Genomic DNA, 110,056 nt, shown 5'->3' with positions numbered 1-110,056 from the left:
AAGGATTATGAGGTTGTGTGGAAGTGAGGGAGTTGGGGGATGAACACAATCACGATCATTGAACCGGCGACCATCGCGCCGACCTTCGACAGCTGGGTCGATACCGGACGCAACCTTGCCTCCCGCCGTCGTGACGTGGATTGGGAAATCGCGGACTGGATGCTGGACGGTCAGTCTCAGGGCTTCCTCGACCAGACAAGCTTCGATTTCCTTGCGGACAATCTGGGCATCGCCCCCAAGCGGCTCCGGGACATCTCCAAGGCCGCTACGGCGTTTCCCAGCCACTTGCGCGACAAGGCATTGACGATCGAGCATCACGCGGCCGTTGCCCCGCTTCCGAAGCAGGAGGCGATGGAACTGCTGCACGTCGCCAAGGACAAGCACTGGACGCCGGAGCGGGTGCGAAACGAGGCAAGGCTGCTATCGGAGAAACATGCTCCGGTCGAACGCGATGACGACAGCCTCCTTATCTCCTTCATACGTCACTGGAATTGCCTGCCGCGCAATGTGCGGATGGAGGCGGCGGAAATGATCGCGGCCAGCCATGGGGATGAAATCGAGCCATGACGACTTATCGAGGTCCAATGCCTGAAAGTTTCCCGCTCTGGTTCGTGAAAAAGGGCTGGAGGGGAGTGGAAAACATGTTCGGGAAACGAACATCCGTCAATTACCGCTGGCTTAGTCGAGCCGACCGCGAGCATCTGGAGGCATTGCGCCTCCGCTACATGAAGGGCGACCTTTCGGCGCTGGAGGAGGTGAGGACGTGACAGAAATATCTGACCACGCGATTGTTCGCTGGCTGGAGCGCGTGAAAGGCGTGGATATCTCCGCGATCCGTGCCGAGATGCAGACACCCGCGCTTGCCATGGCCGATGAGTTCGGCGCGCCGGTCCTGATCGGGAAGAACGGCGAGAGGCTTGTGATCCGCAATGGGATCGTGGTGACGGTGATCGCCAAGGCGCGGAATGTTGGAAGGACGATTGCGCGATGACCCCCAAACAGCAGCGCTTTGTCGAGGAATATTTGATCGACCTGAACGCCACTCAGGCAGCTATCCGAGCAGGCTACAGCGCGAAGACAGCCAAGCAGCAGGGCCAGAGGCTGTTGACGAATGTTGACGTTGCTACGGCGCTTACAGAGGCAAAAACGGCCCGGTCGGAAGAGACGGGCATCAATGCGGCCTGGGTGCTTACCCGCCTTGCCCAAGAGGCCTACGCGGACCTTGCTGACCTGTATGACGAACAGGGCCGGGTGAAGCCGGTAAAAGACTGGCCGCTGGTATGGAGACAGGGCCTTGTCGCCGGCGTCGAAGTCGAGGCGATTGGAGAAGGCGCGGGCCATGTCACCAAGATAAAGATCAGCGACCGCATCAAGCGGGTCGAACTGATCGGTAAACATGTTGACGTGCGGGCTTTCTCTGAGCGCATGGAACACACGGGCAAGGATGGCGTCTCGCTCGCTGACGAGATGGCCAACGCCGCAGATCGCATCCGCGCCAAACTGGATCGACTAGCCGAGCAATGACAATGCAATCCCTTGCGGAGATCGTCGCGGCCCATCCCCAGCGGGAATCGATTATAGCGGACATAGATCCGTTGGTCCTCGAATATGATTGGTCGTTTTGGGCGCGCCCGAACCAATTGGCGCCGGAGGGTGACTGGCGGACGTGGCTGGCGCTTGCTGGTCGCGGCTTCGGGAAAACGGAGGCGGGCGCGCAATGGGTCCGGCAGCGCGTCGATAGCGGGGCAAAAAGCATTGCTCTGGTCGCGGAGACGCAGAAGGACTTGGAGGAGGTGATGGTCGCCCGCCTTCTCAAGATCAGCCCGCCCGATAACATGCCAAAGGTCCGTTACAAACCCGTCCGCATCACATGGCCAAACGGCGCGCAGGCTTTGGGTTACAACGGGACCGAGCCTGACCAGTTGCGCGGTCCGGAGTTTGACACAGCATGGGTCGATGAATTGGCGAAGTATCGCTATGCCCGCGAGACATGGGACATGCTGCAATTCACCATGCGGAGCGGCGTTGACCCCCGCGTGTTCGTGACCACGACGCCCCGGCCTATCCCCGTTCTCCGCGAGATTATGAAAGACGCCACGACCGCCATCACGCGCGGTTCGACCATGGACAACGCGAAGAACCTTGCTCCGGCCTTTATGAAGGCCGTGGTGGAAAAATACGCGGGCACCCGCCTTGGCCGCCAAGAATTGAACGCAGAGATGCTGGACGATGTGCCAGGTGCGCTGTGGACGCGAGACATGATCGACGCGCAACGTATTAAGCAGGCCCCGCCGATGCAGCGTATCATCATCGCGGTTGACCCTTCCGGCACGTCAGGCGCTGGCAGCGATAGTGTCGGCGATGATATTGGCATCGTCGCGGCGGGGCTTGGCGCAGATGGCCGAGGCTACGTGCTGGATGATCATTCATGCAATCTCTCGCCCGATGGCTGGGGGCGACGCGTCCGTGAGGTCTATTCGCTGCATCAGGCAGACCGGATCATTGCCGAGCGCAATTTCGGTGGGGCTATGGTTGAGGCCGTCATCAAGGCTCAGGACAAGACGCTTCCGGTCAAGGTCGTGACAGCATCGCGCGGCAAGGTGGCGCGGGCAGAGCCGATTTCAGCACTCTACGAGCAGGGCCGCGTTTCACATGTTGGCGGTTTCGCGCATCTTGAGGACCAGATGTGCGCGATGACACCTTCGGGCTTTGTTGGCGAGGGATCGCCCGACCGGGCCGATGCGCTGGTATGGGCGCTGACAGAGTTAATGCTGGACAATAAAGGCAGCGCCTTCGACGTCCTCTAGGGCGGGCGTCCGTAGACTTCCCACTCCACTGCCTGCACCGTCGCAAGCATGGGAACAGTCACGCGCCTCTGGGACGGCCTCGCCAATGTGCTGACCGGGCGCGGCACAACCGTAGACCGTGCGGCACATAACTTCTGGGTCCGCCGCTTCACCGATCCGCAGCAGATTGAGAATGCTTATCTCGGCTCATGGCTGCATCGCAAGATCGTGGATATCCCGGCGCAGGATATGACCCGCGCCGGCCGCGATTGGGACGCGGAAGATGACCAGATCGCGGCCATCGAGAAGGAGGAGAAGCGCCTCGGCTATTGGCCGAAACTCTATGAGGCGCTGACCCTTGGCCGTCTTGGCGGCGGCGCTATCCTGATCGGGCTTGGCGATGATCCGACGCAACCCCTCCCCGCTACAATCCACACTGCCGCGATCCGTTATCTGACCGTGCTGTCCCGCTGGCAGCTTTCCATCGGCGACATGGAGATGGACCCGGAGAGCGACAATTTCGGCGAACCGATGTTCTTTCGGCTGTCTGGATCGCAGCGCCAGATCAATATCCACCCCAGCCGGGTCGTTTGCTTCAAGGGCCTACCCATCCCCGCCATCCGCGTTGCCTCATGGGAAGATCGGTTCTGGGGCATGTCCGTAGTCGAAGCGGTGGATGAGGCTGTGCAGCAGGCCACGACCGCCTGTTCCGGGTTTGCCTCCCTGATTGACGAGGCAAAGATCGACGTTTTCCGGTTCAACGGCACGGTCGATCAGCTTTCCCAGCCGGGAGGCGAAGAGAAGCTGATGAAACGTGTTGAATTGACCAACACGGGCAAAAGTGTTCACCGCGCCGTCATCCTCGACAAGGAGGACGAATGGGAGCAGCGCCAGCTATCGTTGGCGGGCGTCCGCGATGTCATCATCACCTATGACGCGCGCGTTGCTGGTGCAGCGGACATTCCGGCGACACGCCTGTTTGGCAAGGCTCCTGACGGCATGAACGCGACCGGCGAAGGTGACCTTGCCAATTATTTCCAGTCCATCGGCGCAAAGCAGGACATGCAGTTGCGGCCTGCCATGGAGAAGCTGGACGCGGTTGTGCTGCCTTCTGCCGGGATGCCTGCCGATCTACCGTGGAAATTCTCCACGCTCATGGTTCTGACGGAACAGCAGGCCGCCGACATTGAACTTAAGGAAGCGCAGGCCCTCGAAAAGCTGGTCGGGCTGGCGATGGTCCCCGAAACCGCGATGGCGAAGACTGTCCAGAATCGCTTGATAGAATCTGGAAGGTGGCCCGGCCTGAAAAAGCTGATCGAAGAGGCGGAGGCCGCTGGCGAAGAACTGCCGGGTGATGATGACGATCTTGATCTTGTTCCTATCCCCAACGGAGAGAAAGGAGGCGATCCAAATCTAGCCGGTAGCGGCGGGGCTGCGCGTCCCGCCCGCCGTGCCATCGCTGCGAATGATGCCAGCCCGCGTACGCTCTACGTGTCGCGGAAGGTCGTCAACGTCGCTGAGGTTAAGGCTTGGGCGAAGTCGCAGGGCTTGCCGAACCTTCAGGACGATCTTCACGTCACGCTGATCTATTCCCGCACACCGCTCGACTGGATGAAGGTCGAAAGCGAGGACTGGAATCAGGAAAAGAACGGTCAGATCGAGATCGCGCCCGGTGGCGTCCGCATCGTTGAACCGTTGGGCGACCGAACCGCCGTTCTGCTGTTCACCTCGTCGCGGTTGTCGTGGCGGCATGAGCAAATCGTTCGGGCTGGTGCTGAGCATGGCTTCCCGGATTACCAGCCACATATCAGCCTGACGGGTGAGCCGGTCGATTTGTCGGGCGTCGAGCCGTATAGAGGCAGAATTATTCTCGGTCCCGAAATATTCGAAGAAGTAAAGGATGGCGCATGACTTTGCGCCCGCCAAGGGATATACTTGAGCGGCCCGAGATGACGTTGGAGCGTCACCCCGAGCCTGACCACAAACGCATTTGGAGATGCGCCATGGCTACGCAGATAATCCCGATCACGAACAAGAAGGTCAAGGACCGAACCGGTGAACGCTGGGGGCGGCTGACCGTCCTAGGCTATGTCGGCACGCTGACTGTCAGCAATCGCAGTAATGCCGGCTTTCTGTGCCGCTGCGACTGCGGAGAGGAGAAGGTTGTCGCGGGCACGCACCTTCAATCCGGCTTAGTGGCGAGCTGTGGCTGCCTTCATCGCGATGTTTCCGGTGGCAAGCCCAAGCACGGGGCATGGTCGCACCCGCTCTACGGCAGATGGAATCAGATGCAGCAGCGTTGCTTCAACCCGAGCCATCAGGATTACCATGACTACGGCGGTCGCGGCATCACTGTCTGTGATCGGTGGCGCGGCGACCACGGCGTCCTGAACTTCATCGCAGATATGGGCGACTGCCCGGATGGCATGACGTTGGATCGACGGGATGTTGATGGCAACTACGAGCCGGGGAACTGCCGTTGGGCGACCGTTGTCGAGCAAAACCGCAACCGCCGGTCGAACCGGCACATTCTCTACAATGGAACGCGGATGACCATTGCCGAAGCGGCTGAGCGCAGCGGTGTTGATTCCCGCGCCATTTGGCGAGGCCTTCGACGCGGCAAGATCGTGCTGGGACCGGAAGTGTTCGAGGAAATCCGCAGCGAGGGCCACTGATGGCCTACAACCTTCCGCAAATAGCTCGTCGGGCGGGCAAGAGGGCGAATTTGACGTTGCGCCCCATCATCCCGACGCAGGCCCAGGCAGCCGACCTCGCCACAATCTACGCCCCAGCCTGGCGTATCTGGTCCGAGAACATCGACCGCATCCTTGCGGGCTATGATCCGCAACCCCTGCCCACCACCGACGCCCTGACGCTCGACACCGCCGATCAGGTACAGGCTGCGATAGGCGCAGTCGCCAGCGAGTTCCTGACCATCCTGACGACGCGAATCACTCCAGCGTTGAAGCGTTGGGTGGTAACGGCAGAATTGCGACACAGGCAACGATGGGCAGCGGCGGTAAAGGCCGGGGTCGGGATTGAAATCGACATGCTCATGTCGGCACAGGATGTGCAGGAGCCCCTCTCTGCGTGGTTGGCAAGAAACGTGGCCCTATGCCGGAATGTGTCTGACCAAGCGCAGGCGAGAATTTCAGACGCCGTGTTCCGGGGCTATCAGGAGCGCAGGCCGGTGCGCGAGGTTGCGGCTGAGATACGCGAGGCGACGGGGATGGGGCGGACGCGGGCAATCCGCATCGCAGCCGATCAGTCAAGCAAGCTATCCTCCCAGCTTGACCGCGAGCGCCAGGCAGAGGCTGGGCTGACGCAGTTCAAATGGCGCCACAGCGGGAAGATGCACCCGCGACAGAATCACAAGGCCCGCGACGGCAATCTGTATGAACTGCGAACCGGCAAGATTGTGCGTGGGGACGGTGGCGACCTGACGCCGGATCAGCGGGCCGGGGTCCAGCCTTGGTGTGGCTGTAGGGAGGCCGCCTATATTGCTTTGCTTGAAGAGATAGATTGACCCGAAAGGCTAGGTTTTTCCGTGAGTCGTGCTATATCAGACGGGCCGCAACGGTGGTGGAACACCGCGCGGCCCTGACCACACGATGAGGTGACATCATATGGCTACGCCCGAATTATGCGTTGCGCTGGGTTGCGACAAGCCTGTTCATCAACCGGAATACCCTGACAAGACCCGGTATCCGGCGTGCAAAGAGCATATGGCATCTTTGGAAAAGTGGCATCCAAACTGGCGAAAGCATGGGTTTTCGTATCGTTTTTGCACGATAGAGCGCGGGAAAACCTCGCTGCGGGCTTGGGGTGTGCTATGTGGCTGAAGATGCATTCCCGTTCGGATTTGAGGTTGATGCCTATGCGGACGCATTAAAGGGATGCGTCAGCTATTTTGGAGATGCGTCATGAAATACAAACGCAGCCAGCTTAACAAGCTATTGGTGAACGTCCCCATCCATATGCTGCGTGAGGCGCATGAGATGATTGCCGCTGCGTCCCGCGCTGGTGATGTTGATGAGGATGAGCCCTATCGCAACCCTGGCGAACTGGAGAAGCCTGACGCTGATTATGCGAATGGCGGTTTGGATGATCTTTTGGCGAAATGGCCGTCATGATCGACGCCATGCTGGAGGAAGGGTGATGGCTATCGGCGAAGTCTGCAACGCGCACGGCGACCTCGACATGTTAGGCGCCCCGACGATGGAAGGACTGATCGGTCTTCCAATCGCGCAGGCGCTTGTTGCGCTGAAGCATGGCTGGCGGTGGGTCGAAAGCCATGACATGGGCGACGAGCAGTGGATATGCGTTCAACGGGGCGGCCCCAGATGGAGGGTTCGCCGATAATCTGGCGTCCGTAGAACCCCTTTCCCGCCATGGGGCACACAAGCCCCATGCTGTTCGCAGACCAACTGACGCTAGACGCCCCTCGCCGGACTCAGGACGGCTATCTCGCGGTGCGCGCACGGGCGGCCAGAGTGGGGGTCTATCAATATGCGGGCCACGAGGTTGACCCTGAAAACAAGCACGGCCTGCGCGATCAGGCTGTGGTCAATGTGCTGCGCGACGATGCTACGGTGTTCGACGCCAAATCGGTCCATAGCTTCATCGGCAAGCCTGTCACCGACAATCATCCCTCGGTTCCTGTAAGCGCCACCAACTGGCGCGATCATGCACGCGGCATCGTCATGGGCGCGATGCGGGACGGTGAATATCTCGCGTTTGACCTGATGTTGACCGACGCCGGGGCAATCCAGGCTGTTGAGAACGGCAAGCGGGAATTGTCCAACGGCTACCAAGCCGACCTGACCTATGGCCAGTTCAAGGCCGCAGACGGCACCATTTGCCAAGCAAAACAAGTCGCAGTGGCGGGAAACCATGTTGCGATTGTCGATCGCGGCAGGGCTGGCCCTAGCTGCGCGATCAAAGATTCCGTCGCCATCTGTGACGCGAATGCCGCCCTGTTGGACGGCCTCACCCCTCCACTGGAGAAGCCTAAAATGAAGATCACGATTGGCGACGCCAAAGACGTTGACCTGAGCGACGGCGCGGCTGTTGCTCTCGCGGTCGGCGCTCTCAATACCTCACTCGCGGATGCACAGACGAAGGTGGGCACGCTCACCGCTGACCTTGCGACCGCCAACACCGCCATTCAGGCCAAGGACGGCGAGATTGCCGTCCTGAATGCCAAACTGAAGGACGTGGAAGTCACTCCGGCCAAGTTGCAGCAACTTGCCGACGCCCGCGCTGATGTAATCGGCAAGGCGAAGGCTCTGGCTCCGTCGATCGTCACCGATGGCAAGTCGGATGCGGAAATCCGCAAGGAAGCCGTGACCGCCAAGCTGGGCGATGCCGCCAAGGACATGGCTGATGCTGCTATTGAAGGCGCTTTCCTTGCGCTGACCAAAGACGCCAAGCCTGCCGACCCGCTGCGCACCGCCCTGTCTGACGGCATCCGTCAGCCGGTCAATGACGCCGCTGTCGTCTCCACCATCCGCAACGCGCGCTACGCATAAGGGGGCCTGACACATGGCTGTTCTTCAAAGCACTTTCTCCGATACCGTCGCCAAGGGCTACCCTGGCATGGTCGCCAATGGCGAAACCTCCAACCGCATCACGCGCACCGTTGAGGATGCTGCCGGGATCGCGTTCGGCAAGCCCGTTTATCGTGGTTCGGGCGATCATGGCTGCACCGGCACGGTAGGCACGCTGGCGACCTTTCTGGGCTTCACCATCGCGACATCTGCGCTGGCTCCTATCGCTGGCCAGGATGCCGACGAATATCAGCAGTATGACAATGCTGCGATCATGACGGGCGGCGCGATCTACGTGACGGTCGTTGGTGCTGTCACCGATGGCGCGGCGTTGACCATTGGCGCTGGCGCTGGCCTTGCTGACGGCATCGGCGCGACTGCTGCCGACGCCACGCACATCGCCACGGGCTGGATTGCCGATGAAACTGTCACTGACGGCCTGTGCCGCATCGTGAAGCGCTAAGGGGGCACATATGAACGCGATCACTCACAACTTCTTCGACGCGGCATCGGGCCGCATCACTGACCCCATCGCCTTCATGGCCGCTGATGCGGATGTGAAAAAGCAGGTCATCGGCATCTGGGCGGCTGATAATGCCCGTCACGCTGCTACCTTCGCGGACAAGGTGGACAGCTTCCTCCAGGATGCGCAGGTCGGCTACGCCTTCCTGACGCCCCAGCTTCACCGCATCGAGGCTGAGGTCTACATGACCCGCTATCCCTCGTTCGATATCACGCGCTTTTTCAGTGTCGATAGCTCTGGCGACATGTGGGATGTCGGCACGCTGGTCTACTCGATGGACAAGGTTGGCCAGGCGCAGTTCCTTGCGGGCGGCGCGTTCGACATGCCTTACGCATCGGCGCAGATGAGCCAGAACACGCTCAACTTCCATCTGGCTGGCATCGGCTATGAATGGAACACGCAGGAAATGCAGCGCGCTGCCAAACTGGGACGCTCGCTTTCGTCCGATAAGGCGATGGCGGCTGACCTTGTGGCGCAGCGGTTCATCTATGGCCTCGCCATGGATGGCAAGAACCCCGCTGGCGTGGCTGAAAAGGGCTGGACCGGCTTCGTCAACAACGCGAGCGTGCCGAGTGCCCAGGTCGCCAATGACGGCACCGGCCCATCACGCCTGTGGTCGGCAAAGACCGCTGACCAGATCCTGCGTGACATCAATGCGGCGCTGACGGCGGTTGAAACTGGGTCGGGCGAAACCTTCGTTGCTGACACGCTGGTCCTGCCGACTTCGGCTTACAACTATATCGCCACCACCCGCGTTGGTGACAGTGGTTCGACCATCCTCTCGTTCCTCCAGGCCAACAACGTGGCTGGCGAGCGCTTGACGATCCTCAAGAGCCGCGCTCTGGAGACGGTAGGCACCGGTGGCACCACCCGCATGGTCGCCTATGCCAACATCCCGCAGGTGCTGAAATTCCATCTGCCTGGGCCGCACCAGTTCCTGCCTGCCTTCCAGAAGGCGAGCATGGTCTACGAGGTCGGGGGCATCATGAATGTCGGCGGTCTTGAGGTCCGGGTTCCCAAGGCAATGGCTTATAGGGACTCGTTCTGATGGCTAAGGCAAAGATCACGAACATCTCCACCGGCCCGCGCGGCGCTTATCTGGGCGGCGTGCTGGTCATGGCGGAAGTGGGAGAAACCATCGAGGCGGACGACTTCTCCGATGAGTGGTTCGCCAAGGCTGGCACCGCCGATACGAAGTCCGCTGCTGATCCGCTGGATCATGATGGTGACGGGCGCAAGGGTGGCGCGAAGAAGCCGGAATAACCGGGACGCTCCGGGGGTAATGGGCCGCTGCTCTAAACGGGGCGGCGGCCCTTTTCGTAAGGATCACCGATGGCCTACACTGCGCCAGACAAGGCGACATTCATAGCGGTCTTTCCTTCTTTCGCAGCCGTGACGGATGAAGCCTATGCCTTCTGGTCCGCCCGCGCTGGTCGCATCATCGACCCGATGCAATCCTGCCTGGGCGATGACGCTGACCTTGCTGCGATGCTGGCGACGGCGCATTATCTCTCGCAGGCTGGCATCGGGACCGGCGCAGAAAGCGAAATGGCGGCGCAGGGTGCATCGGGCTTCAAGCGGATCAAGTCGGGGACGATTGAGCTTGAGCGGGCAGACAGCGCCAGCAGCAGCGATGCAGGCGAATGGGGAGCGACCAGCTACGGGCTTCGACTATGGCCTATGCTGCTGGCGTGTTTGTCGGGACCGAGGGTGACGGGCACGGGCACGCTGCCCTGCGGCAGTGGGTATCAGGGCGGGCTGTTGCCATGGCATTATTGAACGGCGGAATCGCGAGCATCTTCGGGGCGGCGCTTGGCGGCCTATATCTGCCCGGCACGCTCAACTATGCGGGCGTCCCCGTCGAGGATATCGAGGGCAACGTCACCGGCCACACAGGCGGCGGTTCATGGCCGTGCCGCGCTCAGGTCGATGGCGCGACGTGGGCCATGCGTCAGTCCGCTGGATACGTGGATGGTGATGTTCGCATCATAGTGCTGTCTGCTGGCCTGCCTGTCGCGATCAACACCGATATGACCATCACCGTGTCGAGCAAGGAGTGGATGATCGAGGCGGTCGAGAAGGACGCGGCTGCATCGCATTGGATACTGCGCGGGAGGGCTGCGTAATGGTTAAGATCAGCAGCGGCATGAAAGCGCACAAGGCTCGCCTTAAGCGCATCCGTGGGCCTGAGATGGTGCGGGAGATCGGTAAGGCAATTTTCGTGGCTTCGGACTTACTCAAAGTGGAAGCCCAGATCAGCATCACGACTGGCGCAGTGAGTGGGAGGAACCACAAGCCCAGCGCGCCCGGCACCCCGCCGAACGCGGCCACGCATCATCTATCGGACAGCATCGAGAATCATAAGACCGGGCCGTTGACGGCGGAAACTACGTCGAACGCAGAGTATGCAGCCATTCAGGAGTTTGGTGGAACGATCAACCACCCCGGAGGGACGCCCTACTTTATGCGCGATGGGAAGCCGGTTTTCGTCAGCAAACAGGGGCAAGGCGCCTTCCACAATCTGCCGGTGACTAAACCGCATCAGATTACATTGCCAGAACGCCCATACATGCGTCCTGCCGCGCAGAAAACACGCCCGAAGGCCCGCGCACTGGTCGTGGAGGCAGTTAAGCGCGTCACCAAGGGAGGCACGCTATGAGGGTCCGCTTCACCGCCGACTATGACCACCGCTGGCCCTCCCGCGCTGTCACCGTGTTCCGCGCGGGCTGGAGTGGCACCGTTAAGCGCGAGGTCGCAGAGGCTGCCATAGCAAAAGGAAAGGCGACAGCACTGCGCCGCCCTGCTAAGGCTGCGAGCGATGCAATCGGAAATGATGAACGGCCTGACCACATGGGCGGGCATGATACTGGATCGCCTGACGCTGGACGCCCCCGAGGAATACGAGGACGAGCTAGCCGAAACAGCGATGGAAGTTGTCCTCCCATCGCTGGCGATCAGATGGCGGGCGATGCTCAATGATAACGACAATCGACCCATCCCTTGCGATCCGGGGTAAGATACTGGCAGCCCTGCGGAGTGACGCGGCCCTAACCGCCATCATCCCCGCGAGCCGCATCTATAAGTCCCAGACGCCATCCGAACCGACATGGCCCTTCATCCGGCTTGGCGTGCTGATGAATGCGCCCCTGCGTCTGGATGGCGGATCAGGCGGCGACGTGACAGGCGCGGTGCATTGCTTCACAAAGGGCGGCGATGACCCTGAGGCGATGGCTATGCAGATCAATGCTCATGTCGCCCGCATCCTTGACAGCATTGATGATACAGAGGCGGACGAACTGGATATTGGCGTCCATGTCACTCAATCCCAGGTCATGGAAGATGGCTCAGAGGCCAGCGCATATCACGGCATAGTGTCAATCCGCGCCACCGCCACCTAGCGGCGTCCGTAGAGAGCACCCGCCCTCGCCCATAACCTGCCCGCAAATCCTCGCTGGAGTTGCGGAATGGCATATACCGACAAGCTGAAATCAACGCGCGTCGCGATCATGATGGGCGACGGCGCAACGCCCGAAGTCTTTTCGCCCATGTGCGGCATCACGACCAAGGGTTTCCAGCAGACTCGCGCCACCAGCGATACGGTTGATTGGGATTGCGCCGATCCCGACGCCACCCCGATTACCGTCCGAGACGTGGGCGCTACGGACTGGAACATTAGCGGCAACGGCCTTCTACATCGGCCGCTGCTTGCCGCCGTCCAGGCCGCTTTCGATAGTTCCGATCCGACCAACTTCCGCTTCATGTTCGATGAGAAGGTCGGGGATGAGGTTGTGGACGGCTATTACGAAGGCCCTGGCATCATCACCGATTTCAACATTACCGGCACGAACGGTGAATATGTGCAGATCAGCATCACGATCAGCGCGGCGGGGCCGAAGGTGTTTGTGGCGAATAGCTGAGGTTCACTCGGCGGGGTGAATGTGCCTGTGGGCGCGTGAATCATAGCTACGCCGTAGCAGATGCATCGTCAGCCACGCGCCACCAGCAAGGCCAAGGCCTACTAATGGAAAAGCAATCTGAAACCAATCCGCCATCTCTATTCCTCCGGCCGCATATAGAACGGCCCTGCGATCGACATGCCTAGCAGGGCCAAGCCTGCCATCATACCTCCTAATATAACGTAGGAAGTCGCCGTAGGATCACCATACCATAAGCCAATTGCACCAGCAAACCACGCGAGGCTGGCATTGCCGCAGAACGACGAGATCGCTTTTTGTGCCTCGTTGAACTGCTTGGCGGCGGCTTTTTCCTCCGGTGTCATTCGCTCTCCAGCCAGTTTTCAATGTCGTCCAGAGAGGCAGAGAAAGCGAAACTGTCGCTACCCATTATCGCTGCATTGCTGGTAGCGTCGATAAGCATATATCCGCCGTAATCGATTGCCTTCGGGTCACGGCGGCGGGACTTGCTTAAGATCATGCCCCGTCGCTCTGCGATTCGCCGCAGACGGTTTTCCCGGACCTTTTCATTTTCTGACATGCTGGAACCTATGCTGCAAATGATGCTTGACGTGATGCCAGAAGCCATGCCATAAGTCAACGGGTCAGGAGAAGCTACTACCTTCCTCCCGACCCTAACCGCTAACCGTCCTATGGAGACGATCATGGCTTCGAACGTCATACCCTTCCCCGCGCACCGTGTCACGCCTGCGCCCACCATTCTCACGGTCGAGCAATGCAAGCGCATCGAACAAAGCGCCATCGCTGCCAAGGATTGGGAGCAGGCCGGATTCTGGATGCGGGCAGCAATTTTGGTTGCCCGCGACATCGCGGTTGCGAAAGCCGCCAACGACAACATCATTCCGCTGCGGAGGGCATGATGGAACGTCGCGCATTTCTTGCCGCCGCGCTGGTCGCACCTGTCGCTATCGCAACGCCAGCAATGGCTCAGGCTCTCATTTGCCACGCTGCCGATCCCGTCGATGAGTTCTGGTCGGCTTTTCACGCCTACGATGAGGACGATCCAGCATCAGAGGAAAGGCTGAGCCAAGCCACCGATGCGCTGGATTATTGGCAGCCGCCAACCGCTCGGGATTTCGTCCGCAAGTTCCTCGCCATGTTCGATGAACATGGTTCGCCCAGCGCGGAGCGGATGAAGGTGATTATCGAGCAGGCGCAGCGGCTCGTTTGATGCCTTGAACGCGGGAGCGTCCGTAGTCGCATATCCGAATCACGAATACCCAGAATGCAGTTCCACCTTCGCGCGGTGGAAGCCTCTCTCACGAGAGGTCGGATGACCGAGGCGGGTAGTGCTTTGAACCCGCTGCCCGCCCCGGTCGCCGTCAGGTTCAACTGCCGACATGCGCGGCCATATCACGGCGTCGGCTGACATAGGAGTCTCGTTATGAACGAGCTAATTGCCGTAGCCGAACGGAACATCGGTGAAACCCTGATCCAGACCGTCAATGCCAGGGAGCTTCATGGCTTTCTTGGCAATCGCGACCGCTTCGCCACATGGATCGCGGATCGCATCCGGCAGTATGATTTTGCCGAGAATATCGACTTCGTGACTTATTCGGGAAATTCCGAAAAAGGCCGCCCCGCTAAGGAATACGCCATCTCACTCGACATGGCCAAGGAACTGGCGATGGTGGAGCGGAACGAGAAGGGCAAGCAGGCTCGCCGCTACTTCATCGAATGCGAACGCAAGGCACATAGTGTCACCGATCCGATGGTGGCGCTGAACGATCCGGCAGCGATGCGCGGCATCCTTCTCTCCTACACGGAGAAGGTGCTGGAGCTTCAGGGTGAGGTCGAGGAAATGCGGCCACAGGTGCAGGCGTTGGAGCGCATCGCCATTTCGGACGGCTCCATGTGCATCACGGATGCAGCCAAAACATTACAGGTTCAGCCCAAGGCGCTGTTTGGGTTTCTCCGCGCCCACGGATGGATCTACACGCGGCAGGGCAGCAATGAATACATTGCTTACCAGTCCAAGCTGCAATCCGGCCTGCTAGAGCACAAGACGACCGTGGTTACTCGGTCGGACGGATCAGAAAAGACAACGACGCAGGTCAGGGTGACACCGAAAGGGTTGACCCGGCTCGCGAAGGAATTTCAGCCGGTGGCGCGGGCGGCATAACTTAGGGCGGCCCTTCGGGGTCGCTCTATTTCTGATCGTTCTTCCGACAAAGGAATTTGACTCGATCAATCATCTCCGATGCGCCGGTAACATCGAATGTCGCATCAATTTGGTGGCCGCGATAGGTGATGGCTCGAACAAGCAGTTTGGTGCCCCGTCTCAGGATATTTCCGAACTCGCTTACCGCTGGCATGTCGAGCGTGAAGGCAGAGTGATCGCCATAATACCACCACAGCTTTTCGGCAGGCTCGCTTTCGATGCGGAACATAATCTCGCGCCTACCTCGCCCCTGATAGGTGCTGGAATCACCAAGAAACTCGTCTGTCGTCACCATAAAGCGGACGGGCGCATTGCCACGCCCTGCGTCAGAACAGTTGAAGGATAGCAGCGCGTTGCCTTCGGCGGAATAAACCTTCCCCTCCGGTTCGCGCTTGTCGGTCATGGCATCCACGCCTTCGCTGATCTTCCAAGCGCCGATTGTCTCTGGCGCTGACGCGGCTAGCAGCAACGCAATGAACATCAATCCCCTCCGGCGTCCGTAGCAAGGGCCAACGCTTCGCACATAGCGTCACCCCATGCAAACCGAGATCGATCTTCCTTTCGCAGACGGGATTTACGCGTTCCGGTTGCCCATCAAGCGCATCTGCGAAATCGAGGAAAAGGCCGGTCCCATCGACCTTGTGAAGCATCGCCTGATGCAGGGCGGCTGGTCGATCCACGATGTTGTCGAGACGATCCGGCAGGGTCTCATCGGCGGCGGCAAGGGTGAGGTGAATGGCAAGGCGGTCGAAGTTACCTCCCTGCGCGCCAATTCCTTGGTCGAAAACTATATCGATGGTCACGCGCTGGCAGAACACCACATCACGGCGAAGGCCATCATCGCCGCGCTCTATGTCGGCTATGCTCCGGCGCAGGAGGCTAAAAAAAAAGCCCCAGCGAAGCGCGCGAGCCAGAGAAAATCGACTGGGGCCTCGCCCTCCACAACCTCCGAACCCTCGGCTTCGGACTGAAGGATGCGGAGGCCGTCACCATGCCGGAATATCTCGCGCTCCTGCATCACCACAATTTAGCGAACGAAGACGGCGGTGAGCCCGACCCGCCTTCGCCCGAAGATGTGAACGCCATGTTCCTCCGCATGGAGCGCAGCGGTATCGGGAAGGTGCACTGATGGCTGTCACCGCTGATCGCGTTGTTGTCGAGCTTGAGGCCCGGCTTGATCGCTATGAGGCCAATGTCGCGCGCGCGGATCAGAAATTCACTAGCGCGATGGGGAGTATCCAGAAGAGCGCGGGCAGAACCGAAGCATTTGTCGCAAGGGCGGCAGGTGCAATGTCGGCCGCTCTGGCTGGCGTGTCCGTTGTCGCACTGGCCCGCACTTTCCTCTCGCTGTCGGATGAGGCGAAGAAGCTCGACGCCACCCTCAAGCTAGCCACATCGGGCTTCGGGTCATTCGGACAAGCGCAAAAGGACGTTCAGCGCATTGCGGACGTGACGCGATCCGGCCTATCGGAAACAGCCTCACTATATGCGAATTTCGTGCGCGGCGCGAAGGAGTTGGGCGGCACACAGGCGGAGGCTGCACGGGCAACCGAAACCTTCTCGAAATCGCTCAAAATCAGCGGGGCAGATGCTCAGCAGGCGGCATCGGCAACCCTCCAGTTCGGGCAGGCGTTGGCATCGGGCGCGCTTCGCGGCGACGAACTGAACAGCATCCTTGAGGCCTCGCCTCGCCTTGCCCGCCTGCTCGCGGAAAGCATGGGCCAGCCTATCGGGCAGATCAAAAAGCTCGGTGAGGAAGGACTGCTCACATCCGATAAACTGTTGAAGGCCCTGACCGACAAGAAGTTCACGGCGGGGATCGACGCCGAATTTAACCAGATGCCGGTCACGTTCGATGACGCGATGACGCGGGTTTACAATAGCGCGCTCAAGACATTTTCGGCGTTCGATCAGGGCGGGCAGTTCTCTGCCATGCTCGCCAGCTTCTTCAATGAAGGAGCGGACGGATTTTCCGGCATGGAGGAGGCTGCTTTTGACACAGGTGCGGAAATCCGCGCGACCTTCGCGGGTCTGACAGATGTATTCCAACCCCTGATCGATGCAGCATTCGGCGCGTTCGATAGCATCGAGAGCCGCGCCAATTATGCACGAGACAGCATCGCCAACATTCTCCGTCTGGTCGATAACGTCGATAATTTCTTCATCGGCGTGGATAATTTCGGCCGCCGTGTCGACAACAGGGTCAAGGGCGTAATCAACGAGGCCGCCCGTCGCGCTGGTAACACTGGCGCAGAGTTCTCCATGACGCCGCTCGCGAAGGAGGCGGATCGCGCGGGCAAGTTCCTGAGCGCCTTTAACCGATCCATGCAGGCTTCGCAGGGCCAGCGCTCCGAACAGCGCTTCCGCAACATGATCGGCGGCTATGATGTGATGGGCAATCCGCTGCCCGGCACACCCTCAGCCGGTCGCGGGACTTCCCCTCGTCCGACAGCCGCATCCGGGGGCGGAAGGCAAGCACGCGCGCCCCGGTCCAAACTCAACCCTGAAGCATTCGCGCGCGAGGAAGCCAGCCTCAACGATCAAATTCTTCGGCTCAAAACGGTGGAGATCACCAATGCCGATGAGAAGGCCAAGATTGAGCTTGCCCGCATCGAGGCGTCAAAGACCGCCGCCGTCGCCGATGTGAACGCCGACGAACGCTATACGGCAGAGCAAAAGAAGAAGATCGTCGCTCTCACCGAAACCGTGGCCGCGCTGGAGGCAGGAAAGGTAGTCTATGAGCGTGACGTTCAGGCGGCAAAGGATGCGCTCGACATTCGTTTGGCTGGACTGCGGAACGATCAGGACGTGCTTCGGGCCCAAGCCGACCTCGCTGAGACGAGGGAACAGCGGCGCGACATAGAACTTCGCTTGCTCGACCTCGCCTATCAGCAGGAGAAAGCAGAGCTTGAGGCCGTCATTGCCAGCAAGGACGCCTCCGACGCTCAGAAGAAGATCGCGCAGGCGCGGCTTGAGGCGCTGGGGCAAATCCAGAAGGCTGAAGTCGAGGGCGTAAACCGGCAATTTGAAAGGCCGCTCGCTCGCTATCGCCGCCGCATGGACAGCACTTCCACACAGGACCAAATGGAAGAAATCGTCGTCCAAGAACTCGATTACGTCCAAGACGGCATCCGCAACGCCATCGCCAAGCGGCTGGGCATCAAAGACCCGTTCCTCGCGGGTATCCTCGACATGTTCATTCAGCAGAACATCATGAAGCCACTGGCGGAGGCGCTGGCGGGTGCGGGCGGTGGAGGCGGTGGCCTGATCGGCGGGATCGTCGGGGGAATCTTCGGCTTTGCGTCTGGCGGCTCCATGACCATCGGCGGGCGCGGCGGGACGGATACCAATCGCCTGAGCCTCAATGGTCGCCCCATCGCCAATGTCAGCCGCGGCGAGACGCTTTCGGTCGGCAACAAGACGCTCAACAGCGGGCGGGGTGGCGGAACAGTCGTCCAGCCCATCATTCAGGTCGATGCGCGCGGCGCGGTCATGAACGACCAGTTCGCGAGCATGATCCTGTCGCAGGCCAATAGGTCGGCCGCACAGTTGGTTGGCGCGGGCATGACGGCTGTGAATAAAGGCATCCCATCGCGTCTCGCGACCTTCCAGCGGGACGGCACCTGATGGCCTCCTATCGTGAATCCATCGTCGCCCGCATCGCCTGCGATCCGCCGTGCCTGCTCTGGTCGGGCGTTGGCCCTCTGCTTATTCCCGCCGATACCGTGATTCCCGAGGCCGCTATCGCTCTTGGCGGCTCCGAACTTATCAGCATCCCAGACTTCCAGACGCTCATCAATGGCACGGCGGAGCGGCTGGATTTCACTGTGTCCGGCGTGTCGGAGGAAACCGTTCGCCTCGCCCTTGATGACGCCCCCAGCGTCAAAGGCGCGCGTGTGGATATCGGCATCATCGGCTTCGATGAAAACTGGCAGGTGGATTATGTCGAATGGGAAGGCGTCTTCGAGGCGCGCTCCCTGACCGTCAGCCGTCCCGCAGAACAGAATGGCCAGATAACCCGTTCCATCACCCTGACCATCGTGCAGGGCGACACAACGCGGGCGCGGGCGATCAACGCATTTTTCACGGATGCGGACCAGCGCAGCAAATTCCCGACTGATGCTATCTTCTCGCATGTTGCGGGAATTAATGCGGGGACATCTCGCCGCTTTGGTCCGAAATGATCGACCTCGGAGAATGGCTTCGCTCTTTTGGATCGGCGCGGCGCCAGGCTGGCGTGCATGATTGCGTCACTTTTCCCGCCGCGTGGGCAATCGCGAATGGCTGGCCCGACCCGCTGACCGAATGGCGGGGCGCTTACGACACCGAAGAACTCGCCCTTGATCTGATCCGCGACGCTGGCGGCTTGGCGATCATCTGTGACGCAGGCATGGCGCAGGCCGGCATCCCTGAGCGCATTGGAAAACCGGTATCGGGCGACATAGGCGTCCTGATCCTTGGCGAGCATGAGGCCGGTGCAATTTTCACCGGCAGACGATGGGCGCTCGTGGCGGAGCGCGGACTAGCCTTTGCGTCGGTAGAGCCTGATTGCGTCCTGCGGAAGTGGTCGGTGGGTCATGGGTAAAGCTCTCATCGGGATTATCGCTGCGGGAGCAACGATTGCAACAGCCGGAGCGCTTGCACCCGTTCTGTCTGGGGTGCTGAGCGGCACAATCGTCGGGGCTCTTGGCGGAACATTCACGGCGCTCGGTGTAGCCCAGGCTGCTATCGGGGCTCTTTCTCTTGGTATCGCATCTTTTGCGGTCGGACAGGTGGGAGGGCTTTTGGGTCTTGGTCCTTCAATACCCAAGCCGGATCAAACCGTAACGGCTATCAAGGCACCCCGCCCGCCTCGTGTCAGTGCATATGGCGAAAGCCGCCTCTATGGCGCTTATATCCTGTATGAAACCGCATCGAACGGAACGGCCATTGATGTGCACGCCGTGCATGATGGCCAACTCACAGAGGTCGTTCAATTCTATCTTGCCGATGACAAGATTACTAGGGCGGGCAATGTCGTTCAGGAAGGCGAGGACGGGCGCTATGGCGATGGGAAACTGAGCTTATACCACACCACCGGCGCAACGCCCGGAACGCCGTTCAGCGCGGTCGCCTCAGCCCTTCCGGGCATCTGGACCAGTAATCACCGAGGCGATGGAATTGTGCTGATGGCGCTACTGTCGCAGTCGGTGAAGTCCAAGAACTTCCTCGACATCTATCCCAACGGCGTTCCCGTCCCATCGATGGCAGCGAAGTGGCAGAAATGCCCGGACCTTCATGCAGGCGATCCGACGAATGAAGCTGGCTGGACTTGGACGGAAAATGCAGTCCGACAACTCGCCCATTACATGCTGGTGCGCGAAGGGGCGGATTACGCTACGAAAATCGCGCCAGCCATCGACATGTGGCGGGCCGCGCAGGACGTATGCAATGAGGCAGTCCCGCTTAAGGCAGGCGGCACAGAGGCGCGCTATCGCTCCTGTCTTGCCCATCGCCATACGGACAAGCATGGCGATGTTAAAGCTGCCCTTCTGGGGATCTGCGACGGCTGGATGGCGACCCGCTCCGATGGGGCTTACGCGATCTATGCGGGTAAATATTATGCGCCCACGGTCACGATCGCGGGCGAGCATATCGTTTCCTACGAATGGCAGGGCGTTGGCGTCGATGATGACAGCGCGGTCAATGAAATTGTCTGCTCCTATGTGTCGAAGGCGCATGACTATAACAGCGTCGAAACCGATGCCTGGCGGAACGAAAGCGATATTGCCGAGCGCGGTAGCATCCTGTCCGAAACGCTCGATGTGCAGACGCCTTCATGGGGACAGGTCCGCCGCCTCGCAAAGCGCAGGATGGCACGGGCCAATGCGCTATATCGCGGCACGGTCACGACCAATATCAAGGGTCGGATCGCGCGAGGACATCGGTTCATCCATCTGACCCTAGCGGAGGCCGGAGCTGTGTTCTTCGATGGTCCCGCCGAAATCACCGCGGTCACGCGGAACATGATGACAGGCGGCATCACCTTCTCATGGGTTGCGGCTGATCCGAACATCGACGCATGGAACCCTGCGACCGAGGAAGGCGATCCAGCGGCAGTCGGTGACAGGGTTGCGCCGGAACCGCTTGAAAAGCCCATCATCGTCAGCGCCCTATTCTTTGAAAGTGGCGCCGATGGCTCTCGCATCCGCATCACCGCAACCGGCCCAATTCGCGACGACCTCACATGGTTCGTGCGCCAGAAGCCGACCACTAGCACCGTCTGGAACGAGCGCGAATATAACGACCTCGATGCCGGCGCATCTGTCCTGATTGAGACGGAATTCGTCGCAACTGACGCCGATGTCGAGGTTCAGGTTGCCTATCAGGTCGGCGATGGACGCACATCGCCATGGTCGAGCAGTGAAACCGTCACGACCGGCGCAGTCAGCTTCGACAGCACAACCTTCACGTTCGACAGCACCTCATCCTCAATGGACAGGACATAGGCCATGGCCCAGCAAACCATCAACATTGGCGCATCTGCAAATGACGGAACTGGCGATAGTCTCCGCACTGCCGGGCAGAAGATCAACGACAATTTCAGCGAGCTTTATCCCAAGGCACTGAGCGGCACCGTCACCAGCGTTGCCATGTCGGGCGGCTCGACCGGCCTTTCGTTCAGCGGCGGGCCGATCACCGTGGCGGGCACGTTCACCCTGAGCGGCACGCTGGCGGTGGCGAATGGCGGTACCGGCCTGACAAGCCTGACATCGGGCTATCTGCCCAAGGGCAACGGAGCGGCCGCTTTCTCCGCATCGCAGATCTATGACAACGGCACGAATGTCGCCGTCGGTCACAGTTCGCCCAGCGCCAAGCTCGATGTCCGCAACGGCAACGGCACAATCGCGCTCTTCTCTGGCGGTGGCAGCGGATATCAGGGCATCGCCACCGTCAATACCTATGTCAGCAGCTCGAACTTCGGTGCGACCTATTGGGACTCCAAAAACGAGAGCAGCATCGCGGTCGGCACGCTCTACTGCAATATGTATACTGACGGGTCGAGCGAGTGGGAATGGTCGCTGACAGCAGCGGGGTCGCGCAGTTCCGACCGCCGCACAAGCGGGATGAAGCTAGGTCCGACATTCCTACGCCCCGGCTCTGACAATGCATTTTCGCTCGGCACTAGCAGCTTTCGTTGGACTACAGTCTATGCGACGACCGGAACGATCAATACTTCGGATGAACGCCATAAAAAGTGGCTAGGTGGGCTGACTGACGCGATGATCTGCGCCGGGCGAAGATTGATCGCAGAGATCGGCCTGTATCAACTTCTCACTTCCATTCAGGAGAAGGGTGGCGATGCTGCCCGCGTCCATGTCGGCCTGCGCGCACAGCGCGCTTGGGCGATCATGGCGGAGGAAGGGCTGGCACCGCCGCTGGTGACGGATGAACGCGGTGATCTGGTCCCCTCGCCTGATTGGCTTGGTTCGCCACCGCCAGCGTGGCTCTGCTATGATCGGTGGGATGCCCAGCCGGAACAGTCGATCCCCGAAACCGAAGTGGTCGAGATCGATGAACCCTATGTCGACTATGTGCCGGTCGGCCGCACCCGCAAGGATGGCTCGCGGCGCTTCAAGGAAGTGACGAAGATCCGCAAGGTGCCGGTCGAGCAGCCGACTGGCCGCGTGATCGTGCTGCATCCGGCGATTGAGGCGGGGGATAGGTTCGGCTTGCGCACCGATGAACTGACGTTGTTCCTGCTGGCATGCATCACCTCGACCAGTTTAGCCATCGGACAATGACCTAAGCTGGCGTCCGTAGAGCAGGGCGCAGGCTGGCGGCAGAGTTCTGGCTATGCTCGCCACCTTCCCAACCTGCCAGTTCAGCTTCGCCTCGCGCGAAATCGCGGTGCAGCAGAACATTATTTCTGGGGGAACCGCCCTCAATGGCGACGAAACCGTAATATCTACCGATGGCGGTGGGCGTTGGGTCGCTGAATATGGCAGCGCTCCCCTCAATCGTCGTGAGAAAGTTCTGTCATGGCGTTCTGCCCGCGCAATCCTGGAAGGCGGCGCCGTCCCTATCATCTTCCCAATCTGCGACGCCAGGCATCAGCCTGTCGGCTCGCGCAGCCGCGTGCCGCATAGCGACGACAGCCCATTCTCCGACGATTCCCTTTACGGAACGAGTGATTGCTTTGTCACCGCTGCGGCTGATGCACCCCTTCGCGCCACCTCTCTGATCCTGAATATCGCATCGATCGGAAAGCCGCTGCTCGGCGGCGAGCGATTCAGCATCGACCATCCAACCTGGCGCCATCGTCTTTACGAAATAAAGTCGATCGACGGCGGCCAGATCACGTTCCGGCCTCCGTTGCGCGAAGCTGTCCCCGCCGGCACCGAAATCAATTTCTCCGATCCGCGCTGCGTCATGCGCCTCACTGGCGACATGGCCGCCCCCCTCAACGGTCCGCGCGCCGCGACTGGATCGATCACCCTCATTGAAGACATGACCGGGAGCTATTCCTGATGGGCGAAATCGCCAACAGGTTCGCTGAGGCGTTCCGTGACTATACGATCACTGGCGTTCCTGCATCAGGTGCCTACGAACCTGAAAAATCCATCATCCGCAGCATCGGGGCGTTGATCGAGGCAGCGGTTGCCAATGCAGCAATGGCTGCGTTGGTCGATGCCGTTTTCGATACGCTGGCTCACGCAAACGCTGGCGGCGGCAGTCTCGACTATCCCGCCGGCTCGCTGGCCCTGATCTATGCCGATCCCAGCGACGCGAATAATGACATCGCGATCAAAACCGGCGCGAGCGGATCAGGCAGTTGGGTGCCGACCGGGATCATCCATAGCGTGCTGGCATCTGCTGCCCAGCCTTTCATTGATGACCTGACCGATCTGGTAAAGGCAGTAGAGCAGCGCTTGCCCGATATTTCGGTTGCGCTAGGCGCGGACCTCGGCGGCGATGTCTGGGGAGGGACAGGCTTTGGCGTGGAAACACGCGCCAGCCCGGTTCCTGTGCCGTTCGATGGCAAGCTCGAATCCTTCCGGCTCTACACTCATGGCCGCCTTGGCGGCGCTGCCGCGACTATCGTCATTCTCAACCGAACCGGAGACCGCCAATATCAGGTAGCCGAGCGCTTCACTGTCCCGGTGGCCGCCACCGGCATCAAGGAATTCGTTTCTGGCGAAGACTTTGACGCCGTGAATGTCTCGGCTGGACAGTTCATAGGTGTCGTCACCTCCGCGACCTGGAGCGTAGCCTGCATGGAATCCGTCGCTGGTTTCCTGGCCGACGACAAATACGCTGGAGACATCGGAGCGGGCGCGACGAATTTCTCGACCGATTTTCTGAACACCGGCCTCAATTTCACAGTTGAATCGCAGAACGCCGTAGCGAGCGAGCGGTCTGCCGACGAGTTGACGGCGCTGCTTGATGTTGTTGGCCATGCCGCAGAGCACACTCTTGGCGCCTATAGCACTGGCGGCGGCTGGACTCCAGGCGAGATGGCTATCCTCAACAAGGATTCGGTTCTCGCGGCGGGCTATATCTCGCAGATTGAGCTTTCTATCCGGCTGCTTAACAAGACCGGCTTGGCGATCACTTTCTTTGTTGCTGATTTCGTGTCAGGGACCGACTTCAAGATCGCGCAGACTTTCGATGTCATTGTGTCTCACGAAGGCCACATGACTTTCGTTGAAGGCCGCGATTTCGAGCCCGTCTTTGTCCAGCCGGGGCAATATATCGGCTTTTACACGGCCAGCTCCGATCTTGAAATCAATTGGGGTTCGGGCGTCCAAACCTACACCATGTACATCAATGGTGCGGCCCCGGTCGTTGGTGGCACGCTCACCTTCAGCCATGGCGGCGCGTCCAGTATGGGCGTAACGATCCGCGGCTATCAGCCCCGCACCCCCTATCATGGACTGCGGCTTGGCGTCTGGGGGCACTCCCTCTGCAACGCCGATAATCTACGTATCGCGGAGAATTGGCAGCGGGCTCTCTGTGCAGAGCTGGGCATGACCTGGACGTTCAATGACGGCGTGGCAGGCCGCCCCTTCGCGCATTTCTTCGAGAATTATGGCAGCAATACGCTGACCGATCCCGACGCGCTGAGCATCGGTTATTCGCCCATCGGCGGGGTCGATGGGCGTCCCAATACCAGCGGGACCACGCTGGCGCAGGACATGGCCAATGTCGACGTGCTGCTCATCTGGCTCGGTGACAATGACATTCAGTATGGTGGCGAAGGGGAGCCGCTTGGCGAGCTTGGCGATACCGCGGCGGACGGCACCTTCTATGGTTATGTCTATAACGCGCTGGACAAGTTGTTCACTGCCAAGCCGACGCTGAAAATCCAACTGATCTCGCACTATCAGGGATCGAGGGGGTTCGGTCGAACCGGATATGAGACGATTGAAACCGTGCTGGTCGAAACCGGGCGGCTGTTCGGCGTGCCGGTCATCCGTATGCTCGAAGTGAGCGGCATCAACTCCTACAATGCGGGCATTTACCTCAAAGGCGATGGCATTCACCCGCTGCCGGTCGGCTGGAAGCATCTCGTGCCCATTATCGCGCAGAATATTTCGGCATGAGCAACGAAAAGGCAAAAATGCCAATGATCCGGGAGCAGTAAATGAATGATCTTCGCGACTTCCTGATCTGGTGGGCGCTGGCGCTGATCGCAGGGGCGACCGTGGCGGTTGGCCAGATCGCGCACAAGTTAGCGCGACTCGACATCGAAATGCCGAGTGATCCAGAAAAGCTGGCCGCCTGGCACAAGCGCCGCAAGTGGCTGGCGATCACAGAACTGTCAGCGCTTCCAGCCTTCGCGACATTGGCGACGGCGGGACGGGTCTATTTCGATCTGCCGCCCATTCTCGGCGTGCTGGTGACGATGGGCCTCGGCTTTGTCGGGTTCGCCATGCTGATCGATGCGGCGAAATATCTTTTCCAGAAGCGGGTGGGCATCCCTGACGGAGAAGGAGAAGGCGCATGAGTGCAGAGGCAATGGCGCTGGTGACGGTCATCAGCTTTGGGGCGGCTAGTTTCGCCCTGTGGCGGGCGCATGTCCATGACAGGCGATGCAAGGGGCCTTGTCGGAGGGTGAAGCGGTGAATATCGATAAGCTGATCGATGATGTGATCCGGCGCGAGGGCGGCTATGTCGATCATCCAGCAGATCGCGGTGGAAAGACCATCTGGGGCATCACCGAAGCCGTGGCGCGCGCGAACGGCTACACTGGCCTTATGAAGGCTATGCCGCGCGCTACGGCGGTGGCCATCTACCGCAGCGAATATGCGATCAAGCCGGGGTTTGCAGCGGTAGCGGAGGTCTATCCCGATCTGGGAGCCAAGCTGTTCGACGTGGGTGTCAACATGGGGCCTGCATGGCCCTCGCGCTGGTTGCAGGAATGGCTGAACGCGCTCAACCAGGGTGGCAAGCTGGGCGCTGATCTTGTCGAGGATGGCAAGCTGGGGGCAAAGACGCTGGCGGCTCTCAAGGCGCTGAAAGCATGGCGCGGCGCGGAGGGCGAACAACGCCTGCTGACAGCGATCCGGGGCGATCAGACGGCGCGTTATAAGGCAATCGTGCGGGGGAGCGCATCACAGCGCGCCTTTGCCTATGGCTGGCTGGCACGGGCGGCAGCATGAACGCCCTCCCCTTCGCCCTCTCCTTCCTACGCGCCCACTGGAAGCCCATAGGAGCCGCATTCCTTCTTCTGGCCCTCATCATCCAGACATTCCGACTGAGCGCCACAGAGGGTGCCCTGAGCGCGGAGAAGGCGGGAAGGCGGGCTGACCATGCTGCCTATGAGAAAGCGCAGGCGCAGGCCGCCGCTGACGCTCTATCCGCCAAGCTTAAAAAGGATGCCGAAAATGCCCAGAAAGCCGAACAGGCTGACCAGCGCTATGCTGATCTGTCTCAGCAGTATCGTGCTGCCGTCCTGCGCTACCAAGCCGCTCAGCGTGAGGCCGGAAGCGCCGATCTGTCCATCCCCGCCGAAAGCCCCGAAAGCGGCGACGGACCCGGTAGAGGTGCCGTCTTTCCTGTCGGATCAATCCTGATCCCGGAGAACGACGCTTTCATTTGCGCGACCAATACCGCCCGATTGCAGGCGGTCAGGGAATGGGCGGCGAGCCTGACGAAATAGTGCCACCCGAAGCTTTCGACTGGAACTCCTACCAGTGAGCGCAACGGGCGACGAATCTTATACTGATTTACCATCGATCAGGTTCCGTCAATGTTGTGGCAATTACGGGGTAATGCCCAACCCTAACCCGGCAAATACCCCGCCAGCTTCTCCGCATGGTCCAAATGCCCATCCTCCATCAGCGCCTGCACCACGTCCCAAATCTCGTGCGGGTCCACATAATGTCCTGCATCGATCTGCTTCTGTAGGGCGGTATATTCGTCCACCGCTGGTCCGATCGCGCCTAACGGGCGGAAGTTCTCCGCTGCGGCGCGGTTTCTGGCTCTGTCGTTCGGAAGCTGGGGATATTTCATCCCCCCATGTTCGCGCTTCGTTCGCGATTCGGTCAAGCCTCGAAAAGCCCCCTCACCATATCCACTGTTCCCACGAGCGTGAGAAAGCCGATCAGCGCGGCGGTGGAGAGGAAGAGGCGGTCTTTGAGGGTCAATCTGAAACCCACAGGCCCCAAACGGCCAGCACTCCCAAGAGCAGGACAAAGGCGAATGCTGCCAAGAAATAAGGCAGAAGGACGATAATAAGGCCCGCCACAAGCCAGCACGCTATGAATAGCGATGGAAGAATCAGGAGGATCGGGATGAAGCCGTTGTTCACCTGGAGCCTAACCCAACAGCGCCTTGCGTAAGATCGCATCCACCTGCGGCATCCAGCCCGGTCCCAGCGCCTTACAGGCTTCCACTACATCAGGGGATAACGAAACGGTCTGTCGGACTTTGCGCTCGGCTTCGGGGATCGGCGGACGCCCTGCTTTGGCACGATTCGGGTGGTTGACCATTGACGGCTCCTGTGGTGGTAGTAGCTCGTCGCTCCGCACCGCGATCTCTGGTGCAGGCGGGGCGACATGAATTGTTGACAGGCGTGGCACGCCACCTGTATTGAATAGCGCATTAGCCATTGGCCCATGTGTGCCGCGCTGCGCCCAGGTGCAGGTTGGCAAGGTGGCCCGCAGGGGTTCGCCGCAAAATAAGGGGAGCGCTCCGGCGCTCCCTTTTTACTTACAAGCCGAGGGATACAGCAATTCGATCTGCGCCATCGGTCAGATTAATCAGCTTGTTGGCCTTCACCCCTTCGCCGATCACTTCGTAAACTGGTCCCATTGCATTAACGCGGTCGGTTTTCGTGACGCGGTACGCCTTCCAGCCATCATCGCCATTAATCACGCGGGCGACAATCTCACCGCCCTGCACGATGTCATTGAAGCGGTCCCCGGCGCGAACGATCTGAAAGCTTGCCATAATATTTCTCCGCCCCTGTTTCAGCGAGGCGCCTGCCCGGCATCCGCTGCCGATGGATTATCATTACAACAGAAAATCGTGACGGGCAACATCTATTTTCATTGCAATGAAAATTATTTCTCGTGATGCCGCGATCACCCCTCCCCCTGTGCTTCTGTGGATAGGGCTGCGATCTCGTCTTCGGCATAGGTCTGTAGGCAATCAGGTGCCAAGCACTGATATGATACGCCAAGTGGGCCGATCCTACGGTCGAGGTCATTGCCACATTAAGGGCACTGGTGCCGCTCAGATGTATCGCCCATCACCTCCCCCTTCGATGCTTCAAGCTGGGCGAGGGTGGCTTCACCAAGCATGGCGACGTGGGCTAAGTCCTCATAGATCAACGCAGTGCCAGAAACATCTACCTCGCCATCCATGAAGATCCTCAACGCCTCCACCGCCATATCCCGCTCTTTCGAGAGGGTGCGGATGGCCGCCTCATGCGCCTCAACAATGCGACAGGCGAGCCATGCATGGCTGCTGTCGGCCATGTTCTCGCCCAGCCAGAAGGCGATATGATCGGCGTTCGCGATGTCCAGTTCGCGGCTCAATCGCTCCACTTTTGCGGACGCGGCAAGGCAGGCCTCCTTGAACAGCCGCAACCCTTCGGCCTGATCCGCAAATGGGACGCCGACTTTAGTGACTATCAGGTTTGGCAGTTTTCTTTCCTCGCTCATGCCTTGCCTCCGATCATCTGGCGGATGGCGGCGGCATATTCCAGCCCATGAATATTTCCACCACGCCGTTTTGAGAAATATGATGGCGCTCGATCATCCGTTGACTGGACGAGGACATTACCTTCAACGAACGCCGCCGCTTCCTCCAACGCCTCATCTCTGACGCGCTGCGTTATCTCGGCTTCGAACTTGGCGAAGGCTTCCAGAACAATTGGTCGCTCAATTTCCGTGAGGAAACCTAATGCATCATCCAAACGGTTCGCCGCCTCTCTCGCCTCCTTACTCACGTTCATGGCTGGCGCTCCTGTTGTTGCGGTTCTGTTTTGAATTTGCCCTGCTCCCAGAAATTCTTGGCGTCTTTCATGCAAGCTGGGCACATATCGAGATGCTCCGCCCCACCGGGCTTGTTGTGTTGTGAACCAATCCAGATTGGCCCGTTGATCTGTGCGAAATGGATACGGCCCCACGCGTATTCCTGATCGGGTAGGCGGATTTCTTCACGCTCGTCGCAACGGTCGCATGTCATGATGGTGACGGTGGCCTTTCCCATACCTCAGCGCTCCTTGCTGCCGGGCTGGGAGAGGGCGGTGAACCGATCAACAATCTTGGCCACCATGGACTGCCAATCAGGACAGCCTTGGCCAGGAATAGTGCTGGCGAAATATTCACCGTCGCCACCCGTGCACCGATCCACGTCCGCTATGGCCTGCTCATAGCCATCTCTCCTGCCCATTTCATAAGCTTCTTCGTCGGGGTCGATGCCTCCCGACCCATTGCACACAGCACATGGCGATCCAGACGCATCATGCTCGCCACAACCATTGCAATAAGGGCAGATTTCCTTCTCCCGCAGCGCCCCAGCTTCTACCGGCGTGGGCGAGACGGGGGCGGCGTAGAGCGTTCGCGTTTCATATGGCCCTTTCCCGTCCTCATGATCTGGAAGGCCATCATACCAATCCGAGCATCCAGCCCTGCGAAACTGATTCACCGGCTCAGCCTCAGCGGCGGGCGAGGGTGCGAGGGCGGCGGGCATCAGGCCGATCGAGTCAAGCGCCTCATCATAGAGACCGGTTCCCCGTCCCTCCAGGACGACGCACCCGGCTTCCAGCGCCTCCCTCAGTGCATTATCCGCACTGGAGGGGGTGGGAGCGTTTTCAACCGCAAGAATAAGGTCGCCCATTGCCTCGAATGGGACGATCCAGCACTTTTCGCCGTCATCCCCTTCGATGCTGCACATACGGCCATTGCGAGCCTTATAGTGGTCAAACATGGCGGCGATGACGTTTCGCGCCGCTACCAGCAGCACTTCATCCTTGGTCATGCGGCGTCTCCGAATAGATCATCTTGTCGCTGGGCTTCCTGCACGCGCTTGATTGCCCGCTCGAAATAGACTGGATCGCTCTCGATCCCGATTGATGGCCTGCCGAGTCGCGTAGCTGCTACCAGAGTGGACCCCGACCCCATGAAGGGGTCGATGACCGGCCCTGCAGGCAGCTTCTCCAACAGCTTGCACAGTAGCGCGACCGGCTTCTCATTCGGGTGCTGGCGACCGTTCTTCGCCATGCTCTGGACTGGTGGACAGTAGATGACCGAACCACAATCCCGCCGTCCCACGAAGCGCGCAGGGTCACCCAGGACATAAATTTCCTCGTGATCCGGCTTCCACGGGATACGCAAATCGCCCATGCCGAGCGCACCGCCCTTGTCCCAGATCAGCACCATACGCGTGCCGGTCGGCTGCTCCTTCGACCACTTGCCGAAGCAGAGCGTTGGCACGTCTCCAATCAGCGCCAACACCTGATCGCGAACCGCCGTGTCCTTGTCGTTACGAATATTGCTTTCGGACCAGAGCGACTTAGTCGCCCAGCCGCTGCTATAGTCGTCACCATATGGGCTGTCCGTCAGGCAGGAAGAATACGTGCCTTTTGAAAGCGTGGGGATGATCTCGCGGCTGTCCCCATGATAAAGCACGGCATTGCCGATAATGACTGGCTCACCAGCGCGTGCGATCATCCGGGCCTTGAAACGCGCGCAGAACTCATCCTTGGTCATGCTGTCGGGTTGGGTGGTGGTCATGCTGCGACCTTTCTAGGCTGCGCGAGGATGCCAAGGCCGACACTCGCGGCCCGCTCCAGTGCGTTGATTGCTCGATTGCCGGATGCCCAGAGGCAGGTTCCGTTGGCGGGTTGCTTGCCTACGCTGCCGTCTGGCCGAATGAACCGGACCTTGGGCATGAACAGCGCCAGATCCGCGCGTTCCCACGCATCTCGGAACCACAGCGCGCTTGTCCGGTCGGGTGTCAGGGCGATGCCGTTTCCGTGGTCAAAGAACTGCTTCAACCAAGGCGCAAGAGAGTTGCGGCCTCCGAACGGCGGGTTCATCCAGACGAAGCCCGCCCAGTCCGTTTCGAGGCTATCTTTCCATAACCATCTGCGTCCACCTTGGGGGCTGGTGGGATTGAGCCTGTCCCCAATCCACGAAGGCAGCAGCATCGGAGCGGCCACATCCATATCGAACGTCTCACCAAGGGCCTCAAAGATATAGGGCGGCGTATACCATTCATCGGACGCGCCAGCGGATGCTTCCCACTGTCCCATCCCCCTACTCCCCCTTACCTATGGAGGCGCGGGCGCGGAGGGCGGCGGACGTGATCGCGAGCGGAAGCGTCTTTGCGCGCCTCTCCGGCTCCCCGTCGCTTTCATGCTCGCCCCACAGGCAGCAATACCAATCCAGATCGTCCGGCACTTCGCCCATAGCTGATACGCAGAACCATTCCGGCACGAGCGTCATCGCGGCATCCATGGAGGCGGTGAACGCGCGGAGAGGCCGCACATAGCCATCCATGTCGGCAGGTCCAAGGCGTCCATGGTAGGGCTGGCCCTTGGCGGTCAGCTTGTCGAAGCGGGCCTGGCGCTCGCCGGGGTAGACCGCATCCCAGATGGCGCAGTCGAGCTCATAGGATGGGCCTTGCTCTTGCCCCACCCTCTCAGCCAGCCTCAGCAGGTCTTCAGACATGGGAGACCTCCGGGAGGTGGGAGGAAAGGCGGGCAATCTCGGCCTCAATCTCTGGCGACCAATTGAACCATTCGCCATGTTTGCGGGTGGCCTCGAACCGCTTGTGATAAGCGCGCTCAATTTTGAAACTGCCCGGCGTCGCGGCCAGTAATCTCTGAGGGCATCCAGTCCGTTTGGTAAGTTCTGTCAGTCGGTCCCGGAGGTGGCGCGTGAAGCCAATCTTCACATCCATCCCGTGCCATCCAATGAAGTAGACGACTGGCACGCCATCTGGCGCTATAAGGTCACAGTCCATGCGCGGCTCCTTCGCGTGTGGAGGGCCGGATGCGTTGTGTACGCGCATTCCGGCCCGTTTCGTGTGCGGTAAAACTGCGGTAAGCAGTCCACCTGTTCACGAAACTGGCACGCTATGGATCGCTTTTGTTCGCTTTGACTTCCGCGAAAAACTCGCAGAAAACCGTAACCGCGAAGGCTTCCCAAGCTTACGACGAGGGTTCGATTCCCTTCACCCGCTCCAGCCCTGACATTTCCAAGTCGCTCAAACGCCACCTTGTATAAGGTGGAGTTCTGGAATCTTGCCGTCATTCAACTGGGCTTCACCTCAAGTCCTAATATTTCGGCGTCCGCGCTCGTCGGATAGAGCGTGACAGGGAAACCTTGCACGGTTGGGCCAAAATAATAGGCGTTACCGCCTGAGGCGAGCGGACGGATGTGCTTCACGCCATATCCGGCTGCCTCGAACCTGGCCCTTGCCGCCTCGACATCGGAGAGGATGATGTCCGCCGAAACCAACGGGCCTTCCACACCGTCGAGAAGCGCCGAAGGACCTTCGATCAGCTTCACACGATGTGGCCCGATGAGTGCGCGTCGCGCGAAACCAGCCGGGTCCGACTCCATAAAGTCCATGCCATGGAAGCTCTTGAGGTCCGCGGCCAGCGCGTCCGCATCTTTAACGACCAGCGTCACGCAAGCGACCTTGGGGGGCGCGGCGTCAGCAAGGAAATCGAATGGTCGTTCGGAGCGAATTTGTTCCTCATTCACCCCTTCCGTGCAGGCGAGGAACGGCACACCATGGAAATCGCTGCCAAACAGATATTCATTGACTGCCGGAACCGGCAGATAGCTGATCGCCGTGGGTTGATAGCCCGCTCCTTCCAGCTTCGCCCGCACGTCTTCCGCATTGGCGACGTCGATGGCGATTTCAATCAAGGAACCGGAATCTTCGCCGAAGGCGAGTCCCTCTGCGCCCGGCTGGATAGGCTCGATCCCATGTTCCCCGAACATCACTTTGAAATCGGCATCGGGGTATAATTCGGCAATGAAGCCGGGCGTGAAGAATTTGGCGCCCACCAGTTCGCCCATTTGGCTGGTGAAGTTCTCCATATCGTTGACGCGCCATGCCAAACGGCAGAATTTGGGTACCATCACTCTCTCCTTTACGGGACTATCCAGTTCGATCCTTCCCAAGTAAAGCTCTGGTTTTGGCAGTTCGTCACCGGGCGCAGGATCTTATGCTCCCGGTGACTGGCACGGCGACGGCATCGACGAGCCGGCAGCTTTCGCAATGTTCGGATGTCAGTCGCCCAGCAAGAGCTTCCACGTCCCGAGATCCTCGCCAGCGGTGAAAAACCGTTCATTCATCGGGAGGCCGACCTGCCCCCAAAAGTCCATATTCGCGATCCATGCCTGCATGCCGTAGATCACCCAGCGGCGATATTGCTCAAAGATGCTGTCGAGATCCGGCACGTCGCGGGCGCCCGTCGCCACCAGGGCCTCACGATAGTGCGAAAGGAGCTGGCGCTCTGATGCGCGGCGCTCCTCAATGGTAAGCGCACCGATCATGAGGTAGGTGAGGTCGCGCCAGGGCCGTCCCTTGCGGACGAGTTGCCAGTCCAGCCAGATACGCTCGCCATCAGGCTTTCGATAGGTGTTCCCCTGATGACAGTCGCCAAGGTTCACGCAACGGGGCGTGGTCTGAGAAAGCTCCCACTCGGCGAGCTTGTCGAAAGCGCGTTGCAGCCGGTCGGGATCGTCGATCAGCTTTTGCGGAATAACCTTGCAGACTTCGGGATCGGCCAGATTGGCCTCGATATACGGCCACATGATCCGAATCTGATCATTGTCGATCGGCGTATCCATCGACGTCTGGAGCCATTCATGCTCATCGAGCACCGGACTGCCCCAGAGACTGCCGTGGAGAACGGCAAGCCCTTCGAGCAACTTCGCCACTTCGGCCACGCCGTTCAGATCGGTGCTCTGCCCGAAATGTCCGCCATATTTTTCCAGATCCTCCAGAATGATGAGGCCCTGCCCGCTTCCATCATCATCCCAGTCAGCATAATAGCAGGTCACCGTGGGGCATTTCATGAGATGCGCCATGAAATGGTAGAAACGGGCCTCGATCGCGCAGATGTCGACATTGTCGTGAAGACCGGAATAGTTCGACTTGATGCAGAGTCGTTCCGGAATCCCGGCTTTCACGCCGACATCGTTGAGCTTGACGGCGATGCGAAGCTTGCTCGTATGGCTGTCAATGAACTGGTGGACGACCAGATCCTCCACCACGATCCCGGGATATTTGTTTTGAAGAAGGCCAGTGAGCCTCTCCGCGGTCATGTCGTCCTTGTTCCATGGCAGTCGGCCGGTGCGGTTGGGATAGGGACGAGGAACCACGGCCGTATCTATCACGTCCGGGGCCCAGGCATCACGATTGTCGATCAGGACTGACATTTGTTTATTTCTCCTATGATAGGCATTGGTCATCTGCGTGAAGAACGACGCCCCGGCCTCCTCACACCGCCAGCCCGGCCATTCGCCCATCCTTTATCGCCTCATCGGTCGCGAAAACGCTCCAGCGCGCTTCGCGGGCGTCACCGATGATGCGAATGTCGGGCATGTCGGCGATCAGAGCATGATAGAGATCTTCCTGCGGAGGCTTGGAAGTGACGAGGATAATGTTGTCGATCCCTTCCAGAACCGACTTCTCGCCGGACAGGAAGCCACGCACATGGACGTCATGCTCGTCAATACCGGTGATTTCGGCCGATGGCATGAACGTCACCTTGGGAATGACCCTGCGCGCGACGACCTTGTTCAGACCGAGTTCCGTGACCGACATGGCCATCGCGGAGTCCATCGTAAGAAGAAAGACCTCCTTGCCCTGATCCGCCAGATGCTCGGCAATGCCGGGGCCGACTTCGTATGAGGTGTTGTCATACACGACAATGCGATTGCCGGTCCGCGCTTTTTCCAGAAGAAGCTCCTCCGGCGTCAGGACATGGGACAGGTTCGCGCCGGGCACGCCGGTCAGTTGGCTCTTGCTTGCCCCGGTCTTGGAATAGCGCGCGCCCGTGGCAATGATCACGGCATCGGGCGAAAGCGCCTTGATGGATTCAGGCGTGGCTTCGCTCCCCGTTTGGATTTCCACGCCCTCCTTATCGAGTTGAAGCTTTAGCCAGCGAATGAGGTCCGCCCGATCTTCCAGGCCGGGAAGCATGGCCTGCAGGGTGACATGGCCCCCAATCCTGTCGGACTTTTCCAGAACCGTGACCTTATGACCACGTTTCGCCGCGACCAGTGCCGCCTGCATGCCAGCAGGACCGGCGCCCACGACAAGCACATGCTTCTTATTCCCGGCCGGCGTCAGCGGCCCTTCATGTTCGAAACCGATATCGGGATTCACCGTGCAGCCAACCGGCTGGCCATAGCAAGAGCGCAGGAAGCAGCCTTCAAGATCGCCTATGCAGGCGCGAATCTCGCTGGTCTGGTCGTCCCGGCATTTGTTGGGCCATTCGGGATCGGCAATCACGGAACGGGCGACAAACACCATGTCGCAACGCCCATCGGCAATCGCCTGATCCGCAAAGGCGGGAGTCAGGATGCGTCCGCCACTGACCACGGGGAGGCTGACCGCTTTCTTGACCGCTTCGGCGGCGTCCAGATGCGTGCCCTCCTTCGCCATATAGGAGGAAGGATAGTGATATTGCGTCATCTGCGGCTTCTGCCCGCGCGCCGTGATCCGCAGCCAGTCGACCATGCCGGTTTCTTCCAGGATGCGGCACTGGGCGATCCCATCGTCGATACCGCTCGCGCCCAGTGTCGATTCATCGGCGTTGACCGCCACGCCGATGGCGAAATCGGGCCGTACGCGTTCGCGGATCGCGGCGATGATCTCAGTCACGATACGCATGCGGTTTTCCAGGCTGCCGCCATAGCGGTCGCTGCGCTGGTTGTAGAATTCGGATGTGAAGCTTTGCAGGCCGCCGCCAGCGTTGATGGGGAATTCAAACCCGTCGGCTCCGGCCTGTTCGGCATGGGCCGCTGCCACGGCATGGGCTTCGATCAATTCCTGAATCTCGTCGATGGTCATCGAGCGAGGCTGTGTATCGGCAAGCACGGTGTGCGGCGCGATCGCCGATGCCTGCGCCTTGGCCGGATCGGCCATCATCCAGACGCCCTGGACGGCGATCTTCGCGCCATGTTTGTGCGCCGCCTCGACGATCCGTCGGATCGCCGGGATATGATCGGGATTATAGGCTTCTATGAACCAGCCCGGCGGGACAAGCGGCGCCGGAACAACCTGGCAACTGGCGATCACCATCAGCCCCGCTCCGCCTTTCGCGCGCGCCTCAAAATAACCGACCTGGCGATCCGTTCCTATGCCCAGACCGACCATGCCGTGCGGGGACATGAAAACCCGGTTCCTGATCTCCATCCGTCCGATCTTGATCGGGCTGAACATGGTCGTATATTTGCTCATTATTTACCCTCTACTATTTGCCAGACTGTCGCTGGTTCGGATTATTTATTGTCGGTAAAATGCAAGACGAAAGCGGTGTCCGCTGCGGCATGGCGCATCGGGATAGCCTTTTGATAGGCGTCCGACCGATACCAGCGCATGGCCGCGTCATTGTCCGGGAACCTTATGATCACGACACTACTGCCAGGCGGGGCGCCCTCCAACAGTTCGATCCCCTCACCGACAATGACTTCACATTCGATACCATTGAGCGAGACAAAGCCCTGCGCCGAATATTCGGCATATTTTTCCAGATCATGCTTCTGCATGACGCTCATCACATAAGATGCCATGTCCGTTCTCTCTTCCGTTTTAATTGCCGCTCATCTGCGCCATGGCATCCGCGTAAAATGGAAGATGGCGCACGATGCCGCCGTCGGCGCTGAAAACCTGACCGGTCCAATCTCCGAACACCATCTATCTCCTCTCCTTATTTTGCGGCTTCGGCCGATCAGTCCACGCTCAGATTGACATTGGTCGGGAAACGCTCGGTAGGCATCCCACCATAGACGATCACGTCATCGGTATTGGTAAGCCGCAGATCCGGGAAGCCGAAGATCAGGCGGCTCACGATGGCCCGCGTGACCATCCGCGCTAGGTTGTTGCCGGGGCAAAGATGTGGACCAAAACCGAAAGTGAGAATGTCGCGCGGCTCGCGCGTGATGTCGAAACGAGTGGGGTCCGGATATTTGTCAGGGTCGTAGTTCGCGGCGCCAAGCGCCAGATGGGCGACCATGCCGGGATAGACGGGCGTACCGTCGATCACATGCTCCTTGACCACGAAGCGATGGCGGAAGTTGCCCAGGCAATCGACGCGCATGCACTCTTCCAGAGCCATGTTCAGGAGCGACGGGTCTTTCCGTAGCAATGCGAGTTGGTCTGGATGCCGTAACAGCCGCAGCACCGCGTTCGACGATGTCGCCGGCACGGTCCCCAGGCCAGCCGTGAAAAGCTGAACCAGGGTCGAAAACAGCTCCTCGATCGAAATCGCCCCCTTCTCGTCATGGGCGGCGATTACCGAACCGACAAGATCGTCCTTGGGGTTGATACGGCGATCTTCGATCAGCTTGCCGCAAAATTCGTAAACAGCGTCGAACGCCGCCATATATTCCGGTGGCTTGGGCGCGCCGGGCGGGACCGTCGCCACCAGTTCCAGAGCATTGGAAAGATTGATGAAAAGTGGCCAGACGTCCGGCTCGAACTCGAACACGCCGCCCAGCAGTATCTGATACATGAGCGGACCGGCGAAATCGGTCACCATGTTGAAGTCATTCTTTTCCGCCATGACTTTCGCAAGATCGTCAATCATAGAGTCGATCAGCGGTTTCAGCCTGGAAATGCGATTTGGGGCAAAGCCCGGCTGCATCAGGCGGCGCATCCGCGAATGCTCCGGCGGATCGAAGTCGACGACCAGAGGCAATCCATTGAAATAGTCGAAAAGATCCGTGCCCCAACCCTGATGCGGGACAGCACTGATAATCTCATGCGTCCGCAGCGCCCATTGCACCTGTTCGTGTCGGCAGATGACGACATGGGCATGGCCCTGAACCGTCGCGTAAAACGGAGGCTTCGTCGCCCACTCCGAAAAATATGCCGGAGCATTGGCCTTCATATCCTGACCGAACAGGTCGATGTCGATAAAGCGATCGGTGTCAAGTTCCGGGAGTTCGGGTTTGGCAAGCAGATTTGCAACGGACATAAATTCCCTCGAATTTTCAATGTCGGATTTGGCCAAAACATAGCCCAGCGGGATTTTGTGCAGTCGCCTCCGCACCCAAGCTTCGCCCCGCACTCGTCATCACCAGCGGCTGATAAGTTGTGTTTAGGGCGCGCAGCCGCTAGCGTAAAAAGCAATAATTCAACGCTTGGTCAGGCGGAGCGATTGCCGATGAAAAGGAGGGGTTGAGCCATGCCATTGAGCAGCGATCACCACGATGCTGCGACGGCCATGACGCGCGGACGGCGGTCATCCAACGCCACCACCATCGTTGATATTCTGGACGCAGCGAAGGAAGAGTTCGCCAGTTCCGGGTTCGATAGCGCGACGGTCGATTCGATTTGCCGGCGCGCGAAGGTTTCAAAGCAGCTGCTCTATTATTACTTCGGGAGTAAGGCAGAGCTCTATAGCCTTATTCTTAAGGAGGCTGCCGAAGGCACAACAAAATTTATCGGATGCACGGAATATAGCGCATTTCCACCCGAAACGGCGCTTGCGAAATTCATGCAGAACTTGTTTCGCGATTATATGGACCGCCCCCAGATCGCCAAGATGACGATCGACGAAGCCCAACATGGTTTCGCGCATGTGGGGAAAGGAAGCCCCCTCGCCATGGTGATGCGAAAGCTTATCGACGAGGTTCTGGGCGAGATCGTCGGACGTGGGCGCGCGAATGGCACCTTCCGGGACAATGTTGATCCAGATCATCTTTTCTGGATTATTTTCAGCCTCGTGACCACATGGTTCACGCATTTTCCTCTCGTCTCACTTGTCTCCCGAACGCGGTATGACAATGATATGGACGTAGCCGCCTGGTGCGCCATGAGCATCGATTTCGTGCTGGCCGCAATAGCTAACAAGGATTGTTAGCCGGTGGACGCGACCTGTGGATCAACACTCAGCCCCGTGCAGGCGCTGATCCGCAAACGCCGCAAGCTTCAGCGCATGCGGGATGCACAGGAGCCTCGGCGAGACTTGATCCGATGAGATTGAATCGGATCAAGTCCAATAAACGCCCGTAGATTGCATTAGGTTTTCGAGCAGGATCAGCCCATTTTTGGCATGATTTCCTGAGCAACCCAGCGCATGCGATCGAGATACGCATCGAAACTGTCGAGCGGAGGCAGCGGAATGATCGTCTCCGTAACACCCAGTTCACCTAGCCAACCGCAAAGATCGATAGTCTGCTGCACGTTCCAGGAACCGATCGTCTCTGCCGCGGCCTTGTTCTCGACATGGCCGTCGCCCAACTTCATCGCCTCGATCGGGAAGAAGAGTTCGATCGGACGGCCGTGATAGTCGGGCTGCGAACGAATGAAATCGAGCGCCTCGGGAAATTGACTCGGCGGCGTCAGGAAAGGATTCCATCCGTCACCCCATTTGGCGATGCGCTTTAACGGGGCCTCGGCATCGCCGCCAAACCATAGCGGCAGATTCCGTGGCTTCGGTTCATATCCCACATCCTTGAACGAGACATATTTGCCTTCGAATTCCGGCTTGTCCTCTGTCCACAGGGCGATCATCGCCTGCACATATTCGTCGCATATTGCGCCGCGTTCCCGGAAAGGAACCCCAAGCAGATCGAATTCCTCCTTCAGCCACCCGACGGCTACGACGGCGGTGCCGCGACCGCCGCTCAGCCAATCGATTGTCGACCAGGCCTTCGCCTGAACGATCGCGTTTTGAAGAGGCAGGATATTGATTGAGGAGGCTAGGCCAAGCCGCTCGGTCGCGCCAGCAATCCCCGCGAGAAACACGGTTCCATGGTGCCAGAATGCGCCGCTCGCTTCCAGATGATCGCTGGGAATAAGGAAATGTTCGCCGAGCATGCACTTGTGGAACCCCAGATCGTCCGCCAGCTTCATCGCCCGCAGAACGTCCTTGTGATCGAGCATCAGTTCCCAAGGCTGAGTAAGCGCCGGAATTTCCAATGCATGGGGGATTGCGATGTTGATTTTCATGTTCTTCGCCTAGCTATAATCGTGAAAGTCCGGTTCAAAACCGGCGGATAGCCTGCATCGACCAACTCAGATCTTTCGCATCACGCACCCGCCCCCGCTTCCGCAAGCGACTTGCCCGCAATGTAACCCAAAACCATGGCCGGACCCACATTGCAGCCATGCGCCGGCGACTTGCCACGCCAGATCGAATTGGCATCCAGACCGGCGGCATATAGTCCTTCAACCGGATCGCCATTCGCATCGGTGACGCGACACCGGTTATCGATCCGCAGACCCACGGTGGTTGAGCCATCTCCAGGATGAATTTTCACGGCATAATAGGGCCCCTTGCCCAGCGGACCGAAACACGGATTTGGTGAGTGTTTGGGATCGCCAATTTCCTGATCGATCAAGGTATCGCCCTTCCCGAAATCGGCGTCCTTCCCCGTCTCAGCCATTTGATTGACGCGTGCGACGGTCTGCTCAAGCCCATTGGGATCGACCCCGATTTTGTGAGCGAGTTCGCTCAGCGTGGCCCCTTCAATGACATATCCGGCATGAAGCAGCTTCTTCAGGTTCGGCGCGCCGGGATAGACCATGCCCAGCCCATATTTCTTCACGCCAGCAGCATCGTTGATAATGTAGGCGGGCACTGAGCCCGTCTCGTGCATGGCCTCGACGAAATGCACCGATGCCTCGTTGCCGAACCGCTCACCCTTTGCGTTGACGGCGATGCAGCCCGGCTTCGACATGTCCATCAGGTGCGCGTAGCGGGCAAGATACCCATCCTCCCGCCGCAAGGTCGACACCACCGACCATACGGCGTTGATGAGGTTCTCACCATCAAGCGAGGCGCCCGCCTCCAGGCCCATGTTCATGCCATCGCCGACATTTTCGTAAGGCAAGATCGAGACATGTTGGTCCGCATAGGGGATATAGGCTTTACGCAGCTGCTCATTCGCCGAAAACCCTCCGGACGCCAAGACGACGCCGAACCGCGCCTCATGCGTCTCTGTCCCGCCGTTGGCCGACACCCGCACGCCGGAAATGCGCCGCCCTTCGGTCAACAGCCCTTCGACGGCGGCGCTCTTCCGCAATGTCACGCCCGCATCCAGCGCGGATTTCAGCAGCGCGGCCACAAGCGCATTACCCATCGTCAGGCGCGTGCCCCGCTTATATCCCCGAAGCTTGTCCGTGCCGAACCGCGCGGCGAGCTTGCCAAAATGCCAGAGCGCCTTCGGCTTGGGCATCTGCGCGAGATAGGGCAGGTCGAACATGTCGATCATGAAGCCACCCGGCGCGTTGAACTCTTCCCGGCCTGGACGGAGCTGCGGGAAATAAGCCCCCAACTTCTTTCCATCATATTCGCGGGGGCTGAGAACCCGGCCATAATGTCTGGCGCCGGGTATCTCGGGATACCAGTCGCTGCTGGGCAACGACATCAGAAAGACGACCTCGCTGTTTGCCGCCAACCAGGATACCATTTCAGGGCCGTTATCCAGATAAGCGTCAATCAACTCCGCGCGCGCGCTTTCGCCTATCACTTTGAGGATGTAGTCGCGTGCGATGGCAGGGGAATCCGCGAGACCTTCGGCCTGGGCCTGGGGACTGCCTGGAATCCAGATACCCCCGCCCGACACCGCAGTCGTGCCGCCAAAATGCTCCCCTTTTTCAAGGACAAGCACCTTCAGGCCCGCCTTGGCTGCGCGAACCGCAGCCGTCAAGCCACCCGCTCCTGATCCGACCACGATGACATCCCACTGCATCTTCCGCTCCTAGTCCTGACTATGGCGCGTCGGCGCCCCTGTGGTAATTTACTATCCGCTGACGCTTATGCGCCTGAGCGATCAAACTTCGCGCTTTGTCAATGAATCGCGCACGCTGCCTGATCTATCACTTCATCCTTGGATCAACGCTTGGCCGCTGCCACAAGACGATGCAGGCCCGCGCCATAGAATGTGAGCTTTTCCATATTGAGATGGCGGTATGGCGACATCGGACAGAGGGAATCAACCACCGACCAGAACGGTTCCAGTTGTTCGAGCACCTGATCCACACTGCCACACGCGACGAACGCCTTGACCATTTCGTCCGGGACATGGTGCATCACGGCAAGCGAATTGCTCTGATCGCCCTGCTGGCACAGCTTTGCTTCCTTCAGGAATCCACGCGCTGCGAAGAAGGGTTCATATTCCTTGATGCCCGCATAACCGGCAACTGTCGGGCGCGCATCATCGACCGCTGCTTGCTCGTCGTCGTTCACGGCGACCCAAGGCCATGCATTGATTTCGACAGCGGAGCGTTCCCGGCCAAATTCTGCGAGTTTGGCGGCAATGCGCGGGCCTTGCTCGACGGTATAGTCCACCGACCAGAGAGAGTGGACGATCAACCCGTCCGCGATTTCCAAGGCAGTGTCCGTCAGACGCTCACGCAGCGCCGCAACCCATATCGGAAGATTTTCCCGCACGGGCGGCGCCGTCAGCATCAGTTCCTGAAAATCAGCACTATAATATGCGCCCCGATACGGCGACAGGCCCTTGTGAGCATTGCCGATGACATGCCTGACAGCGGCCACCGTATCGCGCATGTGGGTTATCAGCTTGTAATCCGGCACACCGTAAGAACCGACGTTGACGGACGAAACGCCCGTGCCCAGCCCCAGGATGAAGCGGCCCTGGCTGATGCGATCCATGTCCATTGCAATCATCGCCGTTTCAAAGGGGCTCCGGGAAGCCGCTACCGCGACGCCCGTGGCTACCTTCAAGCGTGATGTCGCCGCCGCCGCAACCGACAGACTCGGCCATGGCGGCCCATAAATCTGCAACGCAGTCGCGCCTTCGAAGCCGATGTCCTCCATGCGTTTCGTCATATCGCTGAGCATCGGCGCTGGCATCATGGGAATAACGCCCCAATATTTGCGTTCGCCGCCCGCGGCATTGGTAGCTGGCATATGTCCCTCGGCGTTCTCGTATCTGTCAGGGAGGCGGGCGGGCACCCGTTGGGAGCGCGACGCGCTCTGTCAGTTCGCGGGCTCGGCGGCGGCCATGGCGGCCAGCATGTCAGCCACATAGGGCGTATGATGCACGATGCCGCCGTCGACGGAAAGGATCTGGCCGGTGATGAAGTTCGATGCGTCGGAAGCGAAGAACACCACCGCGCCCGCAATATCCTCAGGCCGGCTGAAGCGCGGCAGCAGCACATGGCGCTGTATCGTGTCGATCTGGGCTTCTCCCATCATCTCACGGGCCAGCGGAGAGAGGACCAGGCCCGGCGTGATGGCGTTGCAGCGGATATTGTAGCGGCCGAACTGAACCGCCGTGTTCTTCGTCAGGGCGTTCACCGCCGCTTTCGACGATGAATAAGCGGGATTGAAGATGTCTCCCGTCAACGCCACGCCGGTCGACGTGTTGATGATCGATCCGCCGCCGCCCGCGATCATGTGCGGCGCGGCATGCTTGATCATCAGCATGGTGCCGCGCGTGTTGATCTTGAACGCCTGGTCCCAGACCGCCGCGTCCATCTGGTCGAGCCGCATGTCGGCGCCCATCTGTTCCAGGCGCGTGTCGGCGGCATTGTTGTGCAACACGTCAATCTTTCCGAAACGGGCCATGGTGGCGTCGATGACCGCCTGAATGCTGTCCTCTTCGGCAAGGTCAAGGGACTGTGCGAACGCTGCGCCGCCGGCAGAGGCGATCTCCCCGGCCACGCGCTCGGCACCGGCGATATTGATATCGGCAAGCACGACCGAAGCGCCCGCTTCAGCCAGCGCCCGCGCGCATGCTTCGCCGATATTCGCGCCCGATCCCGTTACGATCGCAACCTTGCCTGTCAATTGACCCATATTTCTCCGCTCCATCCATCATGTCGAGACGATATTTCCACCCCGCTTCGCATGCCGGTCATTTCGATGCACGATAAATAATTAGACTCTGGTTTAGGCCGCGAAATCTTTGAGCTTATGGCAAATTCGCCATGAATCCCCACGGCGTCGGCGGACCTTTCAAGCTGGACGGCCAGCCGGTTCATGACGGATCGGCTCATGGTCCAGAGCATCGGTCCGCCGATCGGCTTTGTCAGCGGCGCGCTATGAAAATTTCTGTGATATCGCCCAAATATACGATCTCGCCCTTCATAAGCCCGGTCTCCCGGTCAAATGGTTGCGACTGCATGGCTTGAGAAGTGCTTTGATAGGGCAAGGCCGGATCAATTCGCATATTCGGCAAATTGAAAGCCGCGCCGGGAAGCACGCTGGTAAGATCGGATTCGATGACGACGCCCCAATCCGCGCAGGCAATACGCATATTTTCCAATACGCCTCCCGGATAATAGCCCGCGTCATAAAGTGACGCGTACATCTCCCTTGCCGCTTCGGTTGTGTTGACAACCGCCGTATGCAGAGATCCGCCATGGAACTGATAGACGGGATCTTTGACGAGAGTTGCCATGGTCGCATCGACATCGCCGATAATTTCCGACCACCAATGATCCCGCAAAACGGTCAGCATATGTTTATGCCAGGGATCGATCGCATCGTGGATGAACTTGTCGTAACGCTCCCTCGTCGCGACAGTGCGTTCAGCGAGGCAACGTTCTTTCACCTGGGCTAGATAGTCCATCGCCAATCCCTTCGCTGCACCAGATTTCCTCTGCTTCCGATTTCAACGCAACCTATAGCTCATCCGGCCGAGCGGTAGGATCTGCGTCGAAAGCCGCACTATTTTCAGCGAAATATGGCATATGGGCCGTGATGCCGCCATCGACCTGAATGATCTGGCCCGTCACAAAACGTGCATCGTCGGACACCAGCCACGCGACGGCAGCGGCGATGTCGTCCGGTTCTCCCAGATAGGGCGTCAGCTTGTGGGTCTGTATCCGCTTCAATTGCGCCGGCGGCACCGTCTGCTGCGCGCCATGGGTCAAGATCATGCCGGGAGAAACCACGTTGCAGCGTATCCCCTGCTTGCCATATTGCGTTGCAGCATAAACAGTGAGGCAATTGATCGCCGATTTGGACGCAGCATAGGCTGGCCCGTAAAAGTCGCCCCGAAGGGCTGCGCCGGAACTGGTATTGACAATCGAGCCTTGCTTCCTGGCGAGCATCGCTGGCAGGGCATGCTTGATCATAAGCATGGTTCCTCGCGTATTGACGTCGAATGCCCGGTCCCAGATGGCGGCATCCATATTGGCCAGATCCATATCGCCCGCCATCTGCTCAACGCGAGTGTCTGCCGCATTATTATGGACAAAATCCAGCTGACCGTGACGCGCGGCAACCTCTTTATAAAGAGCCCGGATGCTATCTTCTTCCGCCAGGTCGAGCGCAATGGCCGACGCCTGCCCTCCGTTCGCGACAATCGACGCAGCGACATTGCTGGCCGCTTCGAAAGCGATATCCGCGAGTATCACCGTCGCCCCCTCCGACGCCAAACGCCGCGCTGTGGCTTCCCCGATATCCTTGCCCGAGCCGGTTACGATTCCCACGCGATTTTTCAGTCTGAGCATGTTCACTCCTTCTCCGGTCATCTGTCTCAAGGCAATCTGCATATTCAAGCCAGAACGCGCGTGCTGGATTATCCCCGGCCATTCCCTTCTTAATTCCGCGCTCGCGCACGGCGTCAATAATCAGGTAGCCGCTTTGGATTTGAGATAGTCCTGCATGTCCGGGACATGGGCGTGATGCGCCATCGTGCCGCCGTCGATGGTGATGATTTCGCCGTTGATATATTCGGATTCGTCGGCAACCAGAAAAGTCGCCAATGCCGCGATATCTTTGGGCGCTCCCAGCTTGCCGAGGGGCGTCTGCCGCTTGACCAGCGGCATCATGTCGCCGCCAATATCCAGTGAGAGCGGGGTGATAACCGGACCGGGGCAGATTGCATTGGCGCGAATGCCCTGGTGGCCGTGGTGCGTGGCGACATATTTGGTGAGCGCGATCATCCCGGCCTTCGAAACACCATAGGCGACGCGGGTGACGTCGGCGGCAAGTCCCGCGCCCGAAGCTGTGTTCAGGATGGTTCCGCCACCATTTTCCGCCATGTGTGGAATTGCGTGACGGCAACATAACATCGTACCGGTCAGGTTGACGTGAAGCGTATTGCTCCAGATGTCCATGGGGACATTGACGACGTCGGTGTCGAGGTTCATCGACGCCGGGTTGGTCAGCGCGGCATTGTTGAACAGGATGTCGATCCGGCCGAAATGCCTGATCGCCGCCGCCATGCCTTCCCGAACCGAGGCTTCATCGCCAATATCGACGCCGAGGCCGAGCGCTTCCGGACCAAGCCGATCCGCAGCCTTCCTCGCTGCATCCCCGAACAGGTCGGCAACAATGACTTTGGCACCTTCCGCGATGAAGCGTTCAGCGCACGCCATGCCTATGCCGCCTGCGCCGCCGGTGATGAAGGCGATTTTATTCCCAAGCCGTTTCAACGATGCTCTCCTGCAATTGAGACCTTATTCGGTTCTCCTGACCCGGTTTCTAGGTGCAGACCGGTTTTGTACGCGAACATTATAATTCACCGCTCGGTCAGGACAGGATTAAAGGCCAGGAGGTCGGAGCAAGGACGGCCTTCGGCGAGGCTTCATCAGCGCCATAGTGACCCGTTTTCGCCAGCTTCCCGTCAAACGAAATCCTTCTATACCTCCGCTATCTCAAGGCCATCCAGAAGCAAACCGATGGTGTCTCCCGCCGCCGCGAAGGCTGCCGCAGGATCCTGGCGACTGGTCGCCCATGCGGCGGCATTGGCGACGGCACCGGCAATGACATTGGCAAGGGCGGCTGCATCCGTGCGCCGGATGGCCCCTTCCTTCATGAGCCCTTCCAGAACATCGACCATCTGTGCCGTGCAAAGCCGCATGCGAGGGCGCCCTGCAAAGTTCGGGATGACGGCCGGGGCATCGTTCAGGACGATCCGCTGGATATCGGGCGCAACCATTGCCTGAAGATAAGCGCGGCAACCGGCGCGAAAGCCCGGCCACCCCCCTCCAGCTTCCTCGGTCGCGCGCTCGACGGCTTCATCGAGCGCATCGTCCATCTCAGCCACGACCGCCTCGAACAGGCCGAGCTTGCTGCCGAAATGATGGTAGAGAGCGCCACGCGTCAGACCCGCCGCCGCGCAGAGATCCTCCAACGGCACGCCGGAGAAGCCATGGCGGCCAAACGCATCGCGCGCCATAGCGATTAACGACGCGCGGGTCTCAAACGTCATCTGCGGACGGGTGCGTGTGCTCATCTCGCGCGTCTGCCTGTTTTTTGCCTGCCTGTCATCCATTCGCCTGCGAAAGCGGCTTGATCATCGTGAAATACATACATACAGTCTGTATGTTAATATGACAAATCGAGGATGTCCATGAGTTCCGACCCGATGCTCGCACCGCTGTTCCGCCCGATGACCCTGCGCGGGCTCACCCTGTCCAATCGTTTGGCCATGGCGCCGATGACGCGCAGTTTTTCACCAGCCAATGCCCCTGACGCGGCGGTCGTTGAATATTACCGCAAGCGCGCGGAGGGGGGCACGGGATTAATCGTCACGGAAGGCATCGGCGTCGACCAGCCTGCCGCGATCGGCGCGGGTAGCGGGACCGAAACTCATATTCCGCTGCTCCATGGAGAAGCTGCTCTCGATGGGTGGCGCAAAGTCACCGATGCGGTCCATAAGGCGGGCGGCAAGATCTTTCCGCAACTCTGGCATCAGGGCGTTTTCCGTATCGATGGCACCGGCCCCTATCCCGATGCGCCGTCGCTCCGGCCTTCAGGGCTTTGGGGTCCAGACGGCGGCTTCTCGACAGTGACGCGCGACTATATCGCCCGCGTGATCGAGCCCACCCGCCCCATGACCGAGGAAGAGATCGCCGACGTCGTCCATGGTTTCGCGCGAAGCGCCAAGAACGCAAGAGACGTCGGGTTTGATGGCATCGCGATCCACGGCGCCAGCGGCTATCTGGTCGACAGCTTCTTCTGGTCGGAGACCAACCGCCGCACCGACCGCTATGGCGGCGACATGGCCGCGCGCGCGACCTTCGGCGCGGAAATCGTGCGCGCGGTGCGCGAGGCGGTGGGAGAGGACATGCCGATCCTTTTCCGGTTCGGCCAATGGAAGCAGCAGGATTTCAATGCGCGGATTGCCGAAACTCCCGACGAACTCGGCGTGCTGCTGCGCGCGCTGGCGGAAGCTGGCGTAGATATGTTCGATGCCAGCACGCTCTATTTCAGCGCGCCGGCCTTCACAGGATCGGACCTGCCGCTAGCCGCCTGGGCCAAGAAATTGAGCGGGAAGCCTTCCATGGCGGTCGGCGGCGTGGGCCTGTCGGAAAACCTGTTCGCCTCCTTCGAGACGGGCGGCGCCGCAGTCGAGAATAATTTCTACGACGTGGCCACGCGGATCGAGCGCGGGGAATTCGACATGATCGCGCTTGGCCGTGCGCTGATTGCCGACTGGGAATGGCCGAAAAAGGTCGCCAAAGGGGAAGCCACAATGCCCTATTCGCGCGCAATGCTCGATACGCTCCAATAAAAGCGCCTTGCTTCGCTGACATTGTTAGGGCCGGTCAACTAACGCTAGCCTTCGGCTCGCTCCGTCATCTGAATGTCGACCGGCCCCAGTTGGAAGCTACATGCGAGCCGGATGGTTCTAACTGCGAGGGCCATCGTCCCGATTGCATCTGCCAATACAGAATGACCGGAACGAAACGCAGGTAACGCGATTTCAGCCGCGAGATTTCTCCAGCCGCACTCAACTACGCCCGATTCATGCCCGCGCGCGCCCTTTCGCCGCCGGATCGCTTGGCTCGACCGGGAGGAGGAGGCGTTGCGGTCCGTCAGGATTTCGATGCGGCGAAAGTATGATCTGATGCGCGTTTGCGCCACGACTATCGACCCCATTGTTCTTCGCGCCGCATGGTTATGTGAAGAACATATGGGAGTTTGGGATGAACAGGCTGGAAGAAAAAGTCGCTATCGTCACGGGCGGGGCCGGCGGTATCGGGTCGGCGACGGCCCATCGACTGGCACGCGAAGGCGCAAGGGTCGTAGTCGCAGACATAGCCCAGGAAGCCGCCGCTGCGGTGGCGTCGCAGATCGGCGATGCAGCCGCGGCCAGAAGGTTCGACGCGCAGGATGAAGCATCGATCGAGGCGCTGGTGGACTTTGCAATCTCACGTTTCGGCAGGCTCGACATATTGCACAACAACGCCGCCTATGTTGGCGCCGACCTCGCCCATGACACGCGGGTGACCGATATACCGCTGGACCTGTGGCGGACCACTTTCCGCATCAATCTCGACGCCTATTTTCTCGCATGCCGCTTTGCCATTCCGCACATGGTGCGGGGCGGCGGTGGATCGATCATCAACACGTCGTCGGGATCGGCATTCGTGGGAGACATCGCCCGCGTCGCTTATGGTTCGTCCAAGGGCGCTATCGTCAGCATGACCCGTTACATCGCCACGCAGCATGCGCGGGACAACATAAGATGCAATGCAATCGCGCCCGGACTGATCTTAACCCAGGCATTCGCCAATTCCGGCCAGACCGACCTGTCACCGTTCATGAAGCAGATCCTGTCGCCACGCGTGGGGGAACCCGATGATATCGCTGCGGCTGTAGCCTATCTGGCGTCGGACGATGCCGCCTATGTCACCGGCACGGTGCTCCACGTCGATGGCGGGTTGTCCGCCCATCAACCCTATGTGGCCGATTTCGAGGCGATGATGGCTGCGGCCGAATAATCCCCCGCCGGCCACGCGCGCTCAACGCGGCTCGTTGACACCCATGGCGTGGCGGGCAGCGAGATAGCCGAAGGTCATAGCCGGCCCGATGGTCGCGCCACCGCCGGGATAGGAGCGGCCCATGGCCGAAGCGGTGATGTTTCCCGTGGCATAGAGATTCCCTATTGGGCGGCCTTCCGTATCCAACACGTTCGCATTGCCATCCGTCACCAACCCGCCATTGGTGCCGATGTCACCCGGATAGATAGCCAACGCATAGAAAGGCGCCTTCACAAGCGGTAGCAGGTTGGGATTTCCGGTTATCTTGGGATCGCCATATATGCGATTGTACAGGCTTTCGCCCCGCTGGAAATCGGGATCCCTGCCCTGTCTCGCATTGTCGTTGAAACGGGTGATGGTGGCTTGCAGGCGATCACGGTCAACACCGATCCTGTCCGCCATTTCACCCCAATCGTCCGCGACGAACACCAGATCTCGAACCGCGCGTGAATGCATCCACAAGGGCATCATCGGCAGGACCGGCCCCATGGGATACCGCCATTTGAACCCGGCATCGAACAGGATGTAGGACGGCGACGTGCCAGCACCGGGCCGGTCATTCTCAACCATCGCCCTGCCTGCAAGATGGTAGTCGACAGCCTCATTGAAATAGCGGTCGCCCGCCTGATTGACGATGATCGACCCGGGCAGGGCGCGTTCGAAGAAAAGCGGGCGGGACCGGCTCTCTCCCCTGACGTGCACCGCTGGCGCCCACCAAGCCGAATCCAGGCGGTCCGTCGCCGCGCCGACGGACATTGCGAGTTCGAGCGCGTCACCCCGATTGTTCGATTGCGATCCGCTCCAGTCGGGGTTGGGCGATTGCGGCAGATAGCGCGCACGCAGCGCCGCATTCCGCTCAAAGCCTCCTGCCGCCAGCACCAAGCCCTTATGGACATGAATGGCGCTCTTGCGGCCATGGCGTTCGACAACGGCCCCGACAACTTGAGCACCGTCGCGGATGATCTCGACAAGTGCCGTTTCCCTGCGGATATTGATCCCCCGCCGGTCGATGGACAGCTTCAACCGCCCGATCAACGCGTTGCCGCCGGTGAGATATCGCGAACGCTTCGATCTGAGCCGTTGACCTATATCGGAATAATAACGCCAGAGCGTCCTCGCCATGGCGCCGATCCAGCCGGGCTTACGCGTCACAAGCATCGAGGCGTCTATGGTGTTCCACACGAAACGGCCGAAAAGCATGTTCGACGGATGCGGCGGTTCCAGATATTCAAGATCCTTACCCAGTTTCCGGCCATCCATGGGGACGACGTCATGACTGCGCCAGCCGGAACGAGCGCCCGGCGCTTCCGGCTGATAGTCGGGATAGGGAATAGAGACATATTCAACATCGCTATGATGGCTCATATACGACAGCATCTCGCGCCCGTTTTCAACAAAAGCGCGGATCAGAATGTCATCGCTTTCGTCGCCGGCAATCGCCTTTATGTAGCGCACAGCATCTACCGGATCGTCCTGCTGTCCGGCAGCTTCGGCCAGATGACTGTCCGGAACCCACAAGACCGCGCCCGAAGTAGCTGATGTTCCGCCGAAGTTGCGACCCTTTTCGATGAGGATCACTCGCGCATGCAAGTCGGCGGCGGCCACCGCAGCCGTCAATCCCCCCGCGCCCGATCCTACGATCAGAACATCGCATTCCTCATCCCACGTCCGTTCAGGCATGTCCTCTCCCCTGCCGGCTTGTCGATAAAGGGTCTGCTACCGTCCCGAACGCTCTGTCAATTCCGGCGAAAATGGCTCTCCGCTACTCCAACATGCGGCGCCGAAACAGGATGCGACCATAGCAGCGCGGTGACGAAGTCGGTTTTCAGCCGGGTCTGTCAGCGCCTTCAGGGGTAAAAACGATGAGGAGCATGGCCCTTTCTCCGTCGAACTCGGCGACGAGGGCGATGACGAGCGCAACATCGGTCTGAACTACGAACAAGAATGCCTTGGATGCGCCCCTGGCGCCCCTCGGAGTGCCGCAACCGAACAGGGCGCGCATGAGAATGCCAAGATTGAACCCGGCGACGTGGATCAAATAACGCTTGTGAACATTCTCGCGCCCGCGCAGCCACGCGCGGCGCATGCCGCCGCGATCCAGGACGTGGGCAAAGCTACGCTCGACCATCTCACCACGCTTGCGCATCGCCTTGCGTCCGACGGCGGATTTCAGGCGAGACCGATTGGCGTAGACGGCCTTCTGGGCAGCCTCGTCGCCGTGCCAGCGCAGATATCCATTCGGCGGTGCCGGCTCGGCGATGCGCGTCTTCCAGATGTCGCCGTCGAGACCCTTGAGGAGCTCGCGCGAATGATAGCCTTTATCGGTCACAAGATCGCAGGGATCCCCGGACGTCGGCGCCAGGCCAATGTCGGCGAGGTTGCGTGCTGCCGTCTCCAGCGTGGCGTCGAGCGTTGTCGTGTCGCCCTTGTCGGCCGGGTGGATCGGCGCTGCCACGATAACACCCGTGTCGAGATCGACCGCGTGTTCGGGCTTGTAGGCCAGACGCGTCGAGCCGTTCTTCATCCGCGCGACCTTCGCGTCGGGATCGGTCTTGCTCGCCCAGTCCGCATTCGACAGCTTCTTGCCCTTGCGTTTGCGATCGAGCCGGACAAGGTCGTCGATCGTCGGCGTGTCGATGCCGCTCTCTTGCGCCATGCGCACCAGCATCTCGCGGTAGGTCTCGCCATTGTCACGCCGCACGATGGTACGCAGCGCGGCGTTCGCCTCCATGGTCGAGCCATCGACGCCGATCCGCTCGCCTTTCACCAGATCGTGCCCGGCGACGAGGGCCAGTACCCAGCCGAAGATCTGGTCATGTACCTCGTGCGGCAGGCGGCTCCGCGTCTTCGACAACCAGCTATGATCAGGGACCTTGTCGCGGCTCGACAGTCGCAGGAACTCCCGCAGCGACAGCGAATCCGAACAGCGCCAGACAATCCCGCGTTCGCTGTCGATGCCCTCGAAATAGCCGATCAGCAGCATGCGGAAATAGCGGCCCGGCGGCAGCGACGGGGCTCCCATCCGCGGCGCATAATAGGGCTTGCACGTCTTCTCGACAAAGCCATCGAAGCCCGCCTCGGCCAGCAGCTTCTGGAGCTTGTCGTAGAAAACATGCCCCGGTGAACGCGGTATCTCCGCCCACGTCACGATCAAATCGGACTGGACCTCGCTATCACGCCCCATCGCCATCGCCGCTAACCCGCCAGACAATCCCACTGCCGCACTGAATCAGCCACCGCCGACTTCGTCAACGGCCTGATAGAAAAGCCTGAAATCAGGGACTTTCACAATAAATCCCCAGCGTTCGCTTCAGGGTTTCAGATGCCCCTCTTCTCAACAATAGCCGATTGGCCAACATCTTGTCCGAAGAGCAATACTCGGGAAACTTGTCGCGAGCGGCTTTGCCGGACAGCATAGTCACGGAAAATATAATTGGCGGCGAGGTGAGATGTTGCTGCCGTCAATCAACATTGCCGATGATCTGGAATGCTCCCGTTCCCGGACAAATTCTATTGTCCGGCAATTGTGAAGTAAAAAAAACGTCCAGCGTCGGCGGGAGAGCATGATGAGCCTGCAGTTCGTCTATGAACCGCTGAAGATAAAGGGCGTGGAGGTTCGCAATCGGATTTCCCGTTCCGCTCACGGCACCAACCTGACTGATTACGGTCGGATCACCGATCAGTTGATCGATTATCATGTGGCGCGAGCCAAGGGCGGCGTCGGCCTTACTTTCCTGGAAGCAGCCACAGTGCATCCCAGCTCTGTCCTCAGCCTCGCCAATTTGGACGATACCATTATCGACGGATACCGACGGTTGATGAAAGCCATCAAGCCGCATGGCATGCGCGTCTTTCAACAAATATGGCATGGCGGACATATTTATCCGGTGCTGGATCAATCCCCGCCATGGGGTGTTTCGGCAGTGCCCAACCCCGCGACCGGCATCGTCCCCAATCCCATGGGCCTTGCCGAGATCGAAGAGGTCATCCAGCATTTCGCCAATGCCGCCCGCCGATGCGTGGAGGGCGGGATAGAGGGCATCGAGGTTCACGCCTCGCACGGCTACCTCATCATGCAGTTCCTCAATCCGCTGGTGAACAAGCGAACCGACCAATATGGCGGATCGCTGGAAAACCGGATGCGCTTCCTGCGCGAAGTCCTGTTGGCAGTGCGCGCACAGGTGCCGGATGACTATCCTGTGGGCATACGCATGGGCGCCAGCACCGGCAAAGGCGGGCTCGACGAAGACGAACTGGCGCTGGTTGTCCAGACGCTTCAGGCCGAAAAGCTGATCGACTTCCTGGACCTGAGCTGGAGCGATTATTTCAACTTCAAGTTTGTGGCGGCGATGGATCAGCCCGTTGGCTATCAATTGTCCTCCAGCGAGAAGATCGCGGCGGCCGCACGGGGCATTCCCCGGTTCATGATCGGCCGGTTCCGCACTCTGGACGAGGCCGAGCAACTTCTACGCGACGGTGTAACCGATATGGTACATATGACCCGCGCCCACATCGCCGATCCCGACATCATCCGTAAGACGCAAGCCGGGAAGCCCGAGCAGGTGCGATCCTGCATCGGATGCAATCAGGCATGCTGGCAGGGCGTAAACCTGGGATACCCGCTGGCTTGCACGATCAACCCGGCGGCTGGCCGCGAAGGCGATCTGGCGGAGGATCTGATCCGCCCCGCCGACAATCCCGGCAAGGTGGTGGTCATTGGCGGCGGTCCCGCTGGCATGGAGGCCGCGCGTGTCGCCGCGCTGCGCGGACATCGGGTTACATTGTTCGAGGCAGGGCCTGATCTGGGTGGTCAGGTGGCGGTGGCGAAGCGAGCTCCGCGCCTGCACGTCATAGGTGATATCGCGTTCTGGCTGGAGCAGGAGATATTCCGCCTGGGCGTGGACGTTCGCACCAGCACCTATGCCGAGGTGGAGGATGTTCTTGAGGAAAATCCTGACTTCGTCGTCATCGCCTGCGGCTCCATCCCTCGGCACAACGGCATCCAATATGCATATCCGGCCGAGCCGGTGCCTGGGTTTGACCAGCCCCATGTCTTGTCGCCGATAGACTTGCTGACCGCTACGCCAGCCAAATTGGGAAAGAGCGCGGTCGTGTTCGACGATGTCGGCCATTATGAAGCGGTGGCAGCCGCCGAATTTCTTCTTTCAAAGGGATTGCGCGTCACGTTCGTCACGCGGTTCGCCAGCGTTGCGCCGCAGTTGGATCATGTGACCCGCGTCGACCCCGCATTCCGCCGGTTCGCCGAAGAGGGCGACTTCCGCCTGCTGATACGCAGCAGGATCGATCATATCGGTATCGATACCTGCATCGTCAGGACTCTCTATCGAGGAGATTCCGAGGAGGTCGCTGCCGACACCGTGGTGTTCATCAACGCCAAGGAACCCATGCGGGCCGTTTACGACGATCTGAGAGAACGGGGATTTGGCAAGGACAGGATGGTGATCGTTGGCGACGCGCGCGCGCCGCGCGATCTGCATCTGGCCATTTCCGAAGGACATAGGTTGGTGCGCGCCATGGTGTGATCGAGCCATGCGCCAGGCCTTTCGATCGAGACGACGACAAAAATAATCTGCGGCAATCAGGCAGGAAACATGGAAGGGGATATCATGCAATATCCGAAGATCGCAAAGCTAATGATGGCCGGCGTTGCCGGCATGACTTTGCTGACCCAGGCTGGCGAGGCGTTGGCGCAAGACAGCGGCGCAGCCGATGATAGGAACGCTGCGGCAGCTGACATGGATATCGTCGTCACTGCGCGCCGCCGCGAGGAGAATATCCAGACTGTCCCGGTCGCCGTGACCGCTTTTGGCAGCGAGGCGCTAGTCCAGAAGAATATACAGGCCACCACCGACCTGCAGCGGATCGTCCCGGGAGTCATTTTCGTAGGGGCTGGGTCGGCGGCGAACACCACCTTTTCCATTCGCGGCCAGGGCAAAGACGTTGCCGGACCGGGCCTGCCATCGGTCATCAGCTATTTCAACGAAGTGCCGCTGCCTTCCTGGGGCGCGGTGCTGCCCGCGTTCGACGTGGCGTCAGTACAGGTGCTCAAGGGTCCGCAGGGAACGCTGTTCGGGCGCAATACCACGGGCGGCGCGGTGCTGGTCTATTCCAAGCCAGCCGTCGACAAGTTCGAGGGCTATGTGCAGGGCACGGCGGGAGATTATTTCTGGCATTCCCTTCAGGGCGCCATAAACCTGCCGATTGCGGACGGCATCGCGCTTCGCGTCGCGGGGGACTTTCAGAAGCGGGACGGATACCAGAAGGACATCGGTGTTGCGGGCGACGGATCGAACCTCAATTCCCGGGCATTCCGCGTCACGCTGAAGATCGAGCCCAGCCCAACTTTCAGCAACGTTACAGTGTTCGACTATTATTGGCAGCACACCAATGGAGACGGCTATGTTTCGGTCGGCGATGCCGGCCCCAATGCCGCCTATCGCTTCTTCCCGGCATTCAACTGCGGCGTGTCGGCTGCGTGCGACGTTGACCTGGCCAATGCGGAGCAGCGGAGATTGGGCTTCCACGTTACCAATTCGAACATCCCGGGATACGACCGCACGCGCCTGTGGGGAATATCCAATACGACGACGCTCGACCTGGGGGCCGTCACGATCAAGAACATCTTTGGTTATCGCGACACAAAGGTGGATCAACAATTCAGCACCGATGGCTTGCCGCTTTTCCTGCTGGACACACGCGGTTTTCGCTATGATCGCCAGATCAGCAATGAATTGCAGTTCATCGGCGACCTGATGGACGGAAAGCTGCAGTGGCTGGTGGGTGGCTTTTTCCTCGATCTGAAGCCCACGGGCCCCGATGCCTTCGCGATCGACGCATTCGACGCGGCCGGCGACCCGGATAGTAATCCGTTCGGGCAGATTTCGAACAACCTGTTCAAAGATCGCAGCTATGCGCTGTTCGGCAATCTCAATTTCGAGATCATGGATGGGTTGCGTCTCAACGCCGGCTATCGCCACACCTGGGACAAGGAAAGCGTTTGCGCGGTCAACACCAGGCCGTTCTTCGGCGATCCCATTCAGTCCACTTCCGAATGCGAGGCCACGGCAGGATCATTCTCGGATTCGGTGAAGTTCAAGGCATCGACCTATACGCTGGGCGCCGACTATCAGGTGTCGAGCGACATCTTTACCTATGTTACCGTCCGCCGCGGCTATCGCGCGGGTGGCATCAACACGCCACGGCTCGCCGGGACATTGACGCCGTTCCAATATTTTGGACCGCAAAAGGTCAATGATGTCGAGATCGGCCTCAAGACCCAGTGGGAGAAAGGGGAGATGCGCGGGCGGCTCAATGTCGCCGCGTTCCGCGGTATTTTCAGTCACCTCCAACGGCAGATTGCGGGCCTTCCGCCAGATTTCGACGGCGACGGCGATCCTGCTACTGATCCCGCCAACACGTCCCTCAACATCAACGGCGGCAAGGCGAAGGTGCAAGGCGTGGAAGTCGATGGCATTCTCCAGCCGGTTGAGCCGCTGATCCTGAGTTTTGGAGCTTCCTATCTCGACGCGAAATATACCAGCCTGGAGACTCCGCCAGTCTTCGCGGCCCAGGCTGGCGGCTCGGCCATATATGAGAGAGCGCCAAAATGGAGCTACACGCTGTCAGGCAGCTATCGGTTGCCGGTTGATGCGGCAGGCGCGGATGTAACGCTACGGAGCGATTATTACTGGATAGGCAGCTATTTCGCGGGCATCGCCAAAGTGCCAAGCTATGGCGTGCTCAACGGCAGCGTCGAATTTTCCAACATCGGCAATACGGCGTTGAGCGCAACGCTGTTCGTGACCAACATCCTCGACAAAGTGTATCTACGCAACAGCAACCTGATTGGCACCAGTCCGGGCAATTTCAGCTTTTCGACGGGGGAGCCACGGATATATGGCCTGCGGGTTCGATACGACTTTGGCGGCTAGCACAAACGACGCGGCGGGATGGGTTCCATCCCGCCGCATTCGTTCCACAACGAACGAGCCCCTGCCCCACGCCAACGCACAGAGATGTAGGGACAGACGCCCACTGCTCTGGCCGGAAGTCAGCACGCAGTTCCACGATCGGCAGCAACGACAGATCGTCTGCAAGCATCAGACGATTTCGGGACGGGGGCGCGTCGTGCGTTTTTCGATGAGCTTTTTATAATGAGCCCCCTGAATGACGCGGTGAACGTAGATTCCGGGCGTGTGAATGTGGTCGGGATCGAGAGCGCCGAGCGGTACGATTTCCTCGACCTCCGCGATAGTATGGGTGGCGGCGGTCGCCATGACAGGGTTGAAGTTGCGGGCCGTCTTGCGGAACAGGAGGTTTCCCGCTGGATCGGCCTTCCACGCCTTGATGATGGCAAGGTCCGCACGAAGCCAGGTTTCGCGGATATAATCCCGCCCTTCGAAGGTTTCGACCGGTTTTCCCTCCGCCACGACCGTGCCCACCCCCGTGGCGGTATAGAAGGCCGGGATGCCGGCGCCTCCCGCCCGGATACGTTCCGCCAGCGTCCCCTGCGGATTGAGTTCCAGTTCCAGCTTGCCCTGCAAATACAGCGCCTCGAACAGCTTGTTCTCGCCAACATAGGAACTGATCATCTTGCGGATCTGGCCGTTTGCCAGCAGCAGCCACAATCCGAAGCCCTCCGCGCCGCAATTATTGGAAATGACGGTCAAATCCTTGACACCGTTTGCCTTTATCGCGGGAATCAGATTTTCTGGATTGCCCGACAAACCGAAACCGCCGGACATGATGGTCATGCCATCGAACAGCAACCCGGCAAGCGCGGCATCCGGTGAGGCGAAAAGCTTGTCAACCATGCTTGCGGCTGATCTCAATGCCCGCGCCGATCGGCAAGAGGACGCTGTCCATATCGCCCCGCGCTCTGACGGCGCGGCGGTAGGCGGCCGCATTGTCGGCATTTTCGGGTGGGAACAGCATATTGTCGGCCACGATGATGGCTCCGGCTGCCAGTTTGCCGCCAAGACGGTCGAGGCAGGGAATATAGAGGTCCTTCCACAGGTCGATCAGGACCAGATCAAACGGCCCGGTAAGCGCGTGGATGGATGCGAGGGCATCGCCCGCGATGAAATCGACCCGGTTCGCCAGTCCCACTTCGGCGAGCGTTTCCCGCGCCGCCGCGATCTTGCCAGCGTGCAGTTCAAGCGACGTGACGCAGCCGTCTACGGCCCGGGCGGCATCGGCCAGCCAGAGTGTCGAATAGCCATAGGATGCGCCCACCTCCAGGATGGATTTCAGTCCGCCCTGCCGGATCAGATCATGTATCAGCCGCCCCGTTTCCGGGCCGATCGGCAACAGGAATTCATCGACGCGGGCATACGCTTCTTCACGCGGAATTCGTGCCTGCTCCCGCTGTTCCCGCGCCCACCTCTCCTCCATCGTATCGAGAGCAGCCCGTACGGCTGGATCGACGATCATTTCGTGTCCCAGCGCAGATGGACGGCATCAGGCCCCCGAAACTGCAGCCCATGGAGGCGAGGCGCGGGCCGATCAGGATCAAAGCGCAGATTGGGCAGGTTCAACAGCATATCGGCGGCTACCTCCACTTCCGTCCGCGCAACGGGCATGCCGATGCACATGTGAAGGCCGTAGCCGAAGCCCAGATTGGCCTGCTGCGACCTGTCGAGATCGAAACTATCCGCATCCGCGAACATTGCCTCGTCGCGGTTGGCCGACCCCATAACGAGCGACACCGCCGATCCGGCAGGAATAGTGACTCCGCCTATGTCCAAGTCACGCAATGCCCGGCGCGCCAGAAAGCCGGCCACCGGCTCCAACCGCATGGATTCCGTCAGCGCACGCGGAAGCAGCGAACGATCCCTACGCACCCGCGCCAGCAGCCGTTCGTCCTGCAACAGGTGAACCATGAGATTAGCCAATGTCCGCGTCGTGGTTTCCGCCGCGGCGGGGAGCAGCATCCGCACGATTCCGGCGATCTGGCCATCGTCGAGCCTTTCTCCATCCACTTCGGTTCGGATCAGCCGGTCGATAAGCTCCTCGCCGGATGCTCCGGCCCGGCGGCGCGCGGCGACGACTCCACGAACATGTTCGTCGAGCAGGTCGGCCGCCTCGAACGCGCGTGCCATGGACGCCTTGGCCTTTTCGGGGTCGATCTGTGGGCCGTTCAGGATTTGCAAAGCCCAATCGGCGAACTGGGTGACGGAGGCAGGATCGTCCGGAAAACCCAGGATCGCATAGATGGCAAGGATCGGAAACGGCATGGCCAGATCGGACATAAGCTCTGCGCGACCACGCGCGCGCCATTGGCCGCCATATTCCCGTTCGACGAGCGGCGCGATGACATGGGTCCTCCAGCGGCGTGTCACGTCCGGTGCGAAACAGGGCTGCAACAGGCGTCGCAACAATCGGTGGGACTCACCGTTGCGCGCGCTCAGAAACATTTCTCCCAAGAAAGTGCCCAGGCCGTCCTTGAGCAGGTCGGTCGACCATGCCTTGTCATCGCGCAAAACCGCAGCAACATCCGCGTGCCGAAACAGCGTGAATACCGGCCGTCCCGTATTGGCATAATCAGCCTGGGACGGAATGCCATAAAGGGCAAGAATATCGCCTTTCATGACCGGCGTGGTCCGGCGAAGTTGCGCGTAGAGACTGTGAGGATCGGCCAGATCGTCGGTGGCATAAGTCGCGCTGACCGAGTGGAAAGCGGACTCGGTCACCGAAGAAGTATCGATCGAACGAGGCTCTATTGTGTGTGTCACGATCGGCTGGACCATTCCCGCTTCAGAGAGAACAGGGATGCGACCGCCATGCCTGCCGGGTCAATCGGCGAATCTTGCCTTGCCCGGACATGGTTGTCCCGCAAAGGACATGGTCAGCGGGAAACGTCGTGGCCGATCCGGACAGCCCCTGTCCGACGCCGGGTGCAGCGAAGGGTTGAGCCGACCCATCGGACAGCCGTAAACCCCTGCAACGCGAACTGGACGATCCGATGCAGACATTCCGTTACCAGGCATTACCTACCCGAGTTCTGTTCGGGACCGGAACCCTGTCCGCGCTGGCCGGCGAATGCGCCGCGCTCGGCGTAAAGCGCGCGATGGTGCTTACCACGCCACAACAGGCGGACCTTGCCGAACGAGCGTCGCGGCTGCTGGGCTCCATCGATGCGGGGCACTTCACCGACGCTGCGATGCATACGCCCGTCGAGGTAACCGAACGCGCAATGGAATATCTCACCCGCATTCGCGCGGATGGCATCGTGTCGCTGGGCGGCGGATCGACCATCGGTTTGGGAAAGGCCATCGCCTTGCGTACCGACTTGCCCCAGATCGTAGTGCCCACCACTTATGCCGGATCGGAGATGACCCCGATCATCGGGCAAACCGAGCAAGGCCGCAAAACCACGCAGCGCAGCACCCATGTGCAGCCGGAAAGCGTGATATATGATGTAAGCTTGACCCTGACCCTCCCCAGTGGAGCGTCGGTAAGGTCTGGCCTTAACGCCATCGCCCATGCGGCAGAGGCGCTGTATGCCGATAACGGCAACCCGATCACGAGCCTGATGGCGGAGGAAGGCATTCGCGCCATCACGGAGGCCCTGCCCGTTATCCTGTCTGACGCCGGCGACATCGCGGCGCGCGGCAAGGCGCTTTACGGAGCCTGGCTTTGCGGATCCTGCCTGGGGCAGGTAGACATGGGATTGCATCATAAGCTCTGCCATGTGCTGGGCGGCAGCTTCGACCTGCCCCACGCGGAAACCCACAGCGTCATCCTGCCCCATGCCATCGCGTATAACCGCGTCGCCAAACCGGCCATGGCGCGATTAGCGCGCGCGCTGGCGACAGACGAGGCACCCTGGACGGCTCTCCATTTGCTTGCACGCGGGCTGGACGCACCGCTGGCGCTGCGTGACCTTGGTCTACCGGAGAGCGCAATTGCAGAAGCGGTCGAAATCGCATGCGCCAACACCTACCCCAATCCCCGCCCCCTCGACCGCGCACCGCTTGAACTGCTGCTGCGTGCAGCATGGGCAGGCGATCCGCCATCCGAATACTGACGATATGGATATTGCCATGCGAGATTTTGATGAGCATTCCATCACCGATGCCGTTGTGAAGCGGGTGCGGCGCGCATCCGATCCACGCGCCAGGGAGATCAGTGAGGCACTGGTGCGGCACCTGCACGCCTTCGTACGGGAAGTCCGCCCGACGCAGGCCGAATGGGAAGCAGGCATCGGGTTTCTGACCAGCACGGGGCAGAAGTGCGATGAAAAGAGGCAGGAATTCATCCTGCTGTCCGACACGCTGGGCGTGTCCACGCTAGTGGATTCGATCAACAATCCGGTAGCGGGAGACATCACCGAAACCACCGTATTCGGTCCCTTTTACGTGCCGCCGCCTGAATTTCCGCTGGGTGGGAATCTGGGCGCCGGCATCGACGGTCCGCCGATGCATGTTTCCGGAACGGTATGGCGGCATGAGGGAACGCCAGCCGCAGGCGCCATCATCGATATATGGCACTCCGATGTATCGGGTTTCTACGACGTTCAGCAGTTAGAAAAGACCGGTGGACTGGCAGGTCGCGGCCGGATTATCGCCGACGCTGAAGGGCGTTTTCATTTCTGGACGCGGCGTCCGGCGCCTTATCCCATTCCCACGGATGGCCCCGTAGGCGCCATGCTGGCGGCTCAGGACCGTCACCCATGGCGGCCCGAGCATGTGCATTTCATGATCGCCGCGCCCGGATGCCGCAAGCTGGTCACCCATGTTTTCGCGCAAGGGGATTCGTATCTGGACAGCGATGTCGTGTTTGGCGTCAAGGAATCGCTGATCGAACCCTATGTCGCGCATGAGGGCGGACGAGCACCGGATGGAACCTCGATGGAGGGCGACTGGTATTCGCTTGTCCGGGATTTCGTGCTTGCCCCGAGCGCAATGGCGCAGAGTCCAGAATCGCTGGAATAGACGCGGAATTTGCAGGGCTCCGGCAAACCCTCCCTAGTCCAGCCGCGTGCTGCGGAATTGCTGCGGCGTCAGGCTGGTCGCTCGCCGAAACGCCGACGAAAAGCTCGATGAGCTTTGAAACCCGCAGCGATAGGCGACTTCCTTGATCAGCCTATGCTCATCTGCCAGCAATTTCTTCGCTCGCTCGATACGGATTCCTGCAGCATAATCACTCACCGCACTGCCGGTCGACGCACGGAACAGGCGCGAGAAGTGGCGGACGCTCAGTCCTTCCCTCTTGGCGAGGCCCGCGACCGTGACCGGGTGAGAGGCGCTTTCCTCCTCCAGGCTTTCCCGGATACGGCGCAGTTGCGACAGACTCAACCCGCCTTCCTTGGGCAGATTTTCGGGATCGAGCATATCGAAATGACGGCGAAGCTCGACGGCAAGCGCGGTGCTCAACGCTTCGATATATATGGCGCTGGCAAAGCTTGGCTCCATGGCCTCGCTGACCAGGCGCATCATGACACCGCGAACGAAGCCATTACAGATATCCAGACTGGCAGCCAGCTTGCGGTCTTCCCAGTTGATCTCGAAAAAATCGGAGAAGGCGCCCTTGTCGAGCACACAGCACATCGATCGGCGGTCGCCCCGATTCCAACGGCTGTGGAGCGTGAAGTCGGGCGGCATGAACATGATTTCACCGACAGGCCTGCGCGCGCGCCAGCCTGCTTCCAGAAATTCGCCGTCCAGTTCCGCCTGACGCCGCGAGAGCAGAATATCGATGATAGGCGCATCGGTCTTGAACACCGCTTCGCGCGGTTCGCGCCAGCTATAGCGATTGATCTGGACAGTACTGGCGGCCGATCTAATTTGATGCTCGACTATACCGTCCAGACCGCTGGGCTTGGGAAGCGCATCAACGATCATCTCGCGATCCTCACCATATATTTTATCTGTTTTATCAGGTTAAGCAATTTTTGAGCCGAGAACGCCCCTATCCTTGGAAAGGCGTTTCCAGGACTCGGCGGGCCGCCCTGCTGGAACGGCAGGAACTCCATAAATCTATAGAAATATCGCAAGATTATGGGTGCCGATTGTAGTCTGATCGCACAATATCTTGCGTTTGAGCAGGCGGGCGGCACCCGTTTCGGATAGACGGACCCTGTCCTGCCGCTCGGCCGTGACCAAATCTGTGCGAAAATCATCGTCCATCGTGCGAACGAGCAACAGCGAGCTGGCGACGTCATATATGCCTTCGCCTTGCCCTTCCCACACCTGAACTCCGGTGACGAAGCGCCGCGCGCGTGAAGGCGGATCGGCCGCCCATGCCTGGGTTTCCAGAAAGCGCCGTATCCGAAAACTCAGCGATCCGAAGTCTTCATCATAGTGCATGCCTTCTGTCTCGAAGCTTTCATTGCTGCCGCGTTTGCGGGTGAGGCAGACCGGCATGTAATAGTGGATGGCCGGGTCCAGCAGGTTCTGCCAACCTCGAAGGTCATCCCGGTCCAGCGTGGCAGCCTCTTCCCAGAGAAAATCAAGTATTTCCATGTAGCGAGGGTCCGTGGCGCGAATGCGCGCGCGCGAACCGAATGATGCCTCCGTCGATGTGGATGCCGCCAATTCGTTCAACGTCCCAACCTCCCCAATGTCAGGCACCCATCACCTGAGCATAGCGTTTCCACCATGCCCATTGGGCATCGTCGCGGCTGAAACCGGCATAGACATCACCGCCGCCCTCGAAACCTTCGGGCCGGGTAACGCCGAGCTTGGCCTGATATTTTGCCGTCATCCGACGGGCGACGGGCCCCTGCACCGCCTTCTGTATCCCCTGCCATGCCTCGGCGTCATCTTGCTCGATGAAGCCGCTTATGCCGAAATTACGAAGGGTCGTCAGTCGCGTCTGTTCCCGCAGTTCCGGCGGCGCATCCCGTTCAACCAGTGTCCATGTCAGCATCTCGAACAGTTCCGGCGAACGCGGGGTCCAGGCTCGCGCGACCATCACTGGACCGTGACTGCCATCATCGGAGCCGCCCACGCTCATCAGCATGAAGAAGTCAGTTCCCGGGAATAGCCCCATGACCAACGGCGGCGTATCGGCAAGCAATCGCATCTGCCCATCGCTCAGATTGTTGGAAAACTGCTTCACCATGTCCGCGTTGGCGCCCGGCGGAGGAACGGCGGCCAGCCGTTCCGCCACGCTGGCCGTGTCGCCGATACCGGCAAAGCTATAAGCGAGGCGGGTGTCAATGCAGCGCATCGTGTGGCCGCCGGGCGTGCTGACGTTGATGCCGACCATGCCCCAGGATGCTGGGTCGTGGGCGTCATGGCCGAGCGTCCCCATGTCGCCCGCCGACTGGTGCAGCGCGCGGGCATGATAGCCATCGGCCAGTTGTTCGGCGAGCAGCTTCCAATTCGCACGCATGATCTGCCGCTGCGGCGGCCCGATCACTTCGAAACCACGATTGGTCCGTTCCAGAGCAGCGCGCAAATACCAGGCGAAGTCACCCAAATAGGTCTCGAAATCTTCGGCGTCCTGATCCCAGTTCGCGAAGATCATCCCGCCCAGCATGGCGGTTTTCGCTACGACGAGATGCAGATCGTCGGCAGCCCTGCGTAGTTCATCCCCATACATCTGCTTCTCAAACGGCGCGCCCAGAAAACGACCGTCCTTGCCGAACGCCCAGCCATGATAGGGGCATTTGAAAGTCTGGCTGTTTCCCTTCTCCTCCCGGCACAGGGTCATGCCGCGATGGCTGCAGGCGTTGAGAAGAACCGCAATCGATCCGTCCTCGCGCCTGACGACCAGGCAGGAATCCTGGCCGGCGTTGCGCCGGACGAAATCGCCCGGATTGGGAATTTCGCTCTCATGTGCAAGGGGGAGCCAGGATTTTGCGAAAATCCGCTCCATTTCAATGTCGAAGATCTCCCGATCATGATGAACGCGCAAGGATACCTCCCGCGCGTCGAGATCGATCAGATCCCGCACGAAAGTTCCATCGACAAGCTGAGGAGCAGCTTCCGCCGACCCAATCCTGTCCTGCAAGGTCACGTTCATACTCCCGCTTTCATCGTGCGATCTCAACCTGTTCGCCGCGTTTCATCCGCTCGAATATTTCCAGTACCGCGGGCGAGGACCAATAAAGTTCCGTGTAACAACCAAGTTGTTCGACTGTGTCGTAATAGGCCCAGACGCCTGCACCTTCGATCTCCCCTCCCATCGCCAACGGCGCGCCCTGCTGCTCGAACGCAGCGCAGGCGGCTTCATATTCGGGACGTTCGTCGAGGCGGAAAGCCAGATGATGCAAGCCAGGGCCGCGCGTATCCAGCCAGTCCTTATATACGCTGCGGCCGCCATCATGCTGGCATAACTCCACCTGCATATCGCCGACATAACCGTAAGCGCAACTGAACTGATAATCACCCGGCGTCCCGCGATAAACCTTGTGAGACTGTCCATCGGCCAGGTTGCGCCAAGTATTCCACGACTGGATGCCGTAAATCCGTCCAAATCGCTCCTTGGCAGCTTCAAGCTCATCGACAACGAATGCCACCTGATCGAACTGGCGACCGATGAAGCGATTCACGCCCGACAGGCCAGCGTCTGCTTGCGTTGCCATTCACGCTCTCCTTGTTTTCTTGCTTGCGGGCGGCCATCCCAAAATGGCCGCCCGCAAGCTCTATTTTACTTGTATGGGTCTACCGGCTGCTTGTCTTTGGAAATCACGCCAATGTCGATCAACATCGTCAACACATCGGATATGGAATAAATGTGGATGATCTTGTCGTCCTTGAACGTCAAGACCGAAAACCAGTGCACGTTGATCTTCTGACCTTGTGGCGGAACTCCCATATAGGGGCCTCCGGTCTGCTCGCCTTGGTGGTTGCAGAATACACAGATCTTGTCTTCGCCTTTACCATATACTTCCAGCACACGATAAACCGAAGGCGGAAAGGTTTTATAAAGGGCGACTGGGGACGTTTTCCATTGGACATAGGGGCCCAGATCCAGGCGATTGGGATTGCTATAGGTCATATCGGGATGAAAGAACTCGTCCATCTTGACGAAATCGCCGACGTTGAAGGCCTGATCGAACAGATCCATCCAGTGGTTAGCCATTTTCGCCTGTTTTTCGGTCAACCCCTGAACGACTTCCTTGCGCCGTTCCGGACTATGCTTGAATTCTTCGACATTGATCATGGTATTTCCATCCTTCCTAAGATGTGTGCGGGCCAGGCGTTCCCGCTCTGGCGTTAATACATGTGCGGCGGGATCGCGCTGGGCGTAACACCCAGCAGCGAGCGGCCGTAGACTTCATATCCAATGTTCGGAATATTACCGAAATGACGCGCAATCATATTGAAATCGCGCCAATAGCGGGATGCCGGATTGGCATTATTGAATGCCGATGAACCCGCGACATACATCAGCGTCTGGGATGCCTCCTGCAATATCTGCATGGCATGGTTGGCCTGCGCCTTGTTCCGGGCACGCTCCCGCTCGCTCAGTGTGCGACGTTCGAGCGCCGCGCCGTCCAGTTCCATTGTAGCGGCTTCGATCAACGTGCGCGCCGTGTGAATCTTCGTCGCGGCTTCGCCAATTTCCTTCGCCACGACCTGCGAATCCGACTGCCGGGCGAATATCGTGCCGACGAGCGGCTTCGTGGCGGCGGTCTTCACGACATGTTCCAGCAGCCCTTCGATGGCGCCCAGCGGCACGCCGCACATCGTGCGGTGCACCAGTGCCATCTGCGCGAAATAGTCGGAGGGCGCGCCGTAATGCGTCTTCCCCGGTTCGACATAATTGTAGGATCGCGCGGCGTGGACCATCCGCCTTTCGGGGACGAAGGCACCCTCGATCACGACGGTATCGGAACCGGTGCCCTGCATGCCCGTCACGTGCCAGCTATCTTCGATACGGAAATCGCCGGCGGGAACGTAGCAGAAATTACCGGGCACCTGCGTCCCATCAGGCTTTACGATCTGCACACCCCATTGCCCCCAGCGTGCGTGGCGGATGCCCGACGCATAGGGCCATGCCCCACTGACCCGGTATCCCCCATCCACCGGGATCGCCGTGCCTGGCGGATTGAAAACGCCCGCGATCTTCGGCACGCCTTCGCTGAAAAGTTCTTCCTGCAATTCATCCGATGCCAGCGACGTAACCCAGGTCGTTCCGTTGATGATCTGGGACACCCAGCCCACCGACGGATCTCCCTTGGCAAGTTCGGCGCCCATGCGTACCAGCGCCGTAGCCGATACGCCCTGCCCTCCAAGCCGCTTGGGCACGGCAACGCCCCATAGCATGGCATCGTCAAGCGCCCGAATGACCTCATCGGTCGGATAGCGCTGAACGTCGCCGCGGGACGCATTGCTGGCGAGCAACTCGCGCAAACCGATGGCGGCCTCAACAACCTGATTACCAGCGCCTTCGTCAAAACCCCAGAGGATGTCGGAGGATGGTTTGGTCCGCGAGTGTAGCATTGCTGTCCTTGGCCCTTCGCGACATCCCGGCTGCTCGATAAAGCGTAGGGACGCCTTTAAAACTGCGTCGTCATGATTATCCGCGCGGCGACGGCCACCACAACGAACGATGGAAACTCAAATCGGCCATCGGTTGCGGCAAGCGGACGCACCGCGATCATCTGGCGGACCAGACCAGGGGAAGCGTTTCCGGCTGAATGATCGGCCCCAACGTGGAAACAATGACGGCGTCCGGGGCGATATGGAATTGGGGAACGGCCCTCAGGAATTCCTCTATCGCCACATGCAATTCGCGCCGAGCTAGATGCATGCCGACACAACGATGGGGCCCATGCGCGAAGCTGTCGTGCGAGGGCCCCCGGTCGAGCCTGACCTCATTGGGGGCGTCATATTTGTCCGCATCCCGGTTGGCGAGTGTGGTGCTCATCGCCACCCGATCGCCAGGCATGACACGAACACCCGCGATCTCCACTTCCTTGACGCATATGCGGAACGTGGTGACAGCGGCATAAGCTCTCAGAAGCTCTTCGGTGGCCAGTACGATCTTATCCGGGTTTTTCCGCAACCAGGCCTGATCCTCACCATGCTCCGCGAAGTGTCGGAAGTGCAATCCAAGGTTCGTGGAGACCGTGTCGAGGCCCCCGGTATAGAAATTGAAGGCCATCCCGATCTGTTCGTCACGACTGAGCGGACGTTCCCCGACTTTACCCGTGGCGATGAAGCCGATGAAATCGTCCCTGGGATTTTTGCGGGCCGCATCCAGCTTGTCGACGAGATAGTCCCGCACAGCCCTGGTGGCACGCGCGATTTCGGACACATCGGGTTGATGCAGCAGATTCATCTCCCATGCGAGCAACTGGTCCACATCTTCCTGTGGCAACCCCATAAGCTCCAGAAACACGGCGATGGGAAACTTGAATGCGAACTCGCTCATGAATTCGCACGAGCCGCGGTCACGGAATGTATCGATGTAGTTGCGGGCATAAGCGCGCACCCTGGCATCCAGTGCCGCCATGCGTTGCGGCGCAAGCAACGGGTTGAGCAGAGCGCGCAGGGCTGTGTGTTCGGGTGGATCATATTCCACCGGCACCTGATACCAGCTGTCGCCGATCAAACCACTGAAGCTGGACCAGCCGCGTGCTGTAAAATTCTCGCCATCCTTGAAGATGGCGCGCAAATCTTCCGAGCGACGAAAGACCCAGCCTGGGTCGCCGGTAGGCAACACACCCTCCGCATAGAAGGCGATGGGCCCGGCCGCGATCTCCGGAATGATCCGGTCGAATGGATTTTCTGTGGTCTTGTCACTGACTTTCAGCGGATAATCCCGGACCATGCCAGCGGGAACGTGCGCTGGTATCGCCTCACATGCCCTTGCGTCCGCCGCCGTATCGGCCACCTCGGCCATGGTCGCTCTCCTGTCCTGTGCTATTCAATCAGATATGTCAGCACCGCGTCCGGATCGCCCACATGAACCATATGGTCTCGGTCACCGCCCAGTTGATGCACGGTCCAGCCCAGCGCGTCGGCCCGCGCGTGCATCGGATGCATCATCGTATGGGGCACGCCCAGATAATCGACCCGATGGGTTATCGCATCGGCTCCCACGGGTATGGCGCAGATGTTGGCGCTGAGCGGCATGTCGGTCAGATGACGAAAAACCCATGCATCACGATCAGCCGACATGCGCTGCGGCTCAATATCAGCCATTTTGCGTACCTGATCGGGCACGCCAGCACCCAGCGGACCTTGGCCCGCCGCATGCTGGGCACGTAGTCCAACGACCGCCTCGGCCGATAGAAAGCCCATTGCTTCCGCCACGCTCTCCCCCGCCATGGGCACGATGGCGTCGAGATAGATCACCCTGCGAATGCGGTCTCCCGCCATCGTCAGCAGCAGCGGCGCGACGGCACCGGCGTAACTGTGCACGACCAGAACCGCGTCCCATACTTCCTCGCATTCCATCATCCGCGCGATATCGGTCGCGTGCACCGCCGTATCTATATCGCATGAAATCAGGTGATGACGATCACCAAAGCCGGTGAGGGTGGGCGTGTGCACGATATGGCCAGCCGAGCGGAGCGGATCGGCGATATATTTCCATACCCAACCGCCCATCCCTCCACCGTGCACCAGTATATATGTCGCCATTATCATCCTTTGCACGGCCCGTTCCGAACCGTCGCACATCGGGTCATCGGATATGTTCAGGCCAGCTTCTCTGTCGGACATCACTATGTCGCGACCGCAGCAGCGGCGGCAACGCGATCGAGTGTCGCTGGTCGGTCAATTGTTTACCCCGCCGGTCACGCCAGTGGCTCCAGCGCCGACACCGCTATATGACGCCGGGTCCATAAAACAGGCGATGCCGATGACGACCAAATCGTCACGCCGCCGCTTAATAAAACGGCGGAAGACGGGAATATAAAGGGGAGGATAATTCCATGAAACGACAGATCCTCGCGACGCTCGGCCTTTTGAGCGGAACGGCGGTAATGCCGGCGACACCATTATGGGCCCAGGATGCACCTTCGCAGGCAGCCGAAGAACCACAGCAACTTGGTTCCGGCTATGGCACAGCCAGCGACATTGTCGTTACCGCACGGCGACGCGACGAAAGACTGCAGGACGTTCCTGTTTCAGTGAGCGCCTTCTCCGCCGCTGCGCTCGAGCGCAGCACGGTCCAGACCGTTCAGGACATCAACACCATCACGCCCGGTTTCCGGGCTGGGGCCGAAGGCGGCAAGGAAAATTCAGCCGTATCCCTTCGCGGCATCGGTCAGGTTCCGCTGGGCGAGGTGTCGCCGGGTGTCGTCACCTATTTCGCGAACGTGCCTCTGCCTTCCGTGGGATCGAATATTCCTACCTACGATCTGGCTAGCATCCAAGTGCTCAAGGGGCCTCAAGGCACTTTGTTCGGCCGCAACACTCTGGGGGGCGCAGTGCTGGTGAGCCCCGAAGCGCCAACATATGATTTCGGCGGCTATATAGAAGGGACCTATGGCCGCTTCGACTACAGGGAATTGGAGGGCGCGCTCAACATCCCGATCATTCCCGACAAAATGGCCCTGCGCGTGGCGGGACAAATGCGACGTCAGGATGGCCGAACGAAAAATCTGAATGGCGGTCCCGACTTCGACAATGTGCATCAGGACAGCGTCCGGGCATCGCTGCTAATCGAGCCGACCGACTGGATCAAGAGCCTGACCATAGTGGATTATTTCCGCGCCAATGAACGTGCAGGCGGCCTTTATCTCTACCGCGCCCAGCCCGGTGTGCTGGGGGCGATCTTCGGGCCGACGGAGGGCGCGTATCTCGACGCGCAGATCGCGAACTATCGCGAGATACAGAAGAAGAACTTCTACGGCGCGTTCGATGACGGCATCAACGGCGGCCAGGCCTATCGCCGACAACTGGGTATAACCAACGACACTTCGTTGACCTTCGGCAACATCACCGTCCGGAACATCTTTGGCTTCCGCAAGAACCGCGCGGATCAGATGATTAACACCGGCGCCACCGGCCCACTCTTCTTCTCTTCCGGCGCCCCGTTCTTCGGATCGCAATTCTCCATCTTTCACGCAGGATCGGTGATTCAGCGGCAGTATATAACCAACGAACTTCAGGTACTTGGCGAATTCGATGGATTCAATTTCATCGTCGGCGGTTTCTATAATAATGATCGCTCCACCGGGCCGATGGGTTCCAATTTCCGCGCCTTCGCGGTGGGCGATGTCGATGGCGTTCCCGTAACAGCCCATGTCGCCAACAAAAATTACGCGGTGTTCGGGCAGGTCGGGATCGATCTTACCGACAAGCTGCGTTTCAATGTCGGAGCACGCTATAGCTGGGACAAGGTCAATGCTTGCGGCGGCGGCATATGGTCGACCTATGTTGACCGGGAGACATGCGACGCGCAAGCTGCACTCGGGCTCATCGACGGCGTGGCTATCGTAAGCAACAAAGGTCAGGAGCCCAGTTGGACCATTGGTTTCGACTACAAGCCGAACGACAACACCCTGCTCTATATCGTGTCACGGCGTGGCTATCGTGGCGCGAACGTCAACACGCCCGGCTTCGAAAGCCCGTTCACCACCGGTGGCGTCGGCTGCTCCAATCCAGGTGGCGCTTGCCCCGACCTGCGCCCCTACCAGAACACCAAGGAAGAAAAACTGACTGACGGCGAGATCGGCGCGAAGCTCAGTTTCCGGTCAGGGGAAGCTCGCGGTTTCTTCAACATCGCCGCATTCTACACCGACTACAAAGGCGCGCTGCAATTCCTGAATGCCCAGAATGTCGGCCTGCCCTTTACCACGCCGGATCAACCGACCAATGGCTCCGTCGCCGCGAACATTGCAAATCTGGAAATATATGGCGTTGAGATCGAAGCTTCGGTCAGCCCGGTCCGTTCCCTCACTGTCTCGTTCAACGGGGCGTTCACCAAGCAGAAGGTCAAGTCGCTCGGCTCGGTAACGTTCGGTCCAGGCGTTCCGACACCGGTCGCCACCGAAGCGCAGGTCAACTTGCCCACGCCCAGCTTTGCCGGCACGGCCAGCGTGAGCTGGACCCTGCCGTTCAGGCCCGCCGACGGCGAGATCGTTTTCAATGGCGATATCTATATGACCGATGACTTCGGCGGGCAGAATGGCGAAAAATTGCCGGGATATGCTCTGGCGAACGCACGGCTCGACTGGCGCGGGATCGGAGGGTCCGGCTTCGACCTGGGTGTTTACGTCCGCAACCTGACCGGCGCCCATTATTACCAGTCGCCGAGCGTTCTGCTCGCCAATTTTCCGACCAGTTCAGTCTATGTCGGCGATCCGCGCACCTGGGGCGTATCGGCCCGCTATCGTTTCTGACGAAGGACTACCGCTCTTGCGAGGGACACATCAAAGGGACGGCTGTGAAAAACTATGCATATGTCGTGCTGAGCAATCCGGTGCCAGGTCGCGATCAGGAGTATAACGACTGGTACAGCAATCGTCATCTGGCGGACGTGGTCGCCGTACCCGGCTTCGTTTCGGCGCAGCGATTCCGGCTGGTTGACCCAGAAGCGGAGGATGCTCCGCATCAGCGCTACATGGCCATCTACCGGATGCAGACCGATGATCCCTCTGCGATTGTCGCGGAGCTCCAGACTCTTGTCGAGACAGGCCAGATGGAAATGAGCGACGCCTTTTCCCAGTCGGATATGGCCATCCATCTCTACGAGGAGATCACACCGGTAGTTGAGGTCTAGAACATGGTCTGACGGCAGGACAGGACATACCATCCGCCTCAGTCCCTTTCCGCTGGGCATCAAAAGCAGGCCATAGAGCCGCCTCAACGGCAATCCCGCCGGAAAGCGCGGCCAGCATTGATGCACGTCGGCGAGGGAAACGATTGCCATAGGATTGCTTGCCCCATGCCGCGAGAGCCCAGGAGGATGTGATGAAAATCGGACTAAGCCGCCCTTATGCGGACCCTGGCCACCCCATAGCCGATGTCGACATGGGCGAGATATGCCAGATCGCCGAAGAGGCGGGACTGGACTGGGTGACCTATGGTCATCACACAATCCGGCCGCTGGACGAGCCAGTCTTGCCGCCCCATTTCGGCGTTCCACTCTATCTCGACCCCCTGATCGGAGCGGCTCGCGCACTGGCCATGACCAAGCGCATCGAAGTGTCCACCAGTGTGCTTATAATGCCCATGCAGCATCCAGTCGTTGTGGCGAAGCAGGTCGCAACCATCGACCGCTATAGTGGCGGCCGCTTTAGCCTGGGGCTGGGCGTGGGCGGCGCGAGCAGACTGGAAATCGAACTGACTGGCGGCAGCTTCGAGCGGCGCTGGGACTATACGATGGAAAGCATTGCGGTGATGAAAGGTCTGTGGACCCAGGACAGCTTCACCTTCGATGGCGAGTTTTTCAAATTTCCGCCCACATTGCTCGGTCCACGCCCCCTCACCCAGCCGCATCCGCCGATATCGCTAGGCGGGTTTAACGACAGGGTTCTACGCCGGGTCGCGACCAGCTGCGAAGGCTGGATACCCGTATATCACAATGATCGGCTCGCCTTTGGCGAGGGCTCCGGCCCGGAGAATTTGAAGGAGAGTCGAGCCAAGCTCCACCGCTTCGCCGAAGATGCAGGGAGAAAGATCGATCATTTCGACATTTCCGTCATTCTGACACCGGAGTCCGAACTGGACGCTGTGCGAATTTATGAGGATGCCGGAGCCGATCGCGTCGCCGTGACCTTGCCCAAAATCGCTTCCATCGACGAAGCGCGGCGCGCCATCGAGATCATCGCGACGGGATTAAGGATATGAGAATCCTCAACCTGTTTTCCGCATAAGAACCAGATCGCCGCAAAACCTTGCCCAACCCTATTTCCCGTTGAACAGCTATCCTGCAAGTGCCTGGATTGACCGATCGAATGCCAAATCCTGCGTAGCAAGGAACCGTTATCCCGCGCGATGCGTTCGGTTTCCAGGGCGCATATGGCAAGGATTTCAGGTCCGGATGAAAAAGGCAATGCCTGACCGGCTGGAAAACCGGTTCGAACTGCTCATCCAGAGCGTGACGGACTATGCGATCTACATGCTCGATCCCGCCGGTACGGTGAGCAGTTGGAACGCCGGGGCCGAGCGGCTGAAGGGATATCGGGAAAGCGAAATTATCGGCCAAAATTTCTCCCGTTTCTATTCGGAAGATGACAGGTTGGCAGGCGTTCCCTCGCGGGCACTAGACACAACGGCGCGCGAAGGGCGTTTCGAGGCGGAGGGATGGCGAATCCGCAAGGACGGATCGCGATTCTGGGCAAGCGTCGTCATCGATGCCATCCGCAATGCCGAAGGTGAGCTTCTGGGCTTTGCCAAGGTCACGCGCGACCTTACCGAACGGCGCGAGGCGCAGCAGGCTTTGGAAGAAGCGCGCGAGGCCATTTTCCAGACGCAGAAAATGGAAGCCATCGGTAAATTGACGGGCGGCGTGGCCCATGATTTCAACAATCTGCTGGCGGTCATCGTGGGCAGCCTGGATCTTGCGCGGCAGCGTTTGGCCAGCGGGGCCGATATTTCCCGCTATATAGACAACGCCATGGCCGCAGCAGAGCGGGGCGCGACCCTGACGCAGCGCATGTTGGCCTTTGCGCGCAAACAGGAACTGAAACTGCAAAGCGTCGATTGCATCGCGCTGGTGCGGGACATGGCCGAATTGCTCAAGGCCACACTGGGCACGGGCGTGGGAATCGAAACCCGATTCCCCCTTGTCCTGGCGTCCGCTCAGGCGGATCCGGGGCAACTCGAACTCGCGCTGCTCAACCTTGCGGTCAATGCGCGCGACGCGATGCGTGGCGTGGGTTGCCTGATCCTCGAGGGGAGCGAAGTCGCAACCCCGCCAATTCCTCGCGGCGACCTGCAACCCGGCCCCTATATCCGCCTGTCGGTCATCGACGAGGGCGAAGGCATGGACGAAACGACGCTGGCACGCGCCACCGAACCTTTTTTCACCACGAAGGGCGTGGGCAAAGGGACGGGGCTTGGGCTGTCGATGGTCCACGGTTTTGCCGAACAGTGCGGCGGCGCAATGACCATCGAAAGCGAGGCGGGCAAGGGCACGACGGTTTCGCTCTGGTTGCCGGTAGCGGCGGCCAACGTCCCACGCGCCGAGGCAACCGTAACGGAAGTGGCATATGAAACCAGCACGCCACTGGTCATTCTGGCGGTCGACGATGATGATCTCGTGCTCATCAACACGGCGGGGATGCTGGAGGATCTGGGGCACACGGTATTTCAGGCCAGCGGCGCGGCCGACGCCCTTCGGATATTGGAGCAAGGCGACGTCGATCTGGTCATCACCGATCATGCGATGCCCGGCATGACCGGCGCGCAGCTGGCCGACGCGATCGAGGAAAAAATACCCGGCCTGCCGGTCATCATCATCACCGGCTTTGCCGAGTTACCACCCCATGCAAGCAGCAGGCCCAGGTTGGACAAGCCCTTCAAACAAGCGGCGCTGGCCCAGATCGTAAGCTCGATACGCCGCCGGCCCTTGCCTGACCCGGCTGGCGGCAGCAATGGCGATTCCGGCCAGGGATAGATTTCCCGAACAGCAAAGGGGGGAATGTGGATTTTTTCCGCATGGCTATTGCAAGCGGCCGGTGCATGACCAAAGGAAGGAAATAAACCTTCTTTTCAGCCGGCAGGATCGCATGGACACGCCCGCAGCGCCCACACCCACATCGCATTTCTTCACGTCGCTGCGGACACGCTTGCACTATGTGGATTGGGGAAATTCTGCAGCGCCGGCCCTGCTTCTGGTGCATGGGGGCTTCGACCATGCGCGCAGCTGGGACTGGACCGCCCGCGCGCTTTGCGGCGACTATCATGTCATGGCCGTCGATCTGCGCGGACATGGCGACAGCGGCTGGTCTTCCGACGGCGGCTACATGATGAGCAGCTTCGTCTACGATCTGGCGCAGATGGTGGATATGATCGGCGAAGAGACGGTGACGATCGTCGCCCATTCACTCGGCGGCGCCATCAGCCTGCGTTATGCGGGGCTTTATCCCGAGCGCGTGGCGAAGCTGGTCGCGATTGAGGGGCTTGGACTTTCCCCCGCGCGCTTACGGGAAAAGGCGGAAGAACCCGCGGTCGACAAATGGCGCGAATGGATCGATCGGCGGCGGAGCACGTTGCACAAACCCAGCCGCAAGCTGGCCTCGATCGAAGCAGGCGTGGAGCGGATGCGCGCGCGCAACGACCATCTGTCCGTCGAGCAGGCGTTGCACCTGACCATTCACGGCACCAACCGGAACGAGGACGGCAGCTATGGTTGGAAATTCGACTCCAGCCTGCGGGGCTGGTCGCCGGACACTGGTATCGACGACGAACTGCCGCAATTCTGGAGCCGGATCACCTGCCCCGTCATGTTGTGCCTTGGCCTGGACAGCTGGGCGTCAAATCCGGTTCAGGATGGCCGGGCCGCTCATTTTCAGGATGCGCGACTGGTGGAATTCGCCGATGCCGGCCATTGGCTGCATCACGACCAGTTCGGCCGCTTCATTGCCGAACTGCGCGCTTTCTTATGAAGGGAAAGCAGCCACGGCGTCGCGATATTCAGCCTTGAGCTGGTCGATGAAGGCGCCTGCGGGCTGAATCTTGCGGATTGCGCCAATGCCCTGTCCGGCGCCCCAGATGTCGCGCCACGCCTTCTTTCCATCGCCGCCCAGTTTCGCGAAATCCATCGACGCCGCTGCGGGCAGATTGTCGGGGTCCATGCCCGCCGCGACGATGCTGGGTTTCAGATAGTTGCCCAGAACGCCGCTGAACACGTCGGAATACACGATATCGCCCGCGCCGCTGTCGACGATCATCTGCTTGTAGGCGGGATCGGCATCGGCTTCCTCCGTCGCGATGAAGGGAGATCCCATATAGGCAAGGTCCGCCCCCATCATCCGCGCCGCGGCAATGGAACGTCCCGTTGCGATTGCGCCGGACAACGCCAATGGCCCATCGAACCAGGAGCGGATTTCCTCCACCAGCGCAAAGGGTGACAAGGTGCCCGCATGTCCCCCTGCCCCGGCCGCCACGGCGATCAGGCCATCTGCGCCCTTTTCAACCGCCTTGCGCGCAAAGACATTGTTGATGACGTCATGCAGGACGATGCCACCATAGCTGTGGATCGCCCGGTTCACATCTTCCCGCGCGCCGAGCGAGGTGATGACGATCGGCACCTTATATTTGACGCAAAGCGCCAGATCCTCCTCCAGCCGCGCATTGGTGCGGTGGACGATGAGGTTGACGGCGAAAGGGGCGTCCGTTTCGGTCAGCGCTTCCTCGATCTCCTGAAGCCAGCTTTCAAGAGTGCCCGAAGGCCGAGCGTTGAGCGAGGGAAACGCGCCGACAATGCCCGCGCGGCATTGCGCGATGACCAGGGAAGGCCGCGATACGAGGAACATGGGCGATCCGATCAGCGGAAGGGACAGGCGGCCTTCTAGCAACGCTGGCAGGGTCATGTCGGTGTTTCTCCCTCTTAGGCAACCGTGGCGCTATCATCGCAAAGAGGTAGGAAAAAGGAGAAAATCTGCTGTGTTGATTAAATAATACAGCAATGTTAGATCGCCTGGGATCAGGCATTTGGCGGAGGCTGGCCATGTATAGCGAAAGCGATCTACAGGATGCCGTAGCGGCCGGCGCCCTTTCAGCCGATGCCGCCAACGCGCTGCGCGACCATGTCGCCCGGATGCGCGCCAGCCCGGTCGTCGATGAAGAATATTTCCGCCTGCTGACGGGCTTCAACGATATCTTCGTCGCCATTGCCAGCATCATATTGCTGGTAGCCGTCGGATGGCTGGGCAACAGCCTGCGGTTGGGCGCGGCGGAATATCACCCTTCCATCGCATCGGGCCTGCTGGTGGCAGCAGCCAGTTGGGGGCTGGCGGAATATTTCACGCGTCAGCGGCGGATGGCCCTGCCCTCGATATTGTTGCTGGGTGGATTTGTCGGCGGCGTGGCGTTTGCTCTGACGGCGCTGGCCGGACAGATCTTGCCCGATGCGGATGACAGGATTGAGGGACTGATCGTGTCCGCCATTGCTCTGGCGAGCGCCGTTGCGGCCTGGATGCACTGGCGGCGTTTCATGGTGCCCATCACCGTCGCAGCGGGAGCAGCGGCGGGCGCAGCGGTCGTAGCGGGCCTCGTCCTGTCCATCGCGCCGGGAAATGAAAGACTATGGATCATTCTGCTGCTGATTGCGGGCCTTGCGATCTTTGCACTGGCGATGCGCTGGGACATGTCGGACCGGGGACGCACGACCCGGCGTTCCGACGTGGCTTTCTGGCTGCATCTGACAGCGGCTCCCATGATCGCCCATTCGCTGTTTCATCTGTTGGGCGTGTTCGACGGGAATGAAATGGGCATCGGCAAGGCCGTGATGGTCATCGCGCTCTATGTCGCCTTTGGACTGGTGGCACTGGCGATCGACCGGCGCGCCCTTCTGGTTTCAAGTCTGGCTTATGTGCTGTTCGCGCTCTATGCGCTGTTCCACAAGGCGGGCGCGGTCGAATTGTCCGCTGCCTTTACCGCGCTGGTGATCGGATCGGCCCTGTTGCTTCTATCCGCCCTTTGGCATCGGGCGCGGGCTTGGGTCGTCGGCAGCTTGCCCGATGTGCTGACGGATCGCCTGCCCTATCTGGACCGTGCCTCTCTGGATCAGGCCGCGGCCTGATCCGTCAATCCTCGACAATCTTGAGCAGTTTGCGTTCAACGGGCGCGAGGACGCCCTGAAGCTCCTGTCCGCGCTTGAGGACATGCCCCGCTTCACCGATCAATGCCCACATACCTTGCCGGTGGCGCAGCGCGGGGCGCTTTTCGATGCGATATTCGGGGCGTTCGGCGGACCGGCGAAAGGCGGAGAAAATCGCCGCGTCCCGGCCCATGTCCAGCGCATAGTCGCGCCAGTGCCCCGCCGAAACCATGCGACCATACAGATCCATGATCCGCTGGAGTTCCTGACGATCAAACCCGGTCTGCCCGACCTTTTGCCCATAAGCCGGAAAGGGTGTCACATTGGACATCAGGCGCGATCACGTTCCTTGAAAAGAGGAATGTCGTCCTTGCCGTCCGAACCAGCCCCACGCTGTTCCTTGATCAGTTGGGCCAAGCGCTTTTGAAGTTGCTCCACCTCGCACTGGAGCAGTTCCAGCTTCTGCTTTTCAGGATCGAAGCAATCGGAGCAGGGCGTGCCATAAGGCACGAAGTCACGCTGATAGGCCGTGACATCGACCAGCATCTGCCGCGCCGGTATGCCGACCATCGTCGCCCCTTCCGGCACATCCTTGGTCACCACGGCATTGGCCCCTACGCGCGCGCGCGCGCCTACGCGAATCGGTCCCAGGACTTGCGCGCCAGAACCCACGATCGCGCCATCTCCCAGTGTCGGATGGCGCTTTCCGGCAATGCCATTGGCCGGGTCCGTTCCGCCGAGCGTCACATTCTGATAGAGTGTGACGTCATCGCCGATTTCCGCAGTCTCTCCAATGACGGTAAAGCCATGATCGATGAAGAAACGCTTGCCGATCCTGGCGCCGGGATGAATGTCGTTCCCTGTCAGGAGCCGGGACAAATGGTTCACCGCCCGGGCAAGGAAATAGAGCCGCACACGATACAGACGGTGAGCTATACGATGAAAGGCCAGCGACCAGACGCCAGGATAGAGCAGGATTTCCGCGCGCGATCGAGGCGCCGGATCCCGCGACTTCACCGAGTCCAGATATGCCATGAGGTTACGCAGCATCTTTTCGTCCCTGAACAACCCGTGCCATGCACGGTTCCGCTCTACATAGTCGCATGGGCCTGATTTTTCCAGAGAAGCCCTAAAGACAGCTTATCATCGTGGAAAGGAAAGCTGCTTGGCTTTACGCGCAATTTCTATCATTGAGGTAGACATTCGATTTATAGGCGGTTCATGATCGATTCTCTCCTCAATCATTTCGGCGACATCCTGCCCTTCATCCTCATCGGCTTTGGGGCCCAGATGATCGACGGCGCGCTGGGCATGGCCTATGGCGTCATTTCAAGCACCCTGCTGCTGGCCTTGGGCCTGCCGCCGAGCAAGGCATCGGCCAGCGTCCATGCGGCGGAAACCTTCACCACCGGCGTTTCGGCGATCAGCCACATCGCGCATCGCAATGTCGACTGGCGCCTGTTCGCGCGCCTCATCATTCCGGGCATGATCGGCGGCGTGGCGGGCGCCTATCTGCTGTCCAACATCGACGGCGCGATCATTAAGCCGATAGTCCAGATCTATCTGACCAGCATTGGCATCTATCTGATCTGGCGTGGTTTCCATTTCCCTCCACAGGCGCGCGATCCGAAATGGGTGGCGCCACTGGGGCTTGCCGGCGGCTTCATGGATGCCACAGGCGGCGGCGGATGGGGACCGGTAGTCACATCCAATCTGCTGATCCAGGGGTCCAGTCCAAGGCATACGATCGGGACGGTGAACACAGTCGAGTTTTTCCTTACCCTTTCGATCAGTATCACCTTCCTGCTGCATCTGGGGTGGGAGACATTCACGACATACACCATCGGCCTTCTCGTCGGCGGCGTTGTGGCCGCACCGTTCGGAGCCATGCTGGCCCGCCATGTCGCGCCTCGCGTCCTGTTTGTCGCGGTGGGAGTCATCCTGACCCTGACGTCGCTGTTCGGAGTCGCCAAATGGCTTGGATATATAGGTTAGATCACTTATATTCGGCTTGTTAATCGAGAAAGCCGATCAAGATGTCCAACTACATGCCCACGCTCAAACAGCTCCAATATCTGGTGGCGCTAAAAGAGCATGAGCATTTCGGCAAGGCGGCCGATAGCTGCTATGTCACCCAATCCACGCTTTCGGCGGGGATCAGGGAACTGGAATCGCTGATCGGCGTGACGCTGGTGGAGCGGACGCGGCGCGTGGTGCGCTTCACAGCGCTGGGCGATCAGATCGTTGAAAAAGCGCACCGCGTCCTTCGCGAAGCCGAGGAACTGTCCGCCATCGCAGAGGCTTCCGGCAAGCCACTGACCGGTGAACTCAGGATGAGCGTCATCCCAACCATCGCGCCTTTTCTCCTGCCGCGCCTGCTGCCTCGCCTGCGGGCCGACCGCCCAGAACTCAAACTCTATTTGCGTGAAGAAACGACGCAGGCAGGCATAGAATCCCTGCGCCATGGCAATGTGGATTGCGTCCTTCTGGCTCTGCCCTTCCCCACGGGCGAGGTGGATAGCGAAATCCTGTTCCAGGACCGGCTCTATGTCGCCTTCCCACGCGACGATCCGCGCGATCCGCCCGAATGGATCGGCCCGGATATGATCGACGAAACGAAGCTGCTCCTGCTGGAGGACGGGCATTGCCTGAAAGACCATGCACTGGCGGCATGCAACCGGCCAGAATTGCGGGCCAGCGCCACGATGATGGGAACATCGCTGCACACGCTGGTGCAGATGGTCGACAATGGGTTGGGCGTCACCATGCTGCCGGAAATGGCGATCACCGGGGGCATATTGGACCATACCCATATCACGGCGCGTCCTTTGCAATCGGAACGGGCCTGCCGGGATATTGCGCTGATCTGGCGCAAAAACAGCCCGCGAGAGAAGGAATTCCGCCTCCTTGCCGAAATTTTACGGGCGGCGGAAACGCCACCGCTGAACCATGGCGAGGCGTCGCCGCTTTAGCGCGTCCAGCCGCGTGCTTTTTCCTCATCCTCCGCGCGCGCTTCGACCCAGCGAGCCGCGCCATCGGTGAAATGCTCCTTCTTCCAGAAGGGCGCGTGGGATTTCAGCCAGTCGATCAGGTAAGCGCAGCTTTCCAGCGCCGCCGTCCTGTGGCGGGATGCCGTGCCGACAAAGACGATGCGCGCCCCGGGCTCCAGCCGTCCCACGCGGTGAACGACGCTGACGCCCAATAGCGGCCAGCGAGACATCGCTTCATCAACGATCCGTTCGGCCTGCGGCAGGGTCATCGCTGGATAATGCTCCAGTTCCAGCGCCGTCAGCCTACCCTCGCCCCGCACGATGCCGGTAAAGCTCGCCACACCGCCACCACCCAGCGCTTCCAGTGCGGCAAGTTCGATGGCCGCGTCGAAATCCTCCGTCTGGATGGAAATCCGCCTCATCCGCCCGTCACCGGGGGGAAGAGCGCCAGTTCCCGCGCCTCCCCGATCACATCGCTGAACGGAACGAAACGCTGATCGAGCGCTGCGCGAAGGCGGGAAGCATCGCTCAAGGCTTCCGCATATCCGCCGCCTCGCAACGCCAATGCCGCGACCAGATCGCCTATGGTCTTGCCGGGCGCAGGCCGCTCGATACGCTCTTCATCCAGGCCGATGGCTTCGCGCACCCAGGCGAAATAGACGAGGGTCAGCGTCGCCATCGTTCAATCCATATGCCGGATGCCGACGCGCAGATAATCCCATCCGGTGATGAGCGTCAGCACGGCGGCGGCCCATAATGTCGCAAGGCCGATCATCTGCACGAAAGCATATTGCGGCACCGCGCCAGCCAGGATCAGCGCGCCCAGGGCGATAATCTGAAGGGTTGTCTTCCATTTAGCGAGGCGGGACACCGGGACGGAGACCTGCAATCCCGCCAGAAATTCGCGCAGGCCGGAAACGGCGATCTCTCGCAGCAGGATGACCATGGCCGCGACGATATGAATGCCGGCGATGTCCCGCGTCGCCGCCAGCATCAGGATCACGGCGCCCACCATGATCTTGTCGGCGATCGGATCGAGGAAAATGCCCAGCCGGGACACGGCTCCCTGCGCGCGGGCAAGATAGCCGTCGAAATAATCCGTCACGCCCATGAGGCAGTAAAGAGCGAAGGCCAGCGCATAGCCGGTGGTCCAGCGCGCGCCGATTTCGGCGGGCCAGAGCAACGCGACCAGAAGGGGCACGGTCAGTATACGCGAAAGCGTCAGCAGATTGGGCAGCGTCAGCATAGCGGCGGACTGCCACAGTCGGGCCGCAGGCACAAGCATAGCAACATCGAATGGTCCCGATTGGGCAGCAGGATTGGACGAGAGGGTTGGACAGCGACGGCGCCAGCGGCTAGACCCCGCCCGATTGTCCACAGCGAAGAAGACCGACCGCACATGCAGGCCTCGCTCAGGCTTCTCAACAAGCGCCGTTTCCTGCCGCTTTTCGTGACTCAGCTCCTCGGCGCGTTCAACGACAATCTGTTCAAGAACGCCATGGTCCTGTTCGTGGTGTATCAGGTCTATAACGACGAAAGATCGGAAACCTGGTTCAGCGCGCTGGCGACGGGGATTTTCATCCTGCCATTCTTCCTTCTGTCCGCGCTGTCAGGGCAATTGGCCGACCAGCGCGACAAGGCGACCATCATCCGCATCGTGAAGGCCGTGGAAATCGCGATCATGACGGTGGGCGCAGCGGGCCTTGCTCTCATCTGGAGCGGGATCGCCGTTCACATGCTTGCGATTCCCCTGCTGTTGACCGCGCTGTTCGCGATGGGCGTCCATTCGACCTTCTTCGGCCCGATTAAATATGCGATCCTGCCCCAGCACCTGCATGATGAGGAAGTTCTGGGCGGCACCGGGCTGGTTGAAGCGGGCACCTATATCGCCATTCTCGCCGGGACGATCCTGGCGGGTCTTATCCCGATCGAAGCGGCCGCCATCGGCATCATCGTCACCGCGCTCATCGGCTATCTGGCGGGTCGCGCCGTGCCCCCCGCCCCGTCGCTGTTGGAAAAGCAACCGATCGACTTTCACATCATCCGCTCGTCGGTCACACTGGTGCGCGGGACGATGCATATCCGCCGCCTCTTCCTGGCGATCATGTCGATCAGCCTGTTTTGGGCGGTTGGCTCCATCCTGTTCATCCAGTTCCCGCCGCTGGTGAAGAATGTGCTGACCGCCGACAAAGCGGTCGCCAGCTTGTTCCTGGCCATATTTTCCATCGGCATCGCCATTGGCTCCATCGCGATCAATCGGCTGTTGTGCGGACAGGTCTCTGCCCGATTTGCCCCGGCTTCGGTCATCGGCATGGGACTCTGCATCGTCGCTTTCCACATCGTGTGCGACCTGTGGACGCCAGAGCCAGGCGGGGAACTGCTTTCTCTCTCGGGCTTTCTGGCCCACCCCCTCGCCATCGCTCTTTCGCTCTGCCTGCTGGGCGTGGCGACATTTGGCGGCATGTTCGTGGTACCACTCTATGCCTTTTTGACCACGACCGTCGAAAAATGCGAAGCGGCGCGCACCGTGGCGGCCAATAATATTGTGAATTCCGGGGCCATGGTCATCGGATCGGTGATCGCCATCGCCCTCAGCATCGCGGGCATGTCTGTGGTCAATCAGTTGCTGTTGGTGGCGCTCTTGACGCTACCGTGCGCCTGGCTTGCCTGGAAACTGCACAAGGCCTGCGATGGCGTCCTGTGCGACTGACCGATCAGAAGATGAAACTGTAGAAAGCCGTGAAAAAGGCGCAGAAGCTGAGCGCGAACAATTTCCAGTCGCTGTCGTCGTCCACCGGCCGTTTGCGGCGGCCAGCGGCGTCACCCTCCGCTACGCGCAGCACATGAGGCGGCAGCATCTTCCGGAAGGGATGCCGGGCGGATTCCGTGGTGAGGACGAGCGGACGGTTTCGCATGACCTATCATTAACGCATTATTTACCATTCCGGCCACGCCCAATCATGGTTAATCTGATGTTGTCCCGGTGCGGGACATGCTTGACTGTATCACCCTTACAATACAGCATGGTCTGACCGATGAACGATCCCTTGCCAACCGTCGATCCTGCCGCCGGCGCCTCGCGCCCCTTCGGCGCAGGGCCACCCAGCGCCTTCGCGCCGCCCACGCCTTGGAAAAGGCGGCTGCAGATCATGGGATGGATCATCGCGGGGCTGATGGCCCTGCTGATGATTATCATCGCCTGGCTGGCGGTGACGGCGCCCTTGTCGCGGTCGCTGGAGCCGATTGCGCCACCCAGCATCAGCCTGATGTCGTCGGACGGGCATCTGATCGCCCGACGCGGAGCCGTGATCGACAAGCCGGTCGCGATCAAGGACTTGCCCGCCCATGTGCCACAGGCTTTCATGGCGATAGAGGATCGGCGCTTCTACAGTCATTGGGGCATCGATCCGCGCGGAATAGCGCGAGCGGCCTGGCACAATTTGTGGTCGGACAGCTCATCGCAGGGCGGGAGCACCATCACCCAGCAGCTTGCCAAAGGCGTGTTCCTTTCCAGCAATCGCACCTTCGGGCGCAAGGGGCGCGAAGCGCTGATCGCCTTCTGGCTGGAGGCCTGGCTGACGAAGGACCAGATTTTCGAACGCTATCTGTCGAACGTCTATTTCGGCGACAATGTCTATGGATTAAGGGCCGCCTCGCTCCATTATTTCAATCGCCAGCCCGAACGGCTGACCATATCGCAGGCGGCCATGCTGGCGGGTCTTTTGAAAGCGCCATCCCGCCTTGCCCCTACGACAAATCTTGAAGGCGCCCGCACCCGCGCCGATCTGGTGACGCAAGCGATGGTGGACGCGGGCTATATCACCAAAGCGCAGCGCGACGCCCTCTCCCCCGCGCGGCTCAATGTGCATGAAACGGCCGATCCTACCAGCGGCACCTATTTCGCGGATTGGGTGCTGCCCGATGCGCGGGACCGTGCGGGCGCGGTATATGGTGCCCAGAATGTGACGACTACGCTCGACTGGCGCATCCAGCGCCTCGCCGAAAGCGCCGTTCGCCGTGCGCCGCTGGGCGGGGCGGAGGCGGCGCTGGTGGCCATGAAGCCGGACGGCAGCGTCGTCGCCATGGTCGGGGGCCGAAATTATGGAAAAAGCAGCTTCAACCGCGCCGTTCAGGCCAAGCGGCAACCCGGCTCGACCTTCAAGCTGTTCGTCTATCTGGCAGCCTTTCGCGCCGGGATGACGCCGGACGACATGATCGAAGACAGGCCGATCACCACGGGCACCTATCGCCCCACCAACCATGGCGGCAAATATCGCGGGCAAATCACCCTGCGGCAGGCCTTCGCCGTCTCCAGCAATGTGGCAGCCGTACGGCTGACGCAAAAGGTGGGCATAGACAACGTCATCAAGGTCGCCCGCGACCTGGGCGTCACCGCGCCGCTGACCGAGGATCTGAGCCTTGCGCTCGGCACGTCGGAAATTCCGCTGATCGAGCTGGCCGAAGCCTATGCGGCGGTGGCGGCGGGCGCCTATCCAGTGATGGCCCATGGCTTGCCGCCGGAGGAACAGGGCTGGTTCGACCGCCTGATGCGACGCCAGCATCATTTCAGTGACGATCAGTTGGAAATGATCCGCGACCTTCTCTCTTCCGCCGCCAATCAGGGCACGGGGAGCGCGGCGGCGCTGCGGACCAGCACTTTCGGCAAGACCGGGACGACGCAGGACAGCCGCGATGCGATCTTCGTGGGCTATGCCGGAGGTCTGGTGACAGCGGTGTGGATCGGCAATGACGATAACAGCCCCTTGCCCGGCGGATCGGCGGGCGGCGGCATACCGGCGCGTATCTGGCGGGATTTCATGAGCCGGGCGATCAATGAGCCGGTCGAGAATGCACCCGAGGAACAGAAGGACAGCGACCTCGTCAATGCCATCGCCAATGTGACGGTGGAAGCGGGCCTTGGGAACATGAGCGTGGACGTCAATCAGGAAGGTATGACGGTGAACATCGGCCCAGCCCAGATTCGCCTGCCCACCGAGCAACCTCCGCCCGGTCAAGCGCCCGCGCCGCAACAAGGCACGCCGCCGCCCCGCATCGCGCCGACCCAACCGCCCGGCCAGGGTGCGCCGCAATAGGCCAAGGCCGGCGGTTGACGTCGCGCCGCGCAGAAGGTCATGCGGGCACATGCGCTCTATCTCCGGCACATGATTCGCAAGGACAAGCAAGGTATGGCATTCACCGCAAAGATCCTGTTGCTGGGCTCGGGCGAACTCGGTCGGGAGTTCGTCATTTCCGCCAAGCGGCTGGGCTGTCAGGTCATCGCCTGCGACAGCTATGCCGGTGCGCCCGCCATGCAGGTCGCGGACGGATACGAAGTCTTTTCCATGCTGGACGGCGATGCGCTCAAGGCGGCGATCCACCAGCACCGGCCCGATTTCGTTGTGCCGGAGATCGAAGCGATACGCACGGAAACTCTGGCGGAGGTCGAAGCGCACGGCGTCGCCGTGGTTCCTTCCGCACGCGCCACCATGATGACCATGAACCGCGACGCCATTCGAGAGGTGGCGGCGGTCGAACTGGGTCTTCGCACATCACGCTATCGCTATGCCGAAAGTCTGGAGGAAGTGCGGGCCGGGGCCGAGCATACGGGTCTACCCTGCGTCATCAAGCCGGTTATGTCCTCTTCCGGCAAGGGACAGAGCACGGTGCGAAACGCCAATGAGTTGGAAAGCGCATGGACCTATGCGGCGGCGAACATGCGCGGCGACCGGCAGCGCGTGATCGTGGAGGAATTCATCCCCTTCGATTATGAAATCACGCTGCTCACCGTGCGGACCCGCGATGGCGTGCTGTTTTGTCCACCCATCGGGCACCGGCAGGAACGCGGCGACTATCAGGAAAGCTGGCAGCCCACGCCCATGTCCGCCAAGGCGCTGGCGGACGCGCAGGACATGTCGCGCAAGGTGGTCGACAATCTGGGCGGCTACGGCCTTTTCGGTGTGGAATTCTTTGTGAAGGGCGAGGAAGTGATCTTCTCCGAACTGTCGCCGCGCCCGCACGATACGGGCATGGTAACATTGATTTCCCAGAAACTGAGCGAGTTCGACCTGCATGCCCGTGCGATATTAGGCCTGCCGATCCCGGAAATCCGGCTCTACGGCGCAGCGACGTCAGCGGTGATTCTCGCCGACCGGGAATCGGACAATTTCCGCTTTGAAGGACTGGCCGATGCGCTGGCGACAACCGGAGCAGAAGTGGATGTCCGCTTGTTCGGCAAGCCCACAACTCGCCCTTATCGCCGAATGGGCGTGGCGCTGGCCCGTGCGGAGACGGTAGAGGAAGCAAGGCGGGTCGCGGCGGAAGCGGCAGCCAAGGTGCGAATCGTCTATGACAAAGGATAAAGGCGGCCCGCCCCTTCTCCCGAACGCTTTCCTGTCCTAGATACAGGTCAATGAGCGCCTCCCTCTACAACAAGGATATATTGCGGCTTGCGGCCAGCATTCCCCATCATGCGCGGCTGACGGACGCGCAAGCGAGCGTAGAAAGGCGATCCCCGACATGCGGATCGCGCGTCACGGCGGACGTGCGGATGGAGGGCGGGCGGATCGCCGATATCGGCCTGGACGTCAAAGCCTGCGCTTTGGGGCAGGCATCGGCTTCGCTGATGGCGCGCCATGCGATCGGTTTGACGACGGGCGAACTGGCCGAGGCCCGCGATCGCCTGACCGCCTATCTGGCGGGAGAAAGCGACGATCTGGATTTCTGGCCCGGGATTGAAGTTCTCGCCCCTGCGCGAGGCTATCCGGCGCGGCACCCCTCGATCCGGTTGGGTTTCGAAGCCATGGCCGAAGCGGCGCGACAGGCCGACATCTGATGGAACCGCCAACACCCGGAGCCGCCAGCGCCGCCTTGTCCGCCACGGATGTCCTGCTCTCCGAAGGCGTCATATTGCTGGGCGCTGCGGTGTTCTTCGTCATCCTGTTCCGGCGTTTCGGCCTGGGCGCGGTGCTGGGCTATCTGATCGCAGGGGCGCTGGTCGGTCCGCAAGGGATGGGATGGGTCGGTGGCGCGGAATCAAAGCTGGCCATCGCCGAAATCGGCATTGTGCTGCTGCTGTTCCTTGTCGGGCTTGAATTGCACCCGGCACGGCTGTGGCGGCTGAAAAGGGATATTTTCGCGCTCGGTCTGGCACAGGTGGTTCTGTGCGGTCTGGTTTTGACCGCCGTCATTTTCTATTCGACCGGCTTCAGTTGGGGTGCAGCGATTGCCCTTGGCCTGCCGCTGGCGTTGTCGTCCACGGCGCAGGTTCTGCCGATGCTCAAGAACAGCGGTCGTATCAACTCACCCTTTGGCGAGAAAATCTTCTCTATCCTGTTATTTCAGGATCTGTCCATCGTCCCGCTCATCACCATCATCGCCGCGCTGTCTCGCAATCCCGTAGACGCCGCCGGACCACCGGGATGGCTGCTGACCATATATACGGTGGTTGCGATCACCGGTCTGGTGCTGGCGGGCCGCTTCATATTGCGCCCCCTGCTTCGACTGGTGGGGCGGTTGGGCGAACGCGAACTGTTCGTCGCGGTGGGGCTGTTCACTGTCCTGGCGGCGGCATCCCTGATGCATGCGCTGCACCTGTCGACGGCGCTGGGCGCGTTTGTGGCAGGCGTGATGCTGGCCGACTCCCCCTATCGCCATGAAATCGAGGCGGATGTGGAGCCGTTCCGTTCCATCCTGCTTGGCCTGTTCTTTCTGGCCGTGGGCATGGTGCTGGACTTGCGAACGGTGGCGGCTTTTCCCCTGTTCGTCGTCGGCATGGCGGCGGTGCTGGTCGTGACCAAGACGATACTGATCTGCGGGCTCGCGCGTTTGTTCGGCATGGACTGGCGACAGGCCATAGGGGCCGGCCTGTTGTTGAGCCAGGGCGGCGAATTCGGATTCGTGCTGTTCGCACAGGCGCAGAACGCGCTGCTGATCGCGCCGCAAGCCGCCAGCCTGTTCAGCGCCGTCGTGACCTTCTCCATGGCGACCACGCCGTTCCTGATGCTGTTCGCGGCACGATTCGAATTTGCCAGGCCCAAGGCCGATGCCGCACTGCGCGATCCCGATCAGGCGCCGCGCGGCACGGCGATTATCGTGGGATATGGCCGCTTTGGCCAAACGGTCGCTCAAATGCTGGCCGGACATGGCTTCGGTGTCGTCCTGATCGACAAGAAGCCCGCGCAGATCGAAGTGTCGAGCCGCTTCGACGTGGAAGTCTTTTATGGCGACGGCACGCGGATCGACCTTCTTCACCGGGCGGGCGCTGACGAAGCCCGGCTCATCGCCTTTTGCATCGACGATCCTTCGCTGGACAGCCGAATATTGGAACCGATTGCAGAAACATTCCCGCAAGCCGCGATTTTGGCGCGGGCATTCGATCGGCGGCAATTGCTGGAATTACAGGACATGGATCTGGCGGGCGTAGTACGCGAAGTGTTCGAATCGGCCGTCTGCATGGGCGTGCAGGCGATGGAAGCGCTGGGCGTGCCCCAAGCGGAAATCGAGGAGGTCGAGCAGCAATATCGCAAGAATGACGAACAACGGCTGGCCGCTCAGAAAGAGCATGGCGATCTGGCCGTCGCCAAGGAACTGATCTATCGACCCGGCAAACGAATGCGCCTGCTGTCGCGGGGCGAAGGAGAGGAAGAGGCATGATCGCTGTTCTGGCTGCACTATCGGCGGCGATCGCCATCGGCGCGGGCGCCTTTGGAGCACATGGCGCCGCCAATCCCCAGGCGGCTGAGTGGCTACGCACAGGCGGCATATATCAAATGGTCCATGCCGTCGCCGCGCTGGTCCTGGCGTCAACCGTGCGCGGCCCGGCCTGCGTTCTGCTGATCGGCGCGGCCATCTTCGCCTTCACGCTTTACATCATGGCTTTTGGCGGCCCCAGATGGCTGGGCGCGGTTACGCCCATCGGGGGCACGCTGATGATAGCGGGCTGGCTGTGGACCGCATGGATTTTCTGGCGCGCCTGAGCCTGTGGGCGAACCCTTGCTCCAAACCCACTGCGAGCCTAGATTGAAGCTTATGGCCGACCATCACCATCATAAACATCATGAACCGACCGGCGCCAAGCTCGCCGATGCCGCGCAGGCCACGCTCGAAGCCCAAAACGAGCAATGGACGCCCATGCGCGCCGCCATTTTCGATGCCCTCGCGGCGGAGGAAAAGCCGGCATCGGCCTATGACATTGCGGACACCGTTTCCAAGGCCCGCGGCAAGCGGGTGGCGCCCAACAGCGTCTATCGGATTTTGGACCTGTTCGTCTCAAACAACATCGCGATGCGGGTAGAAAGCGCCAATGCCTATATCGCCAACGCCCATCCCGGCTGCCATCATGACTGCATATTCCTGGTATGCCGCAACTGCCATCAGGCCACACATGTCGACGATGACAGGGTGACGGGCGACGTGCGCGCCGTGGCGGAGCATGAAGGCTTTCGCCCGGAACGCCCGGTGATCGAGATATTGGGCACATGCGCGAAATGCGCGGCCTGATCCTGGGCGTTGCTTTCCGGCCGGGAACAGCCTAGCGGCTTGACGAGTATATGTCTTTGATGAACGATCGCCCTTCCATGCCGCTGCTGGACCAGATTCACTGGCCTTCGGATTTGCGCGGCCTCAAACCCGAACAGCTTCCGCAACTGGCCGACGAACTGCGTCAGGAAGTGATTTCGGCCGTCGGCGTGACCGGCGGTCATCTGGGATCGGGGCTGGGCGTCGTAGAATTGACCACGGCGATCCACTATGTGTTCAACACGCCTGAGGACAAGCTGGTCTGGGATGTCGGCCACCAATGCTATCCGCACAAGATCCTGACCGGGCGGCGCGACCGCATCCGCACGCTGCGGCAGGGCGATGGACTGTCCGGTTTCACCAAGCGGGCTGAAAGCGAATATGATCCATTCGGGGCCGCGCATAGTTCGACCTCGATCAGCGCGGCGCTGGGCTTTGCGGTCGCCAACAAGCTGACCGACAAGCCCGGCAAGGGCATAGCGGTGATTGGCGACGGGGCGATGTCAGCAGGCATGGCCTATGAGGCGATGAACAACGCCCGTGAGGCGGGCAATCGGCTGATCGTTATCCTCAACGACAATGACATGTCGATCGCGCCGCCTGTCGGCGGGCTTTCGGCCTATCTGGCGCGGCTCGTATCCAGCCGCGAATTTCTGGGGCTGCGCGGCCTTGCACGACGGTTTGCGCGAAAATTGCCGCGCCCGCTGCACAATGCCGCGCGCAAGACCGATGAATTCGCACGCGGCATGGCGATGGGCGGGACATTGTTCGAGGAACTGGGCTTCTATTATGTCGGTCCCATCGACGGGCATAATCTGGACCAGTTGATCCCGGTACTTGAAAATGTGCGCGATGCCGCCGAAGGACCTTGCCTGATCCATGTCGTCACGCAGAAGGGCAAAGGCTATGCGCCTGCCGAAGCGGCGGCGGACAAATATCATGGCGTCCAGAAATTCGACGTCGTTACGGGCGCGCAGGCCAAGGCGCCACCCGGACCGCCGAGCTACACCGGCGTTTTCGCCAAGGCCCTGATCGCCGAGGCGCAGCGCGACGAGCGGATTTGCGCGATCACCGCCGCCATGCCCTCGGGCACGGGTCTCGACAAATTCGCGGAGGCATTCCCCGACCGGTCTTTCGACGTGGGCATAGCAGAACAGCATGCGGTGACGTTCGCCGCTGGTCTGGCGGCGCAGGGCATGCGGCCTTTCTGCGCGATCTACTCGACCTTCCTTCAGCGCGCCTACGATCAGGTTGTGCATGACGTAGCGATCCAAAATCTCCCAGTGCGCTTCGCCATAGACCGGGCCGGGCTGGTCGGCGCGGACGGGTCCACCCATGCGGGCAGCTTCGACGTCGCCTATCTCGCCACCCTGCCCAACATGGTCATGATGGCGGCCGCCGACGAAGCGGAACTGGTGCATATGGTCCACACCTGCGCCATGCATGACGCTGGACCGATCGCCGTGCGCTATCCGCGCGGAAATGGCGTGGGAGTTGCGCTTCCCGCAGTTCCGGAACGGCTGGAAATCGGCAAGGGCCGGATCGTCCGCGAAGGGCGTCAGGTCGCGATCCTGTCGCTCGGCACACGCCTTGAAGAAGCCTTGAAAGCGGCCGAAATACTGGAGGCCAAGGGCCTGTCCACGACGGTCGCCGATCTGCGCTTTGCCAAACCGCTCGACGAAGCATTGATTCGCAAATTGCTGACGACCCATGAAGTCGCCGTGACAATCGAGGAAGGCGCCATTGGTGGCTTTGGCGCCCATGTGCTGACATTGGCCAGCGACAGCGGCCTCATCGACAGCGGGCTGAAGCTCCGCACGATGCGCCTGCCCGATATTTTCCAGGATCAGGATAAGCCGGAAAAGCAATATGCCGATGCAAAACTGGATGCCGCAGGCATAGTGGAGACGGTGTTGACGGCGCTGCGTCATAACAGCGCCGGCGTGGAAACGGCGCGGGCCTGACGCCCCGTCCGCATCGCAAGCGGATGGAACGGAACATTGTTTCGGGCGTCCTGCGATAATCGACGTTGCACGCTGTTGGGACGGGGGGATTGGTGGCGCAATTCAGACACAAGGGCACGGATAGCACGGCATCCCTATCGTCCCATATTCCGCGCCATGCTGTCCTTGTTCTTTGCCTTGCAGGGCTGGCAACCGGTTGCTCCCAGCCCAAACCGGTGAAAGCGCCGCCCCGCGCCCATGACCCGGTTCCCGTTCCGCGGGAGGCTTCCACCCTCTCTGTCCCGGTCGATATCGATTCAGGCGCCATACGGCATGCCGTGGAGCAGGCCATCCCGCGCCAGCTATGGACGATCAACAAACATTCTCCCCGCTGCATTCCCCCACAACGCGTCAAAATCCTGGGCGCGAAGCTGAACGTCACGCCCCCAATCAGTTGCACGATCGTGGGCGTCGTAACCCGAGGGCCAATCCGACTGCGGGGGGAAGGGCAGGATATCGTGGCCGATGTCCCCATCCATGCACAGATCAGCGCCCGTGATGTCGGCGGGATATTGAAGGGTGAAACCGCTACCGGCTCCGCCCTGGCGCATGCGCGGATCAGGTTGGATCTTGGCAAGGATTGGCGTCCGCGCGGGACGGTCCGCCTGAGATATGACTGGACCAAAGCGCCGGGAATCGATTTTCTGGGCCAGCGCATCACTTTCACCGATGAGGCGGACCAGAAACTGCGCCCCATCATCCAGACACTTGAACGCGATCTGCCGCGCGAACTGACCCGCTCCAACATTCCGGCCCAAGTGGAAGATTTATGGCGGAAAAGCTTCACGTCGGTCCTGTTGAATGAAAGAAATCCACCGGTTTGGATGCGCGTCACGCCGCTCAGGATTCTCTATAATGGCTATGCGATGCAGGGCAGCCGGCTGCGGTTCAATCTGGGCATCGAAGCCGTTACCGAAACATTTGTCGGCAATCGGCCCGATCCTACGAAACCGACCCCGCTTCCGCCGCCGGCATCAGACAAAACGGACGGGCAATTCCATTTCTTCATCCCCGTGACCGCCGACTATAGTGAACTGGAACCGGTGATCATGCGCGCTTTGGCCAAACGGTCGCAAACGCCGTTCGAATTGCCCGCCATCGGGCCGGTGGTCGCTCGCTTCGAGAATGTCGAAGCCTATGGCACGACCGGCGGGCGCATCGCGGTGGGCCTTACATTGGCCGTTCGTCCCGCAGCCGGCGGCAAGGCGGATGAAGTTCATGGCCGGATATGGATGACAGCCATCCCCCGCAATGCCCCCAATTCACCACAAGTCCATTTCGACGCTCTGGCCGTAGCTGGGAGCACCGATGCCTTGAGCGGAGACCTGTTGCTGGCGCTCGGCAAGAACCCGGCGGTCAGCACCCTTATCGCACAATCCCTCACCCAGAATTTTTCCGAAGACATAGCGGAACTTCTGATCAAGATCCGGCGTGCGATCAGTGAAAGACAGACTGGAGATTTTCTGATCACAACCGATCTGGGGGCGGTGGAAATCGGACAGATCAGAGCTTTCGGTCAAGGATTGCACCTGCCCGTTCGCGCCAATGGAACGGCACGGATCGCATACAAACCGTCCTGAATGAGAAGTGCAATCTATTGGTTGCATTTCATCCCTTTCCAACTCATATAGGCAATCAGGAGGTTGCATATATGACAAACGCCATCGTTAAAACGATCGAGATCGCGGCGCCGCTGGAGCAAGTCTGGGATGCGCTCGTCAATCATGAGAAATTCGGGACATGGTTTCGGGTCGCGCTCGACCAGCCCTTTGAGATCGGAAAGCCATCCACCGGGCATATGACCTATCCCGGCTATGAAGATTATCGCTGGGAAGCGCGGATAGTCGCCATCGAACCCATGACGCGATTTGCGTTTGAATGGCCCGCGACAGGCGGCGACAAGGATTTGATGGACAGCGGCATTCCGGTTCCCGAATGGACGCTGGTCGAGTTTATCCTGACACCCACGACCGGAGGCACATGCCTCACCGTCACCGAAAGCGGCTTCGACAAGGTGCCGGAACCTCGCCGCACCAATGTCATGCGCGACAATGAAGGCGGTTGGACCGAACAAGTCAAAAATATAAACGACTATGTCACTGGCTGAGCATCCCGACCCCGCACGCCTGTTTGCGGCTCTGGGCGATCAGACGAGATTGGGCTTGGTCGCACAACTGGCTGACGGACATAAGCGATCAATCGCGCAAATGGGGGAAGACCTGCCGATCAGCAGACAGGCCGTAGCCAAGCATCTGAATGTGCTGCGTGAGGCCGGTCTGGTCCAACGGACCCGAAGCGGCCGCGAAGTGCATTTTGCCTTGCGAAGGGAAGCGATCGAAGGCGCCCGGCTCTGGCTCGATAAGGTTGGCGCGCAATGGGATTCGACCTTGTCGCGGTTCAAATCCTTTGTTGAAGACAGCCTCTAGCGGCTTGTTTTCATATACGGATGGGCCGGGAATGATCCCGGCCTATCCGCCGCTACCGGATTATTGCTGAGGAACCGAAGCGCGAGCATCCTGACCATCGCCTTCCGGCGCGGCAATGATGTCACGCGTGGTTTCCCCCTTTTCCACCACCTCCGTCGCGGGATCGCCCGCGGACGACCGGATGCCGGGAGCGGCATTACCGCGTCCCGCAGCAGAAAGAGCGGCGCTCTCAGTCGCGCTGCGGGCGGCCGGACCGCCGAACATCGCTTCCATCGCGGCGCGGCTCGAATCCACGGTAGCGGCGGAAGGTGCGCCGGGCGCGGGCGGAACCAGCGCGAAATCAGGCGGAATCACGAGCGGCGCCTGACGCGACACAGCAAATTCATCCGGACGTTCGCGATCGAACAGCCCCGACGAACCGCAAGCGGACAAGGTGGCCAGCAGGCCAGCAGCAAGGATCAGTTTACGCATTAGTTCAATGACTCCGTCTTTGCGCCCTTCTCGCGCAGCAAAAGCGCGCGCGCAAGCAGGATCAGCACGCCGATGGTGATCGCGGCGTCGGCCAGGTTGAAAATCAGGAAGGGCCGCCATTCGCCGAAATGCAGATCGGCATAATCGACCACATAGCCGAGCCGTATCCGATCGACGATATTGCCGATCGCCCCGCCCAGCACCAGGCCAAGCGCCGCCACATCCTGCCGCGCCTTTTCCCGCCACATCCATACGCCCACAAAAATCGCGATCACCATGGTCATGCCGACCAGCAGCCAGCGCATCAAGTCCGTATCGGCATGGAAGAAACCCATGGATACGCCCCGATTTTCCAGCCAGCGCAGGCGGAAGATTGGCAAAATATCGATCCCTTCCTCCCCCCTGCTCTTGAGCGCGAGCGGATAGGTAACGGTATATTTGACAAGTTGATCCAGCGCGAGCGTAACGATCGCGATAGTCAGACCCAGGGGGCGATGATTGACGGCGGGAGCAGTCATGCCTTCAGCACCTCGTCACAGCGGTCGCACAAGGCGCCATCCTCCTTCACCTCCGGCAGCAGCCGCCAGCAGCGGCCGCATTTATGCCATTGCGACGGCTTTACAATGATCCCATCGCCCACGCCCATTTCGACGCGGGCAACGATAGCGACTTCGGCAAAGTCCACATCGCCCACGGGCACCAGTTCACCCATCGCCACATCGGCCTCCAGGCTGGATCGCACGATCTTTTCACGGCGCAGCGGTTCTATGGCTTCGTTGACCTGATCGCGTTGGTCGCGGATTTCAGCCCATTTTTCGCCCAGCCCATGGTTCACCCAGTGGCGGTCGACTTCCGGCCATTCCAGGAAATGGACGCTTTCCTCTTCATTGGGGAAGCGGCTTTGCCACACTTCCTCGGCGGTGAAGGGGATGATCGGCGCGGCATAGCGAACGAGCGCATGGAACAGCGTATCAAGCACGGTGCGATAGGCGCGGCGCCTGGGGTCCGACTTCGCATCGCAATAGAGACAGTCCTTGCGGATGTCGAAGAAGAAGGCCGACAGGTCGCTATTGGCAAAGTCCATCAGCGCGCGGGTGTAGCGGCTGAATTCCAGCCAGTTCTCGTTGTCCGCTGCCTTGTCGACCACGCCGCGCAACTCCGCGTCCAACTCTGCGAGGAGATGGAGCATATAGCGTTCCAGTTCCGGCATCTGGCTAACGGGCAGCTTCTCTTCTTCCGAGAAATCGGAAAGAGCGCCCAGCAAATACCGGAAAGTGTTACGGAGTTTGCGATAGGCATCGGATGATCCTGCCAGCACTTCCTTGCCGATGCGGACATCATCGAAATAGTCGGTGCTGGCCACCCATACGCGCAGAATGTCGGAACCGCTTTCGGCGATGACCTTGAGCGGATCGACCACATTGCCGAGGCTTTTCGACATTTTGCGGCCCTGCCCGTCCAGCGCGAAGCCGTGGGTGAGGACGGCGTCATAGGGCGCGCGACCGCGCGTGCCACAGCTTTCGAGAAGGGACGACTGGAACCAGCCGCGATGCTGGTCGGACCCTTCGAGATACAGGTCCGCGCGCACGTCATCGCCATAGCGTGCTTCGACGGTGAAGGCGTGGGTCGAGCCGGAATCGAACCAGACGTCGAGGATATCGTTCACCACCTCATAGTCGGCAAGATCGTAATCCGGGCCGAGCAATGCTTGATGATCCGCGCCGAACCATGCGTCCGCGCCGCCCTGTTTGAGGGCTTCGATGATGCGTGAGTTTACTGCGTTATCAACAAGATATTCACCACTCTTGCGGTGAACATAAAGCGCGATTGGCACGCCCCATGCGCGCTGGCGGGAGATGACCCAGTCCGGGCGGCCCTCCACCATGGAGCGGATGCGGTTGGTCGATCGCTCCGGCACCCAGCGGGTATGGGCGATGGCGTCCAGCGCCACGTCGCGCAGCGTCGGGCCGTTGCCGACGATGACGGGCGTGGGCAGGAAGCTGCCGTCGACATCGACCGGCACACCGTCCTGCGGCTTATCCATCGGGATGAACCATTGCGGAGTGCAGCGGAAGATGATCTTCGCCTTGGAACGCCAGCTATGGGGATAGCTGTGTCTGAAGTCATCCGACGCAGCGAGAAGGCCGCCTGCTTCACGCAGGTCGGTGCAGATCGGGCCGTCCTTGCTGACGAATTTGGCGTTGATGACGCTCCCCTGCCCGCCGAGCCAGAGCCAGTCCTCGCGATATTTGCCGTCGCCCTCGACCGCAAAGACGGGGTTGATGCCGTGCGCCTTGCAGAGCGCGAAGTCGTCCTCGCCATGGTCGGGCGCCATGTGGACAAGACCCGTGCCCGCGTCGGTGGTCACGAAATCGCCCGCAAGGAACGGGCGCGACTTGGCGAAGAATCCGCCGAGGGCGTGCATCGGGTGGCGGGCGACGGTTCCGGCGAGTTGGGAGCCTTTGCCGGTCCAATCGCCAAGATCGTTAAGACACGCACCGGGCCAATAACGACGCAGGCGTTCCTCGAACTCGCCTTTCAGAACGTTACTATTTGCCAAAAGGACTTTCCGTCCCTTCAGAGCCTGCACCGTCGGATCATTGAACACGTCAACTCCAGGTGCGGTGTCAGCAGCTACCCCGATCTGGTAGAGCCGATACTCAACCTCCGGCCCATAAGCCAAAGCCTGATTGACCGGAATCGTCCAAGGCGTCGTCGTCCAGATCACCGCATGGGCGCCGACCAGTTCCGGCGCGTTCGGGGCTTCCACGATCTCGAACGCCACGTCGATCTGGGTCGAGACGATGTCCTCATATTCCACTTCCGCCTCGGCCAGCGCGGTCTTTTCGACCGGGGACCACATGACGGGCTTCGCGCCGCGATAAAGCTGGCCGCTTTCCGCGAATTTAAGGAGTTCGCCGACGATGGTGGCTTCGGCGTCGAATTTCATGGTGAGATAGGGATCGTCCCAATCGCCCATCACGCCCAGGCGCTTGAACTGCTCCTTCTGAACGCCGACCCACTTATCCGCATAGGCGCGGCATTGGGCACGGAATTCCTGCGCCGGAACCTCGTCCTTATTCTGTTTCTTCTTGCGATATTCCTCCTCGATCTTCCATTCGATCGGCAGGCCGTGGCAATCCCAGCCGGGCACATAAGGCGCATCCTTGCCCAACAGCGACTGGCTGCGGACGATGATGTCCTTCAGCACCTTGTTCATCGCATGGCCCATATGGATGTCGCCATTGGCGTAGGGCGGGCCGTCATGCAGGATGAAGCGTGTCCGGCCCTTCCGCCGTTCCCGCAGCTTGCCGTAAAGGTCCATCGCCTCCCAGCGCGCAAGGATCGCCGGTTCCTTCTGGGCGAGGCCCGCCTTCATCGGGAAGTCGGTGACGGGGAGGAAAACGGTGGATTTATAATCAGGCTGATCGGTCATGAAGGGTCCGCGCAATTACGCCATATGCTGCATTACCCGCGGGCATTAAGCGAGGTGGGGCGTTCCCGCAAGGATTTGCCGCGCATCGTCGCAATCCTTTGCGATCTGCGCCATCAGGGCGTCCAGCCCGTCAAATTTCGCCTCGGGCCGCAGATAGCGGATCATCTGCACTTCGATGACCTGATCGTAGAGGCTTTCGGCAAAGTCGAAGAAATGCGGCTCCAGCAGTTCCTTGGGCGGATCGAAGCTGGGGCGAATGCCAAGATTAGCCGCGCCGTCCAGCACGCGGCCATCGGGGAGCATCCCGCGCACCGCATAGATGCCATAGGCCGGGCGCAAATATGTGCCGAGGTCGAGATTGGCGGTCGGAAAACCGATCGTCCGGCCGATCTTGTCGCCATGCTGCACGTTGCCCTGGATCGCGAAAGGCCGCGTGAGCAGACGGGTAGCCGTTTCGCAATCACCGGTTTTCAACGCATCGCGGATGCGGCTTGAGGAAATGACCTGGCCATCCTGCTCCGCGACGGGCGCGACCGCTTGCGCCGCCATGCCCACTGCCGCACATAGCTGAGCCAGCCGATCGGTCGAGCCGCTGCGCCCTTTGCCGAAGGTGAAATCTTTGCCGGTGACGACCCCCGCAACGCCCATATCCACCAGCAACTGGACGAACTGCTCGGCGGTGCGCCCGGCAAACTCTGCATTGAAGGCGAAAAGCTGCATCGCATCCGCCCCGGCCCGGGCGAACAGCGCCTGCCGCTGGTCCAGCGTGGTCAGGCGGAAAGGTAGCGCGTCAGGCCGGAAAAAGCGCATGGGATGCGGGTCGAACGTGGCGACTATGGCAGGGCGCCCTTCCGCCTTGGCCCATTCGATCGCGCGGGAAACCACGGCCTGATGACCGCGATGAAATCCATCGAAATTGCCCAGCGCCATGATCGAGCCGCGCAGATGCACGGGAACCGGTGCGCCGCTTTCCAGCCGCTCCATGGCGCGCGCTATAAGGACAGGGCGAGCGAGACGCAATGCATGGGCATCACGCGCCGATGCGCCGCCGGAAGGTAACGAAGCTATAGGCGGGGGCATCCCTCTCCATCGCAAAGTCTTCGCGGGCGATTTCTTCCCAATCGGCGGGATCGGGATAAGGGATGGCGGTGTCGCCCACCACATCCATATGAATTTCGGTGAGTTCGATACGATGTGCGCGCGGCAGAAATTGCCGATAGATGTCCGCGCCGCCGATTACCATGACGGTGGACGCGGCCGCGAGACGGACTGCGCCTTCGACGTCATGCGCGATTTCGGCACCCTTGCCCGCCCATTCCCTGTCACGGGTCAAGACGATGTGGCGGCGGCCGGGCAGCAGGCCGGGCAGGCTATCGAATGTCTTGCGGCCCATGACCATGGGATGGCCCAGGGTGAGCGCCTTGAAATGTTTGAGGTCGGCGGACAATCGCCATGGCAGGCCGCCGCCCCGGCCGATGACGCCATTGTCGGCGCGGGCCAGGACGAGGACGATTTCCATCCCTTCGCTCACAGCGTCAGCCGCGTGACATGGCCCATCTTGCGGCCGGGGCGCGCTTCATGCTTGCCATAAAGATGCAAATGATTGGCCGGATCGGACAGGATCGCCTGCCAGTCATTTGCGTCCGCGCCGATCAGGTTGTGCATCTGCGCGCGCCTGGCGGCAAGTCCCGTATCGCCCAGCGGCAGGCCGCAAATCGCCCGGACATGGTTTTCGAACTGGCTGGTGACAGCGCCCTCGATCGTCCAGTGGCCGCTATTGTGAACGCGCGGGGCCATTTCGTTGAAAACGGGACCATGGGCGCTGGCGAAAAATTCGAGCGTCAGCACGCCGACATATCCAAGCGCGTCCGCCACTTGCCGCGCGAGAGCCTGGGCCTGCGCGACCTGCCCCTCGATCAGCGGCCCGGCCGGCACGGTGGAGGTGGCGAGGATGCCGTCGACATGGACATTGGCGGCAGAATCCCAGAACCGGACCTGTCCATCGCTCCCCCGAACGAGGATCACCGAAAATTCCTCTTCAAAGGTCACGAATCCTTCGAGGATGGCGCTTTGACGACCGATGGCGCCCCATGCCGCGGCGACATCGCCCGGCCCGCTGAGCCGCGCCTGTCCCTTGCCGTCATAACCCATGCGATTGGTCTTGAGGATGGCGCGGCCGCCGATCCGTTCAATCGCCGCCTCAAGGTCTTGCAGGCTTTCCACCGAGGCGAAGGGCGCGGTCAGCCCCCCCAGATCGCTAACGAACCGCTTTTCGGCGAGGCGGTCCTGCGCGACGCGCAGCGCCTGTGCACTGGGGCGAACAAGACCATGGGTAACAAGCACATCCACCGCCACAGGGTCGATATTCTCGAACTCATAAGTGACGACATCGACCGCATCCGCGAAGGCGGCGAGCGCGGCGACATCCTCATAAGCGCCCTGCGTCCATCGCGATGACACATCAGCGGCGGGGCCGCTGTCCTCCGGCGCGTAGATGTGCGTGCGATAGCCAAGCTGCGCGGCGGCGATGGCGATCATCCGGCCGAGCTGCCCGCCGCCGAGGATGCCGATAGTGGAACCGGGCGCGATGGTCGTCATCTTATTCCGGCGTCTCCGCAACGTCGTTGGTCTGTCTGGCGCGCCATGCGTCGAGCCGTTCGGCCAGAGCGGCGTCCGTCGTAGCGAGGATGGAAGTGGCAAGCAGCGCGGCATTGATCGCGCCGGGCTTGCCGATCGCGAGAGTGCCGACCGGAACGCCGCCCGGCATCTGCACGATGGAGAGCAACGAATCCATGCCCTTGAGCGACTTGGATTCCACAGGAACGCCCAGCACCGGCAGGCGGGTCATGGATGCGGCCATGCCGGGAAGATGCGCTGCCCCTCCCGCGCCCGCTATGATGACCTTCAGACCCCGCCCGACCGCGCCTGTGGCATAATCATAGAGACGCTGCGGCGTGCGATGGGCGGACACGACCTTGCACTCATGGGCGACGCCCAGAGCTTCCAGCGTTTCGGCGGCATGGCGCATCGTATCCCAATCGGACCGGCTGCCCATGATGATGCCGACATCTGCGGCTGCACTACCCCCGCTCATTCCTCATGCTTCCCGTCAAGGAGCGGTCGCAAAACCGCCCGGAAAGCAAAGCCCCTTAGCGGGCAGGCCGCCAAGGGGCAATGCGGATATGCTAAACAACATGCATTCATGTCCGTTTCTCGACTTCGCTCGAAACGAACGGAGGTTTCAGCGTTCCGAAAGGTAATAGCGGTCTTTCGCCGTCAGATCGTCCGCCAGATCGTAGACGATGGGCTGGCCGGTCGGGATCTCCAGTTCCGTGATCTCTTCATCGGGAATATTCGACAGATGCTTGACCAGCGCCCGGAGCGAATTGCCATGGGCGGAGATGAGCACGCGCTTGCCCGCCTTCAGTTCTGGCGCGATGCGGCTTTCCCAATAGGGCAGCACGCGGCCGATGGTATCCTTCAGGGATTCGGTCGAAGGAATGGCGATACCGGCATAGCGGCGATCTCTCGACAGATCGAACTCGCTGCCTGGCTCCAGCGGCGGCGGGGGCACATCGAAGCTGCGGCGCCAGATCTTCACCTGATCGTCGCCATGCTTGGCCGCCGTCTCCGCCTTGTTGAGGCCGGTGAGTCCGCCATAATGCCGCTCGTTCAAACGCCAGTCCTTTTCAACCGGCAGCCACAGGCGCCCCATTTCCTCCAGCGCCAGATCAAGCGTCTTGATCGCACGGGTCTGGAAGGAGGTGAAGCACTGGTCGAAATCCAACCCCTTTTCCGCCATCAGGCGACCGGCGGCCCGCGCCTCCTCCGCGCCCTTTTCGGTCACATCCACATCCCACCAGCCAGTGAAGCGGTTTTCCAGGTTCCAGGCCGACTGGCCGTGACGGATAAGGACGAGAGTGGGCATGAGGCGCGTCTCCTGCACATAAAGCCATGGGTTGCGCTTCCCATAGCGCCGGAAATCGCGGGCGCAAGCTTGTCGCCCTGCCCTTTCACCCCACATTGCAGTCGGTCGGGCGATAGGATAGCCCTGAAGCGAGGCTGAAAAAGGAACCGGCAACTTGGCATTCGTAAAAGGCGCGTGGCGCATTTTGGTCGCGATCAAGGACGGTCTGGTACTGCTGTTCCTGCTGCTGTTCTTCGGCCTGCTCTATGCGGCGCTGTCCTGGTCGCCCAAGCCCGCCGCAAGCGTAAATTCCGGGGCGCTGGTGCTGGATCTGGATGGCACCATCGTCGAACAGCCCGCCGAAGCCGATCCCATGGCCCTGCTGTCCGGTTCGGGCACGCGCATGAAGGAATATCGCCTTTCCGACATCGTGACGGCGCTGGAAGCCGCGAAGGATGATGGCAAGGTCAAAGCCGTCGTGCTCAATCTCGATGGTTTCGTGGGCGGCGGACAGGTGGCGCTGGCGCGGGTCGGCAAGGCGCTGGATGGGGTGCGCGCGGCGAAGAAGCCGGTCTTCGCCTTCGCCACCATCTACAGCGACGACAGCTATCAGCTTGCCGCCCATGCCAGCGAAACATGGGTCGATCCGCTGGGCGGCGTCGCCATCATGGGACGCGGCGGGTCGGCGCTTTACTACAAGGGCCTGATCGACAAACTGGGTATCAACACCCATGTCTATCGCGTCGGCACCTATAAGAGTTTCGTCGAATCCTTCGTCCGCACCGATCAGTCGCCGGAAGCCAAGCAGGCCAACCAGGCACTGGCCGATGCGCTGTGGCAGAACTGGCAGGAGGAAGTGGCCAAGGCCCGGCCCAAGGCGAAGCTGACCGCCTATGTCGGCGATCCGGCAGCGGCGGCGCAGGCGACGGGCGGCAATCTGGCCAAGGCGGCAGAAAATGCCGGTCTGGTGGACAGGCTGGGTAACGAGGTAGCCTTTGGCGAACGAGTCGCAAAAGTCGCCGGCGCATCTTCGGAACAGCAGGCAGGCGCCTTCGCCAGTATTGATCTTGCAACCTATGTGAGGGCGCGCAAACCTGCCAATGACGGGCAGATCGGCGTGCTCACCATCGCGGGCGAGATTGTGGATGGAGAAGCCGGTCCGGGCACGGCGGCGGGCGATACGGTTTCCAGCCTGCTCTACAAGGCTTTGGCGGAAAAGGATTTGAAGGCGCTGGTGGTCCGGGTCGATTCGCCGGGCGGATCGGTCATGGCGTCGGAAAAGATTCGCGACGCCATCATGACGGCGAAATCGCAGGGGCTGCCTGTGGTGGTATCCATGGGGAATGTCGCGGCCAGCGGCGGCTATTGGGTTTCGACGCCCGCCAATATGATCTTTGCAGAGCCGGACACGATCACCGGATCGATCGGCGTATTCGGCATCCTGCCGAGTTTTGAAGGCACGCTGGCGAAGATGGGCATCACCACGGACGGCGTGCGGACCACGCCGCTTTCGGGGCAGCCTGATCTTGCGGGCGGCACGACCCCGGAATTTGACCGGATCATGCAGATGGGAGTTGAGGATATTTACGCCCGCTTCGTAGGGCTGGTCGCTGAGGCACGGCGCAAAACGCCCCAGCAGATCGACGCCATCGCGCAAGGGCGGGTGTGGGACGGCGGGACGGCCCGGCAGATCGGCCTGGTGGACCGTTTCGGCGGCTTGGAAGACGCCATTGCCGAAGCGGCGCGGCTGGCGAAGGTGGACCCGGCCAAGGCGCGCGCCTATCGGATCGAGAAGGAGCCGGACAAATTTGCCCAGTTCGTCCAGTCCATCGTCGAGCGCGAGGAGGATGACAAGGGCAATTCCCGCGACATGCTGGCAAGGCAGGCCATGCTCCAGCGCCATTGGGCCATGCAGGCGATCAGCGACGTGAAGGCCCTCGTCAGCGGCGCCGGCATAAGGGCCGATTGCCTGGAATGTCGGGGCTATGGCGCTCCACGCCCGGTGAACGGCGCGGATGAGCGGGGGCTGCTTGCAATGCTCGCGACGCTCTGGCGCTAGGACATTCGGGGACTGCCCGGCAGGGGCCGTTATTCCCGGCTGATGCCCTTATAAACAGGCAGTCCCAACCCCCGCCGGATCGCCAACGCGCGAAGCAGGAAACCCAGCAGAGCAGCGATCACGCTGGCGATCGGCACTTCCAGCCCAAACCAGCGCAGCAGCACAAACAATCCGGAGGAAACGGCAGCGGCCGTCACATAAAGTTCGGGACGCAGCAGGATGGAAGGCTCCCCCGCCAGAAGGTCACGCATGATGCCGCCCACGCAACCTGTGACCACGCCCATCATCCCCGCGACAAAGGGCGGAATACCAAAGCTCATCGCCTTGGCCGCCCCGAATACGGCAAAGGCCGCAAGGCCGACGGCATCCAGCCAATCGAGCGCGCGATCGCTCCAGAAAGAACGCGGCGTCATCCAGATGAGCAGAGCCGCAATCATGCAGGTGATGGCCGGCGCAGCGTCATGCACCCAGAAAACCGGAGCATCGATCAGAAGATCACGCACCGTCCCGCCCCCAACGCCCGTCACCAGTGCGAAAAAGGCAAAGGTCACAAGCGTCTGACGCAGACGCGCGGCAGCGAGCGCACCCGATGCCGCAAAGACGAAGGTGCCGACGATGCTCAATATTTCCAGCACCGTGCCGACCTGCGGCGTAAAGTTGACGGGCGATGGCAGCATGGAAAGCTCAATCAGGTCTGATCGCGGCGGCCGCTGCCAACCATTGCACCGCCCGGCGAAATCAAGCCGGGCGATAGCATGTTAACGCAGCATATCGGCGCTTAGACATTCATGGAGCCGCTGTTCTGGACCAGCGATAACCGACAAGGCCGGCGCACGCCCCCAAACAGCGGCTCCGGGAATCACTTCGCCAGTTCAGCCTCGATCGTGGCGACCAGTTCGGGATCGTCGGGCGCGGTGGTCGGAGCGAAGCGCGCAGCGACGGAGCCGTCCTTGGCGATCACGAATTTTTCGAAATTCCACAACACCTCCGGTTCGGGGTTGGGCGTCATGCCATAACCCTTCAGCTTTTCACGGAAGGAATCCCCGTCGCCCTGCGCCTTGGGCCGGGCGTTCGTCAGCGCGGCATAGAGGGGGTGCTTTTCCGGGCCTGTCACGACGATCTTTTCGAACATGGGGAAATCCACGCCGAAATTGGTCGTGCAGAAGGTCGCGATATCGTCATTGCTGCCGGGCTCCTGGGCGCCAAAGTCATTGGCGGGGAAACCGGCGACGACCAATCCCTTGTCCTTATAGTCGCCATAGAGCTTTTCCAGCCCTTCATATTGGGGCGTCAACCCGCATTTGGAGGCGACATTGACGGCCAGCACGACCTTTCCGGCATAGTCGCCCAGGCTGGCATCGGCGCCCTTGATGGTTTTCAATGGAATTTGCTGAATCGCGGACATGATTATCTCCTTGGAAATGGGATCGGCGTGGATCATGCCATCATAAAGCGGCGCCGAAAAGCCTGCCGACACCTGTGGTGACCGCCATCGCCAGCACACCCCAGAAAACGACCCTGATGACGGAGGGCCACACCTTTCCCCCGCCCAGCCGCGCGCCGATATAGCCCAGCAAGGCAAGGCAAAGCAGAGAAATCACCGCAACGGTCATGATAGCATGGGATGCCGGGCCTGCCACCGCCGCCATCACAGGCGCAATCGCTCCGGCGGAGAAGGTCGCGGCTGAAGTCAGCGCGGCCTGCACAGGGCGCGCCGTAGTCACCTCCGAAATACCGAGTTCATCGCGCGCATGGGCGCCAAGCGGATCGGCCGCCATCAACTGATCCGCCACCTGCGCCGCCAGATCGGGGGAAAGGCCGCGTTCGACATAGATGTCGCGCAGTTCCGCCCACTCCTCTTTCGGCTGCTGGGCGATGGCGCGGCTTTCCTTGGCGAGATCGGCACGCTCCGTATCGGACTGGGCGCTGACCGACACATATTCGCCCGCCGCCATGGACATCGCGCCCGCGAACAGAGCCGCGACGCCGGACAGCAGAATCGCCTCACGCGATGCGCCGGACGCCGCGACGCCCGTCAGCAGGCTGGCGGTGGACACGATGCCGTCATTGGCGCCCAGCACGGCGGCGCGCAGCCAGCCGATGCGATTGACATAGTGAACCGCATGATGCGGCCGCGGGGGCGCTACGGCCTCTCCCGCCTCACCTTTCGACAATTGTGCCTGATGACCAGCCATCATGCGACCTGCCTCCCTGTTCGCGTCCGCCCGTCGCTATCAGATGCCCGTCGCAACGCAAGTTCAGGCGGTTAACCCTTCAGCCCTTTCGGCAAGTTCCAGCCACCGTTCTTCGGCAGCGTCCTTGTCGGCGCGCGCCTGCTCGACAGCCTTGGTCAACGCGTCGAATTTCTTCGGATCGCGGGCGTAGAGATTGGGGTCGTGGAGCGCATCCTCATCACGCGCAATGGCCGCTTCCAGTTCCTCGATACGCCGGGGCAACAGGTCAAGGTCGCGTTGATCCTTGTAACTGAGCTTGGCCGAGGCGGGCTTGGGCGGGGGAGCGGAAACGGGAGCCTTCTTTTCCTTTGGCGCGCTGCGCGGCTGCCGCTTGGCCACCCAATCCGCATAGCCGCCGACGATCACGTCGACATGGCCGGAGCCGTCAAGACCCAGCGTCACCGTCACAGTGCGGTCGAGGAAGTCACGGTCGTGGCTGACGATCAGCACCGTGCCGTCATAATCCGCGATGACTTCCTGAAGCAGATCCAGCGTTTCCAGGTCAAGGTCGTTGGTCGGTTCGTCCAGCACCAGCAGGTTGGATTCCCGCGCAAATTCCCGCGCGAACAGCAGGCGGGATCGTTCCCCACCCGAAAGCGTGCCGACCTTCGCCTCCGCCAGCGAAGGATCGAAAAGGAAATCCTTGAGATAGCCGTGAACATGCTTGCGAACGCCGCGCACGTCGATCCAGTCGCCCCCTTCGGCCAGAACATCGCGCACACGCTTGTCGGGCTGCATCAGGCTGCGCTGCTGGTCGATGAAGATCATGTCCAGCGTCCTCGCCAGCGTCACCGAGCCGCTGTCGGGCGCCAGTTCACCCGTCAACAGCTTGAGCAGGGTTGTCTTGCCCGCACCGTTGCCGCCAACGATACCGATGCGATCGCCGCGCTGGATGCGGAGCGAAAAGTCCCTGATGATCGCCCGATCGCCGAAATTCTTGGTGACATGCTCGGCGGAAATGACGCTTTTCGTCTTGCTGTCGTCGCTGGC

The 110,056-nt window shown here is 60.5% G+C and carries 122 protein-coding genes (1 of these 122 running past the window's edge); 63 read left to right on the top strand and 59 right to left on the bottom strand.

The window, feature by feature from the left end; all coding sequences use genetic code 11:
* The first annotated feature begins 39 nt into the window (after window positions 1–39).
* From LDB26_RS06010 to LDB26_RS05915, 20 genes are all read left to right on the top strand, one after another.
* Entirely contained in the window at window positions 40–567 is a 528-nt protein-coding gene (locus tag LDB26_RS06010) for a hypothetical protein (protein WP_257541066.1), read from the top strand.
* Between the two features lie 74 nt (window positions 568–641).
* Window positions 642–767: a hypothetical protein gene (locus LDB26_RS06005; RefSeq protein WP_257541064.1), complete on the top strand. Its 126-nt coding sequence runs from the start codon at window positions 642–644 to the stop codon at window positions 765–767.
* Entirely contained in the window at window positions 764–991 is a 228-nt protein-coding gene (locus tag LDB26_RS06000; RefSeq protein ID WP_257541062.1) for a hypothetical protein, read from the top strand. The genes LDB26_RS06005 and LDB26_RS06000 overlap by 4 nt, the downstream gene beginning before the upstream one ends.
* Window positions 988–1,524, top strand: a complete 537-nt coding sequence (locus LDB26_RS05995; protein ID WP_257541059.1) for a terminase small subunit — start codon at window positions 988–990, stop codon at window positions 1,522–1,524. Before LDB26_RS06000 ends, LDB26_RS05995 begins: the two co-directional genes overlap by 4 nt.
* A 2-nt stretch (window positions 1,525–1,526) precedes the next feature.
* Entirely contained in the window at window positions 1,527–2,807 is a 1,281-nt protein-coding gene (locus tag LDB26_RS05990; RefSeq protein WP_257541057.1) for a DNA-packaging protein, read from the top strand.
* A 48-nt stretch (window positions 2,808–2,855) separates the two neighbouring features.
* Entirely contained in the window at window positions 2,856–4,697 is a 1,842-nt protein-coding gene (locus tag LDB26_RS05985) for an anti-CBASS protein Acb1 family protein (RefSeq protein WP_257541055.1), read from the top strand.
* A 92-nt stretch (window positions 4,698–4,789) separates the two neighbouring features.
* Window positions 4,790–5,461, top strand: coding sequence for a hypothetical protein (locus LDB26_RS05980; protein ID WP_257541053.1), 672 nt, complete (start codon window positions 4,790–4,792; stop codon window positions 5,459–5,461).
* Between the two features lie 50 nt (window positions 5,462–5,511).
* Complete coding sequence (locus LDB26_RS05975) at window positions 5,512–6,312, top strand: hypothetical protein (protein ID WP_257541050.1); 801 nt, start codon at window positions 5,512–5,514, stop codon at window positions 6,310–6,312.
* 397 nt (window positions 6,313–6,709) lie between these two features.
* On the top strand, window positions 6,710–6,919 hold the full coding sequence (locus tag LDB26_RS05970; RefSeq protein ID WP_257541048.1) for a hypothetical protein: 210 nt from the start codon (window positions 6,710–6,712) through the stop codon (window positions 6,917–6,919).
* A 25-nt stretch (window positions 6,920–6,944) separates the two neighbouring features.
* The gene (locus LDB26_RS05965) at window positions 6,945–7,148 is read left to right on the top strand and encodes a hypothetical protein (protein ID WP_257541045.1); all 204 of its coding nucleotides are present in this window, start codon (window positions 6,945–6,947) and stop codon (window positions 7,146–7,148) included.
* A 47-nt stretch (window positions 7,149–7,195) separates the two neighbouring features.
* Window positions 7,196–8,317, top strand: coding sequence for a DUF2213 domain-containing protein (locus tag LDB26_RS05960; RefSeq protein WP_257541043.1), 1,122 nt, complete (start codon window positions 7,196–7,198; stop codon window positions 8,315–8,317).
* A 13-nt stretch (window positions 8,318–8,330) separates the two neighbouring features.
* Window positions 8,331–8,798: a hypothetical protein gene (locus LDB26_RS05955; RefSeq protein ID WP_257541041.1), complete on the top strand. Its 468-nt coding sequence runs from the start codon at window positions 8,331–8,333 to the stop codon at window positions 8,796–8,798.
* Between the two features lie 10 nt (window positions 8,799–8,808).
* The gene (locus LDB26_RS05950) at window positions 8,809–9,906 is read left to right on the top strand and encodes a DUF2184 domain-containing protein (RefSeq protein WP_257541039.1); all 1,098 of its coding nucleotides are present in this window, start codon (window positions 8,809–8,811) and stop codon (window positions 9,904–9,906) included.
* Window positions 9,906–10,121 carry a hypothetical protein gene (locus tag LDB26_RS05945; protein WP_257541037.1) on the top strand — a complete coding sequence of 72 codons (216 nt, stop codon included), beginning with the start codon at window positions 9,906–9,908 and terminating at the stop codon, window positions 10,119–10,121. Before LDB26_RS05950 ends, LDB26_RS05945 begins: the two co-directional genes overlap by 1 nt.
* 69 nt (window positions 10,122–10,190) lie before the next feature.
* On the top strand, window positions 10,191–10,637 hold the full coding sequence (locus LDB26_RS05940) for a DUF4054 domain-containing protein (RefSeq protein WP_257541035.1): 447 nt from the start codon (window positions 10,191–10,193) through the stop codon (window positions 10,635–10,637).
* Entirely contained in the window at window positions 10,625–10,984 is a 360-nt protein-coding gene (locus LDB26_RS05935) for a hypothetical protein (protein WP_257541033.1), read from the top strand. Before LDB26_RS05940 ends, LDB26_RS05935 begins: the two co-directional genes overlap by 13 nt.
* Window positions 10,984–11,517 carry a hypothetical protein gene (locus tag LDB26_RS05930; RefSeq protein ID WP_257541030.1) on the top strand — a complete coding sequence of 178 codons (534 nt, stop codon included), beginning with the start codon at window positions 10,984–10,986 and terminating at the stop codon, window positions 11,515–11,517. Before LDB26_RS05935 ends, LDB26_RS05930 begins: the two co-directional genes overlap by 1 nt.
* Before the next feature lie 171 nt (window positions 11,518–11,688).
* Window positions 11,689–11,874 (top strand): hypothetical protein, encoded by a 186-nt coding sequence (locus LDB26_RS05925; protein WP_257541028.1) that lies wholly within the window; start codon window positions 11,689–11,691, stop codon window positions 11,872–11,874.
* Window positions 11,834–12,256, top strand: coding sequence for a DUF3168 domain-containing protein (locus LDB26_RS05920; protein ID WP_257541026.1), 423 nt, complete (start codon window positions 11,834–11,836; stop codon window positions 12,254–12,256). The genes LDB26_RS05925 and LDB26_RS05920 overlap by 41 nt, the downstream gene beginning before the upstream one ends.
* A gap of 66 nt (window positions 12,257–12,322) precedes the next feature.
* The gene (locus LDB26_RS05915) at window positions 12,323–12,775 is read left to right on the top strand and encodes a phage tail protein (RefSeq protein ID WP_257541024.1); all 453 of its coding nucleotides are present in this window, start codon (window positions 12,323–12,325) and stop codon (window positions 12,773–12,775) included.
* A 137-nt stretch (window positions 12,776–12,912) separates the two neighbouring features.
* On the opposite strand, the gene LDB26_RS05910 is transcribed toward LDB26_RS05915, so the two are convergent.
* Entirely contained in the window at window positions 12,913–13,137 is a 225-nt protein-coding gene (locus tag LDB26_RS05910; protein WP_257541022.1) for a hypothetical protein, read from the bottom strand.
* Window positions 13,134–13,493, bottom strand: coding sequence for a hypothetical protein (locus LDB26_RS05905; protein ID WP_257541020.1), 360 nt, complete (start codon window positions 13,491–13,493; stop codon window positions 13,134–13,136). The genes LDB26_RS05910 and LDB26_RS05905 overlap by 4 nt, the downstream gene beginning before the upstream one ends.
* On the opposite strand from LDB26_RS05905, the gene LDB26_RS05900 reads away from it, so the two are divergent.
* From LDB26_RS05900 to LDB26_RS05890, 3 genes are all read left to right on the top strand, one after another.
* Entirely contained in the window at window positions 13,477–13,692 is a 216-nt protein-coding gene (locus LDB26_RS05900; protein ID WP_257541018.1) for a hypothetical protein, read from the top strand. The two genes, LDB26_RS05905 and LDB26_RS05900, sit on opposite strands and share 17 nt — an antisense overlap.
* Window positions 13,689–14,003 (top strand): hypothetical protein, encoded by a 315-nt coding sequence (locus LDB26_RS05895; protein WP_257541016.1) that lies wholly within the window; start codon window positions 13,689–13,691, stop codon window positions 14,001–14,003. The genes LDB26_RS05900 and LDB26_RS05895 overlap by 4 nt, the downstream gene beginning before the upstream one ends.
* Before the next feature lie 213 nt (window positions 14,004–14,216).
* Entirely contained in the window at window positions 14,217–14,954 is a 738-nt protein-coding gene (locus LDB26_RS05890; RefSeq protein ID WP_257541014.1) for a phage antirepressor KilAC domain-containing protein, read from the top strand.
* A gap of 25 nt (window positions 14,955–14,979) precedes the next feature.
* Here LDB26_RS05890 and LDB26_RS05885 read toward each other — a convergent pair whose 3' ends face one another.
* On the bottom strand, window positions 14,980–15,474 hold the full coding sequence (locus LDB26_RS05885; protein ID WP_257541012.1) for a hypothetical protein: 495 nt from the start codon (window positions 15,472–15,474) through the stop codon (window positions 14,980–14,982).
* A 55-nt stretch (window positions 15,475–15,529) separates the two neighbouring features.
* Between LDB26_RS05885 and LDB26_RS05880 the strand changes: the two genes are divergently transcribed.
* From LDB26_RS05880 to LDB26_RS05820, 13 genes are read left to right on the top strand one after another with little or no spacing between them, the layout of a single operon-like run.
* Window positions 15,530–15,964, top strand: coding sequence for a gene transfer agent family protein (locus tag LDB26_RS05880; protein ID WP_257541010.1), 435 nt, complete (start codon window positions 15,530–15,532; stop codon window positions 15,962–15,964).
* 20 nt (window positions 15,965–15,984) lie between these two features.
* On the top strand, window positions 15,985–16,122 hold the full coding sequence (locus LDB26_RS05875) for a hypothetical protein (protein ID WP_257541008.1): 138 nt from the start codon (window positions 15,985–15,987) through the stop codon (window positions 16,120–16,122).
* Window positions 16,122–18,620 carry a tape measure protein gene (locus tag LDB26_RS05870; RefSeq protein ID WP_257541006.1) on the top strand — a complete coding sequence of 833 codons (2,499 nt, stop codon included), beginning with the start codon at window positions 16,122–16,124 and terminating at the stop codon, window positions 18,618–18,620. The genes LDB26_RS05875 and LDB26_RS05870 overlap by 1 nt, the downstream gene beginning before the upstream one ends.
* Window positions 18,620–19,177: a hypothetical protein gene (locus LDB26_RS05865; RefSeq protein ID WP_257541004.1), complete on the top strand. Its 558-nt coding sequence runs from the start codon at window positions 18,620–18,622 to the stop codon at window positions 19,175–19,177. Before LDB26_RS05870 ends, LDB26_RS05865 begins: the two co-directional genes overlap by 1 nt.
* Window positions 19,174–19,578, top strand: a complete 405-nt coding sequence (locus LDB26_RS05860; protein WP_257541002.1) for a hypothetical protein — start codon at window positions 19,174–19,176, stop codon at window positions 19,576–19,578. Before LDB26_RS05865 ends, LDB26_RS05860 begins: the two co-directional genes overlap by 4 nt.
* A complete protein-coding gene (locus LDB26_RS05855) occupies window positions 19,571–21,481 on the top strand; it encodes a hypothetical protein (RefSeq protein WP_257541000.1) in 1,911 nt (636 codons plus the stop codon). Before LDB26_RS05860 ends, LDB26_RS05855 begins: the two co-directional genes overlap by 8 nt.
* A 3-nt stretch (window positions 21,482–21,484) precedes the next feature.
* Window positions 21,485–22,777 (top strand): tail fiber domain-containing protein, encoded by a 1,293-nt coding sequence (locus LDB26_RS05850; protein ID WP_257540998.1) that lies wholly within the window; start codon window positions 21,485–21,487, stop codon window positions 22,775–22,777.
* A 52-nt stretch (window positions 22,778–22,829) separates the two neighbouring features.
* On the top strand, window positions 22,830–23,504 hold the full coding sequence (locus tag LDB26_RS05845; protein ID WP_257540996.1) for a hypothetical protein: 675 nt from the start codon (window positions 22,830–22,832) through the stop codon (window positions 23,502–23,504).
* Entirely contained in the window at window positions 23,504–25,579 is a 2,076-nt protein-coding gene (locus LDB26_RS05840) for a hypothetical protein (protein ID WP_257540994.1), read from the top strand. The genes LDB26_RS05845 and LDB26_RS05840 overlap by 1 nt, the downstream gene beginning before the upstream one ends.
* Window positions 25,580–25,620: 41 nt before the next feature.
* Window positions 25,621–25,983, top strand: a complete 363-nt coding sequence (locus LDB26_RS05835; protein WP_257540991.1) for a hypothetical protein — start codon at window positions 25,621–25,623, stop codon at window positions 25,981–25,983.
* On the top strand, window positions 25,980–26,102 hold the full coding sequence (locus LDB26_RS05830; protein WP_257540989.1) for a hypothetical protein: 123 nt from the start codon (window positions 25,980–25,982) through the stop codon (window positions 26,100–26,102). Before LDB26_RS05835 ends, LDB26_RS05830 begins: the two co-directional genes overlap by 4 nt.
* A complete protein-coding gene (locus LDB26_RS05825; protein WP_257540987.1) occupies window positions 26,099–26,638 on the top strand; it encodes a glycoside hydrolase family 108 protein in 540 nt (179 codons plus the stop codon). The genes LDB26_RS05830 and LDB26_RS05825 overlap by 4 nt, the downstream gene beginning before the upstream one ends.
* Window positions 26,635–27,138 carry a hypothetical protein gene (locus LDB26_RS05820; protein WP_257540985.1) on the top strand — a complete coding sequence of 168 codons (504 nt, stop codon included), beginning with the start codon at window positions 26,635–26,637 and terminating at the stop codon, window positions 27,136–27,138. The genes LDB26_RS05825 and LDB26_RS05820 overlap by 4 nt, the downstream gene beginning before the upstream one ends.
* A gap of 122 nt (window positions 27,139–27,260) precedes the next feature.
* On the opposite strand, the gene LDB26_RS05815 is transcribed toward LDB26_RS05820, so the two are convergent.
* The 16 genes from LDB26_RS05815 to LDB26_RS05745 form a co-directional block, all read right to left on the bottom strand.
* A complete protein-coding gene (locus LDB26_RS05815; protein ID WP_257540983.1) occupies window positions 27,261–27,527 on the bottom strand; it encodes a hypothetical protein in 267 nt (88 codons plus the stop codon).
* A gap of 269 nt (window positions 27,528–27,796) precedes the next feature.
* On the bottom strand, window positions 27,797–27,970 hold the full coding sequence (locus LDB26_RS21610; protein ID WP_373886168.1) for a BrnA antitoxin family protein: 174 nt from the start codon (window positions 27,968–27,970) through the stop codon (window positions 27,797–27,799).
* Window positions 27,971–28,190: 220 nt separating this feature from the next.
* Window positions 28,191–28,430: a hypothetical protein gene (locus LDB26_RS05805; RefSeq protein ID WP_257540979.1), complete on the bottom strand. Its 240-nt coding sequence runs from the start codon at window positions 28,428–28,430 to the stop codon at window positions 28,191–28,193.
* 266 nt (window positions 28,431–28,696) lie between these two features.
* Window positions 28,697–29,146, bottom strand: coding sequence for a hypothetical protein (locus LDB26_RS05800; protein WP_257540977.1), 450 nt, complete (start codon window positions 29,144–29,146; stop codon window positions 28,697–28,699).
* Window positions 29,143–29,439 (bottom strand): hypothetical protein, encoded by a 297-nt coding sequence (locus LDB26_RS05795; protein ID WP_257540975.1) that lies wholly within the window; start codon window positions 29,437–29,439, stop codon window positions 29,143–29,145. Before LDB26_RS05795 ends, LDB26_RS05800 begins: the two co-directional genes overlap by 4 nt.
* Window positions 29,436–29,696 (bottom strand): hypothetical protein, encoded by a 261-nt coding sequence (locus LDB26_RS05790; RefSeq protein WP_257540973.1) that lies wholly within the window; start codon window positions 29,694–29,696, stop codon window positions 29,436–29,438. Before LDB26_RS05790 ends, LDB26_RS05795 begins: the two co-directional genes overlap by 4 nt.
* Window positions 29,697–29,699: 3 nt before the next feature.
* Window positions 29,700–30,467: a hypothetical protein gene (locus LDB26_RS05785; RefSeq protein ID WP_257540971.1), complete on the bottom strand. Its 768-nt coding sequence runs from the start codon at window positions 30,465–30,467 to the stop codon at window positions 29,700–29,702.
* On the bottom strand, window positions 30,464–31,222 hold the full coding sequence (locus LDB26_RS05780) for a site-specific DNA-methyltransferase (RefSeq protein ID WP_257540968.1): 759 nt from the start codon (window positions 31,220–31,222) through the stop codon (window positions 30,464–30,466). Before LDB26_RS05780 ends, LDB26_RS05785 begins: the two co-directional genes overlap by 4 nt.
* A complete protein-coding gene (locus LDB26_RS05775; RefSeq protein ID WP_257540966.1) occupies window positions 31,219–31,743 on the bottom strand; it encodes a phage N-6-adenine-methyltransferase in 525 nt (174 codons plus the stop codon). Before LDB26_RS05775 ends, LDB26_RS05780 begins: the two co-directional genes overlap by 4 nt.
* 4 nt (window positions 31,744–31,747) lie before the next feature.
* The gene (locus LDB26_RS05770; protein ID WP_257540964.1) at window positions 31,748–32,161 is read right to left on the bottom strand and encodes a hypothetical protein; all 414 of its coding nucleotides are present in this window, start codon (window positions 32,159–32,161) and stop codon (window positions 31,748–31,750) included.
* Window positions 32,154–32,393 (bottom strand): GIY-YIG nuclease family protein, encoded by a 240-nt coding sequence (locus LDB26_RS21605; RefSeq protein WP_373886167.1) that lies wholly within the window; start codon window positions 32,391–32,393, stop codon window positions 32,154–32,156. Before LDB26_RS21605 ends, LDB26_RS05770 begins: the two co-directional genes overlap by 8 nt.
* Window positions 32,394–32,746: 353 nt before the next feature.
* Window positions 32,747–33,586 (bottom strand): hypothetical protein, encoded by an 840-nt coding sequence (locus LDB26_RS05765; RefSeq protein ID WP_257540962.1) that lies wholly within the window; start codon window positions 33,584–33,586, stop codon window positions 32,747–32,749.
* 150 nt (window positions 33,587–33,736) lie between these two features.
* Window positions 33,737–34,891: an oxidoreductase family protein gene (locus tag LDB26_RS05760; RefSeq protein ID WP_082635326.1), complete on the bottom strand. Its 1,155-nt coding sequence runs from the start codon at window positions 34,889–34,891 to the stop codon at window positions 33,737–33,739.
* 61 nt (window positions 34,892–34,952) lie between these two features.
* Complete coding sequence (locus tag LDB26_RS05755) at window positions 34,953–36,920, bottom strand: FAD-dependent oxidoreductase (protein WP_257540960.1); 1,968 nt, start codon at window positions 36,918–36,920, stop codon at window positions 34,953–34,955.
* A gap of 41 nt (window positions 36,921–36,961) precedes the next feature.
* Window positions 36,962–37,252: a DUF1330 domain-containing protein gene (locus LDB26_RS05750; RefSeq protein ID WP_257540958.1), complete on the bottom strand. Its 291-nt coding sequence runs from the start codon at window positions 37,250–37,252 to the stop codon at window positions 36,962–36,964.
* Window positions 37,253–37,410: 158 nt separating this feature from the next.
* Window positions 37,411–38,658 (bottom strand): cytochrome P450, encoded by a 1,248-nt coding sequence (locus LDB26_RS05745; RefSeq protein ID WP_257540956.1) that lies wholly within the window; start codon window positions 38,656–38,658, stop codon window positions 37,411–37,413.
* A gap of 210 nt (window positions 38,659–38,868) precedes the next feature.
* On the opposite strand from LDB26_RS05745, the gene LDB26_RS05740 reads away from it, so the two are divergent.
* Entirely contained in the window at window positions 38,869–39,546 is a 678-nt protein-coding gene (locus tag LDB26_RS05740; RefSeq protein ID WP_257540954.1) for a TetR/AcrR family transcriptional regulator, read from the top strand.
* A gap of 176 nt (window positions 39,547–39,722) precedes the next feature.
* Here the strand turns inward: LDB26_RS05740 and LDB26_RS05735 are convergent, their stop codons facing one another.
* From LDB26_RS05735 to LDB26_RS05700, 8 genes are all read right to left on the bottom strand, one after another.
* Entirely contained in the window at window positions 39,723–40,637 is a 915-nt protein-coding gene (locus LDB26_RS05735) for a TIGR03619 family F420-dependent LLM class oxidoreductase (protein WP_257540951.1), read from the bottom strand.
* Window positions 40,638–40,717: 80 nt separating this feature from the next.
* Window positions 40,718–42,382, bottom strand: a complete 1,665-nt coding sequence (locus LDB26_RS05730; protein ID WP_257540949.1) for an FAD-dependent oxidoreductase — start codon at window positions 42,380–42,382, stop codon at window positions 40,718–40,720.
* A 143-nt stretch (window positions 42,383–42,525) separates the two neighbouring features.
* Window positions 42,526–43,566, bottom strand: coding sequence for an LLM class flavin-dependent oxidoreductase (locus tag LDB26_RS05725; protein ID WP_257540947.1), 1,041 nt, complete (start codon window positions 43,564–43,566; stop codon window positions 42,526–42,528).
* Window positions 43,567–43,635: 69 nt separating this feature from the next.
* Entirely contained in the window at window positions 43,636–44,457 is an 822-nt protein-coding gene (locus LDB26_RS05720) for an SDR family NAD(P)-dependent oxidoreductase (RefSeq protein ID WP_257540945.1), read from the bottom strand.
* Window positions 44,458–44,689: 232 nt separating this feature from the next.
* On the bottom strand, window positions 44,690–45,232 hold the full coding sequence (locus tag LDB26_RS05715; protein WP_257540943.1) for a hypothetical protein: 543 nt from the start codon (window positions 45,230–45,232) through the stop codon (window positions 44,690–44,692).
* A 52-nt stretch (window positions 45,233–45,284) separates the two neighbouring features.
* The gene (locus LDB26_RS05710) at window positions 45,285–46,235 is read right to left on the bottom strand and encodes an SDR family NAD(P)-dependent oxidoreductase (protein WP_257540941.1); all 951 of its coding nucleotides are present in this window, start codon (window positions 46,233–46,235) and stop codon (window positions 45,285–45,287) included.
* A 3-nt stretch (window positions 46,236–46,238) separates the two neighbouring features.
* Window positions 46,239–47,045 (bottom strand): SDR family NAD(P)-dependent oxidoreductase, encoded by an 807-nt coding sequence (locus LDB26_RS05705; RefSeq protein WP_257540939.1) that lies wholly within the window; start codon window positions 47,043–47,045, stop codon window positions 46,239–46,241.
* Window positions 47,046–47,251: 206 nt separating this feature from the next.
* Entirely contained in the window at window positions 47,252–47,848 is a 597-nt protein-coding gene (locus tag LDB26_RS05700; RefSeq protein ID WP_257540936.1) for a TetR/AcrR family transcriptional regulator, read from the bottom strand.
* A gap of 111 nt (window positions 47,849–47,959) precedes the next feature.
* On the opposite strand from LDB26_RS05700, the gene LDB26_RS05695 reads away from it, so the two are divergent.
* Window positions 47,960–49,129, top strand: a complete 1,170-nt coding sequence (locus LDB26_RS05695) for an NADH:flavin oxidoreductase (RefSeq protein ID WP_257540934.1) — start codon at window positions 47,960–47,962, stop codon at window positions 49,127–49,129.
* A gap of 415 nt (window positions 49,130–49,544) precedes the next feature.
* Window positions 49,545–50,342: an SDR family NAD(P)-dependent oxidoreductase gene (locus tag LDB26_RS05690; protein WP_062068699.1), complete on the top strand. Its 798-nt coding sequence runs from the start codon at window positions 49,545–49,547 to the stop codon at window positions 50,340–50,342.
* Between the two features lie 21 nt (window positions 50,343–50,363).
* Here the strand turns inward: LDB26_RS05690 and LDB26_RS05685 are convergent, their stop codons facing one another.
* Window positions 50,364–52,061, bottom strand: a complete 1,698-nt coding sequence (locus LDB26_RS05685) for an FAD-dependent oxidoreductase (RefSeq protein WP_257540932.1) — start codon at window positions 52,059–52,061, stop codon at window positions 50,364–50,366.
* Window positions 52,062–52,206: 145 nt separating this feature from the next.
* Complete coding sequence (locus tag LDB26_RS05680; RefSeq protein WP_197672717.1) at window positions 52,207–53,565, bottom strand: transposase; 1,359 nt, start codon at window positions 53,563–53,565, stop codon at window positions 52,207–52,209.
* A gap of 379 nt (window positions 53,566–53,944) precedes the next feature.
* Here LDB26_RS05680 and LDB26_RS05675 point away from each other — a divergent pair, with 379 nt between their 5' ends.
* Together LDB26_RS05675 and LDB26_RS05670 are read left to right on the top strand one after the other, a co-directional pair.
* Entirely contained in the window at window positions 53,945–55,924 is a 1,980-nt protein-coding gene (locus LDB26_RS05675; protein WP_257540930.1) for an FAD-dependent oxidoreductase, read from the top strand.
* Window positions 55,925–56,008: 84 nt separating this feature from the next.
* The gene (locus LDB26_RS05670; RefSeq protein WP_257540928.1) at window positions 56,009–58,333 is read left to right on the top strand and encodes a TonB-dependent receptor; all 2,325 of its coding nucleotides are present in this window, start codon (window positions 56,009–56,011) and stop codon (window positions 58,331–58,333) included.
* 168 nt (window positions 58,334–58,501) lie between these two features.
* Here the strand turns inward: LDB26_RS05670 and LDB26_RS05665 are convergent, their stop codons facing one another.
* The 3 genes from LDB26_RS05665 to LDB26_RS05655 are packed head-to-tail and all read right to left on the bottom strand — an operon-like array spanning window position 58,502 to window position 61,093.
* Window positions 58,502–59,215 (bottom strand): CoA transferase subunit A, encoded by a 714-nt coding sequence (locus tag LDB26_RS05665; protein WP_062064689.1) that lies wholly within the window; start codon window positions 59,213–59,215, stop codon window positions 58,502–58,504.
* On the bottom strand, window positions 59,208–59,834 hold the full coding sequence (locus LDB26_RS05660; protein WP_257540926.1) for an O-methyltransferase: 627 nt from the start codon (window positions 59,832–59,834) through the stop codon (window positions 59,208–59,210). Before LDB26_RS05660 ends, LDB26_RS05665 begins: the two co-directional genes overlap by 8 nt.
* Complete coding sequence (locus LDB26_RS05655) at window positions 59,831–61,093, bottom strand: cytochrome P450 (RefSeq protein ID WP_257540924.1); 1,263 nt, start codon at window positions 61,091–61,093, stop codon at window positions 59,831–59,833. The genes LDB26_RS05660 and LDB26_RS05655 overlap by 4 nt, the downstream gene beginning before the upstream one ends.
* A gap of 272 nt (window positions 61,094–61,365) precedes the next feature.
* Between LDB26_RS05655 and LDB26_RS05650 the strand changes: the two genes are divergently transcribed.
* Window positions 61,366–62,430 carry a maleylacetate reductase gene (locus LDB26_RS05650; protein WP_257540922.1) on the top strand — a complete coding sequence of 355 codons (1,065 nt, stop codon included), beginning with the start codon at window positions 61,366–61,368 and terminating at the stop codon, window positions 62,428–62,430.
* Between the two features lie 16 nt (window positions 62,431–62,446).
* The gene (locus LDB26_RS05645; RefSeq protein WP_257540919.1) at window positions 62,447–63,337 is read left to right on the top strand and encodes a dioxygenase; all 891 of its coding nucleotides are present in this window, start codon (window positions 62,447–62,449) and stop codon (window positions 63,335–63,337) included.
* 33 nt (window positions 63,338–63,370) lie between these two features.
* On the opposite strand, the gene LDB26_RS05640 is transcribed toward LDB26_RS05645, so the two are convergent.
* The 8 genes from LDB26_RS05640 to LDB26_RS05605 all read right to left on the bottom strand — a co-directional run bounded on the left by LDB26_RS05640 (window position 63,371) and on the right by LDB26_RS05605 (window position 70,948).
* On the bottom strand, window positions 63,371–64,246 hold the full coding sequence (locus LDB26_RS05640; RefSeq protein ID WP_257540917.1) for an AraC family transcriptional regulator: 876 nt from the start codon (window positions 64,244–64,246) through the stop codon (window positions 63,371–63,373).
* A gap of 135 nt (window positions 64,247–64,381) precedes the next feature.
* Window positions 64,382–64,867, bottom strand: coding sequence for an aromatic-ring-hydroxylating dioxygenase subunit beta (locus LDB26_RS05635; RefSeq protein WP_257540915.1), 486 nt, complete (start codon window positions 64,865–64,867; stop codon window positions 64,382–64,384).
* Window positions 64,868–64,967: 100 nt separating this feature from the next.
* Window positions 64,968–66,374 carry a Rieske 2Fe-2S domain-containing protein gene (locus LDB26_RS05630; RefSeq protein WP_257540913.1) on the bottom strand — a complete coding sequence of 469 codons (1,407 nt, stop codon included), beginning with the start codon at window positions 66,372–66,374 and terminating at the stop codon, window positions 64,968–64,970.
* Between the two features lie 10 nt (window positions 66,375–66,384).
* Entirely contained in the window at window positions 66,385–66,936 is a 552-nt protein-coding gene (locus LDB26_RS05625) for a VOC family protein (protein WP_062064676.1), read from the bottom strand.
* A 65-nt stretch (window positions 66,937–67,001) separates the two neighbouring features.
* Window positions 67,002–67,517: an ester cyclase gene (locus tag LDB26_RS05620; protein WP_257540910.1), complete on the bottom strand. Its 516-nt coding sequence runs from the start codon at window positions 67,515–67,517 to the stop codon at window positions 67,002–67,004.
* A 53-nt stretch (window positions 67,518–67,570) separates the two neighbouring features.
* The gene (locus LDB26_RS05615) at window positions 67,571–68,800 is read right to left on the bottom strand and encodes an acyl-CoA dehydrogenase family protein (RefSeq protein WP_257540908.1); all 1,230 of its coding nucleotides are present in this window, start codon (window positions 68,798–68,800) and stop codon (window positions 67,571–67,573) included.
* Window positions 68,801–68,957: 157 nt separating this feature from the next.
* On the bottom strand, window positions 68,958–70,205 hold the full coding sequence (locus LDB26_RS05610) for a cytochrome P450 (protein ID WP_257540905.1): 1,248 nt from the start codon (window positions 70,203–70,205) through the stop codon (window positions 68,958–68,960).
* 20 nt (window positions 70,206–70,225) lie between these two features.
* The gene (locus LDB26_RS05605) at window positions 70,226–70,948 is read right to left on the bottom strand and encodes an alpha/beta fold hydrolase (RefSeq protein WP_257540903.1); all 723 of its coding nucleotides are present in this window, start codon (window positions 70,946–70,948) and stop codon (window positions 70,226–70,228) included.
* A 293-nt stretch (window positions 70,949–71,241) separates the two neighbouring features.
* Between LDB26_RS05605 and LDB26_RS05600 the strand changes: the two genes are divergently transcribed.
* The 5 genes from LDB26_RS05600 (at window position 71,242) to LDB26_RS05580 (ending at window position 77,868) form a co-directional block, all read left to right on the top strand.
* Window positions 71,242–73,656: a TonB-dependent receptor gene (locus tag LDB26_RS05600; RefSeq protein WP_062064667.1), complete on the top strand. Its 2,415-nt coding sequence runs from the start codon at window positions 71,242–71,244 to the stop codon at window positions 73,654–73,656.
* 44 nt (window positions 73,657–73,700) lie between these two features.
* Window positions 73,701–74,036 carry a DUF4286 family protein gene (locus LDB26_RS05595; RefSeq protein WP_062064665.1) on the top strand — a complete coding sequence of 112 codons (336 nt, stop codon included), beginning with the start codon at window positions 73,701–73,703 and terminating at the stop codon, window positions 74,034–74,036.
* Between the two features lie 191 nt (window positions 74,037–74,227).
* Window positions 74,228–75,106: a TIGR03619 family F420-dependent LLM class oxidoreductase gene (locus LDB26_RS05590; RefSeq protein WP_257540901.1), complete on the top strand. Its 879-nt coding sequence runs from the start codon at window positions 74,228–74,230 to the stop codon at window positions 75,104–75,106.
* A gap of 205 nt (window positions 75,107–75,311) precedes the next feature.
* Entirely contained in the window at window positions 75,312–76,877 is a 1,566-nt protein-coding gene (locus tag LDB26_RS05585) for a PAS domain-containing sensor histidine kinase (RefSeq protein WP_306812053.1), read from the top strand.
* A gap of 112 nt (window positions 76,878–76,989) precedes the next feature.
* On the top strand, window positions 76,990–77,868 hold the full coding sequence (locus tag LDB26_RS05580; protein WP_257540899.1) for an alpha/beta fold hydrolase: 879 nt from the start codon (window positions 76,990–76,992) through the stop codon (window positions 77,866–77,868).
* Here the strand turns inward: LDB26_RS05580 and LDB26_RS05575 are convergent.
* A complete protein-coding gene (locus LDB26_RS05575; protein ID WP_062064659.1) occupies window positions 77,863–78,795 on the bottom strand; it encodes a nitronate monooxygenase family protein in 933 nt (310 codons plus the stop codon). The two genes, LDB26_RS05580 and LDB26_RS05575, sit on opposite strands and share 6 nt — an antisense overlap.
* A 137-nt stretch (window positions 78,796–78,932) precedes the next feature.
* Here LDB26_RS05575 and LDB26_RS05570 point away from each other — a divergent pair, with 137 nt between their 5' ends.
* Complete coding sequence (locus LDB26_RS05570; RefSeq protein WP_257540897.1) at window positions 78,933–80,006, top strand: hypothetical protein; 1,074 nt, start codon at window positions 78,933–78,935, stop codon at window positions 80,004–80,006.
* A gap of 4 nt (window positions 80,007–80,010) precedes the next feature.
* Here the strand turns inward: LDB26_RS05570 and LDB26_RS05565 are convergent, their stop codons facing one another.
* Together LDB26_RS05565 and epsC are read right to left on the bottom strand one after the other, a co-directional pair.
* Window positions 80,011–80,355: a DUF2794 domain-containing protein gene (locus LDB26_RS05565; protein WP_062064655.1), complete on the bottom strand. Its 345-nt coding sequence runs from the start codon at window positions 80,353–80,355 to the stop codon at window positions 80,011–80,013.
* Window positions 80,355–81,074 carry a serine O-acetyltransferase EpsC gene (gene epsC / locus LDB26_RS05560; protein ID WP_257540875.1) on the bottom strand — a complete coding sequence of 240 codons (720 nt, stop codon included), beginning with the start codon at window positions 81,072–81,074 and terminating at the stop codon, window positions 80,355–80,357. The genes LDB26_RS05565 and epsC overlap by 1 nt, the downstream gene beginning before the upstream one ends.
* A gap of 171 nt (window positions 81,075–81,245) precedes the next feature.
* Between epsC and LDB26_RS05555 the strand changes: the two genes are divergently transcribed.
* On the top strand, window positions 81,246–82,019 hold the full coding sequence (locus LDB26_RS05555) for a sulfite exporter TauE/SafE family protein (protein ID WP_062064651.1): 774 nt from the start codon (window positions 81,246–81,248) through the stop codon (window positions 82,017–82,019).
* Between the two features lie 41 nt (window positions 82,020–82,060).
* Window positions 82,061–82,996: a hydrogen peroxide-inducible genes activator gene (locus tag LDB26_RS05550; RefSeq protein WP_257540873.1), complete on the top strand. Its 936-nt coding sequence runs from the start codon at window positions 82,061–82,063 to the stop codon at window positions 82,994–82,996.
* Here the strand turns inward: LDB26_RS05550 and LDB26_RS05545 are convergent.
* From LDB26_RS05545 to pgsA, 3 genes are read right to left on the bottom strand one after another with little or no spacing between them, the layout of a single operon-like run.
* Window positions 82,993–83,436 carry a molybdenum cofactor biosynthesis protein MoaE gene (locus tag LDB26_RS05545; RefSeq protein ID WP_257540871.1) on the bottom strand — a complete coding sequence of 148 codons (444 nt, stop codon included), beginning with the start codon at window positions 83,434–83,436 and terminating at the stop codon, window positions 82,993–82,995. The genes LDB26_RS05550 and LDB26_RS05545 overlap by 4 nt on opposite strands.
* Window positions 83,433–83,693, bottom strand: coding sequence for a molybdopterin converting factor subunit 1 (moaD, locus tag LDB26_RS05540; RefSeq protein WP_257540869.1), 261 nt, complete (start codon window positions 83,691–83,693; stop codon window positions 83,433–83,435). The genes LDB26_RS05545 and moaD overlap by 4 nt, the downstream gene beginning before the upstream one ends.
* A gap of 3 nt (window positions 83,694–83,696) precedes the next feature.
* Window positions 83,697–84,260 (bottom strand): CDP-diacylglycerol--glycerol-3-phosphate 3-phosphatidyltransferase, encoded by a 564-nt coding sequence (gene pgsA, locus LDB26_RS05535; RefSeq protein ID WP_062068693.1) that lies wholly within the window; start codon window positions 84,258–84,260, stop codon window positions 83,697–83,699.
* Between the two features lie 153 nt (window positions 84,261–84,413).
* Between pgsA and LDB26_RS05530 the strand changes: the two genes are divergently transcribed.
* Window positions 84,414–85,724 carry an MFS transporter gene (locus tag LDB26_RS05530; protein ID WP_257540867.1) on the top strand — a complete coding sequence of 437 codons (1,311 nt, stop codon included), beginning with the start codon at window positions 84,414–84,416 and terminating at the stop codon, window positions 85,722–85,724.
* 4 nt (window positions 85,725–85,728) lie between these two features.
* Here LDB26_RS05530 and LDB26_RS05525 read toward each other — a convergent pair whose 3' ends face one another.
* Window positions 85,729–85,929 carry a hypothetical protein gene (locus LDB26_RS05525; RefSeq protein ID WP_257540865.1) on the bottom strand — a complete coding sequence of 67 codons (201 nt, stop codon included), beginning with the start codon at window positions 85,927–85,929 and terminating at the stop codon, window positions 85,729–85,731.
* 120 nt (window positions 85,930–86,049) lie between these two features.
* On the opposite strand from LDB26_RS05525, the gene LDB26_RS05520 reads away from it, so the two are divergent.
* From LDB26_RS05520 to LDB26_RS05475, 10 genes are all read left to right on the top strand, one after another.
* Window positions 86,050–88,107, top strand: coding sequence for a transglycosylase domain-containing protein (locus tag LDB26_RS05520; protein ID WP_257540863.1), 2,058 nt, complete (start codon window positions 86,050–86,052; stop codon window positions 88,105–88,107).
* A gap of 93 nt (window positions 88,108–88,200) precedes the next feature.
* Window positions 88,201–89,373, top strand: a complete 1,173-nt coding sequence (gene purT / locus LDB26_RS05515) for a formate-dependent phosphoribosylglycinamide formyltransferase (RefSeq protein WP_257540861.1) — start codon at window positions 88,201–88,203, stop codon at window positions 89,371–89,373.
* 50 nt (window positions 89,374–89,423) lie between these two features.
* A complete protein-coding gene (locus LDB26_RS05510) occupies window positions 89,424–89,846 on the top strand; it encodes an iron-sulfur cluster assembly scaffold protein (protein WP_257540859.1) in 423 nt (140 codons plus the stop codon).
* Window positions 89,846–91,666 carry a monovalent cation:proton antiporter-2 (CPA2) family protein gene (locus LDB26_RS05505; protein ID WP_062064635.1) on the top strand — a complete coding sequence of 607 codons (1,821 nt, stop codon included), beginning with the start codon at window positions 89,846–89,848 and terminating at the stop codon, window positions 91,664–91,666. Before LDB26_RS05510 ends, LDB26_RS05505 begins: the two co-directional genes overlap by 1 nt.
* Window positions 91,663–91,989 carry a DUF423 domain-containing protein gene (locus tag LDB26_RS05500; RefSeq protein ID WP_062064633.1) on the top strand — a complete coding sequence of 109 codons (327 nt, stop codon included), beginning with the start codon at window positions 91,663–91,665 and terminating at the stop codon, window positions 91,987–91,989. The genes LDB26_RS05505 and LDB26_RS05500 overlap by 4 nt, the downstream gene beginning before the upstream one ends.
* 52 nt (window positions 91,990–92,041) lie before the next feature.
* Window positions 92,042–92,512 (top strand): Fur family transcriptional regulator, encoded by a 471-nt coding sequence (locus LDB26_RS05495; protein WP_062064632.1) that lies wholly within the window; start codon window positions 92,042–92,044, stop codon window positions 92,510–92,512.
* A 50-nt stretch (window positions 92,513–92,562) separates the two neighbouring features.
* Complete coding sequence (gene dxs / locus LDB26_RS05490) at window positions 92,563–94,494, top strand: 1-deoxy-D-xylulose-5-phosphate synthase (RefSeq protein ID WP_257540857.1); 1,932 nt, start codon at window positions 92,563–92,565, stop codon at window positions 94,492–94,494.
* Between the two features lie 215 nt (window positions 94,495–94,709).
* Window positions 94,710–96,113, top strand: coding sequence for a DUF4403 family protein (locus LDB26_RS05485; RefSeq protein ID WP_257540855.1), 1,404 nt, complete (start codon window positions 94,710–94,712; stop codon window positions 96,111–96,113).
* 71 nt (window positions 96,114–96,184) lie between these two features.
* On the top strand, window positions 96,185–96,640 hold the full coding sequence (locus tag LDB26_RS05480) for an SRPBCC family protein (RefSeq protein WP_257540853.1): 456 nt from the start codon (window positions 96,185–96,187) through the stop codon (window positions 96,638–96,640).
* The gene (locus LDB26_RS05475; RefSeq protein WP_062064626.1) at window positions 96,627–96,959 is read left to right on the top strand and encodes a helix-turn-helix transcriptional regulator; all 333 of its coding nucleotides are present in this window, start codon (window positions 96,627–96,629) and stop codon (window positions 96,957–96,959) included. Before LDB26_RS05480 ends, LDB26_RS05475 begins: the two co-directional genes overlap by 14 nt.
* A 60-nt stretch (window positions 96,960–97,019) precedes the next feature.
* Here the strand turns inward: LDB26_RS05475 and LDB26_RS05470 are convergent, their stop codons facing one another.
* The 8 genes from LDB26_RS05470 to gpmA all read right to left on the bottom strand — a co-directional run bounded on the left by LDB26_RS05470 (window position 97,020) and on the right by gpmA (window position 104,794).
* Window positions 97,020–97,430, bottom strand: a complete 411-nt coding sequence (locus LDB26_RS05470; RefSeq protein ID WP_062064624.1) for a DUF3035 domain-containing protein — start codon at window positions 97,428–97,430, stop codon at window positions 97,020–97,022.
* On the bottom strand, window positions 97,430–97,948 hold the full coding sequence (gene lspA, locus LDB26_RS05465) for a signal peptidase II (protein ID WP_062064623.1): 519 nt from the start codon (window positions 97,946–97,948) through the stop codon (window positions 97,430–97,432). Before lspA ends, LDB26_RS05470 begins: the two co-directional genes overlap by 1 nt.
* Window positions 97,945–100,866: an isoleucine--tRNA ligase gene (gene ileS / locus LDB26_RS05460; RefSeq protein ID WP_257540851.1), complete on the bottom strand. Its 2,922-nt coding sequence runs from the start codon at window positions 100,864–100,866 to the stop codon at window positions 97,945–97,947. Before ileS ends, lspA begins: the two co-directional genes overlap by 4 nt.
* A 45-nt stretch (window positions 100,867–100,911) precedes the next feature.
* Complete coding sequence (locus tag LDB26_RS05455) at window positions 100,912–101,850, bottom strand: bifunctional riboflavin kinase/FAD synthetase (RefSeq protein WP_257541988.1); 939 nt, start codon at window positions 101,848–101,850, stop codon at window positions 100,912–100,914.
* Between the two features lie 46 nt (window positions 101,851–101,896).
* Entirely contained in the window at window positions 101,897–102,385 is a 489-nt protein-coding gene (locus LDB26_RS05450; RefSeq protein WP_231746262.1) for a dihydrofolate reductase, read from the bottom strand.
* Between the two features lie 8 nt (window positions 102,386–102,393).
* Entirely contained in the window at window positions 102,394–103,464 is a 1,071-nt protein-coding gene (locus LDB26_RS05445) for a 5-(carboxyamino)imidazole ribonucleotide synthase (RefSeq protein WP_257540849.1), read from the bottom strand.
* Window position 103,465: 1 nt separating this feature from the next.
* Window positions 103,466–103,960 (bottom strand): 5-(carboxyamino)imidazole ribonucleotide mutase, encoded by a 495-nt coding sequence (purE, locus tag LDB26_RS05440; RefSeq protein ID WP_257540844.1) that lies wholly within the window; start codon window positions 103,958–103,960, stop codon window positions 103,466–103,468.
* 147 nt (window positions 103,961–104,107) lie between these two features.
* The gene (gene gpmA, locus LDB26_RS05435) at window positions 104,108–104,794 is read right to left on the bottom strand and encodes a 2,3-diphosphoglycerate-dependent phosphoglycerate mutase (RefSeq protein ID WP_257540842.1); all 687 of its coding nucleotides are present in this window, start codon (window positions 104,792–104,794) and stop codon (window positions 104,108–104,110) included.
* 154 nt (window positions 104,795–104,948) lie between these two features.
* Between gpmA and sppA the strand changes: the two genes are divergently transcribed.
* Window positions 104,949–106,832 (top strand): signal peptide peptidase SppA, encoded by a 1,884-nt coding sequence (gene sppA / locus LDB26_RS05430; protein WP_257540840.1) that lies wholly within the window; start codon window positions 104,949–104,951, stop codon window positions 106,830–106,832.
* Window positions 106,833–106,861: 29 nt separating this feature from the next.
* Here sppA and LDB26_RS05425 read toward each other — a convergent pair whose 3' ends face one another.
* From LDB26_RS05425 to LDB26_RS05410, 4 genes are all read right to left on the bottom strand, one after another.
* Window positions 106,862–107,509, bottom strand: a complete 648-nt coding sequence (locus tag LDB26_RS05425; RefSeq protein WP_062064607.1) for a trimeric intracellular cation channel family protein — start codon at window positions 107,507–107,509, stop codon at window positions 106,862–106,864.
* A 182-nt stretch (window positions 107,510–107,691) separates the two neighbouring features.
* Window positions 107,692–108,237 carry a glutathione peroxidase gene (locus LDB26_RS05420; protein WP_062068687.1) on the bottom strand — a complete coding sequence of 182 codons (546 nt, stop codon included), beginning with the start codon at window positions 108,235–108,237 and terminating at the stop codon, window positions 107,692–107,694.
* Window positions 108,238–108,277: 40 nt separating this feature from the next.
* Complete coding sequence (locus LDB26_RS05415) at window positions 108,278–109,027, bottom strand: VIT family protein (protein ID WP_257541986.1); 750 nt, start codon at window positions 109,025–109,027, stop codon at window positions 108,278–108,280.
* A gap of 63 nt (window positions 109,028–109,090) precedes the next feature.
* Window positions 109,091–110,056 carry the 3' portion of an ABC-F family ATP-binding cassette domain-containing protein gene (locus tag LDB26_RS05410; protein WP_257540838.1) on the bottom strand. Its footprint extends 813 nt past the window's final position, so only the last 966 of its 1,779 coding nucleotides appear in the window; its start codon lies beyond the right edge, outside the window; its stop codon occupies window positions 109,091–109,093.

This window comes from Sphingobium sp. CFD-1 (assembly GCF_024611115.1).
Lineage (GTDB): Bacteria > Pseudomonadota > Alphaproteobacteria > Sphingomonadales > Sphingomonadaceae > Sphingobium > Sphingobium baderi_A.
Note: the sequence above shows the minus strand (reverse complement) of the source record. Positions and strands in the feature narration are given on the sequence as shown.

Excerpts from the sequence above, each read along its gene's own strand:
- LDB26_RS06010 (WP_257541066.1), top strand. The coding sequence starts at position 40 with ATGAACACAATCACGATCATTGAACCGGCGACCATCGCGCCGACCTTC.
- LDB26_RS06005 (WP_257541064.1), top strand. The coding sequence starts at position 642 with ATGTTCGGGAAACGAACATCCGTCAATTACCGCTGGCTTAGTCGAGCC.
- LDB26_RS05995 (WP_257541059.1), top strand. The coding sequence starts at position 988 with ATGACCCCCAAACAGCAGCGCTTTGTCGAGGAATATTTGATCGACCTG.
- LDB26_RS05990 (WP_257541057.1), top strand. The coding sequence starts at position 1,527 with ATGCAATCCCTTGCGGAGATCGTCGCGGCCCATCCCCAGCGGGAATCG.
- LDB26_RS05985 (WP_257541055.1), top strand. The coding sequence starts at position 2,856 with ATGGGAACAGTCACGCGCCTCTGGGACGGCCTCGCCAATGTGCTGACC.
- LDB26_RS05980 (WP_257541053.1), top strand. The coding sequence starts at position 4,790 with ATGGCTACGCAGATAATCCCGATCACGAACAAGAAGGTCAAGGACCGA.
- LDB26_RS05970 (WP_257541048.1), top strand. The coding sequence starts at position 6,710 with ATGAAATACAAACGCAGCCAGCTTAACAAGCTATTGGTGAACGTCCCC.
- LDB26_RS05965 (WP_257541045.1), top strand. The coding sequence starts at position 6,945 with ATGGCTATCGGCGAAGTCTGCAACGCGCACGGCGACCTCGACATGTTA.
- LDB26_RS05960 (WP_257541043.1), top strand. The coding sequence starts at position 7,196 with ATGCTGTTCGCAGACCAACTGACGCTAGACGCCCCTCGCCGGACTCAG.
- LDB26_RS05955 (WP_257541041.1), top strand. The coding sequence starts at position 8,331 with ATGGCTGTTCTTCAAAGCACTTTCTCCGATACCGTCGCCAAGGGCTAC.
- LDB26_RS05950 (WP_257541039.1), top strand. The coding sequence starts at position 8,809 with ATGAACGCGATCACTCACAACTTCTTCGACGCGGCATCGGGCCGCATC.
- LDB26_RS05945 (WP_257541037.1), top strand. The coding sequence starts at position 9,906 with ATGGCTAAGGCAAAGATCACGAACATCTCCACCGGCCCGCGCGGCGCT.
- LDB26_RS05940 (WP_257541035.1), top strand. The coding sequence starts at position 10,191 with ATGGCCTACACTGCGCCAGACAAGGCGACATTCATAGCGGTCTTTCCT.
- LDB26_RS05935 (WP_257541033.1), top strand. The coding sequence starts at position 10,625 with ATGGCATTATTGAACGGCGGAATCGCGAGCATCTTCGGGGCGGCGCTT.
- LDB26_RS05930 (WP_257541030.1), top strand. The coding sequence starts at position 10,984 with ATGGTTAAGATCAGCAGCGGCATGAAAGCGCACAAGGCTCGCCTTAAG.
- LDB26_RS05925 (WP_257541028.1), top strand. The coding sequence starts at position 11,689 with ATGATGAACGGCCTGACCACATGGGCGGGCATGATACTGGATCGCCTG.
- LDB26_RS05920 (WP_257541026.1), top strand. The coding sequence starts at position 11,834 with ATGATAACGACAATCGACCCATCCCTTGCGATCCGGGGTAAGATACTG.
- LDB26_RS05915 (WP_257541024.1), top strand. The coding sequence starts at position 12,323 with ATGGCATATACCGACAAGCTGAAATCAACGCGCGTCGCGATCATGATG.
- LDB26_RS05910 (WP_257541022.1), bottom strand. The coding sequence starts at position 13,137 with ATGACACCGGAGGAAAAAGCCGCCGCCAAGCAGTTCAACGAGGCACAA.
- LDB26_RS05900 (WP_257541018.1), top strand. The coding sequence starts at position 13,477 with ATGGCTTCGAACGTCATACCCTTCCCCGCGCACCGTGTCACGCCTGCG.
- LDB26_RS05905 (WP_257541020.1), bottom strand. The coding sequence starts at position 13,493 with ATGACGTTCGAAGCCATGATCGTCTCCATAGGACGGTTAGCGGTTAGG.
- LDB26_RS05895 (WP_257541016.1), top strand. The coding sequence starts at position 13,689 with ATGATGGAACGTCGCGCATTTCTTGCCGCCGCGCTGGTCGCACCTGTC.
- LDB26_RS05890 (WP_257541014.1), top strand. The coding sequence starts at position 14,217 with ATGAACGAGCTAATTGCCGTAGCCGAACGGAACATCGGTGAAACCCTG.
- LDB26_RS05885 (WP_257541012.1), bottom strand. The coding sequence starts at position 15,474 with ATGTTCATTGCGTTGCTGCTAGCCGCGTCAGCGCCAGAGACAATCGGC.
- LDB26_RS05880 (WP_257541010.1), top strand. The coding sequence starts at position 15,530 with ATGCAAACCGAGATCGATCTTCCTTTCGCAGACGGGATTTACGCGTTC.
- LDB26_RS05875 (WP_257541008.1), top strand. The coding sequence starts at position 15,985 with ATGCCGGAATATCTCGCGCTCCTGCATCACCACAATTTAGCGAACGAA.
- LDB26_RS05870 (WP_257541006.1), top strand. The coding sequence starts at position 16,122 with ATGGCTGTCACCGCTGATCGCGTTGTTGTCGAGCTTGAGGCCCGGCTT.
- LDB26_RS05865 (WP_257541004.1), top strand. The coding sequence starts at position 18,620 with ATGGCCTCCTATCGTGAATCCATCGTCGCCCGCATCGCCTGCGATCCG.
- LDB26_RS05860 (WP_257541002.1), top strand. The coding sequence starts at position 19,174 with ATGATCGACCTCGGAGAATGGCTTCGCTCTTTTGGATCGGCGCGGCGC.
- LDB26_RS05855 (WP_257541000.1), top strand. The coding sequence starts at position 19,571 with ATGGGTAAAGCTCTCATCGGGATTATCGCTGCGGGAGCAACGATTGCA.
- LDB26_RS05850 (WP_257540998.1), top strand. The coding sequence starts at position 21,485 with ATGGCCCAGCAAACCATCAACATTGGCGCATCTGCAAATGACGGAACT.
- LDB26_RS05845 (WP_257540996.1), top strand. The coding sequence starts at position 22,830 with ATGCTCGCCACCTTCCCAACCTGCCAGTTCAGCTTCGCCTCGCGCGAA.
- LDB26_RS05840 (WP_257540994.1), top strand. The coding sequence starts at position 23,504 with ATGGGCGAAATCGCCAACAGGTTCGCTGAGGCGTTCCGTGACTATACG.
- LDB26_RS05835 (WP_257540991.1), top strand. The coding sequence starts at position 25,621 with ATGAATGATCTTCGCGACTTCCTGATCTGGTGGGCGCTGGCGCTGATC.
- LDB26_RS05830 (WP_257540989.1), top strand. The coding sequence starts at position 25,980 with ATGAGTGCAGAGGCAATGGCGCTGGTGACGGTCATCAGCTTTGGGGCG.
- LDB26_RS05820 (WP_257540985.1), top strand. The coding sequence starts at position 26,635 with ATGAACGCCCTCCCCTTCGCCCTCTCCTTCCTACGCGCCCACTGGAAG.
- LDB26_RS21610 (WP_373886168.1), bottom strand. The coding sequence starts at position 27,970 with ATGGTCAACCACCCGAATCGTGCCAAAGCAGGGCGTCCGCCGATCCCC.
- LDB26_RS05805 (WP_257540979.1), bottom strand. The coding sequence starts at position 28,430 with ATGGCAAGCTTTCAGATCGTTCGCGCCGGGGACCGCTTCAATGACATC.
- LDB26_RS05800 (WP_257540977.1), bottom strand. The coding sequence starts at position 29,146 with ATGAGCGAGGAAAGAAAACTGCCAAACCTGATAGTCACTAAAGTCGGC.
- LDB26_RS05795 (WP_257540975.1), bottom strand. The coding sequence starts at position 29,439 with ATGAACGTGAGTAAGGAGGCGAGAGAGGCGGCGAACCGTTTGGATGAT.
- LDB26_RS05790 (WP_257540973.1), bottom strand. The coding sequence starts at position 29,696 with ATGGGAAAGGCCACCGTCACCATCATGACATGCGACCGTTGCGACGAG.
- LDB26_RS05785 (WP_257540971.1), bottom strand. The coding sequence starts at position 30,467 with ATGACCAAGGATGAAGTGCTGCTGGTAGCGGCGCGAAACGTCATCGCC.
- LDB26_RS05780 (WP_257540968.1), bottom strand. The coding sequence starts at position 31,222 with ATGACCACCACCCAACCCGACAGCATGACCAAGGATGAGTTCTGCGCG.
- LDB26_RS05775 (WP_257540966.1), bottom strand. The coding sequence starts at position 31,743 with ATGGGACAGTGGGAAGCATCCGCTGGCGCGTCCGATGAATGGTATACG.
- LDB26_RS05770 (WP_257540964.1), bottom strand. The coding sequence starts at position 32,161 with ATGTCTGAAGACCTGCTGAGGCTGGCTGAGAGGGTGGGGCAAGAGCAA.
- LDB26_RS21605 (WP_373886167.1), bottom strand. The coding sequence starts at position 32,393 with ATGGATGTGAAGATTGGCTTCACGCGCCACCTCCGGGACCGACTGACA.
- LDB26_RS05765 (WP_257540962.1), bottom strand. The coding sequence starts at position 33,586 with ATGGTACCCAAATTCTGCCGTTTGGCATGGCGCGTCAACGATATGGAG.
- LDB26_RS05760 (WP_082635326.1), bottom strand. The coding sequence starts at position 34,891 with ATGTCAGTCCTGATCGACAATCGTGATGCCTGGGCCCCGGACGTGATA.
- LDB26_RS05755 (WP_257540960.1), bottom strand. The coding sequence starts at position 36,920 with ATGAGCAAATATACGACCATGTTCAGCCCGATCAAGATCGGACGGATG.
- LDB26_RS05750 (WP_257540958.1), bottom strand. The coding sequence starts at position 37,252 with ATGGCATCTTATGTGATGAGCGTCATGCAGAAGCATGATCTGGAAAAA.
- LDB26_RS05745 (WP_257540956.1), bottom strand. The coding sequence starts at position 38,658 with ATGTCCGTTGCAAATCTGCTTGCCAAACCCGAACTCCCGGAACTTGAC.
- LDB26_RS05740 (WP_257540954.1), top strand. The coding sequence starts at position 38,869 with ATGCCATTGAGCAGCGATCACCACGATGCTGCGACGGCCATGACGCGC.
- LDB26_RS05735 (WP_257540951.1), bottom strand. The coding sequence starts at position 40,637 with ATGAAAATCAACATCGCAATCCCCCATGCATTGGAAATTCCGGCGCTT.
- LDB26_RS05730 (WP_257540949.1), bottom strand. The coding sequence starts at position 42,382 with ATGCAGTGGGATGTCATCGTGGTCGGATCAGGAGCGGGTGGCTTGACG.
- LDB26_RS05725 (WP_257540947.1), bottom strand. The coding sequence starts at position 43,566 with ATGCCAGCTACCAATGCCGCGGGCGGCGAACGCAAATATTGGGGCGTT.
- LDB26_RS05720 (WP_257540945.1), bottom strand. The coding sequence starts at position 44,457 with ATGGGTCAATTGACAGGCAAGGTTGCGATCGTAACGGGATCGGGCGCG.
- LDB26_RS05715 (WP_257540943.1), bottom strand. The coding sequence starts at position 45,232 with ATGGACTATCTAGCCCAGGTGAAAGAACGTTGCCTCGCTGAACGCACT.
- LDB26_RS05700 (WP_257540936.1), bottom strand. The coding sequence starts at position 47,848 with ATGAGCACACGCACCCGTCCGCAGATGACGTTTGAGACCCGCGCGTCG.
- LDB26_RS05695 (WP_257540934.1), top strand. The coding sequence starts at position 47,960 with ATGTCCATGAGTTCCGACCCGATGCTCGCACCGCTGTTCCGCCCGATG.
- LDB26_RS05690 (WP_062068699.1), top strand. The coding sequence starts at position 49,545 with ATGAACAGGCTGGAAGAAAAAGTCGCTATCGTCACGGGCGGGGCCGGC.
- LDB26_RS05685 (WP_257540932.1), bottom strand. The coding sequence starts at position 52,061 with ATGCCTGAACGGACGTGGGATGAGGAATGCGATGTTCTGATCGTAGGA.
- LDB26_RS05680 (WP_197672717.1), bottom strand. The coding sequence starts at position 53,565 with ATGGGGCGTGATAGCGAGGTCCAGTCCGATTTGATCGTGACGTGGGCG.
- LDB26_RS05675 (WP_257540930.1), top strand. The coding sequence starts at position 53,945 with ATGATGAGCCTGCAGTTCGTCTATGAACCGCTGAAGATAAAGGGCGTG.
- LDB26_RS05670 (WP_257540928.1), top strand. The coding sequence starts at position 56,009 with ATGCAATATCCGAAGATCGCAAAGCTAATGATGGCCGGCGTTGCCGGC.
- LDB26_RS05665 (WP_062064689.1), bottom strand. The coding sequence starts at position 59,215 with ATGGTTGACAAGCTTTTCGCCTCACCGGATGCCGCGCTTGCCGGGTTG.
- LDB26_RS05660 (WP_257540926.1), bottom strand. The coding sequence starts at position 59,834 with ATGATCGTCGATCCAGCCGTACGGGCTGCTCTCGATACGATGGAGGAG.
- LDB26_RS05650 (WP_257540922.1), top strand. The coding sequence starts at position 61,366 with ATGCAGACATTCCGTTACCAGGCATTACCTACCCGAGTTCTGTTCGGG.
- LDB26_RS05645 (WP_257540919.1), top strand. The coding sequence starts at position 62,447 with ATGCGAGATTTTGATGAGCATTCCATCACCGATGCCGTTGTGAAGCGG.
- LDB26_RS05640 (WP_257540917.1), bottom strand. The coding sequence starts at position 64,246 with ATGATCGTTGATGCGCTTCCCAAGCCCAGCGGTCTGGACGGTATAGTC.
- LDB26_RS05635 (WP_257540915.1), bottom strand. The coding sequence starts at position 64,867 with ATGGAAATACTTGATTTTCTCTGGGAAGAGGCTGCCACGCTGGACCGG.
- LDB26_RS05630 (WP_257540913.1), bottom strand. The coding sequence starts at position 66,374 with ATGAACGTGACCTTGCAGGACAGGATTGGGTCGGCGGAAGCTGCTCCT.
- LDB26_RS05625 (WP_062064676.1), bottom strand. The coding sequence starts at position 66,936 with ATGGCAACGCAAGCAGACGCTGGCCTGTCGGGCGTGAATCGCTTCATC.
- LDB26_RS05620 (WP_257540910.1), bottom strand. The coding sequence starts at position 67,517 with ATGATCAATGTCGAAGAATTCAAGCATAGTCCGGAACGGCGCAAGGAA.
- LDB26_RS05615 (WP_257540908.1), bottom strand. The coding sequence starts at position 68,800 with ATGCTACACTCGCGGACCAAACCATCCTCCGACATCCTCTGGGGTTTT.
- LDB26_RS05610 (WP_257540905.1), bottom strand. The coding sequence starts at position 70,205 with ATGGCCGAGGTGGCCGATACGGCGGCGGACGCAAGGGCATGTGAGGCG.
- LDB26_RS05605 (WP_257540903.1), bottom strand. The coding sequence starts at position 70,948 with ATGGCGACATATATACTGGTGCACGGTGGAGGGATGGGCGGTTGGGTA.
- LDB26_RS05600 (WP_062064667.1), top strand. The coding sequence starts at position 71,242 with ATGAAACGACAGATCCTCGCGACGCTCGGCCTTTTGAGCGGAACGGCG.
- LDB26_RS05590 (WP_257540901.1), top strand. The coding sequence starts at position 74,228 with ATGAAAATCGGACTAAGCCGCCCTTATGCGGACCCTGGCCACCCCATA.
- LDB26_RS05585 (WP_306812053.1), top strand. The coding sequence starts at position 75,312 with ATGCCTGACCGGCTGGAAAACCGGTTCGAACTGCTCATCCAGAGCGTG.
- LDB26_RS05580 (WP_257540899.1), top strand. The coding sequence starts at position 76,990 with ATGGACACGCCCGCAGCGCCCACACCCACATCGCATTTCTTCACGTCG.
- LDB26_RS05575 (WP_062064659.1), bottom strand. The coding sequence starts at position 78,795 with ATGACCCTGCCAGCGTTGCTAGAAGGCCGCCTGTCCCTTCCGCTGATC.
- LDB26_RS05570 (WP_257540897.1), top strand. The coding sequence starts at position 78,933 with ATGTATAGCGAAAGCGATCTACAGGATGCCGTAGCGGCCGGCGCCCTT.
- LDB26_RS05565 (WP_062064655.1), bottom strand. The coding sequence starts at position 80,355 with ATGTCCAATGTGACACCCTTTCCGGCTTATGGGCAAAAGGTCGGGCAG.
- epsC (WP_257540875.1), bottom strand. The coding sequence starts at position 81,074 with ATGCTGCGTAACCTCATGGCATATCTGGACTCGGTGAAGTCGCGGGAT.
- LDB26_RS05555 (WP_062064651.1), top strand. The coding sequence starts at position 81,246 with ATGATCGATTCTCTCCTCAATCATTTCGGCGACATCCTGCCCTTCATC.
- LDB26_RS05550 (WP_257540873.1), top strand. The coding sequence starts at position 82,061 with ATGTCCAACTACATGCCCACGCTCAAACAGCTCCAATATCTGGTGGCG.
- LDB26_RS05545 (WP_257540871.1), bottom strand. The coding sequence starts at position 83,436 with ATGAGGCGGATTTCCATCCAGACGGAGGATTTCGACGCGGCCATCGAA.
- moaD (WP_257540869.1), bottom strand. The coding sequence starts at position 83,693 with ATGGCGACGCTGACCCTCGTCTATTTCGCCTGGGTGCGCGAAGCCATC.
- pgsA (WP_062068693.1), bottom strand. The coding sequence starts at position 84,260 with ATGCTGACGCTGCCCAATCTGCTGACGCTTTCGCGTATACTGACCGTG.
- LDB26_RS05530 (WP_257540867.1), top strand. The coding sequence starts at position 84,414 with ATGCAGGCCTCGCTCAGGCTTCTCAACAAGCGCCGTTTCCTGCCGCTT.
- LDB26_RS05525 (WP_257540865.1), bottom strand. The coding sequence starts at position 85,929 with ATGCGAAACCGTCCGCTCGTCCTCACCACGGAATCCGCCCGGCATCCC.
- LDB26_RS05520 (WP_257540863.1), top strand. The coding sequence starts at position 86,050 with ATGAACGATCCCTTGCCAACCGTCGATCCTGCCGCCGGCGCCTCGCGC.
- purT (WP_257540861.1), top strand. The coding sequence starts at position 88,201 with ATGGCATTCACCGCAAAGATCCTGTTGCTGGGCTCGGGCGAACTCGGT.
- LDB26_RS05510 (WP_257540859.1), top strand. The coding sequence starts at position 89,424 with ATGAGCGCCTCCCTCTACAACAAGGATATATTGCGGCTTGCGGCCAGC.
- LDB26_RS05505 (WP_062064635.1), top strand. The coding sequence starts at position 89,846 with ATGGAACCGCCAACACCCGGAGCCGCCAGCGCCGCCTTGTCCGCCACG.
- LDB26_RS05500 (WP_062064633.1), top strand. The coding sequence starts at position 91,663 with ATGATCGCTGTTCTGGCTGCACTATCGGCGGCGATCGCCATCGGCGCG.
- LDB26_RS05495 (WP_062064632.1), top strand. The coding sequence starts at position 92,042 with ATGGCCGACCATCACCATCATAAACATCATGAACCGACCGGCGCCAAG.
- dxs (WP_257540857.1), top strand. The coding sequence starts at position 92,563 with ATGTCTTTGATGAACGATCGCCCTTCCATGCCGCTGCTGGACCAGATT.
- LDB26_RS05480 (WP_257540853.1), top strand. The coding sequence starts at position 96,185 with ATGACAAACGCCATCGTTAAAACGATCGAGATCGCGGCGCCGCTGGAG.
- LDB26_RS05475 (WP_062064626.1), top strand. The coding sequence starts at position 96,627 with ATGTCACTGGCTGAGCATCCCGACCCCGCACGCCTGTTTGCGGCTCTG.
- LDB26_RS05470 (WP_062064624.1), bottom strand. The coding sequence starts at position 97,430 with ATGCGTAAACTGATCCTTGCTGCTGGCCTGCTGGCCACCTTGTCCGCT.
- lspA (WP_062064623.1), bottom strand. The coding sequence starts at position 97,948 with ATGACTGCTCCCGCCGTCAATCATCGCCCCCTGGGTCTGACTATCGCG.
- ileS (WP_257540851.1), bottom strand. The coding sequence starts at position 100,866 with ATGACCGATCAGCCTGATTATAAATCCACCGTTTTCCTCCCCGTCACC.
- LDB26_RS05455 (WP_257541988.1), bottom strand. The coding sequence starts at position 101,850 with ATGGAGCGGCTGGAAAGCGGCGCACCGGTTCCCGTGCATCTGCGCGGC.
- LDB26_RS05450 (WP_231746262.1), bottom strand. The coding sequence starts at position 102,385 with ATGGAAATCGTCCTCGTCCTGGCCCGCGCCGACAATGGCGTCATCGGC.
- LDB26_RS05445 (WP_257540849.1), bottom strand. The coding sequence starts at position 103,464 with ATGACGACCATCGCGCCCGGTTCCACTATCGGCATCCTCGGCGGCGGG.
- purE (WP_257540844.1), bottom strand. The coding sequence starts at position 103,960 with ATGAGCGGGGGTAGTGCAGCCGCAGATGTCGGCATCATCATGGGCAGC.
- gpmA (WP_257540842.1), bottom strand. The coding sequence starts at position 104,794 with ATGCCCACTCTCGTCCTTATCCGTCACGGCCAGTCGGCCTGGAACCTG.
- LDB26_RS05425 (WP_062064607.1), bottom strand. The coding sequence starts at position 107,509 with ATGCTGCCATCGCCCGTCAACTTTACGCCGCAGGTCGGCACGGTGCTG.
- LDB26_RS05420 (WP_062068687.1), bottom strand. The coding sequence starts at position 108,237 with ATGTCCGCGATTCAGCAAATTCCATTGAAAACCATCAAGGGCGCCGAT.
- LDB26_RS05415 (WP_257541986.1), bottom strand. The coding sequence starts at position 109,027 with ATGGCTGGTCATCAGGCACAATTGTCGAAAGGTGAGGCGGGAGAGGCC.